Here is a 110503-nt window from a genome sequence, read left to right as displayed (position 1 = left end):
GGGCGGTGAGCAGCAGATGCTGTCGATCGGACGTGCGCTGATGGCGCGGCCTAAGCTGCTGTTGCTCGACGAGCCGTCGCTGGGTCTGGCGCCGCTGATCGTCAAGCAGATCTTCGATGCCATCCGCGAGCTGAACCGCACGCAAGGGCTGACTGTGTTCCTGGTCGAGCAGAACGCCTTCGGCGCGCTCAAGCTCGCCACGCGCGGCTATGTCATGGTCAACGGCAACGTGACCATGAGCGGCACAGGCAAGGAATTGCTCGCCAATCCGGAAGTGCGGGCGGCCTATCTCGAAGGCGGCCATCACTGATTTTGGAGCGGAATGTATGCATACGGTATTCCGCTCCAACTTGTTTGTTTGTCGCATGACCTTTGTCCGAAAAGTCTGCAACTTTTCGGGATCATGCTAGGGAGTCTTCATCATGCAAGGCATTCTTCACGAGGAACCTTCCATCTGGCAGTTCTTCTTCGTCACCTGTCTGCTCGGCGGCTGGGCGGCATGGATGACCGGCAAGGCCAGCGCCCAGACATGGCGCAGCCTGCCGGCGCTGTTCGCCTATCTGCTGGGCCTCGGCATCGGCATCAGGTTCATCCATCATGCCTTGTTCGGCGGCACGATGTTTTCGCTGCAATACTATGTCGTGGACACAATCGTGCTCATGATATTGGGGTTTGTCGGCTATCAATACACGCGTACGAACCAGATGGTGACGCAGTATAATTGGCTTTACGAACGGGCTTCGATCTTAAGCTGGAAACCGAAAGGTTGACGTTCATCATTAACGCCGTTCCGGGGATGAATCGGCGTGACAAGGGCCTGAAAATCGGCAAAGTACGCTTTCTGCGATAAGGGTGGGCATCGCATGAAAGTTTCATCCACGCCCACCTCGTAAATGGGAGCGTTTAAATGAAGAAATCACTTTTGTCCGCCGTTGCCCTGACCGCGCTTGTCGCGTTCGGTGGCAATGCATGGGCTGACGTTATCGTCGGCGTCGCAGGTCCGATCACCGGTCCGAATGCGGCCTTCGGTGCGCAGCTGCAGAAGGGTGCGGAAGCGGCCGTTGCCGACATCAACGCCGCAGGCGGCATGAACGGCGAGCAGATCAAGCTCGAAGTCGGCGACGACGTCTCCGATCCGAAGCAGGGCATTTCGGTCGGCAACAAGTTCGTCGGCGACGGCGTGAAGTTCGTGATCGGCCACTTCAACTCGGGCGTCTCGATCCCGGTTTCGCAGGAAGTCTACGTCGACAACAACATCGTCGAAGTAACCCCGGCGGCGACCAACCCGAAATTCACCGAGCGCGGCCTGTGGAACGTGTTCCGCACCTGCGGACGCGATGACCAGCAGGGCGGCATCGCCGGCGGCTATATCGCGACCAACTTCAAGGACGCCAAGGTTGCCGTCATCCACGACAAGACCCCCTATGGTCAGGGCCTTGCCGACGAGACCAAGAAGGCGATGAACGCAGCCGGCCTGACCGAAGTCATGTACGAAGGCGTCAATGTCGGCGACAAGGACTTCTCGGCGCTGATTGCCAAGATGAAGGACGCCGGTGTTACCCTGATCTATTGGGGCGGCCTGCATACCGAAGCCGGCCTGATCATCCGCCAGTCGGCGGACCAGGGCCTCAAGGCTACCCTGATGTCGGGCGACGGCATCGTCACCGACGAGCTGGCTGCGATCGCCGGCGATGCGGTTATCGGTACGCTCAACACCTTCGGTCCCGATCCGCGCCTGATCCCCGAGAACAAGGCACTGGTCGAGAAGTTCCGCGCTCAGGGCTTCGAGCCGGAAGCCTACACTCTCTACTCCTACGCCGCCATGCAGGTGATCGCCGAGGCCGCTGCCGTGGCCAAGTCGAACGACCCCGTGGAAGTGGCCAAGGCGCTGCACGAGAAGGGTCCGTTCAAGACCGTTCTGGGCGATCTCGCCTATGACGCGAAGGGCGATCCGAAGCTCCCGGGCTACATCATGTACGAATGGAAGAAGGGTCCGGACGGCAAGATCTCCTGGTTCCCGAAGTCGTAATTCGGGACACAGCTCTATGGAATGCCCGGCGCTCGCGCCGGGCATTTTTCTTTGGTGACAGGGCGCAGCGAGGGTGGCTGGATAAGCCGCTAGCCGGGGTCGAATTTGTGCGGGCACGACAATTAGCGTCACCTCGCGACGCCAATCGCACGCAGCTTTTCGAGCAGAGGTGCTAGAATCCCATTTAAATCGGTTTAATCTCTCCCCGATTTTGGTTGCACTGCAGCATTTTCGCGTTAATCATGCCTCCGCCCCATCCCTCCCTGTCCGGAGCCTCCTTCCTTGGCCATTACGAAGATCCTCGTCGCCAACAGGTCCGAAATTGCCATCCGCGTCTTTCGCGCGGCCAACGAGCTCGGCCTCAAAACCGTGGCGATCTGGGCCGAGGAGGACAAATATTCGCTTCATCGGTTCAAGGCCGATGAAAGCTACCAGGTCGGGCGCGGGCCGCATCTGGCCAGGGACATGGGGCCGATCGAAAGCTATCTGTCGATCGAGGAAGTGATCCGCGTCGCCAGGCTGTCCGGCGCCGACGCCATCCATCCGGGCTATGGCCTGCTGTCGGAAAGCCCTGAATTCGCAGATGCCTGCGCCGAGGCCGGCATCACTTTCATAGGGCCGAAGCCCGACACGATGCGCCGGCTCGGCAACAAGGTCGCCGCGCGCAATCTGGCCATCGAGGTCGGCGTGCCGGTGGTGCCGGCAACCGAACCGCTGCCGGACGACATGGAAGCAGTCAAGCAGCTCGCCAAGACAGTCGGCTATCCGGTGATGCTCAAGGCATCGTGGGGCGGGGGCGGGCGCGGCATGCGCGCCATCCGCACGGAAGCCGACCTCGCCCGCGAGGTGATGGAAGGCAAGCGCGAGGCCAAGGCCGCCTTCGGCAAGGACGAGGTCTATCTCGAAAAGCTGATCGAGCGCGCCCGCCATGTCGAAGTCCAGGTGCTCGGCGACACGCATGGCAACGCTGTACATCTGTTCGAGCGCGACTGCTCGATCCAGCGCCGCAACCAGAAGGTCGTCGAACGGGCGCCGGCGCCCTATCTCAGCGAGGTATTGCGCCAGGAGCTTTGCGGCTATGCGCTCAAGATCGCGCGGGAGACCAGCTATATCGGCGCCGGCACGGTGGAATTCCTGCAGGACGCCGACACCGGCAAGTTCTACTTCATCGAGGTCAATCCGCGCATCCAGGTCGAGCACACCGTGACCGAGCAGGTGACCGGCATCGACATCGTCAAGGCGCAGATCCACATACTGGACGGCTTTGCCATCGGCACGAAAGAGTTGGGCGTGCCGGCGCAGGCCGACATCAGGCTGAACGGTCATGCGCTGCAGTGCCGCATCACGACCGAGGATCCGGAGCATAGTTTCATTCCGGACTACGGCCGCATCACCGCTTATCGCGAAGCCGCCGGTTTCGGCATCCGCCTCGACGGCGGCACCGCCTATTCGGGCGCGGTCATCACCCGCTTCTACGATCCGCTGCTGGAGAAGGTGACTGCCTGGGCGCCGACACCGGCCGAGGCGATCGCCCGCATGAACCGGGCCTTGCGCGAGTTCCGCATCCGCGGCGTGGCGACCAACCTCACCTTCCTCGAGGCAATCATCAACCACCCGCGCTTCGCCGACAATTCCTATACGACCAGGTTCATCGACACGACGCCGGAGCTGTTCGCGCAGGTGAAGCGGCAGGACCGCGCCACCAAGCTGCTCAACTATCTGGCCGACGTCAGCGTCAACGGCCATCCCGAAACCCGCGGCCGTCCGATGCCCAAGGCCGATGCGGCAGCGCCTGTCGTGCCCTATCTCAACGGCAACGTGCCTGATGGCAGCAAGCAGAAGCTCGACGCGTTGGGGCCGGAGAAATTCGCTGCCTGGATGCGTGAGCAAAAAGAGGTGCTTGTCACCGACACGACGATGCGCGACGGTCACCAGTCGCTGCTCGCCACCCGCATGCGCACGCATGACATTGCCGGCATTGCCGGCACCTATGCGCGCGCGCTGCCGCGGCTGCTGTCGCTGGAATGCTGGGGCGGCGCCACTTTCGACGTCGCCATGCGCTTCCTGACCGAGGATCCGTGGGAGCGGCTGAGCAAAGTGCGCGAAGCCGCCCCCAACCTTTTGCTGCAGATGCTTCTGCGCGGCGCCAACGGCGTCGGCTACACCAACTATCCCGACAATGTGGTGCAACATTTCGTCAGCCATGCGGCGGCCGGCGGCGTCGACCTGTTCCGCGTATTCGACTGCCTGAACTGGGTCGAGAATATGCGCGTCGCCATGGACGCGGTGGGCGCCGAGGGCAAGCTGGTCGAAGCGGCGATCTGCTACACCGGCGACATCCTCGATCCGGCGCGCGCCAAATACGACCTTAAATACTATGTCGGGCTGGCGAAGGAATTGCAGGCCGCCGGCGCCCATATCATCGCCGTCAAGGACATGGCCGGGCTTTTGAAGCCGGCTGCCGCCCGCGTGCTGTTCAAGGCGCTGCGCGAGGCGACCGACCTGCCGATCCATTTCCACACCCACGACACGTCAGGCCTGTCGGCGGCGACGGTGCTGGCCGGCGTGGAAAGCGGCGTCGACGCCATCGACGCGGCGATGGATTCCTTCTCCGGCAACACCTCGCAGCCTTGCCTGGGCTCGATCGTCGAGGCGCTGAAGGGAACCGAGCGCGATCCCGGCCTCGATCCGCAATGGATCCGCAAAATCTCCTTCTACTGGGAAGCGGTGCGCAACCAGTATGCCGCCTTCGAAAGCGACCTCAAGGGGCCAGCCTCGGAAGTCTATCTGCACGAAATGCCGGGCGGCCAGTTCACCAACCTCAAGGAACAGGCGCGTTCGCTGGGGCTGGAAACGCGTTGGCACGAGGTGGCACAAGCCTATCACGACGTCAATTTGATGTTCGGTGACATCGTCAAGGTGACGCCGTCGTCCAAGGTGGTCGGCGACATGGCGCTGATGATGGTGAGCCAGGATCTGACCGTTGCCGACGTCGAAAACCCAGCCAAGGACATCGCCTTCCCGGACTCGGTCGTCTCGATGCTGCGCGGCGATCTCGGCCAGTCGCCCGGTGGCTGGCCTGCGAAGCTGCAGAAGAAGGCACTGAAGGAAAGCAAGCCGATCACCGAGCGCCCGGGCTCGCTGCTCAAGCCAGCCGACCTCAAGGCCAGCCGCAAGGAGATCGAGCAGAAGCTGGTGCGCAAGCTCTCGGAGTACGAATTCGCCTCCTGGCTGATGTATCCGAAGGTGTTCACCGACTTCGCCGCCGCGCAGGAAACCTACGGGCCGGTCAGTGTGCTGCCGACGCCGACCTATTTCTACGGCATGAAGTCCGAAGACGAGATCTTCCTGGACATCGAAAAAGGCAAGACGCTTGTAGTGCGCTGCCTTGCGATCGGCGACGTCGATGAGAAGGGCATGGTCACCGTGTTCTTCGAGCTCAACGGCCAGCCGCGCCGTGTCCGGGTGCCGGACAGGGCGCATGGCGCCTCGGCGGCCAAGGCTCGGCGCAAGGCCGAGCCCGGCAACGAGGCGCATGTCGGCGCGCCGATGCCGGGCGTGGTCTCCGCCCTTTCGGTTGCCGCCGGCCAAGCGGTCAAGGCCGGCGACGTGCTGTTGTCGATCGAAGCCATGAAGATGGAGACGGCCCTGCATGCCGAGCGCGACGGCACAGTGGCCGAAGTGCTGGTCAAGGCCGGCGATCAGATCGATGCGAAGGATCTGTTGATCGCGTTTGGCTGACGCACGGATCCATCACACTGGGGACGGCTGGCAGCAGCCGTTCACGAAGCGCCGATAATGGCTTGACCCGCCGCGCCTGCTCGGGCATCGAACCCGCTCCCAATTTACCGCGCCAGAATCGCGGTGCTTAAAAAGTAGCGGAGAAAAAACATGGCCGACGACATCACAGATACCAGCCAGACTGTTGCCGCCGGCCAGTTGCGCGCCTTCATCGAGCGCATCGAGCGGCTCGAGGAAGAAAAGAAGACCATCGCCGACGACATCAAGGAAGTGTTCGCCGAGGCCAAGGGCACCGGCTTCGACACCAAGGCGATGCGGTCGATCATCCGGCTGCGCAAGAAGGACCAGGCCGAGCGCCAGGAAGAGGAAACCATCCTCGATCTCTACAAGGCCGCGCTCGGCATGGTGTAAGGCTGTGTGGAAATTCTACTCCGGTTGATATCGCCGGAGCGAATTTCGAAACAGTCTCGGGCCAAGGAATGATGCTGGAACGGGCATCGAACCATGAGCGAATTCGACTTCGGCGCCCGCCGCGCCTCTGAATTCCGCCAACGCAGCTTCTGGGCGCTGTTCGCCGAACGGCATCCGGAGGAACGCGCTTCCATGGCGCGGCGCGGACCCTGGTTCTGGCAGCGCGGGCTGCCTGACTTCGCTCTGGTCCTGTCCATGTATGTCGCGCCGGCGCAAAGCCAAGTTGGCGTCTTTTTCGGCCGTAACGGGAAGTTCGGCGCGACCGGGGTCTGGTCGCGGCTGAAGCCGTTCCAACCGGCAATCGAAGACAGGCTGAAGCTCAGGCCGGAGCAGAGCTGCGAGGGCCTCGGCATCAATTCGATGTGGCGGGTGAACTGCTATGCCGAGGACAACTGGCCGGCCATGGCCGACTGGCTGGTGACGGAATGCTCGCGCTTCGAGCGCGCCGTCACCGCCGTGTTGGGACAGAGGTAGGTCGCCGATGTCCGCCGTCGGCTCCTTCTTCCGCTCGCGCTGGCAAGGTGCCGTGCGGCTCGACCGGCTGTTCTGGCGCGACCTGGTTGTCGTCGGCACCGCCATCAGTATCGCATCGTCGGTGGCCGCACTCATCCTGCTTGGGGTGAAGCAGCCGCTGGCACTGGTTCTGGCCGTGCATTTTTTGCCGGTGCCCTACAACATCTTCCTGACGCTGGCCGTGTGGCGAACCGCCGAGAAGTCCGGCGGCACCAAGGCCTCGCTGATGATGCTGGGGTCCGCGCTCTGGCTGATCCTGACGGCCGTCGCCTGAGTCGATCGTCGAACGAAAAGGGGCGGCAAAAGCCGCCCCTTCGCAAGAGACAATGACCGAACCGCGGTTTAAGCCGTCGGCTCGAATTTCAGCGCCACGCCGTTGATGCAATAGCGCAGGCCGGTCGGCGGCGGGCCGTCCTCGAAGACATGGCCGAGATGGCTGCCGCAGCGGGCGCAGTGGCATTCGGTGCGGACCATGCCGTAGCTGCGGTCGACGGTGTTTTCGACCGAACCGGGCACCGGATCATTGAAGCTCGGCCAGCCGGTGCCGCTCTCGAACTTGAGCTTGGATTCGAACAGCGGCTGGTCGCAGCCGACGCAGGAAAAGGTGCCGGCGCGCTTTTCGTAGAGCAGCGCGCAGCTTCCGGGCCGTTCGGTGCCATGGCCGCGCATGACCGCATATTGCTCGGGCGTCAGGCGGGCGCGCCATTCGGCGTCGGTGCGGGTGACAGGGTAGGTGTGGGTGTCCATTTGATCTCCTCAGCCTTGGCGGCTTGTTGTTGGTTGCAAGCTATATTCGCTTAGAGATAGGCGTTTGTTACGTGTTTTGCTCGCATTTTCAGCCGAGCTCCTACCCAATCGCCTGAAGATAGCGGGCGATCGACGCATGAAATGCCGTTCTTGCGCCGCCGATGATGTTCTGCTGCCACCACGCGCCGTAGATGTCGTCGAATTCGAAAGGCTCAAGTGCCGCCGCGATGCGTCGCACGGCCGGCGCATTGAGCGGAATGTAGTTCGGATAGCTGTACATGAAGCTGACATGGCGACGCGTCGGCGTCACCTGCAATATGTCGCCGGACAGCAGGGCGTTACCGTCATCGCGTTTCCAATGCAGCACCTGGCCGCCGGCAAAATGGCCACCGCAACGCACGAGTGTCAGCGACGGGTTTATGGCCAGCGTCTCGCCCGCCCAGCTGACGATGGCGTTGTGCGGCCGCATGATCCACTGGCGGTCGTCGGCATGGAGATAGATCGGCACGCCGCCAAACGCCTCGCTCCACTCGACCATCACCGAATAATAGTGGCAGTGCGAAATGGCGATCGCGGCTAGGCCGCCGCGACGGTTGATTTCGGCTACCGCCTCGTCGCTCACCATCGAGATGCAATCCCACAGCACATTGCCGTGCGGCGTCTGCGCCAGCAGCGCCCGCTGGCCGATAGCAAAGCGCGGCTCGATGCCGAAAGCGAGAACGCCGGCATCGTCCTTCATCACAAGCCTATGCCCGGCAGAGAGTTCTTCCCCAGTGGTCCAGGCCTGGCCTTCCCAGCGCACATATTGCCGCTCGTCCTCGCAGATCGGGCAATTTTCTGGAGGGGTCTGCGTTGCCGCGAACTGGACGCCGCATTGCGGGCAAAGAAAGCAGGTCATCGGTTTTCCTCTCATATCAACGCTTGCGTGAGAGCTGCTTCGTCGCGGCTTCCAACCCGGCCAGCGTCAGTGGGAACATGCGGCCGCCGAAGAGATCGCGGATCATCGCGATCGAATGGGTGAAGCCCCAGTTTTTCTGATTTTCGGGGTTCAGCCAGACCGCATTCGGCCATTGCTGGATGAGGCGGTCAAGCCAGACACTGCCGGCTTCCGGGTTCCAATGCTCGACCGAACCGCCGGGATGCGCGATCTCGTAAGGGCTCATCGAGGCATCGCCGACGACGATCACCTTGTAGTCGGGGCCGTATTTGTGAAGCAGATCGAAGGTCGGGATGGTCTCGGCATGCCTGCGCCGGTTGTCCTTCCAGACGCCCTCGTAAAGGCAGTTGTGGAAGTAAAAATATTCGAGCTGGCGGAATTCGGCGCGGGCGGCCGAAAACAGCTCCTCGACGCTTTTGATGTGGTCGTCCATCGAGCCGCCGACATCGAAGAACATCAAGAGCTTCACGGCGTTGCGCCGTTCGGGGCGCGTCTGCACATCGAGATAGCCGTGCTCGGCGGTGGCATGGATGGTGCCGGGCAGGTCGAACTCTTCCTCCGCACCCTCGCGCACCCAGCGACGCAGGCGCTTCAGCGCCACCTTGATGTTGCGGATGCCGAGCTCGACGGCGTCGTCGAAGTTTTTGAACTCGCGCTTGTCCCAGACTTTCACCGCACGGCGATTGCGGCTTTCATGCTGGCCGATGCGCACGCCTTCGGGATTGTAGCCATAGGCGCCGAAAGGCGAAGTGCCGCCGGTGCCGATCCATTTCGAGCCGCCCTGGTGGCGGCCTTTCTGCTCCTCCAGCCGCTGCTTCAGTGTCTCCATCAGCTTGTCGAAACCGCCGAGCGCCTCGATCAGTTTCTTCTCTTCCTCGGTCAGGTGCTTTTCGGCGAGCCGGCGCAGCCATTCCTCAGGGATGTTGGCGACACCGACGGCATCGGGGCCGGTGAGCGCCTCGATCCCCTTGAAGACATGCGCAAACACCTGGTCGAAGCGGTCGATATGGCGTTCGTCCTTCACAAGCGCGGCGCGGGCGAGGTAGTAAAAACCCTGGACGTCATAGTCGACCAGCCCGGCCTCCAGCCCTTCCAGCAGCGACAGATATTCCCTGAGCGAAACGGGAACCCGCGCGGCCTTTAGTTCGAGAAAGAAGGGGAGGAACATGGTTGGCCGTTATCTATGCCGAACGGTCACGGCGGAGTCGCCACGGGCACTGCCGATTTCGCCGGATTGCAGAAGATTTGCCACAGTACGTGGGTTGGGCATGGGCAAGTGCTTTGCGATGCGGGCTTCCGCCCCATTCGCGCATAGCCGACGCGGCATCGGCTATCGCTTCAGCCGGGTTTGCGCCGGCCCCGTGGCAGCCGGCGAGATCGGGCATCCGCACTCCCCAAACGCCGTCACTGCCATCCACGATTCCGACATAGCGGATCATTCGGCTCCTTCCGCGTTATTTCGATCGCGCTCGCATCATAGCAGATCATACTCGATGAAGCCCGTCCGCCGCGCGACATGGTCGTAGAGTTTGCGCGCGGTGGCGTTGGTTTCGTGGGTCATCCAGTAGACGTTCTTGACGCCGATCTTGCCGGCTTCCTGCGTCACCGCTTCGATGAGGGCCGCACCGATGCCCTTGCCGCGCACGTCGGGGTCGGCGAACAGGTCCTGCAGGTAGCAGTTGTTTTTCTCCGACCAGCCGGAGCGGTGATAGAGATAATGGGTCAGGCCGACCGCCTTGCCGTCGAGCGTGGCGATAAACCCCTTCGGTTCGAATTCACCTTCCGTGAACAGTCGTTTCCAGGTGATGTCGTAGACCTCGTCCGGCAGCTTGGTCTCGTAGAAGGTGAGGTAGGCAGTCCACAGCCGCCGCCAGTCGGCATGGTCGGCCAGCGCCAGCGGGCGGACGGTGATCTCGGTCATTTCGGTTCCTCCAAAGCCTTATCGGATTCCAGCGGAATCAGATCGGAAACACCATCGCCTAATCCACCGGCGAATTGTACTCGCGAAATGCGGTCGCCAGCATTTGCAGCGCGTCACGCGCCCGCGGCGCCAGATTGTGCGAATGCAGGACCACTTCGGAGGGGTCAAGCGACGGCAGGCCGAGCTTGCGGCCAACCTCGATCAGGCCGGGCGGAGCGACGCAGTGAGCCAGCGCCGAAACGGCAAAGCCCGCCGATATCGCAATGTTGACGGCCGCGCCGCCGCCGCCGACGAAGGCCTCCTCCCAGGCGATGCCTGCTTTGTCCAGCGCCTCGAGCGCCCGCACACGATCCGGACAGTTGCACACGGTGCTTAAGAGCGCGAGGCGCAACGGCGTTCCGCGCTGCCACTCGAAGGAAGGTGCGGCGAACCAGCCATAGTGGTTGCGCGACAAGGTCCGGCCAGGACGGCTGTCGCCTTCGCGGTGCACGATGACTGCGTCGAGCTCGCCGTGATCGAAAGCTTCCTTGAGCACCGTGCTGGTGTCGATCCTCAAACTGAGCGTCAGCGATGGATCGTGCGCATGGAGCTGGGCAATCAGAATGGACAGCGCCGGACCGGCGGCATGATCGACAAAGCCGAGCGCAAGCCGGCACGGTGCTGACGCAAACTCCGCCATGGCGCGCTCGTGCGCGGCAAGGAAGTCACGCGCGGCGGGGAGGAAGACGGCGCCTCGTGCCGACAGGCTGACGCGGCGCGGCGTTCTTTCGATCAATCGCGCGCCGAGCTTCTCCTCAAGGCGGCGCAGCTTGACGCTGATCGTCGCCTGCGTGCTGCCCAGCGCCGATGCCGCCTGGGTGAAGCTCTGCAGATCGGCCACCATCACAAAGGTTCGTACGGCGTCCACATCAAGACTGGTCATCGCAGCACTCCATTGGCCAACTATTCGATTTTGTCATTTCTGATATAGCCGAGCATAGTCTTTTTTCATGGTCAAGTCTCCTCTATGTCAAACTGGTCGCGGTTTGAAGAGCGCCTCATGCTCGGATGGAAAGAGATCGATATGCCAATTCAACGAAACACCATCGCGCTCACCGGCGTGTGCTTGGCGTCGCTCTTGTTCGGGCTCGAAATCTCCAGCGTGCCGGTGATCCTGCCGAAACTCGAAAGCGTGCTCGCCGCCGATTTCAAAGACCTGCAATGGATCATGAACGCCTACACCATTGCCTGCACCACGGTGCTGATGGCGACAGGGACATTGGCCGACCGTTTCGGCCGCAAGAGCGTGATGGTGATCACCACCGTCGCCTTTGGCCTCGCCTCGCTGCTGTGCGGCCTGGCTCCGAGTGCGGCGCTGCTGATCGCCGCCCGCTTCCTGCAAGGCCTCGCCGGCGGCGCGATGCTGACCTGCAGCGTCGCCGTGCTGTCGCATCAGTTCCAGGATGGCCGCGAACGCGGCAAGGCTTTCGTCGCCTGGAGCGTCGTCTCAGGCATCGGGCTCGGTTTCGGGCCCGCCATCGGTGGCTTGATCGTGGCGCTGTCGAACTGGCAATGGGTGTTCCTCATCCACGTGCCGCTGGCGCTCCTGGCGCTCGCCTTTATCGGCGCCGGTGTCACGCAATCGCGCGATCACAATGCCCAGAAGCTCGACTGGGCCGGCATGCTGACGCTGTCGGCTTCTGTGTTCGGCTTCTCCTATCTGATTACGCAGGGTGCGGATCTCGGGACCAGCGCCCGCATCGGCGTGATATCAGCCTCCGTGGCTGCGTTCATCGCTTTCCTTGTCGCCGAGAGGGTCAATCCCTATCCGATGTTCGATTTCTCCGTGTTCCGCATCCGCCAGTTTTCCGGCGCGATCATGGGCGCCATCGGCATGAATTTCAGCTACTGGCCGTTCATCATCTATCTGCCGATCTATTATTCCGGCGTTCTCGGCTACGACAGCACGACGACCGGCCTGCTGTTGCTCGTCTACACGCTGCCCTTCATGGTGATGCCGCCGATCACCGAGCGCATTCGCGCGCGCTATCAGGCACGAATTGCCATCCCGCTCGGTCTGCTGACGCTAGGGATCGGTTTCATCGCCATGTGGATCGGCTCCAGGCTCGAGGGCGCCACCTGGCTGACCATGCTGCCGGGCACGCTGATTGCCGGCATAGGCATCGGTCTCACCAATTCGCCGACCACCAATACCACGACCGGCGCGGTATCGCCGGATCGTGCCGGCATGGCGTCCGGCATCGACATCAGCGCACGCCTGATCACGCTCGCTATCAACATCGCGGTGCTCGGCCTGCTGCTGACGCAAGGTATCGTTTCCCACCTGCGGGCCACACTCGGCGCGGCTTTGGAGCCGGATGAGTTGCGGGCACTGGCGGAAAGGGTCGCTACCGGCAATCTGGAGGGCCTTGCGCAGGGGACGCCGAAGCTCGCAGCCCTCGGCCCATCCGGCGCCATCGTGCATGCCGCGCTGGTCAATGGTTTCGGCTGGGTCATGCTCTATTGCGGGATCGGCGTTCTCGCCCTGTCGGTCATCGGCTTCGTCATCTTCGGGCCGAAGCGCGTCGCGCCGCAGGAGAGAGGGTTTGCTCCCGCGGAGTAAGCGGCCAAAGCCGCCCGTAGCTGTCAGCCAACCCTCGATCCTCACCCCTGCCGTCTGGCCATGAAGGCCAGGCGTTCAAACAGATGCACGTCCTGTTCGTTCTTGAGCAGTGCGCCGTGCAGCTTCGGCAGCGCGTTCCTGGGGTCGGCGCGCAGATCCTCGGGTGCGATGTCGTCGGCGACCAGCAGGCGGATCCAGTCGAGCGCCTCGGAGGTCGACGGCTTCTTCTTCAACCCCTGCACATCGCGGATCTCGTAGAACTGGGTCAGGGCAGCACGCACCAAATTCTGCTTTATGCCGGGATAGTGCACGTCGACGATTTTGTGCAGCGTGTCGACATCGGGAAAGCGGATGTAGTGGAAGAAGCACCGGCGCAGGAAGGCGTCGGGCAGTTCCTTCTCATTGTTGGAAGTGATGATGACGATGGGGCGCACAGCGGCGCGGATCGTTTCGCCGGTTTCGTAGACGAAGAACTCCATCCGGTCGAGTTCCTGCAGCAGGTCGTTGGGGAATTCGATATCGGCCTTGTCGATCTCGTCGATCAACAGCACGACCTTCTTACCGGCCGCGAAGGCGTGCCAGAGCTTGCCGCGCTTGATGTAGTTTTTGATGTCGTTGAACCTGGCATCGCCGAGCTGGCTGTCGCGCAGCCGCGAGACAGCATCATATTCATACAGTCCCTGCTGCGCACGGGTGGTCGACTTGACGTGCCATTCGATCAGGTCGAGGCCGAGCGCCGATGCCACCTGGCGGGCAAGCTCGGTCTTGCCGGTGCCCGGCTCGCCCTTGACCAGCAACGGCCGCTCCAGCGCGATCGCGGCGTTCACCGCCACCATCAGATCCTTGTCGGCGACATAGGCCGCCGTGCCTTCGAAACGCATACTTGCTCCTCGGTTGGTCAGCGCGAGCGTAAGGACGCTGCTTGACCTGTGCAAGGGCGAGCCGGCTGCGACCAAAGCGTGTGAGATCGAAATGGAAACATCGGCTCATGTCACTAGCGCTTGACCGACCAGCCGCCTATATTGGGCTTGGCGGTCTGCGCTTCCCGGCAGGAGAACATTTTCCCCGGGGCCTTAACGATCCTTAGGGAGCTGTCCCTGGGAAGACCCGTGGGTTTTCTCATACGGCGCCCACCTACTTTGTAGGTTCCCGGGATCGCTCTCTCCACCGGTTGTGTGGATCGTCACTTACCTCTATCCGCCCAGTTTGGCGGATGATGTGGTAGAAAACGTCGCTCATGAAACGTCACCCAGATCCGACCTTTTCTATCGTCCGCGCATGACATCTCCCAAAGACCTGAAAAAGCAGTTGCGCCTCGAGGCACTCGGCCGTCGCGATGCGCTCGATCCGCTGTGGCGGGTGGAGATCGCGCTTGAAATGGCCGAGACGGCGCGCGACCACCTCGCCATCGAGCCGGGTCAGATCGTTTCAGCTTTCTGGCCGATGCGATCGGAAGTCGACGTCAGGCCGCTGATGTTCGCCTTGCGCGAGAACGGGGCCAGGCTTTGCCTGCCGGCCATCCTCGACAAGACCACCATCGTCTTTCGCGAACTGGTGCGCGGCGCGCCGATGGTCGAGATGGGTTTTGGCACGGTCGGTCCGCATGCGGAGGCCGAGGTTCTCGATCCCGCGGTGATGCTGGTGCCGCTCGCGGCCTTCGACAGCCGCGGTCATCGCATCGGGTATGGCGCCGGCTATTACGACCGCGCCATCGCCAGGCTGATCGACAAGGGCCAGCCGCCACGACTGATCGGCATCGCTTTCGATTGCCAGGAGGTGGGTCTGGTGCCGGATGAGGCGCACGACGTCATCATCCCGGAAATACTCACCGAGAGCGGTTTGCGCCGCTTCGACATCGCTTAAAAGACCGCGATCCCGCTTAACGCGTTTCCAAGACGTGCCGGATAGTATTCCGGCAACACAGTCCGAGCCGATGGCGGCCATCATGTTTGTCTTCGCACGCTTCCTGCTGATGCCGTTCGTCCTCATCGCGGTAACGCTGTTCGCGATGGCATTGCACATTTCCGGAACGGCCCTGCACCACCAGTTCGCCTGGCATCAGACGGTTGCCACAGTGACGGATGTCAGTTCCTACAGCGAAGCCCAGGGTAATGGCCTCACCGCGAAAGGCATCAACGTCGCTGTCACCTATGTCGCGAACGATGCACCGATGACGTGGTCCGGCAAGGGAAAGGACATCGGCCTCTACACGGCGTCCAAAGGCGACGCGGTGAAGTTGTATTACAACCCTGCCAATCCATCGATCCTCGATACCGCGGCGATGAAGGGCTGGCGCGGCGGGCTGTTGCTCCTGGCCGCTACTGGTGGGTTCACTGTTTTTTACGTGTGGTTCTTCTGGCTGCGCGGACGCACCGCACCGCCGGCGTCACCGATGATGCCTTCGGCAGTTCGCGTTGCGGGCGCGAGCGCCAAGCCGCCTCAACAGCAGCGTGGTACTTTCGGCCGGCGTTAGCGCCAATCGCCCGGGTAGCGCTTGCCTAGCGTCCGTGCCTCTGGATAGAAGTGGGCATGAGACTTCTCTTCCTCGGCGACATGGTGGGCAAATCGGGACGTACGGCGGTGTGGGAACAACTGCCCGGCCTGATCTCGGATTTCAAACTCGACTTCGTCATCGTCAATGGCGAGAACGCCGCCGGCGGCTTCGGCATCACCGAAGACATTTTTCGCGACACCATCGCCGCCGGTGCGGATGTCGTCACCACCGGCAACCATGTCTGGGACCAGCGCGACGCACTGGTCTTCGCGCCGCGCGAGGAGCGCTTCTTGCGCCCGTCCAACTTCCCCAAGGGCACGCCGGGGCGCGGTTCCGGCGTCTATATCGCCAAAAACGGCGCGCGCGTGCTGGTCGCCAACATCATGGGCCGGGTGTTCATGCATCCCGAGCTCGACGATCCGTTCCAGGCCGGCGAGCGCGAGCTGGCCGCCTGTCCGCTGGGCGAGCAGGCCGATGCCGTGGTCATCGACTTCCATGCCGAAGCGACCTCGGAGAAAATGTGCTTCGCGCATTTCGTCGACGGCCGCGCCAGCCTCGTTATCGGCACCCATACGCACCAGCCGACGGCCGACCACCAGATCCTCAATGGCGGCACCGGCTACATGTCCGATGCCGGCATGTGCGGAGACTATGATTCCTCGCTCGGCATGGACAAGGAAGAGCCGCTCAACCGCTTCCTGTCGAAAGTGCCGAAAGGCCGCTTCGAGGCGGCGACCGGACCGGCGACATTGTGCGGCGTCGGCGTCACTATTTCCGACCGCACCGGCCTGACCGAGAAGATCGCGCCTTTTCGTCGCGGGCCGCGGCTCGAAGAAACCGCGCCATCCTTCTGGTCTTGACATTGATATAGTCGAGTAAAGTACCTAACTGGCGACGAAACTGCTCTAGATCGTTAAAGAGGGGACGACCTCCATGCAGCTGATCGAGTTCTTTGCGCCGCATTTTCAATTTGTTTCCGATCCAACCGCGTGGGTCGCGTTGCTGACGCTGATCGTCCTCGAGGTCGTGCTCGGCATCGACAATCTGATCTTCATCTCGATCCTGACCAACAAATTGCCTGAGGCGCAGCGCGCCCGCGCCCGCCGTCTCGGCATCTCGGCGGCGCTGATCATGCGGCTGGTGCTGCTCGCAACCATCTCCATCATCGTGCAGCTGACGACGCCGGTGTTCACAGCGTTCGGCCATGGCTTTTCCTGGCGCGACCTGATCCTGATTGCCGGCGGCCTGTTCCTGGTCTGGAAGGCGACCAAGGAAATCCACCACACCGTCGATCCCGACGACCACAAGGATACGATGATGGGCGAGACGCTGCAGATCTCGCTTGCCGGCGCCATCTTCCAGATCCTGCTGCTCGATCTCGTCTTTTCGATCGATTCGATCATCACCGCCGTCGGCATGACCGACGAGATTGCCATCATGTACATCGCCGTGATCGTGGCGGTGAGCGTGATGATGCTGGCGGCCGGGCCGCTGGCCAATTTCATCGCCAAGAACCCGAGCATCGTCATGCTGGCGCTGGGCTTCCTGCTGATGATCGGCATGACGCTGATCGCCGACGGCATGGGCTATCATGTGCCGAAGGGCTACATCTACGCCGCGATGGGCTTTTCCGCCCTGGTCGAGGGCCTCAACATGCTGGCGCGGCGAAGGAAGAAATCCAGCGGTGGGCATTGAGGCTGGGCGATCGGGGCGATCCTAGCGCCCCGGCACGCCCTTCGGATAACGGTCGCCGATCAGGCCAAGCGACAGGCCCTGTTCCAGCCATGCCTTTGCGCCGGCAAGAACCAGTGCGAAGCCGTCGGTCGAGCCGACCGCCTGCTTGACCTGCTCGTCGGCGGTGCCGGCGAAGCCGAAATTGCTGACCTCAAGAAAGGTCGCACCGTCAGGCGTTTCGGCGCCGGGCATCTCCGTGAATGTCCAGACCACAGTGGTCGGCGGATCGCTCCATTGCATGACGATCTTCTTGTTCTCGACGATCTCGCTGACATTGACCATCGCCGAGGCGCCGTACATGCGCCACTCCCAGCGAACCTCTTTGCGGCTATCCAGCCGGCCGCTACTGTGGGTAAACCAGAATTTCGTGGTGATGGCCGGGTCGACCATCGCCTCGAAGACATCGGCGACCGGCCGCTTAATCAGCATGCCGGCTTCGGCAGTCGGCGTTTTGTGAATTTCCATCGATGCTCCTTCCTTGTCCGGTTTGCGCTCACCATGCGTCAGGCTCGCGCACCATGTGAACGATGCTGGCCGGGTTGGCGATCCAGAAGCCGCGAAAGCCTTCGCCCAGGGGCTCGACCGCGTCGCAACGGACGACGCCGGCCTTGGCGAGATGATCCGCAATGGCTGCAGAATCGTCGGTGAAAAGCTCAAGCCAGACTTCGGCCTGGCTCAGCATCGGCGCCTCGTCGATCCACAGACGGTTTGGGCCAAGCTCGAAGCCGATGGCTGGCGTCTTGGCGGTAAATGGCTTCAAGCCGACGACATCACGATAGAAGGCGATCGTCGCCTCGTACTGGTGCGGCGGCACCTTCATGGCGATGTTGATGCCGCCGGTCATCTTCGCGGTCATTGCGGGCTCCGTTGCGCTGTTCATCTGTTTGTCTCGTTCGCCGGCTCGCCCCTCATCTCGCCGCGGTAGTAGCCGTCGCGCAGGTTGATGCCGTATTCGACATAGGCCTTCATGCAAGCCAGCATCTGCGACCAGCCCTCGCAATTGAGGTAGGATTTCTGCAGGCCGACCACGCCTTCCGGCCAGCCGGATTCAGCAATGGTCACAAGGGTGCCGCCATCGTCCAGCGGCTCGAAGTTCATCTCGATGCGTGTCTTGTAGGCGGGCCTGTCGTCGGCATCTGTGGCATCCCAGCGCAACACGATGCGGCTGTCCTTGACCACTTCATCGACCTCGACCGGCACTTTTCCCCACCAGACGACACCGATGCCGGCTTCTAGCGGGGCGCTGGCGCCGCCGATGGTGGTGAAATAGCCGCTGAGCTTCTCCGGATTGACGACTGCGTCGAAGACTTCTGCGACCGGTTTGCCGATGCGCCCGGAAACTCTGAATCCAAGAGACATATCCACAGCTCCTTTCTTGATTGGCTCGACGATATGTTATAGAAACATAACATGTCAAGCCAAACCGCAGACGATCACATTTTCAAGGCGTTGGCGCATCCGCGCCGTCGCGAATTGCTGGATCGGCTGAAGGATGCGCCGCAGACGACCGGCATGTTGTGCGAGGCGTTTCCCGACATCGATCGCTGCACCGTCATGCTGCATCTCAAGGTGCTGGAAGAAGCCGAACTGGTGGTGGCAAAGCGCGAAGGGCGCGAGCGCTGGAACCATCTCAACGCGCTGCCGATCAAGCACATCCACGACCGCTGGATCAGCCAGTATGCCGGCCATGCGCTCAGCATTATCGACCGGCTGAAATCCGATCTGGAGGGCTGAACCGGCGCGGCTGGACGAATTGAGCCGATTTATCTATAAGCCGGCCATTCCGACAGAGAACGCCGTGCATCCATCGCGTTGCACCTTGGACGGCTCTGAAATTTGAATTCGAGTACCCGGGAAGACGAGGTGAGACCACCTCGCTTCGGGATGCTCTAGCCGAAGACGACAGGGGTGCCATGGCTGGCCATTCACAGTTCAAGAACATCATGCACCGCAAGGGCCGGCAGGACGCGGTGCGGTCAAAAATGTTTTCCAAGCTGGCGCGCGAAATCACCGTCGCCGCCAAGAGCGGGACGCCCGACCCATCGATGAACCCGCGTTTGCGCCTGGCTATCCAGAACGCCAAGGCGGTGTCGATGCCGAAGGACAACATCCAGCGCGCCATCAACAAGGCGTCGATGGGCGATGCCGAGAATTACGAAGCGGTGCGCTATGAAGGCTATGGGCCAGGCGGCGTGGCGCTGATCGTCGAGGCGCTGACCGACAACCGCAACCGCTCGGCCTCGAATGTGCGCGCCGCCTTCACCAAAGCCGGCGGTGCGCTTGGTGAAACCGGCTCGGTGTCGTTCATGTGGAACCGCGCCGGCGAGATTTACTATCCGGCCTCCGCCGGCAGCGCCGACAAGGTGATGGACGCGGCGATCGAGGCCGGCGCCGATGATGTCGAGTCCGACGAGGAAGGCCACACCATCTACTGTGCGTTCGAGAGTATGGGCGAAGTGTCTAAGGCGCTGGAAGCCTCGCTTGGCGAGGCCGAATTGGTGAAGCCGATCTGGCAGCCGCAGAACAATGTCCCGGTCGACGAAGAGCGGGCGCAATCGCTGATGAAACTGGTGGCAACGCTCGAGGACGATGACGACGTGCAGAGCGTCTACGCCAATTTCGAGGTCGACGACGAGACCATGGCCAAGCTCAGCGCGGCGTAGGTCCGTGCAATACAGTCGGATGCGAATATTGCTGTATGACGGCGGCCTGCCTATAGATTAGTCAGTGATCAGGGGGGGCCGATGACCGACTATAAAGAGGCAAGTTTTGCCGATGCGGTGGCCTGGCCTCGCCGGCCCGGCATATGGCGACGGTTTCTCGCTGCACTCATCGACTACCTTGTAATCCTGATCGCCCTCTATTTGCTCGTAGGGGCTCTATTTCTGCTGACCAACGGTGGCGTAAAAGGCAGCTTTTGGCTGAACTGGAAACTATGCCAGGAGGGTACGGTTCACGGTGCCCCGACACTTGCCCGTTATGACTGGCAGGTGTGTAGAACATCAGTACTCGGTTTGCCGGTCGCCATATGGAGCGTGGGTACGGCGCCGGGCTCAAAGCCTGGAGAAACCTCCTCCATCTCGATCGATCTGGATTCGCAAGGGAATTTCAGGCCTGCAGCATTGGACCTGGGTTTCCTCGAGCTGATCGCTCTGGCGTCTTATCTCCTCATTATGGAGTTGAAGTCCGGCCAATCAATCGGCAAGCGGCTCACGGAGCTCACTGTACATGATGAGGACGACAGACATAGGGCCGGCCTGCCGGCGAGAAAGGCTGTTCGGCGGCAACTTATCAAGTTTCTCGGCGCATTACCGATCGTCCTGACGGGAAGCTGGTATGCTTTTCAGGCTTGGGGCACCGCTCCCGGTGGCGTGCAGGATTACTCCAGCCTGGAAATAGTGGTTGCATCCGCTGCCCTCGTTTTGGTGCTGATCTGGCCGGTCTGGATTGCGATATCCATAGCTCTGGGCGACGACCCGATACACGATCGATTCGCAAATACCACGGTGCGCATACAGGAGGCCCAGACATGAGTGTGCCGGAGAGGCCCCGCGTGGTCATCACCTATTGCACGCAGTGCCAGTGGCTGTTGCGGGCCGGCTGGATGGCGCAGGAACTGCTCTCCACCTTCGGCACGGATCTTGGTGAAGTGACGCTGGTGCCGGGCACAGGCGGCATCTTCACCGTTTCCTGCAACGATGTGCTGGTCTGGGACCGCAAGCGCGACGGCGGCTTTCCCGATGCCGCCAAGCTCAAGCAGCTGGTGCGCGACGTCATCGATCCGGGCCGCGATCTCGGTCATTCCGACCGCAAGGGTCACTCGCAAAAGGACCCCGCTTGAGGCGAGGTCCTTGCGTTTGCGAAGTGTCATTTTTCAGAGCAATGCGAACATGAAGCAGGCCATCGACACGATGGCGGTGATGGTGCGGATGTGGTTCCACATCACCCATTGATTCAGATGGTTCGCCCACACGGCTGCGCCATTGGCGCTGGCCGGGTCGACGGCGGCGAGCGCATCGTTGAGCGGCACATTGAAGACCATGGTCACGATCGGGTTGCCGATCAAATAGATCACGGCGCCGGCAAGCAGCCAGTATGAGCCGGACTGGCTCCACCCCATGAGAACGGCGGCGATAAGCACCAGACAGAGCAGGCCGGTGCCGAACAGCGCCGTCATGAAGGTGGGCGTGATCACAGTGATGTTGATCGAATTCATCGCTGCGATGCCTTGGGGGACCGGCAGCCGGGCAAGCGCCGCCATGATAAAGTTGGAAAAGGCGAAGAACACGCCGCCGACGACGCCCGAGCCGATGGCGGCGATGATGGTGAGGGTGGGAAGAAGCTTGATCATCTCAGTTGCTCCAGATGCCGGTTGCAGCGGTTTCATTTGCGTAGGCGGAAAAGTCTTTCGGCGCGCGGCCGAGCACACGCTGGACGCCGTCGGTCAGCGTCTCGTTGCGGCCGTCAAGCACTTCGGTGAACAGCTCGTTGAGCAGCCAGGCGATTTCGGGCGGCAGTTCGTATGCCGCCGTCGCGGCGGTGAATTCGTCATGCGAGATCTTGATATAGCGGATGTCGCGGCCGGTCGCCTTGGCGATCTCGGCAACCGCGTCGGCGAAGCTTAGCAGCCGCGGCCCGGTCAACTCATAGAGCTGGCCGACATGACCCGGTTCGGTCAGCGCAACGAAGGCAGCATCGGCGATGTCGTCGACATCGACGAAGGGCTCGCCAACAGGGCCGACAGGCAAAGCCACTTCGCCTTGCCGCAAGGACTCGACGAGAAAACCTTCGCTGAAATTCTGCGAAAACCAAGCGCAACGCAGGATGGTCCAGTCAGCGCCCGAGGCTTTGACCATCTCTTCGGCGCGCTGGGCTTCGGTCTCGCCGCGGCCGGAGAGCAGCACCATGCGGGTGACGCCATTTGCCACCGCAAGCCTGGCGAAGGCGCCGACGGTCTCGGCGGCGCCCGGCACGGCGATGTCGGGATAGTAACTGATGTAGACGGCGCCCACGCCCTGCATGGCAGGCTCCCAGGTCGCCGGAACCTCCCAGTCGAAGCGGGGGCTGCCGGAACGCGAGCCGATGCGCACGGGAATGCCCTGTGAGGTCAGCCGCTCGGCTAGGCGACGGCCGGTCTTGCCAGTGCCACCGAGGATCAGGACTGGTTTGGTGTTAGTCATTGTGGCTTTCCTTTGTTTACAAATGTGAGGAATCCTTACATTTGCAAAACGTGATAAACCCTCGTATTTTGCGAAGTCAAGTCGTTTGTTGGCAGATTTTGTCGAGGCCGGGGGCCGTCATGGAAGACACAGCAACGCCCGCATCTGCCCAGGAGCAGGTCGCATCGCCGCGACGGGCGCCCACCCAGCAGCGCAGCCGCGAGCGGGTCGAGCGCATGCTGGCCGCAGCCTCGGCGCTGATTGCCGAGCAAGGCAGCGACGCCATGCGCATGGGCGAGGTGGCGGAACGGGCCGCGGTGTCGATCGGCTCGCTCTACCAGTTCTTTCCCGACAAGCGGGCGATCGTCTGGGCGCTGGCCGAGCGCTACACCGCCGAAAGCCAGGCCTGCATCTCCTCGGCGCTCAAGGATGTCGTCGACGCCGAGGGCCTGCGGCAGGCGTTTTCGGAGCTGGTGGATATCTACTATCAGCTGTTCCTGGCCGAGCCGGTGATGCGCGACATCTGGTCGGGCACGCAGGCCGACAAGGCGCTGCGCCAGCTCGAACTCGCCGACAGCCGGGCGAATGCCGAATTCCTGACCATGGTGCTGAAGCGGCTGCATCCCGGCGCCGATCCGGTGGCGCTGGAGACCACAGCGTTTCTGGTCTGGCAGATGGGCGAGGCTGCCGTGCGGCTGGCGATCTCGGTCGACCGGCAGGAGGGCGACAGGCTGGTCGCCGCCTACAAGCGCATGGCGTTGCGGGAATTAGTCGGCGCCTGACCGGTGTCGCCCGCCTTCATTTTGTCTCGCCTGGCAACGGCATGGCCGCGAGATTTCGCTTCGACGGCCGATGCTCCAGCCGCCAAGCCTTCGGGCTCAAGCCTGTCACGCGCAGGAACTCGCGGTTGAAGTTCGATTTGCTGAGAAACCCGGCGTCGAACATGATGCGGGTGATGGGTTCGTCGCTGGCCGCCAGCAGGCGGCAGGCTTCGCCGATGCGCTGGTTGTTGACATATTGCGACACGCTCGATCCGTGGATGCGGTTGACCGCCGACGACACTTGCCGCGCCGACAGGCCGAGGCGCCTGGCGATACGGCCGAGGTTGAGGTCAACGTCCCTGTAGAGTTCTTTTGACTGCATCAGCGCGTCGACGGCCGCTGCGACCGCGGAATCCTCGCTCGTCGCCCGTGGCGTGGCTTGCGGCCCATCGTCTTCATCGTCATCCAGAGGCGCGGTTTCGCTGGCCACCGCGGCTGCACCGCCAAGCAGCAGCAGCGCCAGCACATTGCCGGCGGCAATCACCGCGCCGGAATGGGCACCGCCGGTCCATTCGAGGTCGAGGCTGATGATGATGTCGGTGACCGGCGAGGCCAGGATCGCCAGCGTCGTCACCAGCAGCGCCCGGTAGGAGCGCAAGACACCGTCCAGACGCGACTCGGCAAGGCCGTCCGGCCCGACCCGCGCAAGCCAAAGAAGGGTGACGCCATAACACAGGAAGACCAGCATGATCACGGGGCCTACCGGCTCGCGCCAGAAGATCAGCAGCAGGGCCACAAGACAGGCCGGCAACAGATGCGGCCACAGCGAAGCCAGGCGATGCCGCGAGCGTTCCCTCGCCAGACCGCTAAAAGCTATCCAGGCAAGCGGCGCGATCAATGTCGCCAACACCGCCTGGAAAGGCATGATTGCCCTGACTTCGTAGCCCCAGCGGATACCGATCAGCACCGACTGCAAGGCGTAGGCAGCCATCAGCAGCATGAAAAACATGTTTTCGCGCAGATCGGCCTCGTTTCGGCGGATCATCTGCACGAGCAGGATGACGAGCAGCAGGGCAACGACGAATGGCAAGGGAATGAAGATCATGATCGCAAGCGTGGTCCAAAGCGGCCGACGATGGACCGGGCGGCCGACAATGACCTGGATTGCGTTCACGGTCGTCCCGGATCGTGATCGAGGTCGCGAAAATCGACGTCTCGGATCATCTGGGCAACGCCGCGGTCCTTTCGCGACCGCCCACCCATGATCGGAGACAATGATGAAATCCGCAATTCTCGTCTTGCTGCCCTTTGCCGCAGTTGCCCTGGCACCGCCGGTGGCCGGTGATGCCGCAAAGACGCTCGATCTCGCCGGTGTTACCGCCATCATCATCACCGGCGAGGCAAGCTCGGTCAAGCTGACCACTTCAGGTGCAGAACCCTACCAGGCGACGATCGGCAGCCGCCGCGAGGGCTGGTTTGCCAGCTGGTATTCGTCCTGGTTCGCTAATGACTGCCGCACCGCCAGCGACATGAAGCGAGAGGCCTCGACGTTGCGCATCAATGTCGCTCCGTCGTCCTGGCTGGACCCTTCGGATTGCAGGGTCGAGATCAACGCCAACATTGCGCCCGAGAGTTCGGTGTCGATCGACCAGGCGGCCTTGCTGGCCAGTATGACGGGGAATTTCTCCAGCATCGCCATTACCGGCAAGGCGGCCGATGTTTCGCTCGAAGGGCATGCTTCACGCATCGATCTCAAGGGCGAGGCGCTGAGGGCCAATCTCGCCTATGGCAGCATCCGGAAGGACGAGACTGTCGCCATTGCCGGCAAGGCGCTGGATGCCACGCTGACCTTCGGCAGGCAGGTTCAAATCAGCTACTCGGTGACCGCGTCGGCGTCCTTCGTCGACAGTTCGCTTGCCAACACTGCCGGCGCCAAACCCTCGATCGTGATCAAAGGCGATTTCGTCCGCGCCACGATCCGCTGAACAAAAAACCCGCCACAAGGGCGGGTTCCTGATCTGCGAAAGCCGATAGGCTTAAAGGCCGAACCCTTCGAAGCGCTTCTTGAACTTCGACAGGCGGCCGCCGCGGTCGAGCAGGGTTTGCTGGCCGCCGGTCCAGGCCGGGTGCGTGGTCGGGTCGATATCGAGGTTCATCGTATCGCCTTCCTTGCCCCAGGTCGAACGGGTCGAGTATTCTGTGCCATCGGTCATGACGACCTTGATGGTGTGGTAGTCGGGATGGATATCGGCCTTCATTGTCGTGCTTCCTGGCTTGTGGCGCTACAGACGGGCCCGTGGCCTGCGTCGATGCGCCCCTTTTTAAAACTCGAAGCCGCAGCTATTGAAAAGCCACGGCTTCTAAAACGGTCGGCGAGCCTATACATCAGCCGGAATTGAATCACAAGGCCACGGCAGGCGCATATTGAACGCGCCCACCTGGAAGCGGCCAGAGGAAACGGTCATGGCGGACATCAGCGGCGAGCAAGACGGGCGCAGGCGCTCGCTCGGGCCGCTCAGGCGCCTGTATCCCTATATATTCCGCTACCGCAAACTGGTCATAGGCGCCCTCATTTCGCTCGCCATCGCCGCGGCGACGACGCTGGCGCTGCCGCTGGCCGTGCGGCGCATGATCGACCACGGTTTCAGTGCTTCCGGCACCGTCTTCATCGCCGAATATTTCGCCGCTTTGGTTGCGATGGCAGCCATTCTGGCGGCGGCGTCGGCCGGACGCTACTACTTCGTCATCACGCTCGGCGAGCGGGTCGTCGCCGACATCCGCAGCGACGTGTTTTCGCATGTCACGACGCTTTCGCCGTCCTTCTTCGACACCGCGCAATCGGGCGAGATCGTCTCGCGGCTTGCCGCCGACACGACGCAGGTGAAATCCGCCGTCGGCGCCACCGCCTCGGTGGCGCTGCGCAACGTCATCCTCGGCCTTGGCGCGGTGGCGATGATGGTCGTCACCAGCCCGAAACTGTCGGGCCTGGTGATCGCGGCCATTCCGCTCATCGTGCTGCCGCTGGTCGCGTTCGGCCGTTCGGTGAGGCGCCGGTCACGGCAGGCGCAGGACACGCTGGCGCAAGCGACCGCCTATGCCAGCGAGCAGATCGGCGCGGTGCGTACGTTGCAGGCGTTCACCAACGAGACGCTGGTCACCGGGCGGTTCTCGGCCGCGGTGGAAGCCGCCTTCCAGGCGGCGCGCTCGTCGATCTTCTCCCGCTCGCTGCTCACCTTCTTTGCCATCTTCATGATCTTTTCCTCGGTCGTGGCGGTGTTGTGGTTCGGCTCGCGTGACGTGCTTGCCGGCACGATGTCGCCCGGCACGCTCGGCCAGTTCCTGCTTTACTCCGTGTTTGCCGCAGGCGCGCTGGGCGCACTGTCGGAAGTCTGGGGCGAGCTTGCCCAGGCGGCGGGTGCGGCCGAAAGGCTGACCGAGATACTCGACGAGACGCCGGCGATTCAACCGCCGGCCAATCCGCTGCCGCTGCCCGCCAAGGCGACAGGCGCGATCAGTTTCGACGACGTCTCCTTCTCCTACCCGGCAAGGCCGGACCGTGCCGCCGTCCACGGCTTGAGTTTTCAGGTCAAGCCCGGCGAGACGGTGGCGATCGTCGGCCCGTCGGGCGCCGGAAAGAGCACCGTCTTTTCGCTGATCCTGCGCTTCTACGATCCCGAAACTGGCCGCATCGCCATTGACGGCGTCGACGTGCGCGAAGCCGATCCGGCTGAAGTGCGGGAGCGCATTGCGATCGTGCCGCAGGATGTCACCATCTTTGCGGCAAGCGCGCGCGACAATATCGGCTTTGGCCGGCCGGGCGCGACGAATGCCGAGATCGAGGCCGCCGCCAGGGACGCGCTGGCCGACGAGTTCATCCTCAGGCTCGACAAGGGCTACGACAGCCAGGTCGGCGAGCGCGGTGTGACCTTGTCCGGCGGCCAGCGCCAGCGCGTGGCGATCGCCCGCGCCATCCTGCGCGACGCGCCGATCCTGCTGCTCGACGAGGCCACGTCGGCGCTCGACGCCGAAAGCGAAACGCTGGTGCAGACGGCGCTGGAACGGCTGATGCAGGGCCGCACCACCATCGTCATCGCCCACCGGCTGGCGACCGTGCTGAAGGCCGACCGCATCCTGGTCATGGATGGCGGCCGCATCGTCGAGGAAGGCACGCACCAGAGCCTGGTCGCCAAGGGCGGAATCTATGCAAGGCTGGCCAAGCTGCAGTTCGAAACCGGAGCAAGCGCCTTCAGGGGTGCCGCGGAGTAGCAACCCGCAATCAGGCGGGACCATACCGCTTGCGGAGATGCTCGGTGAAATACGCGGCGTTGAGCTTTTCCCCGGTGGCGCGCTCAAGCAGTTCGGGCGTCGACCAGCGGGATCCCTGCGACCAGATATTGTCGCGGCGCCAGTCATTGATGGCGGCGAAATTGCCCTTGGCGAGGTCGCTGTCGGCTGAAGGATGGTCGCGCGTCAGCGCAGCCCATTGCTGCGCCGCCATCATAGCGCCCAGCGTATAGGACGGGAAATAGCCGAAGGCGGCGCCTGGCCAATGCACGTCCTGCATCGGTCCGTCGGCTGGGTTGTCGATGGTCGAAAGGCCAAGATACTCCCGCATCTTGGCGTCCCAGGCTTCGGGCAGGTCGGCCGCCTGCAGCCGCCCCGAGACCACCTCCTGCTCCAACTCGTAGCGCAGGATGACATGCAGCGGGTAGGTGACCTCGTCGGCGTCGACGCGGATCAGGCCGCGCTCGACCCGGTGCACATGCGGCAGGATGTCGTCGAGCGACCAGGCTTCGCCGAGATGCTTTTCGACCACGGGCAGCGCCCAGCGCCAGAATTCGGGGTTGCGGCCGACCTGTTTCTCGACGAACAGACTCTGGCTTTCATGCACCGCCATGCCGCGCGCCTTGCCGAGCGGCCAGTGCGCCCAGGCCTTCGGCAGGTTCTGCTCGTAGAGCGCGTGGCCGGTCTCGTGCAGCACGCCCATCAAAGCCGACAGGAAATCGGACGTTTTGTAGCGGGTGGTGATGCGAACGTCGCTCGGCACCCCGCCGCAGAAGGGATGGTGCGATACCGACAGAGAACCATGGGTGAGGTCGAAGCCGACCGAAGCCATCATGGCGAGACCAAGCTCGCGCTGTTTGTCGATCGCATAGCTGCCGGAGAGCGGCTTCAGCGGGCGCTTGGCCAGTCGCGCTTCCTGTACGGCCAGCGCTTCCGGCACGAAGCCCTTCAGGAATGTCTTCAGCTCGGTGAAGACCGGCGTGATGTCGGCGGCGCGGTTGCCAGGATCGTATTGCTCCATCAGTGCGTCGTAGGGATCGAGGCCGAGCGCGTCGGCGCGCAGGGCGGCTTCCTCGCGCACCAGCGCGATGACACCTTCGAGCGCCGGCAGGAATCCGGCCCAGTCATTCTTGCCGCGCAGGTCGCGCCAGAGCTGCTCGGAGCGCATACGCGCCACCGTCTGGCGCTCGACGAATTCGACCGGCAGGCAGGTCAGGTTGGTGTATTGCCGGCGCAACTCCCGGACCGCGGCTTGCTGCTCCTCGTTGAGCGCTTCAGCTTCTGCAGCGGCGAGCCAGTCGGCGATCTCCGGCGCCGTTGCCCTGATATGCAGCATGCCGGCAAGGGAAGCCATCGCTTCGGCGCGCTTCTCGCCGCCGCCGACGGCCATGTGGGTCGCCTCGTCGGCGCCGAGGATAGCGAGCGCATGTTCCAGCGCTTCGAGCTTGTGGCCGAGATCATCGAGCTTCTGAAAAGACATGGCAGGTTCCGCGTTTTGGACCGCGGGAAAAGATACCAACGCGCCAGGATTGGCAACCCTCAAAGGTGGCTATGCAGCTTGCGCCGATGAGCTTGTGCGTGGAATGCTGGCTGGCGGTGGAACACCGCCATGCAGGGGAGACTAAGATGATCGGCAATATCCTGGTCGGGCTGGTGGCCCTGATCCACCTCTACATCGTCTATCTGGAGATGGTGGCGTGGGACACACCGCGCGGGCACAGGGCGTTCAACCTCAAGCCGGACTTCGCCAGCGCATCGAAGGTGCTCGCCGCCAATCAGGGGCTCTACAACGCCTTCCTTGCCGCCGGGCTGATCTGGGGCCTCTATCTCGGCGCGGCGGGATTCCAGATCAAGGTGTTCTTCCTGCTTTGCATCGCCGTCGCCGGGCTCTATGGCGCGGCGACTGCCAGCCGGAAGATCCTGTATGTTCAGACCGTGCCGGCGGTGCTGGCCCTCGCTGCGCTGTGGCTGGGCTGGTGACAAAAAAGACGCCCTCGGAACCAGATCCCGCGGGCGTCAGACAGTCCCTTCCTCATTCCTGGAGATATCAGAACGGACCTCAGCCGTTCGGATAATTCCCGCCGTCGGAGCCATCACCGATCATGAAGCCGCTGCCGGTGTCGGACATCAGCCTCTGATCGACATTGTCGAGGCGGCGCAGCAGATCGTGATATTGCGCGGCCGGGATCCGGCCATGGTCCGAAGCGGCGACCCCTTCGGCGGCCTGGCCGATATGCGCCGCACGCAGATGCAGCCACTGCGCTTCCGAGGTCGAGATGCCCTTCGTCTCGCGCGCATCCGTGATGCCCTGTTCGACGCCCCGCACCTGCTCGATCAGGCCGGTCACACGCGGACCGGTCATGTCGGTCGGGTCGCTGGCGTCGAGGGCGCCCTTGTGATGTCCGGCGGCATAGGCGCCGGCGAGTGGAACAGTGATCAGAAGTGTCGTGAGGGTTGCGGTCCTGAGAGTCTTCAAAGAGCGCATGATGTGCGTCTCCTCCTGCTATGGAAGGGGCAAGCGCTTTCGCTCCGCCTTCCGGAAGCGGGCCGTCCGGTTCCGTCGCGTCGCGATGGGAGGCATCGCCGGCGGTTCTCGGCCCTGCGCGTCAAAGTAGGAGCCCGGAAACGCGAAGTGTAATTAAAGAAAGATAATGTTTTCAGGCCTTGCCGACCTGGCGTTGCGCCCTAGAGTTGAGCCGGCAAACAATTTCGCGGGACTGAAAATCACCGTTCGGTGAGCTTCAGTTCAATGCGTCGGTTCTTGTTGCGGGCGTCTTCGGTGTCGGCGGGGTCGAGCGGCTGGAATTCGCCGAAGCCGGCCGCAACCAGCCGGTTGGCGGGCACGCCGTTCTCGATCAGGAACTTGACCACCGAGGTCGAACGCGCCGTCGACAATTCCCAATTGTCGCGATAGCGGCCGGCGCCGGACAGCGGCTTGTTGTCGGTGTGGCCGTCGACGCGCAGCACCCAGTTGATCTCGGGCGGGATTTCCTTTTGCAACTCGATGATGGCATCGGCGAGCTTCTTCATCTCGACTTTGCCGGCATCGTTGATCACTTCCGACCCGGTCGGGAACAGAACTTCCGACTGGAAGACGAAGCGGTCGCCGACGATGCGGATGTTCTCGCGGTCGGCGAGGATTTCGCGCAGGCGGCCGAAGAAGTCGGAGCGATAGCGGTTCAGCTCCTGCACGCGCTGCGCCAGCGCGACGTTGAGCCGACGGCCGAGATCGGCGATCTTGGTGTTGGAATCGCGGTCGCGCGTTTCAGAGACGTTGAGGGCATCCTCGAGCGCGCCGATCTGCTTGCGCAGCGCCGCGATCTGCTGGTTGAGGATCTCGACCTGGCTCAGCGCCTGCTGGCTGATCTGGCGCTGGCTGTCGAGTTCGCCGCCGAGTTCCGCGGCGCGCTGGGTGGCGGCGTCGCCGGCGCCGGCACCTTGCGCCAGCAGCTGCTCGAGCCGGCTCTTCTCAGCTTCGGCGGCCGACAGCGACGCCTGCAGATTGGCCAGCGAATCGTCCTTGTCCTGCGCGCTCGAGCGCTCCAGCGCCAGCAACTGCGTCAGTTCGTTGATCTGCGAGTTGAGGCGCGTGAGCGCCGTATCCTTGCCGGAGAGTTCGCGTCCGAGCAGGAACTGCGCCAGCACGAAAACGGTGAGCAGGAACATGATGGCGAGCAGCAGCGTCGACAGCGCGTCGACGAAGCCCGGCCAATAGTCGATCCGGCGATCGGTGCGCCGGCCCCTGGCGAGAGCCATGCTAGTGGACCCCGGGTTTCTTCAGCGCGTCGGCGATCTTTTCCAGCGTGTTGCGCATCGCCTTCTGCTCGTCCGACTGGGCCTCGACCCAGTCGCGCATGATCTGCTGCTCGGAGCGCATGTTCTTGACCAGGCCGGAAATGCCGTCGGCGAGATTGGCCATGGCGGTGGCGACGCGCGGATTGGAGCCGCCGCCGCTTTCCTGCATGCTGCGCAGCCGTTCCGACAGGACCCGGATCTCGTCGGAGGATTCAGTCTTGGCCGGGTCGGCGACGGCGATGTCGGAGGAGAGATCGGTGACCGAGGACAGCCAGTTTTCAAGCTCGGTATAGAAGCGGGTCTGGGCGCGGCCGGCCTGCAGGTCGAGGAAGCCTAGCACCAGCGACCCGGAAAGGCCGAACAGCGAGGACGAAAAGGCCGTACCCATGCCGGCCAGCGGCGCCGACAGCCCCTGCTTCAGCGAATCGAGCACGGCGGCGGCGTCGCCGGTGCCGGGATCGAGCGATTCGATGGTTTCGCGGATCGAGCCGATGGTGTTGAGCAGGCCCCAGAAGGTGCCGAGCAGACCGAGGAACACCAGCAACCCGACGAGATAGCGCGAGGTGTCGCGGCTTTCGTCGAGGCGGGTGGCGATCGAATCCAGCATGGTGCGCATCGAAGACGTCGAGAAGGCGACCGTCGAGGAGCGGCCGATCATCGCCTTCATCGGCGCCAGCAGCACCGGCTCGGTGGTTTCGGAACCGGCGCGGAAGGAATTGACCCAGCGCACTTCGCGAAACAGTCGTCCGACCTGGGCGAAGGCGAGCAGGATGCCGACCACAAGGACGCCGACGATGAGGCCATTGAGGCCGGGATTGCTCCCGAAAGCGGTCGAGATCTGGCGGGTGAGGATGGCGGCGATGAAGGCGACGATGACCAGGAAGATGACCATGGTCAGGAGGAAGACCTGCGGGCTCGACAGTTTGTGCGGATCGTACATCAGGACATCAGAACGCCTGCCCACGCCGAAGGATCTGAGAAAAGCCATCCGTGCCCCGTTTCCGATGCTCTATTTGCCTTGACGCAATTCCGAACGGGAAGCCGCTCATACTTCCCTGGAACCGCTCCATTGCCGCCGATCACGTAATTCGCGACTCTAAACGGAATTGTGACCAAATTGAATGGCGCTTGGCAATATTGCCCGACTGTCGGGCCGCACCACGCCGTTCAGAGGCGGTTGACGACCAGGCAGTCGACCATGGCGGCAAGATGCAGCCCGGCGCCGGTGACGACAAAGCCGTGCCAGAGGGCATTGTGGAAGCGCAGGCGTTTCCAGGCGAAGAAGATGACGCCGCAGGAGTACACGACGCCGCCGGCGACAATCAGCGCGATCGAAGTCGTCGGCAACGTCGCCACCAGCGGCTTGACCAGGACGACGCCGCTCCAGCCGATGGCGAGATAGAAGACAATGGCCAGACGATCAAAGCGGCCGGGCAGGAACACTTTCATGGCAATGCCGGTCAAAGCAGCGGTCCAGACAAGGACAATCATCGGCAGCGCCAGCGGCGAGCCGTCGAGCTGGGCCAGAAAGGGCGTGTAGGTCGCGGCGATCAGGAGGTAGATCGCCGCATGATCGAAGCGCCGCAAGATCCACTTCGCCGGCGACGTCACCGGCCACAGATTGTAGGTCAGCGAAATCAACAGCACAGTCAGCAGCGACACCACGAAGAAGGCGGCGGCGATGTATTCGCCGGGACCGGCATGGAAGGCGGCCAGCGCCAGCAAGGCCGAGCCGGCTGCTATCGCCAGCACGATGCCGACCGCATGGACGATGCCATCGGCGATCATCTCCGCACGCGAGTAGTGCCAACGCCCGACAAAAGGGATTTCAATTGGCTGGTCTGGCTGCGCCTCTCGCGAGGATAGTGAAGGTATGCTCGTCATAAAAGATCCTGCGTCCCCTTATCTGGGCGGCCGCCGGGCAGTATTTCAAGCTTTGATTGCGGTTTTGCGACTGCGGCGCTTCAGCACGCCGCGCCGGCATGCCAAGTGATCAGCGCGCCGAAAGCGGCTTCTTCACCGCCTTGAGCAGCGCGCGCTGGATGACCTCGTTGCCGGCGACGAGCGAACCCGCCTCGAGCATATCCTGGCCGCCATCCATGTCGGAGACGAAGCCACCGGCCTCGCGGATCAGCAGCAGGCCGGCGGCAATGTCCCAGGCCGAAAGGCCGGTTTCCCAAAAGCCGTCCATGCGGCCGGCGGCGACATAAGCGAGATCGAGCGCGGCGGAACCCAGGCGGCGCACGCCCGAGACCTCGGCCATCACATTGCGCAACTCGACGAGGAAATTGCCGTGCTGGCCGCGGCCGAGATGCGGCACGCCGCAGCCGATGACGCAGTCGGTGAGCTTGCTGCGGCCGGCAACGCGCAGCCGGCGATCGTTCATGAAGGCGCCGCCGCCGCGCTCGGCGGTGTAGAGCTCATCCATTGCCGGATTGTAGATGACAGCGGCGACCAACTGGCCCTGTCGCTCCAGCGCGATCGAGATGGAAAAGATCGGAATGCCGTGCAGGAAATTGGTGGTGCCGTCGAGCGGGTCGACGATCCAACGGTGCTGGTCGTCGTCCCCTGCGATCATGCCGCGCTCTTCCATCAGGAAGGCATAGCCCGGCCGTGCCTTCGACAGTTCGGCAAACAGAATGTCCTCGGCCTTGCGGTCGGCTTGGCTGACATAGTCGCCCGGTCCCTTCATCGACACCTGCAGGTTCTGCACCTCGCCGAAGTCGCGCGACAGCGAGCGGCCGGCCTTCATGGCGGCCTGGACCATGACATTGAGAAGTGCGGAGCGTGCCATCGTATCTGTTCCTGCCTACGCGTCAGTCTGCGCGGCGCATGTAGGTGAGTTCGTTGGTGTCGACGACGATGCGTTCGCCGGCGCCGATGAATGGCGGCACCAGCACGCGGATGCCGTTTTCCAGCACCGCCGGCTTGTACGAGGACGCGGCCGTCTGGCCCTTCACCACCGGGTCGGCCTCGGTGATGGTCAGCGTCACCTGGTCGGGCAGCGAAATGCCGATCGGCCTGTCCTCATAGAGCTGGACCGTCACCATCATGCCGTCCTGCAGGAAGGCGGCGCGGTCGCCGACGAAATCCTTCGCCAGCTCGAGTTGCTCGTAGCTCTGCGTGTCCATGAACACCAGCGCGTCGTCCTGGGCGTAGAGGAAGGAAAAATCCTTCAGATCGAGCCGGATCTGCTCGACGGTCTCCGCCGAGCGGAAGCGCTCGTTGAGCTTGGTGCCGTTGATCAGGTTCTTCAGTTCGACCTGGTTGTACGCGCCGCCCTTGCCGGGCTTGACGGTGTTGGTCCTGACCGCCACCCAGAGGCCGCCATCGTGTTCGATGACATAGCCGGGACGGATTTCGTTGCCATTGATCTTGGCCATGATGAGATTGATCCGGGATGCTACCAACGGCTTGGCCGTTGGTATGGGGATGGTCGCTGGACAAGCGATTTCGGGCCCCCAAGACCACAAATCGGCAGGAGAGGCAAGGGATGCCAGATCGCCCGACAGCGGCTGGTAGCCTCAAACCTGGGCTGCAATGACTTTGCCGACGGCCTCGACGATGGCATCCGCAGCCTCAGTCAGCCGGTTGAGATGAGGCGAGCGAAGTGCGGCGACCTGTAAGGAAAGGTCGACATCTTCCGTGTTGACGAGCATGAGGCCGTCGGGAAGTCGGCGCCTTGCAAGACGCAACGGCATTAGCCCAAGGCCGTGCCCCCGACGGACCCATTCCATCTGCAAGGCCGGATCCTGTATCTCCGCCGCGATCTCGAAATGACGCCTTCCGCCGACCAGAACGGACGTGAGCTTCTGGCGCGCGTCGCAAGGTGCCGGACTAAGCACCCACGGCATGGGTGTCCGGCCACCGTCTTCCGGATCGGCGACGGTGGACGCAGCTATGACGCCAAGACGTTCAGTGCCAAGCGCTTCCGGACCTGGCTTGTCCGACGATCGCAGAACAATCGTCACATCGAGCTCGCCGCGTTCGAATTGATCGATCAGTTCGGCGCTCCAGCCGGTCTTGAGCCGTAGCGACACTTTCGGGAACGCCGCCGCGGCGTTGGCGATGGCCCCCGCTATGTCGCGGTCCGAGAGGCCATGGGCGAGACCCAGGCGGAACAGTCCTTCCGGCTCGGTCTTTCCGGCGAAGGATTTCAGCGCTTCTACGGAAGCGATGATATCGCGTCCGCGCGCCAGCACTTCCAGCCCCGTCGGCGTCAGTCGCGGCGGCTTTTGCCGGCGGTCGAGCAGCGTCGTGCCAAGCATGTCCTCCAGCCGCTGGATTTGCCGGGTCACAGCCGGCTGCGTCAGCGGCAGGCGCCGGGCGACCTTCTGGATCGAGCCCTCCTCGGCAAACAGGGCGAGCGTGCGCAATTCCTCAAGCATAGCTAGAACCATGTCTCGTAAGCATAATCATTCTGAACATTATGAATTTGAAATCCATCGCCTGGCAAGCAATTTTCCTTTCAAACGAAAGGACGACGACAATGAAGGCAATCGAACTGCAGAAGCCGGGCGGCATCGACAATCTCAAGATGGTCGAACGGCCAATGCCGGAGCCCGGCCGTCAGGAGATGATCGTCCGCGTCAAGGCGACGGCGCTCAACTACCGCGATGTCGAGATCGCGCGCGGCAGCTATCACACGACATTCCCCTTGCCGCTGGTGCCGCTTTCCGACGGCGTCGGCGAGGTCGTTGCGGTTGGCTCCGAGGTCAGCCGCTTCAAGGTCGGCGACCGGGTCTGCGGCACGTTCTGGCAGCGATGGGTCGGCGGCAGCTTCGCCATGGCCGAACCCTCATACCAGCGCGGTGGCCCCATCGACGGTTTGCTGAGCGAATTCGCCCGGCTGGACGAACAGGCGGCTGTCATCGCGCCGGCGCATCTCAGCGACGTAGAGGCGGCGACGTTACCCTGCGCCGCCGTCACCGCTTGGCATGCCTTGTTTACGGAAGGCAACCTCAAGCCGGGCGAGACCGTGCTCAGCCTCGGCACGGGCGGCGTATCGCTGTTTGCCATGCAGTTCGCGAAGGCGGCCGGCGCGCGGGTCGTCGTTACGTCGAGTAGCGATGAGAAACTTGTCCGGGCCAAAGAGCTCGGCGCGCATCACGGCATCAACTACCGCAACAATCCGGACTGGTCGTCGGCCGTGCTGGCGCTGACCGATGGCCGTGGCGCGGACCACATCATCGAAGTCGGTGGTCCCCAGAGTTTCGCGCATTCGCTCAAGGCGTCGGCGCGCGGCGCCCAGATCAACGTCATCGGTTATCTCGGCGGCAGCGAAGGGGTGATCAATCCGCTCGACATCTTCCGACGCCAGGTGAAAGCACGCGGCATACCGGTCGGCTCGCGCGAGTCCTTCGAAGCGATGAACCGGGCGCTCGCCGTCAATCGGCTGCGGCCGGTGATCGACCGGGTCTTCCCATGGGCAGAGGCAGCGCAGGCCTTTCGCCATCTCGAACACGGCTCTCCCTTCGGCAAGGTCGTGCTGGATCATACACAGTGACGTTGCGTGTCAGGGCAGGCGGTTGGCCTTCTGCAAGGCTTGCTTTGTCTGATCGTCGGTCAGCCCTTGCAGGAAATCGTCCATCTCCGGATCGATAAGGCCGGCGCGGCGGGCGACCACATACCAGGCCCCGGCCAGGATCAGGTCGGGGTCAGTTCCGATGCCGCCCATATAGAGCTTTGCCAACCGGTTCTGGGCAGCGACATTGCCGCCTTCAGCTGCCTGCTTCATCCAGTTGAAGCCGGATTTCAGGTCGCGAACACCGCCCCGGCCCTCGATCATCCAGGCGGCAAGATCGATCTGCGCGGTGTCGTAGTTCTGCCTGGCAGCCTGTGCTAGCAAGCTGCGGGCCTTTCCATCGTCGCGGGTTTTGCCGCCGACGCCATTGGCATAAACCTGCGCCATCGCATACTGGGCGTCGGCAAGCCCTGTCGCCGCGGCACGCTCATAATAGGGCACAGCCCGGGCGATGCCGGCATCGCCAGGATCCTGCTGCACGAGCAATTGCGCGAAGTTGAACTGCGCCAGCCGGTTGCCGGCCTCGGCGGCGGCCTGCATCAGCGCGTAGGCTCCCTTTTCGTCCTTCTTGACGTAGCGGCCGTCGAGCAGCATCAGCGCATACTGGAACTGCGATTCAGGAATCCCCTGCTCGGCGGCCTGCGCATACCATTTGGCGGCTTCCGCTGGGTTGAGCGGCACGCCCAACCCGCGCGATAGGATCTCGGCCACCAGCGTTTGCGCCGCCGGGTCGCCATTCTGAGCCCGCACCAACGCCAGATTGTAGGCCGTCTTGTAAAGGCCGCGCTGGAAAGCGCCATAGGCGGGGTCCGCCGGCTTGGCGCCGAAACGTTCGGGGTTGATGGCGTCGGCCGACGGCAGCGGCGCGGTTGTCGCGGGCTGCGGCAGCGGGGTGTCGATCGGCTTGTCGATATGGACGCCGGAATCCGTGGCACCGGCTTTTGGGGCACCCGCATCGGGGGCGACCGCATCCGGCACGCTGAGGGCGGGCGGGCTGGTGTCCGGCCTCGGCTGCGGCAGCGGAACGGTCTCCGCCGCGATCGCTGCCCCGCTCATCAAGGCTGCGACGAGAATCGCGAGAGGAAGTCCAGGTCGGCGCACGTCAGCCCTCGAAGCGCGGCGCGGTTTGGTCGAGCAGCGCATTGGCGGCAGCAATCGCCGCCTTCGGATCGGCGCCTTCGGCGAAGACAGCGCTTGAGACGGCCACGAACTCGGCGCCAGTGGCGGCCACCGCTTCTACCGAAGCGATGGCGGAACCGGCCATTACGACGCAAGGGATCTCGATCACGTCCGCCCACCATTGCCCAAGCGACAGGTTGCGCGGATGCGGTTCCGGCTTGTTGTCGTAGCCGAAGCGGCCGAAGAAGATGTAGTCGGGCCTGGTTTCGCCGAGTTCCAGCGCGTCGTCGCGCGTCTTGGCGCCACCGGCGCCGACCATCATCTTGCCCTGGAAGTGCTCGATGGTCTCGGCCAGCGCGTCCTTGGAAACCTCGACATGAATGCCGTCGGCCTGGACACGGCCGGCAATGCGGGTGTCGCCGGCAATGATGACGGCGATGCCGGCCGCTTGCGCCGCCGGTACGATCTGTTCCGCAAAGGCCTGGAAGGCAGCCTCGTCCATGCCGTTCTCAGGCAGGATCAGCGAAGCGATATCACCGCCGTCGAAGGCAGTCGCAATACGCTCGGCCGGAGCGTCCTTGGGTGCGATCAGCACGATGCGGCAGCGGTTGGGGGGTGTTGCGTCGTTCATGGCTTTCGATCCCGGGTTTCGCCTATGCCGGGCGAAGATGGTTGCATTGCGGCATAGAACAAAGCGCCCGCCTTGAACAGGCGGGCGGGGAACGATGCGCTGGCTTTGGTTTACGATCGCCGGCGAGCCGACGCTCTGCGGCTCATTTGACGGCTTGCGGGCTTTCGGCCGGCGATTTGGCCCTCCACAAAGTCCAGCCGAGATTCATGCCGGCGGCGGCGATCAGGATCGCGGCTGCGCCGACGAGCTGGGCCGGATGCAGCCGGTGGCCGAAGGCCATCACATCGACCAGGATCGCAACGACAGGATAGATGAAGGACAGCGACCCCTGCAGATGCGTCGGCAGTTTCTGGATGGCGGCGTACATCAATATGTACACCAGGCCGGTGTGAACGACGCCAAGCGTGGCCAGCATGGCCCAGCTCCAGGCATCGGCGGGCAAATGCGAGAGGTTGGCAAAGGGCGCCAGCATGACGACGCCGACGCAGACCTGGATCAGCGCGATCAGATGCGGCGGGGTGCCCTTGAGCTTCTTGGCGACGATTGCCGCGACAGCCCAGAAGAAGGCCGCTCCGAGCGCCATGACGATGCCGATGACATAATCTGTGCCGGTGATGCCGGAACCGACGCCCGCATCGGGCCCTGTCTGCACGATCAGCAGCATGCCGGCGAAGGCGATGCCGAGCCAGGTCAGCTTGGCCAAGGTCAGCCGCTCGCCGAAGAACAGCGCGCCGAAGCCGACCAGCATGAAGGGCTGCGTGTTGTAGACCGCCGTGGCAATCGAGATCGAGGCGCGGGAGAAGGCGCTGAACAGCAACAGCCAGTTGATGACGATAGCCGCGCCGCCAAGAGCGGCGATGGCAACAATGCGCAGCGTCAGCCTGCCGCGCAGCAGCCCGAGTGCCGCGCAGGTGATCAGCAGCGCCACCGCGCCGAAGGCGCAGCGCCAGAACACCACGTCCATAACGGGCTGGCCCGACATGACGACAAACCAGCCGATCGTGCCGACGATCGTCATCGCCGCCGTCATCTCGATCGTGCCGCGTACCGTGTTGTCCATGACAATACCTCTATCTGTTGAGCCATAATCTCATGCCGTCTTGAGGGTTTATATGCCCTATGAAAGGTGATAGGGGGACAACACCTTATTTAATAAGGCGCGCGCTGCCCTTTTGCGAGGAGATGAAAATGCTGGACGAGTTGGACAGAAAGCTTCTCGATATCCTGATCCTGGATTCGCGGACTTCGTTGAAGGAACTGGCGCAGCAGGTCGGGCTGTCGTCGCCGAGCGTCTCGGAACGGCTGCGGCGGCTCGAGGAACGCGGCGTCATCCGCGCCTTCACCATCGAGATCGACCCGGAGGCGCTGGGGTTTCCGCTGCAGGCGATCGTGCGGGTGCGGCCACTGCCGGGCAAGCTGCATATCGTCCAGAAGCTGATCGAGGAGATCCCGGAATTCGGCGAATGCGACAAGGTCACCGGCGACGACTGTTTCGTGGCCCGGCTCTACGTGCGCTCCATCGGCGAGCTCGACAAGCTTCTCGACCGCATCGCCGACAAGGCGGAGACCAGCACCGCCATCATCAAGGCGCAGCCGATCCGGCGCCGTCCGCCGCCACTGAATTAAGCTCCAGCTTGTAGCCGATGTGGCTGGCCTTGAAGCCGAGCCGGTCATAGAAGCGATGCGCGTCCTGGCGGCTCTTGTTGGTGGTCAGCTGGACAATCTTGCAGCCGCGTTCACGGCACTGTTCGACCGCCCATTCCAGCAGACGCTGTCCCAGCCGTTCGCCGCGGCGGTCTGCGACGACGCGCACAGCCTCGATCTGGCCGCGCAAGGCGCCCTGCAGCGACAGCCCGGCGAGATAGCTGATCTGCAACGTGCCGATGACGCGGCCGCTATCCGTCATCACGGCAAGAAACTGGTTGGGGTCGGCGTCGATGGCGGCAAAGGCGTCGCGATAGGCCTTGGCGAGTGGCTCGGTCGCATCCTCGCGGCTGCGGCCAAGCGGATCGTCGGCGAGCATGGCTACGATGGCAGGCAGGTCGGCCGCTTCGGCGCGGCGGATGTGGGGTTCGCTCATTGTCAAAAACCTGGGGTCAAAAACCTGGGGTCAAAAACCTGGGGCCAAAAACCTGGGGTCAAAACCTGGGGCCAAAACCTGGGGTCAAAACCTGATGCATCGGACGGCGCCCTTATGCATCGGCGGCGATCTTGCCGTAAATCCGGAACCGTCGCTTTACGCACAGTTGATCGACACGGCCGGCATTTTCCCGGTCGCGGCGCAAGGGTTTCTAGGCTATTGCAGGGCAACCGTCTTCCCTCCAGCATTTCCAGTTCATGTCAGGTCTGCTCGCCGATCCGTGGTTTTATGCCGCCGCCATTCCGGCGGTGATACTTGTCGGGCTGTCGAAAGGCGGCTTCGGCGGCGCTGTCGGCTTCGTTGGCGTGCCTTTGATGGCGCTGGCCATGCCGCCGGTGCAGGCGGCGGCCATCCTGCTGCCGATCCTGTGCCTGATGGACATCGTTTCGGTGTGGACGTGGTGGGGCGTCTACGACAGAAAGATGCTGGTCGACATGATGCCGGGCGCGGTGATCGGCATTGGGCTCGGCTGGCTGACGGCAGCGCTCGTAACCGAAGAGATGGTGCGGCTGATCGTCGGCGCTGTCGCGCTGATCTTCGTGCTGCGCTGGCTCTATCTCCAGTTCCGCCACGGTTCCGACCATGCGGCGGCGCCCAACCGCATCGCCGCCGCCTTCTGGGGCACCGTCGCCGGCTTCACCAGCTTCGTCGCCCATGTCGGCGGGCCCCCCTTCCAGGTCTATGCGCTGCCGATCCGGCTCGATCCGAAGGTGCTGTCGGGGACATCGGCGATCTTCTTTGCCGCCACCAACGCGCTGAAGCTGATCCCCTACTTCGCGCTTGGCCAGTTCGACACCGCCAACCTGACGGCGTCGGCCGTGCTGATGCCGCTGGCGCCGCTGGCCACCATCGCCGGCGCCTGGCTGGTGCGGCGCATGCGGCCGGAGATTTTTTATCCCTTCACCTACGCGACCGTGGCCGTGGTCGCGGTCAAGCTGCTTTGGGACGGGATCGCCGGCCTGCTCTAAATCCCGCTCAGGCGGCTGCCGGTTTGGTTCGCGGGGCGCTCGCAAAGGTCAGCGATGCACCACCAACGACCACGACCGCCATGGCGCCGAGAGTGGCGATGTCGTGCGCGGTCGGCTTCAGCACCATGTCGGCGACGACGACGATCATGATGACGAAATCGAACTTGACGATCCGTATCATGCGGCGCCCAAACGCTATGGCAGCCGGGGTCATGCCGTCCGCGGCAAGCATTGCGGCAAGCTTTTCGAACGAAGGCTTCAGCACGAGGATACCGGTAGAAACGCGGCGGCGTAGCCGCAAAGGCCGATGACGACCCAAAGGTCGGAGAAGCCGGTCCATAGCGAAGTCAGCACCAGACCAGAAGCCAAGGGTCGCGATAGACGCCGGCACGAACAGACGCAAGCCGAGTTTGTCCGTCGTTCTCAGCATGACCATCAGCGTCTCGTCGTCGCCGGCGCGATCGGCGAGTATCGAAACCAGCAGCATGGCGAAACCGCCGCCGAGCCAGAGGATCGCTGCCATGACATGCAGGAATTTGAAGAGAGAATACCAGTCCATTGCCGCTCCTTGTGCATCGTTCCGGGGGTAAACGCTGCTTTCGCGCGTCTGCTTCCGAAGGAGGGCGGATTATCTCCGTACATGTATCCAGAAGATGCCGCGTGGGTGCCGGCTTGTTGCGGTGGCGCCGTCGCCGGATTTTACCGCAGCCCGCACAATACCCGGCATTTGCCGGATGGACGCCGTGTCGGCATTGGCTGGTTTCGCGGCATGATCCTGAAACCTGCGGGGACTAAGCCGCTCGCGACCGACGCTCCATTTTGGCCGCGCGCGGTCGGACCAAGTCTGAAACAACCAACGAGGGTATCCCATGCAAGGCGTAGCACGAAATTTCTTCACCCTGGCCGTCATCTATTCCCTGTGCGGCATGGCGCTCGGCCTGCATATGGCGATCTCCAATGACCATGGGCAGATGCCGACCCACGCGCACACCATGGTGGCGGGCTGGCTGATGTCGGCGGTGTTTGCTTTCTTCTACCACCTGTTTCCAGCGGTCGGGCAAAAGACGATTGCGGTCGTGCATTTCTGGCTGACAGCAATCTGCGGAATCGCACTGATGATCGGGCTTTACTTTGAACTTGCCGGCCATCCGGAGATCGAGCCGGTGCTGGCTTCCTCCTCGATGGGCTTTTATGCGGCAATGCTGCTGTTCGCCTTCATTTCCTTGCCGGCTGTATGGAAGAAGGCATGAACAAGCTGACGATCAGGCTTCGGGGGCCGTTGTGCTTATACGGCACAGAAGGGCAGCGGTCGATCAAGAAATATCCGCGCCGTTAAGGGTCCATTAAGCTTTACAGGTGTTTACTATGTCCATCCAGTGATCTGGATTCTTACCGAGTGGTTGGAGCCACTTCGTTTGACGCCTCCCTGTTAAACTCCTGAGAGCCGCCTTATCCGCGGCTCTTTTTTTGTCTGCTTTTGGTCCGCTTGGCGCCCCTGCGCAGGCGTTAACCGTTTGTTAAACATGTGCTTGCCTTCGCCGGCGGCGAAGCGCATTTTCAAGCTTCAGTCATCTAGGGTGCCGGCGTGACGGCGATGAAGCCGAATCAGCCGACGGGGCAGTGCAGGGGCGTATCGATGAACGAGCCTTCGAAGGGCAGCGCGAAAACCATCAAGCTGGCGGAACGCCGGGTTTTCTCCCAATCCTTCAAACCGCTCTACCAGGAAGGCATGGGCCTGGTTGAGCAAGCAGCGGAATATCTCGACGGCAAGGGCCGGGCCGAGGCCAAGAAGCTGTCCAGACTGGCGGCGACGCTCTATGCGGCCGAATCGATGCGGCTGACCACAAGGCTGATGCAGGTCGCCTCCTGGCTGCTTTTGCAGCGGGCGGCAAATTCCGGCGAGATGACCCGCGACCAGGTCGCCTCGGAAAAATCCAAGGTGCGTCTCGACACCGCCTCGGCGCATGACGAAGCGGTCGGCTGGGGCGAACTGCCGAAGGATTTCCTCGACCTCGTCACCCGCTCGCTGCGCCTGCAGGCGCTGGTGCGCCGCATGGACGAAGAGATCTATGGCGGCGCGTTTGCCGAGACGCCGGTAACAGGCCGCCGCGCCAATCCGGTTTCCGACCAGATCACGCTGCTGAATACGGCTTTCGCTCGAGGTTAAACGCTTCCCGTTTCCGGTTTGTTCACATTTCCCTGACATCGCTGTGCGCCGGAGGTAGACTTCGCGCATGAGGGAAGCGATTCGCATTATCGGTATCGATCCGGGGCTGAGGCGCACCGGATGGGGCATCGTCGAGAGCCTCGGCAACTCGCTGCGCTTTATCAGCTCCGGCACTGTACGCTCCGACGACAAGGCGGCACTGGCGAGGCGGCTGTGCCAGCTGCATGACGGCCTCGCCGATATCGTGCACAGCGCCATGCCGCACGAGGCGGCCGTCGAACAGACCTTCGTCAACAAGGATGCCGTGGCGACGCTGAAGCTCGGCCAGGCGCGCGGCATAGCCATGCTGGTGCCGGCGCGCGCCGGCCTTGTCGTCGCCGAATATGCCCCCAATGCCGTCAAAAAGGCGGTGATCGGCGTTGGCCATGGCGACAAGAAGCAGATCCACATGATGGTAAAGGTGCTGTTGCCGAAAGCCGTTTTCGACACCGAACATGCCGCCGACGCGTTGGCTATCGCCATCTGCCACGCGCATCACCGGCAAAGCGTCGCCTACAGGATGGCGCTGGCATGAGGGATCACGCATGATCGGCAAATTGAAAGGCACGCTGGACGAGATCGAGGAGGATTTCTGCCTCGTCGATGTGCACGGCGTCGGCTATGTCGCCTATTGCTCGGCGCGCACGCTGGCCGCGCTGCCTTCGCCCGGCGAGGCGGTGGTGCTGTTCATCGAGACCTATGTGCGCGAGGACATGATCCGGCTCTACGGTTTCCAGTCGGTGCTTGAGCGCGAATGGTTCCGGCTCTTGATGAGCAATGTGCAAGGCGTCGGCGCCAAGGTGGCGCTGGCCATCCTGTCGACGCTGGCGCCGGCAGACCTCGCCAATGCGATCGCGCTGCGCGACATCGCCATGGTCAGCCGCGCGCCCGGCGTCGGCAAGAAGGTGGCCGAGCGCATCGTCACCGAGTTGAAGAACAAGGCGCCGGCCTATGCCGGAACCGCCTCCGGCACCATCGGCCTTAAGCAGGAGCTCGGCGAAGGCGTGGCGCCGGCGCCGATTACCGACGCCGTCTCGGCGCTGGTCAATCTCGGCTATTCGCGCGACACAGCAGCCAATGCTGTCGCGGCGGCGCTGAAGACGGCCGGCGAGGACGCCGATGCCTCGAAGCTCATTCGTTTCGGGCTGAAGGAACTGGCGCGGTGAGTGATTGCTTGTCCGGTCCTTTGCCCTGTGCGAGGAAGGCCGCATGAGCCTTTCACCCCGCCTCATTGCCCCGGAAAAGCGCGGCGAGGATGCTGAGCAGACCTTGCGGCCGCAGACGCTCGCCGATTTCGTCGGCCAGGCCGCGGTGCGGGCCAATCTCAAAGTCTTCATCGAGGCCGCCAAGGGCCGCAGCGAGGCGCTTGACCATGTGCTGTTCGTCGGGCCGCCGGGGCTTGGCAAGACAACGCTGGCGCAGATCATGGCGCGCGAGCTCGGCGTCAATTTCCGCTCGACCTCCGGTCCGGTGATCGCCAAGGCCGGCGATCTCGCCGCACTTCTCACCAATCTGGAAGACCGCGATGTACTGTTCATCGACGAGATCCACCGGCTCAATCCGGCAGTCGAGGAAATCCTCTATCCGGCGATGGAGGATTTCCAGCTCGACCTGATCATCGGCGAAGGTCCGGCGGCACGCTCGGTCAAGATCGATCTTGCCCGCTTCACGCTCGTCGCCGCCACCACCAGGCTCGGCCTTTTGACCAACCCGCTGCGCGACCGTTTCGGCATTCCGGTGCGGCTCAATTTCTATTCTGTCGAGGAACTGGAGCAGATCGTGCGGCGCGGCGCCCGCATCCTGCAAATGCCGCTTGGCGACGATGGCGCGCTGGAGATCGCACGTCGCGCCCGCGGCACGCCGCGCATCGCCGGCCGGCTGCTGCGCCGGGTGCGCGACTTTGCCTCCGTTGCCGGCGACGGTCACGTCGACAAGCAGGTTGCCGACGAAGCCCTGACGCGGCTGGAGGTCGACGCGCTCGGCCTCGACGCGCTCGACCGCCGCTATCTCTCGATGATCGCGCGCAATTTCGGTGGTGGGCCGGTCGGCATCGAAACCATCGCCGCCGGCCTGTCCGAGCCGCGCGACGCCATCGAGGACATTATCGAGCCCTATCTGATCCAGCAGGGTTTCATCCAACGCACGCCACGCGGCCGCGTGCTGACCGCCAATGCCTGGCGCCATCTCGGCCTCGACGCACCGAAGGATCTGGCGCAGCAGCAGATCAACCTGTTCCACGAAGAGTAACGGAGATTTGTCCTCCGGAACGGGCTGTCTGCGCAGAATTTCCTCAAGCCTGCCAGCGTGAAGGCGCATTCCTGGATGCTATCGGGCGTCGTAGTGTCGGCGCGAACTGCTCCGATCAAGCGTCGGAGCCAGAAAAGTGATCACCAGACGCGGGTTCCTGAAATTCGTCGGGGGTTCGTTCCTCTCGCTTGCGTCGCTCAGTGCCTATGCGGTCGGCATCGAGCCGATGCTGTTGACCCATGTCAAGCGCTACCGGCTGACGCCGCCGCATTGGCCGGCGGGCTTGAAGCTGCGCGTCGTAGCACTTGCCGATATTCACGCCTGCCGCCCCTGGATGACGCCTGAGCGGATCGCTTCACTCGTCGAGGGTGCGAACGTGCTGCAGCCCGATCTGATCGTACTGCTCGGCGACTATATCTCAGGCATGTCCCTGGTGACGAACCGGGTGGAGGCCCATGAATGGGCGCCGGCCTTGTCAGGACTGAAGGCGCCGCTTGGTGTCGTGTCGATCCTCGGCAATCACGACTGGTGGCACGATCCTTTCGCGCAGCAGGCCGGAGCGGGGCCGACTGTGGCGCGCAAGGCATTGGAGGAAGCCGGCATCTCGGTTCTGGAGAACGACGCCGTGCGCCTGCAAAAGGATGGATACGGCTTCTGGATCGCCGGGCTCGCCGATCAACTGGCACTGTTACCGAACAAGGCCGCAGGCCGCGACAAATTTGAAGGCCTCGACGATCTCGACGGCACGCTGGCCAAGATCACCGACCAGGCACCGATCATCCTGCTTGCGCATGAGCCTGACATTTTCCCGAAAGTGCCGTGGCGGGTTTCGCTGACGCTGTCGGGCCACACACATGGCGGGCAGGTCAGGCTGTTCGGCTATTCACCGGTGGTGCCGTCCCGCTTCGGCAACCGCTTTGCCTATGGCCATGTCGTCGAGAATGACCGCAATTTGATCGTGTCAGGCGGGCTCGGCTTCAGCATCGCGCCGGTGCGCTTTGGCATGCGGCCGGAGATCCTACAGATCGACCTCGGTTAGAGCATGCCGGTATTCAGGTGATGCCGGCCTGCAAATGAGGTGTTCCTGCGCTTCCGGTAGTCACGGACCAAAGTCCGCTCCGTTCCGGTTCTCGGACCCCTCATTTCCGACTCGGCCTGATCTGGATCTCGACATGCCCTAGGGCTAATGGAGCGAGCGGATTGCATCCATCACGGCGGGTTCGGCCTTTTCGCCGTTGAAGGCATTGACGATGCCGAAGGCGCCGCCAAAACTCCACACCGACCATGAGAAGCCATGCGCCTCGGCGCGCGCGATCATGTCCTTGACATAGGCGGCGCGGTATTTGGGCGGCATCACATAGGGGTTGCCATACTCCTGGCGGATCATGCCGAACTCGCCCAGCGTGATGTTTTCCGGCTTGATGGCGTTGGCCTTCGCCCAGGCCTCGACCTTTTCGAACGGCGCATCGATGACGCCGAGCAGCTTTTCGTCCGTGTCCATGCTGGCGGCTTGTTCATCGAGATAGGCGAGCAGGCCGTTCCGTCTGGTCCATGGCGCCTCGGCTTTTATCTTGGCGCGGATCGCATCCAGCGTCGCATCGAGCTCGGCGCGCGGCACCGCGGTCAGCGGATAGGGCAGCCCGGTAACATAAAGAATGAAATCGCCGGCCCAGGTCGCGCCCTGATGCGTCAGCAGGAACGGGTCGTAGGAGTGGAAGGTCCAGATGAGGTTGTCGTCGGGGATCGACTTTGGGTCGATCTTGACCAGCGAAGCCGCATTGGAATAACAGGCGCCGGTCAGGATCAGCGTCAGCCTGGTGGCCGAGGCGCGCGCGGCCGCGAACAGCTTTTGCTGACGCTCCGGCCACAGGCTGGTGCCATCGCTGTCGCAGTCGACGATAGGCTCGTTCATCGGCTCGAAAGCGACCTGCGCCGGGTCCTCAGTGGCAAGCGTGCGCGCCATTTTGCGGACGACCTCGACATAGGCGTCGAAGGTTGCGGGATCGTCCATCACCTGGCCCATGCCGATCTCGCGGCCGCCGCCGGCGGGGATCAGGTGCATGTCGACGATCACTTTCAGACCGGCCCGGTTGATCATGCGCGCCGAGTCCCGCACGCTGGCATAAAGGTCTTCACGCAGCGCCAGTGTCTGATCCGACATAAACGGCGAGGGATCGACCGGCATGCGCAGAAAGTCGAAGCCGGCGGCCTTCAGTGCCTTGAGGTCATCCTCGTCGAGGAACTTGCGCCATTCCGGATAGGGTAGGATGGCTTGTCGGTCGTTCCATTTGTCTTCCCCGACCCAGGTCGTCCACTGGTCGAGGTTGAGGCCGCGCTTCATCGAAAAGCTCGCGGCCTGACCGGGAAGCGCAGACGCCGCCAGCACCAGCAGCGCTGCCATCACGGTCTTGATCATCGCCGTCAACAGTGCCATCCGGTTTGCTGCGCTGGTGATTTTGGCAAGACAGGTGCCCCGCCGGGGGCAAAAAGGAAAGCGCGATGGACGATCATGGTGAATCGGCGGCGCTTGCCGGCGGGCTTTCCGGAGCCTTGACGGAATTCGGCCATCGGCTGATGGCGCGAGTCTACTATGCCGACACCGATTTTTCCGGCGTCGTCTACCATGCGCGCTATCTCGAATTCTTCGAGCGCGGCCGCTCGGACTATCTCAGGCTGGCGGGCGTCCACCACACAGAACTTCACGAAGGCAAGCACGGCGAACGGATCGTCTGGGTGGTGCGGCGGATGGAGATAGACTTCCGCTCGCCTGCCCGCATGGACGACATCCTGACCATCGACACATCGACGCAGGATATTTCCGGCGCCCGCATCGTCATGGCGCAGCAATTGAAACGCGGGACAGAGGTTCTGGTCGAAGCAAAGGTCGAGGCGGCGATCATCGGCGAGAACGGCCGGCCGAAGCGCTTTCCGAAAGAATGGATCGCGGCCTTTCTACCAGGAGCAAGCTGATATCCAGGCCTGCCGGCCGGCAACGAGCGGCCAATCGGCAGCGCATTCGATTGTGGATGGATGGCCCGCGTCGTCCCTTGGCGCGGCAATGCGCCGCGCCATATTTCCTAACCCATCCTTAACCATAACGGTTCATGAAGAGATCGGTGAAGATTGGAAGAATCCGCGCGCCTTCCTTTCACCAATATTTGCCCTGAAAAGGCCGCCAACGGTGCATTTTGGGGTTAATCCGGAAGCCAAGCGCGAACGGACCACAAGGGATGCCCATGGGCCAGCCGCCAGCGATGCCCGGAAAATCTTAAGGACTGAAGCATGGAAACTACCGCACTCGCCGATCCGGCAGCGCAATTGTCGATTTGGGCGCTGTTCACACAGGCCAGCTGGGTGGTCAAGCTGGTCATGATCGGTCTGCTCTGCGCCTCGGTCTGGACCTGGGCGATCATCGTCGACAAGCTGGTCAGCTATGCCCGCATGCGTCTGTCGCTCAATCGCTTCGAACAGGTGTTCTGGTCGGGGCAGTCGCTGGAAGAGCTCTATCGCACGCTTGCCGACCGCAAGACCACGGGCATGGGTGCGATCTTCGTTGCGGCCATGCGCGAATGGAAGAAGAGCTTCGAGAAGGGGGCCAAATCGCCGCTCGGCCTGCAGACCCGCATTGACAAGGCGATGGACCTGGCGTTGACGCGCGAGATGGAGAAGCTGGAGGGCCGTCTCGGCTTTCTCGCCACCACTGGTTCGGCCGCACCCTTCATCGGCCTGTTCGGCACCGTCATCGGCATCATGACCTCGTTCCAGGCGATTGCCGGTTCGAAGAACACCAGTCTCGCGGTTGTTGCACCCGGCATTGCCGAAGCGCTGCTGGCGACGGCCATCGGTCTTCTCGCCGCCATACCGGCGGTTATCGCCTACAACAAGCTGTCATCCGACGCGAACAAGATCGCCGTGCGGATGGAAGGGTTCTCGGACGAGTTCTCCGCCATACTCTCGCGCCAAATCGATGAAAAAGTAGCGCCTAAGGGCTGAGGTAAGAAGATGGGTATGTCGGTTGGCATGGCAGGACGCGGCGGACGCGGACACAGGCGGCGCGGCCGCCACCATGCATTGATGTCGGAAATCAACGTCACGCCGATGGTCGACGTGATGCTGGTGCTCTTGATCATCTTCATGGTCGCCGCACCTATGTTGACGGTCGGCGTGCCGGTCGACCTGCCGGAGACTAAGGCCAAGGCTATGAACGCCGACACCCAGCCGATCACCGTTTCGATCGACGCGGCCGGCAAGATTTTCCTGCAGGAGGCCGAAATCCCAAGGGAAGAGCTGGTCGCCAAACTGCAGGCGATTTCCAAGACCGGCTACGAAGAGCGCATCTTCATCCGAGGCGACAAGGCGACCAACTATGGCGCCGCGATGGAGGTCATGGCCCTCATCCAGGCCGCCGGCTACAAGAATATCGGCCTGATTTCACTGCAGCAACAGGATCAGTAGACGCACGATGAAGACCGGCCTCACCACATCGGTGATACTGCATACGGTGGCACTGGCTTTCGGCCTGTTCACCCTGTCGGCGCCGGCCGCGCTGCCGTCCACGGATGTGGAGTCGATAGCGGTCGACATCGTTCCCATGGAAGCCATTGCGCAGACGCTGCAGGGCGACAAGAAGGCGGTGATGCATGAAAAGCCGGCGCCGATGCCGACCAAGCGTCCCGACATCGTGCCAGATGCACAGAAAATCGGCGAGAACAGCGTTGATACCGACAAGCCGGTGACGGACGATCCCAAGCCGAAGCCGGTGGAGAAAACAGCGACGGCTGCTCCGGCGCCGACGCCGACCGAAAAGCCGAAGACCGAGGACACGCCGAAGCCAAAGGAAGCGCCGAAGCCGACACCTGCGACGGAGGTGGCGCCGGAGCCGCAGCCGAAGGAAGAGGTCAAGCCCGAGCCGGTGAAGCAGGTTGAACCGAAGCCGACCCCGGTGAAGGAGCCTGCACCAACACCGCAGCCGGACACGACCGCCGCCATAGAGCCGAAGCCACGCGTGAAGCCCGATGCGGTCGCCGAAGCCATATCGGATCAGCAGCCTCTGGAAGAAGCGCAGCTTCCGACTTCCGCTCCTGCTCCCGAAGCACGGCCGAAGCCGCAGCCGGCGCAGGCCGAAAGCGCGAAGGCTCCGGACCGCAAGGACACCGACAAGCCGGTCAAGGAAGCGTCGTCGAAGCCGAAGTCGGATGACAAGCAGTTCAATGAGGCTGACATCAAGGCTTTGCTCGACAAGCAGAAGCCATCCGGCGGCGGCGCCAAGCGCTCGACCCAACAGGCATCGCTAGGCGGCGACAAGGATCAAGGCCAGAAGCTGTCGAAGTCCGAGCAAGGGGCATTGGAAGAACAACTCGGTGGCTGCTGGACCCTCCCGGTTGGGCTTGAGGGTTCTGAGGATTTCACCGTGGTGATCCGTTTCAGCCTGGATGCCTCCGGCAAGCTGGAGGGCCGTCCGACCGTCGAGAAGTCCAGCGGCAACCCCCAGTTCGACAGCAGCGCGGTTCGCGCTGTGCAGAAATGCGATGTCGCCGGCCTGCAGGTGCCCGCCGGAAAGCATGACATTTGGTCCGACGTTCGCGTCAACTTCGATCCCAGAGCGATGCTTGGCCTGTAGCCTGAGCACCCAGAAATCAGCAAGAGAAGCGAGAAGACATGAAATCCATCCTCAAGCCGCTCCTGATGGTCGCCGCGATGGCGATGGGCATGAACGCCGTCGTCACCTTGCCTGCTCGAGCAACCCTCGAGCTCAACGTCAACAAAGGCAATGTCGAACCGATGCCGATCGCCATCCCAGATTTCCAGGGAGGGCTCGGCGCGCAGATTTCCGAGATCGTCACCGCCGACCTGAAGCGCTCCGGTCTCTTCGCACCGATAGACAAGAACGCCTTCATCGAGAAGATCGCCAATCCGGATGCGCAGCCCCGTTTCGACGACTGGAAGGTGATCAATGCGCAGGCGCTGGTCACCGGCAGCGTGAGCAAGGAGGCGGACGGCCGAATCCGCGCCCAGTACCGACTATGGGATATTTTTGGCAACCAGCAGATAGCCGGGGAGCAGTTTTTCGCCAACGACGCAAATCAACGCCGTGTCGCCCACATCATCGCCGATGCGATCTATGAGAAGCTCACCGGCGAGAAGGGCTATTTCGACACACGCGTCGTCTTCATCGACGAATCCGGCGCCAAGAATGCGCGTAAGAAGCGGCTCGCCATCATGGACCAGGACGGCGCCAATGTGCGCTATCTCTCCGATGGCCGCTCGATCGTGCTGACGCCGCGTTTCTCGCCGAATCGGCAGGAAATCACTTACATGTCCTATGAAAGCGGCCAGCCGCGGGTCTATCTGCTGCAGATCGAGACCGGACAGCGCGAACTGGTCGGCAACTTTCCCGGCATGACCTTTGCGCCGCGCTTCTCGCCCGACGGCCAGAAGGTGATCATGAGCCTGCTGCGCGATGACGGCAATTCCAACATCTTCGCCATGGACCTGCGAAGCCGCTCGACCACCCGGCTGACCAACTCGACCGCCATCGACACCTCGCCCTCTTATTCGCCCGACGGCAGCAAGGTGGTATTCACTTCCGATCGTGGCGGCCGTGCGCAGATTTATGTGATGGGCGCCGACGGCTCGGGCCAGACCCGCATTTCGTTCGGCGACGGCGTCTATTCGACGCCGGTGTGGTCGCCGCGCGGCGACCTCGTCGCCTTCACCAAGCAGACCGGCGGCGAATTCCAGATCGGCGTCATGAAGACCGACGGTTCGGGCGAGCGCATCCTCTCCTCGGGCTTCCAGCAGGAGGGACCGACCTGGGCGCCCAACGGCCGCGTGCTGATGTTCTTCCGCGACTCCGCCGGCGGCCCAAAACTGGTTTCCGTCGATCTCACCGGCCGCAACGAACAGTCGATCCCGACCGCGAATTTCGCGTCGGATCCCGCCTGGTCGCCGCTGCTGGAGTAGTTTCGGCCGAATTGCCACACCTGCTAAAAAGGGGCCCGTTTGGCCCCTTTTCCATTCATTAGTCGCGTTTCGGCCGCATTTCCGCCTAGGGTCCGCGCCAACTGTGACTGTGGATTTGAAGGTCGTGGACGGACGATCGAAACCAAACATTAACCGTATTTCTTGAATGCCGGTTAACCCAAACGTGGTTACTGGGTGATCAACGAAATCACTCGAAATACGATCACTCGAATACGAAGGAGAGGCGGCATGGGCCGTATCGCAGCACTTACCAGAAACCCGGCGATGATCGCCCTGATCGCGATGCTCGCCATCACCGGTTGCGCCTCGAAGAAAACCCCGAACAACGCTGCCGATCTCGGTCTCAATGGCGCGGGTGCCGCAACGCCGGGCTCGGCGCAGGACTTCACCGTCAACATTGGCGACCGCATCTTCTTTGACACGGACTCGACCGCGATCCGCGCCGATGCGCAGACGACGCTGTCGCGGCAGGCACAGTGGCTCAACCAGTACAAGCAGTACGCCATCGTCGTCGAAGGCCATGCTGACGAACGCGGCACACGTGAATACAATCTGGCTCTCGGCGCCCGCCGCGCCGCCGCCACCCGCGACTTCCTGGTCGCCAGGGGCGTTTCGGCGAGCCGCCTGAAGACCATTTCCTACGGCAAGGAACGTCCGGTCGCGGTCTGCGACGACATCTCCTGCTGGTCGCAGAATTGCCGCGCCGTCACCACGCTCTCCGGCGCCGGCTCCTGATGAGTAAGACGGCGGCCTTAGTCGCATAATTGCAACACCTCCATGCGAAAGGCGGCCTTGTGGCCGCCTTTTTTAGTTTCGGCCCCGGAAACAAACCCGGAAACAAAATTTGGCCGAAGTCTCGCCTCCTGCTAAGAGCCGAGGGCGTCGTGCCGGTCCCACTGTGATCGGAAGGCGCGAACAGGCTCACGATATTCACGGCGAGAGGCACATGCATTTCAGATCGGTCTTGAGCGGCACGCTTGCGCTGCTGCTCGTATCAGGCTTCGCGGCTTCCGCGAGCGGCACCGGACAACCCGCGGATAGCGGCTTTTCCTTCCATCTGCCGACGCTCGGCATTTTCGGCAAGAAGGAGAAGCCGGAGCAGCAACAGATCGCGCAGCAGCAGGACGGCACCGCCGCCGCGGGGCTGGAAGATCAGCTCCGGCAGATGAACGGCAAGCTCGAGGAACTCAACTTCCAGATCCTGCAGATGCAGGAGCAGATGCGCAAGCAGCAGGAAGACAACGAGTTCCGCTTCCAGCAGTTGGAAGGCGGCTCCAGCGGGCAGCCGCCGGCCCAGAAGAAATCGGAGGCCGCGCCGCAGGACGGTGGCGCGGGCACCGGCGTCGCCGAGGCCCCGGCAGACCAGGCGCCGGCCGATGCCGGCGCGCAGTCGGATGGCGGCCAGAGCGTCGGCGAGGTCATCGTCGAATCGCAGACCGGCGATCCCGGCAAGGTGATCAACGGCACGCCGCCCAAGACCTTCGGCACCATCACCGTCGACAAGAACGGCAATGTAATCGACGCCGGCGGCAACACGCAGGCAGCGGCGCCGGCGGAAGGTGCGGCTCCCGCCGCCGAGGCGCCGGCTGCCGGGGCTAAGACCGGCAAGTCGGACGGCACGGTGGTGGCGGCGCTGCCTGCCACCAACAACCCGGAAGAGATCTACCGCAACTCCTACCAGTTCATCCTGTCGGGCGACTACAGCACCGCCGAGCAGGGTTTTCGCGACCACATCGCCCGCTTCCCGAAGGACGCCAAGGCGGCGGACGCGCATTACTGGCTTGGCGAATCGCTGCTTGGCCAGCAGAAGTATCATGACGCTGCCGAGGTTTTCCTCTCCGCCAGCAAGGACTATCCGAAGGCCAAGAAGGCGCCTGACATGCTCCTGAAGCTTGGCGTGTCGCTGGTCGGCCTCAAGCAGAAGGATGTCGCCTGCGCCACCTTCGGCGAGATCGGCAAGCGCTATCCCGATATTTCGGCCGCGCTCAAGGAACGCGTCAAGCAGGAGAGGGCGCTGGCGGCGTGCTAGTCTTTGCCGTGTTGTCCCAGAACCGGGACCACTTTTGCGCGACATGCACTGATGCTCGATACCGAGCCTGACCTTTCGAATTTTTCGCAGATCGACTTTACCAACGGCGCGCTTGCGGCCGTGTCCGGCGGCAGCGACTCGACCGCCCTCCTTCTTCTCCTCAAGGCTCACCTCGACCGCAGCGCCCCGACCGCCCTGCTGCTGGCGGTGACGATCGACCACGGCCTGCGTCCGGAAGCAGCAGTCGAAGCGCGCAGCGTGGCAAAGCTTTGTGCCGAGCGCGGCATCGCGCACCGGACGCTCAACTGGTCCGGCGCCAAGCCGTCGGCCGGCCTGCCCGCGGCGGCGCGCGAGGCGCGCTACCGGTTGCTGGCCGAGGCAGCGCAGGCGCAAGGCATTGGTGTGATCGTGACCGGCCACACCGCCGACGACCAGGCCGAGACCGTCCTGATGCGAGCCGCGCGGAATGATGGGCGAGATCTCGGTGAAACGGCAGGCCGAGGTCTCGCCGGCATGGCGCCGGCCACCCTCTATGACTGGCGGATCTGGATCGCGCGGCCGCTGCTCGGCGTACGGCGCGCGGCGTTGCGCGCCTTCCTGCAGCGCGAACATGTCGGCTGGGCGGAGGATCCGACCAACATCGACACGAACTTCGAACGCCCGCGCATCCGGGCCGTGCTCGGCGAAGACCGGAGCGGGCAGCGTTTTGCCGAAGCGATCGGCCTTGCCAGGCGGGCCGCCGGCCAGCGCGAACAACTCGGCCGCCGTGCCGCCGCCCTGATCGGTGAATTTGCCAGCCGGCCGGCGAGGGGTCTCATCCGTCTCGATCCCGGTCTTGCCGAAGCTGACGACACGCGAGCCGCGGTCTATGCGCTGCGTGTCCTGCTGGCGGCGACGGGCGGCACCGCCTTGTTGCCGGACCAGGCGCGCGGCGAAGCGCTGTTCGAGCAAATGCGGGCCGGTCGGCTTTGCGCCACATTGTCGCGGGCGGTCGTCGATATCAGGCGAAACGGCATCTTCCTGCGCCGTGAATTGCGCGACCTGCCGCGTTCCGCGCCGATAGCTGGCACTCTGCTTTGGGACGGTCGCCGGCGGATCACGCCAGACATCGAAGCCGGGGCGATCACATTGGGCGACAGTTCGGGTGCATGGTTGATCGCGCCGCTTGGCGCTGCTGCCGCCGACAAAACGCCGATTGCCGGGGATGGCGCGCCGCCAAGCCTTGTGCGCGCCGCCCTGGCTGCGGAACCGGCGCTATGGCGCGGCGGCGAATGCCTTGGTTTTGCAGGGGATGTAGCGGCGGCGGCGGCAATCGCCGTCAGTCCCGCCGTTGCGCCCTTTGCCCGTTTTCTGCCGTGCTTCGATCTGGTGTTGGCGCAGGCCGTGGCCGAGTTGATCGGCGCACCGCCTGTCTCGGCTTGCCCTTTGGCCGCCACAGTGCCGGTTGATCATGGCGCGAAAGCTTAACCCAGACGTGCTGTTATGCTTGGCAAGGGGGGGCGCTCTCCCTATGTTAGGCGCAAGTTTCCTCTCATGACGCGTGTCCCAGCGGGCACCAACGGGACAATTGATGAATCCGAATTATCGCAATCTCGCGCTCTGGGCGATCATAGCGGTCCTGCTCATTGCTCTCTTCAATCTGTTCCAGACGCCGCAGACTCGCGGGGCCTCGACCGACGTTCCCTATTCGCAGTTCCTGCAAGAGGTCGCGGCCGGCCGGGTCAAGACGGTGGTCATCGCCGGCGCCCGCATCACGGGCACCTACGCCGACAACGCCAATGGCTTCCAGACCTATTCGCCTGGCGATCCGCAGCTGGTCTCGCGGCTGCAGGACAAGAACGTCACCATCAATGCGCGGCCTGAGTCGGACGGTTCCAACTCGCTGTTCAGCTATCTGATCTCCTACCTGCCGATGATCCTGATCCTTGGCGTGTGGATATTCTTCATGCGCCAGATGCAGTCCGGCTCCGGCCGCGCCATGGGTTTCGGCAAGTCGAAGGCCAAGCTTCTCACTGAGGCGCATGGCCGCGTCACCTTCCAGGATGTCGCCGGCGTCGACGAGGCCAAGGAAGATCTGGAAGAGATCGTCGAGTTCCTGCGCGATCCGCAGAAGTTCCAGCGCCTCGGCGGCAAGATCCCGCGCGGCGTGCTTCTGGTCGGACCTCCCGGCACCGGCAAGACGCTGCTCGCCCGCTCCGTCGCCGGCGAGGCCAATGTGCCGTTCTTTACCATTTCGGGTTCCGACTTCGTCGAGATGTTCGTCGGCGTCGGCGCAAGCCGTGTCCGCGACATGTTCGACCAGGCCAAGAAGAATGCTCCCTGCATCATCTTCATCGACGAAATCGACGCTGTCGGCCGCCATCGCGGCGCCGGCCTCGGCGGTGGCAATGATGAGCGCGAACAGACGCTGAACCAGCTGCTGGTCGAGATGGACGGCTTCGAGTCCAACGAGAGCATCATCCTGATCGCCGCCACCAACCGGCCCGACGTGCTCGACCCGGCGCTGCTGCGTCCGGGCCGTTTCGACCGCCAGGTGGTGGTGCCGAACCCCGACATCGTCGGCCGCGAGAAGATCCTCAAGGTGCATGTGCGCAACGTGCCGCTGGCGCCGAATGTCGACCTCAAGGTGATCGCACGCGGCACGCCGGGCTTCTCGGGCGCCGACCTGATGAACCTGGTCAATGAATCCGCTCTGATGGCGGCGCGCCGCAACAAGCGACTTGTCACCATGGCCGAGTTCGAGGACGCCAAAGACAAGATCATGATGGGCGCCGAGCGCCGCTCGTCGGCCATGACCCAGGCCGAAAAGGAACTCACGGCCTATCACGAGGCCGGCCACGCCATCCTGGCGCTCAACGTGCCGTCGGCCGATCCGCTGCACAAGGCGACCATCATCCCGCGCGGTCGCGCGCTCGGCATGGTCATGCAGCTGCCGGAAGGCGATCGCTATTCGATGAGCTACAAATACATGATCTCGCGGCTTGCCATCATGATGGGCGGCCGCGTCGCAGAGGAGTTCAAGTTCGGCAAGGAGAACATCACCTCCGGCGCCTCTTCGGACATCGAGCAGGCGACAAAGCTGGCGCGCGCCATGGTCACGCGCTGGGGCTTCTCCGACAAGCTCGGCCATGTCGCCTATGGCGACAACCAGGAAGAGGTTTTCCTCGGCCATTCGGTGGCGCGCACGCAGAACGTCTCGGAAGAGACCGCGCAGATCATCGACGCCGAAGTGCGCCGGCTGATCGACGAGGCCTATGTCACGGCCAAGTCCATTCTGACCAAGAAGAAGAAGGAATGGATCGCTCTGGCGCAGGGCCTGCTCGAATACGAGACGCTTTCGGGCGAAGAGATCAAGCAGCTGATCGCCGGGCAGAAGCCCGCGCGAGATTTGGGGGATGACACCCCCACAAGCCGCGGCTCGGCTGTGCCGAAGTCCGGCCGCCGCAAGAAGGGTCCCGAGCCCGAAGGCGGCATGGAGCCTCAGCCGTCGAGCTGAGCTGACATCACTTGATGCAAGAAAACGCCGCGGCTCAATCCGCGGCGTTTTGCTATTCAGGGTCTCTCAAATAGCATGCGGGACGGATGCATTTGCTTTGCCGGGGCGCACACCGTCAGTCCGGCCAGCATGTTGCTTGCCCCATCTGGCCAGCGGGATCAGGGCATTGTCCAGCTCGATGCCGAATTCGGTAATCGAGTATTCGACCCTCGGCGGCACCTCGGGAAAGATTTCGCGATGGACGATGCCGTCGGCCTCCATTTCGCGCAGCTGTTGGATCAGCATCTTTTCGCTGATGTCAGGCACCAGCCGCTTCAGCTCACCGAATCGTGCCGGCGCCTTGTGAATCTGCCAGAGCAGTAGCGCCTTCCATTTGCCGCTGATGACCTCCAGCGCCGGCCCCAATCCGCAACTATCTGGCTGTTTCTTTCCCATGTTTCATCCAATTCTGAGCAATCGGTGGGTAGCTTACATTTTTGTCGGTACTTGAGAAAAACCAAGCCGGTCCATAGCTTCAAACCAGCTCGCCGGCATCGGCGAACACCACAACATCATATCGGTACCTCGCTTCGACCTGCAAAGGCCGTCGGCGGCCGGATTTTGTCAAAAAGGGATGGATCATGACACGATACGCAAACAAGAAGGCCGTTGTCATCGGCGGGACGCACGGCATGGGGCTCGCCGTTGCCGAAGCCCTGATCGAAAGCGGCGCCGAGGTCCTGGTCACCGGCCGCGACCAGCGCAACATCGAGGCCGCGCGAGTCAAGCTGTTTTCGCGAGCTCATGTCGTGCGGTCCGATATCTCAGACATGGCCGATATCGTCACGCTCGGTGCCGAAGTGGGGCAGAAGCTTGGCCAGATCGACTTCCTTCACGTCAATGCCGGGGTGGCCAATCTCGAACCCGTCGAGCGGGTCACCGAGGACAGTTACGATCGCACCTTCGACATCAACACCAAAGGCGCTTTCTTCACCGCGCAGCGCCTGCTGCCCCTCATCAGGGATGGTGGCGCCATAGTCTTCACCTCGTCGATCGCCGACGAATCCGGCACTGGCGGCATGAGCGTCTATTCCGGATCGAAGGCGGCACTGCGCGCCTTCGCCAAGGTCCTGGCCGCCGAGCTTCTGCCGCGCCGGATCCGCGTGAATGTGGTCAGCCCTGGTTTCATCGATACGCCGACGATGGGTGTGGCCGACGCGTCGGCCGAGGAGCGGGCCGCCTTCATGGCGATCGGCGACGCGGTCACGCCGATGAGGCGCCACGGCACGATGGAGGAGGTGGCGCGCGCAGTGCTGTTCCTGGCGTTCGACGCGACCTTCACCACGGGCGCGCGGCTGACCGTGGACGGTGGCCTTGGCCAGGACCTGAGCCCGACACCGGCGTAACCGCGCAACCAAACCAAGGAGAAGCAGAATGAGCGACATAACAGTGATCGGTCTCGGCGCCATGGGCACGGCGCTTGCCGAAGCCTTTCTGAACCAGGGACATGCGGTGACGGTTTGGAACCGTTCTCCGGCAAGGGCTGAGGCTTTGGCAGCCAAGGGCGCCATTGTGGCCAAGAGTGTCGAGGAAGCCGTCAGATCGAGTCCACTGATCGTGGCGTGCCTGCTTGTCTATGACACCGTTCGTGAGGTGCTCGGCCCAAGCCGAGAGGCGCTGTCGGGCCGCACATTGGTCAATCTCACCAACGGCACGCCCGAGCAGGCGCGGGCGATGTCGGGCTGGGCGGTGAGCCAAGGCGCCAGCTATATCGACGGCGGCATCATGGCGGTGCCGCCGATGATCGGCGGGCCGCACGCACTGATTCTCTACAGCGGTTCGCGCCAGGCGTTCGATGCCTGTTCGGGGCAGCTCGGAGCGCTCGGCACCAGCAAATTCCTCGGTGAGGATGCTGGCCTCGCGCCGCTCTATGATATCTCGCTTCTGACCGGCATGTACGGCATGTTCGCGGGCGTTCTGCAGGCGTTGGCATTGACGGGCGCAGCAGGAATCCCGGCCGGCGAGTTCATGCCGCTGCTGGCCTCCTGGCTTCAGTCGATGCAAGGCCTGCTGCCGAAGTGGGCCGAACAGATCGACAGTGGCGATCACACCAGCAATGTCGTTTCCAATCTGGGCATGCAGGCTGATGCCTACGTCAATCTCATCGATGCCAGCAGGTCGGCTGATGTCAGCACCGAACTCGTCCTGCCGATGCAAAGCCTGATGAAGCGCGGGGTGGCTGCCGGCCAGGCCAATGCCGATCTTACAAGCCTGGTCGCACTGCTCCAGCTCTCGAAACAAGGCGCTTGACGGGGCAAGACCCGAGAGAAGGCCCGCCAACCTTGCGGTTGGGGGCCTTCGATCTTCAAACGCTGCTGGTCGATCAGCTCTTCAGCTTGGCGTTGCAGAGGCTGTAATAGCCGCCGCCCTTCTGGATCCAGCGAAGGCCGTTCAACGTACCCGCGTCCTTGTTGCCGTGGTAGCCCTGCAGGCAGGTCTTCATCCGCGCCTTCGAGGGCTTCTCGGTCTTGAATTCGGCGGCGAGGGTGGTCGGGAATGTCACGCCCGTCGGCGCTACAGCGGGGGCGATCCCCGCGCTGGCTTCCTTCTCCGGCTGCGGCTGGGTTTTGACCGCATCCGTACTGGCACTCTCCGCAGCTGACGTCGCGCATTTCTCGGTGCGGAAAGCGGTCCAATCCATGCCGTTCAGAGTGCCGCCTTCCTTGGCTGTGCGATAGGCCTCGCCGCATTCCTTCATCGTCAGTGCGCTTGCAGGGGCGACGCTCCAAGCAATCCATACCGTCACAGCGAATGCCGCCAATTTCAATCTGGACATAAGACCCTCCTGGTTGACAAAAGTTCGATGTCCTTTTGTATACCATTTGTTCTACATATGTTCAATTGGAATCTTGCGAACCACCGATATGTCTGGCGGTGGGCAGTGTGGGCGATAGATGATGCCGACAGCTTCCGCGGTATGTAGACGCGAGCAACTCCGGGTGTGTTCGAGCGCAACAAAAAGGCCCGCGCATGCTGCGATGCGCGGGCCTCTGTCTGGAGAATATGGCTACGCGATCAGCTCTTCAGCTTGGCATTGCAGAGGCTGTAGAAGCCGCCGCCCTTCTGGATCCAGCGCAGGCCATTCAGCGTGTTGGCATCCTTATTGGCGTAGTAGAGTTCGAGGCAGGTGTGCATGCGGCCCTTGGCCGGCGTCTCGCCGGCGTATTTCTTCGAGATCGCGGCCGGGAACTTCACGCCCTTGGGAGCGGTGACCGAGGGCTTCTCGGGCTCGCTGGTATAGGTCGCCTCGCTCGGAGCGGGCACGGTGTCGTCGTCATCTGCGCCTGCGCCGCATTCGGCCTTGCGGAAGTCGTTCCACTTCTTGCCGCCCAGAGTATTGGCAGACTTGGCAGCCTGGTACTTGGCGCTGCAATCGGCCATGCTCAGGCCCTTGCCGCTGCTGTCGGCAGCTGCCTTGGTGGTTGCCTTGGCGGGTGCTGCCGCGGCCGAGGCCCCGGCGGCGCATTCGGTCTTGCGGAAGTCGTTCCACTTTGCGCCATTGAGCGTACCGGCGGCCTTTGCCGCCTGGTACTTGGTGCTGCATTCCTTGGCCGTCAGGCCCTTGGCGCCATCGTCGGTTGTGGCTGCGGCCTTGGTCGTGGCCTTGGCGGGTTCTGCCGCGGCGGATGCGCCGGCGGCGCATTCGGTCTTGCGGAAGTCGTTCCACTTTGCGCCATTGAGCGTACCGGCGGCCTTGGCAGCCTGGTATTTAGCGCTGCATTCCTTGGCCGTCAGACCCTTGGCGCCGTCATCAGCAGCGGCGGCGGCCTTGGTCGTGTCCGTCTTGGCCGCAGCGGCCTTCTTGGCCGCCGGCTTTGCGGTCTCGGTGGTGGCCGCCGCGTCGGTGCCGCACTCGGCCTTCCGATACTGATTCCAGGTCTGCCCGTTCAGCGTGCCGGCGTCCTTGGCGGCATTATACTTGGTACTACACTGGGCCATGGTCAGCGCGCTGGCGGGCGCCGCCATGAACAAGGTTGCGACGGCAAGACCCGTCAAAGTTGCAAGTCGGTGGATGAGCATGGCGTTCTCCCGTTGCTGCGCCCATAGGTTGTACCTGTGTCAATCAATAGCTCTCAACGCTAGGCTGCGCCAGATGCTAAACGGCGTTCTCCCGATAAGGTGATGGACCCTTGCGATCTGCCGCTCCAACAGTCCGGCTTACCGGCCCAATCTGCGCAGTGTGGCCCAGTGTGAATGCTATATTGCGGCAACACCGTGTCATGATACGCTGCCAACGCTCCGAACAGCCTGCTACAATGATTTTCTAAGAATTGGTAATATACAATCACACAATGTGATAGTCGGGCTCGGACCAATTGTGGCATTACGAGCCGGCTGAAAACCGACGGGGATTCTGGCAAGCATGGCAGGACGTTATTTTGGCACCGACGGCATTCGCGGGCGCGCCAACAAGTTTCCGATGACGGCTGAGATCGCGATGCGGGTCGGCATGGCCGCCGGCCTGTCGTTCCAGCGCGGCAGCCATCGCCACCGCGTCGTGCTCGGCAAGGACACCAGGCTGTCCGGCTACATGATCGAAAACGCCATGGTGTCCGGCCTGTGCGCGGCCGGCATGGATGTGTTCCTGCTCGGCCCGATCCCGACACCGGCGGTCGCCATGCTGGTGCGCTCGCTGCGCGCCGATATCGGCGTCATGATCTCGGCCTCGCACAACCCTTATTACGACAACGGCATCAAGCTGTTCGGTCCCGATGGCTACAAGCTCTCCGACGAGATCGAGGAGCGCATCGAGAGCATGCTCGACAAGGATATCGAACTGGCGCTCGCCGATTCCGACGGGCTCGGCCGCGCCAAGCGCGTCGACGGCGTGCATGACCGCTACATCGAATTCGCCAAGCGCACGCTGCCGCGCTCGATGTCGCTGTCGGGTCTCAGGATCGTCGTCGATTGCGCCAATGGCGCAGCCTACAAGGTGGCGCCCGCCGCACTTTGGGAACTGGGCGCCGAGGTCATTGCCATCAATGTCGATCCGAACGGTTTCAACATCAACAAGGAATGCGGGTCGACCCATCCGGCCGGCCTGCAGAAGAAGGTGCATGAAGTGCGCGCCGATATCGGCATCGCACTCGACGGCGATGCCGACCGTGTCGTCATCGTCGACGAGAACGGCGCCATCGTCGACGGTGACCAGATCATGGCGCTGATCGCCGAGTCCTGGCACCAGAGCGGGCGACTGGCCGGCGGCGGCGTCGTCTCGACGGTGATGTCCAATCTCGGCCTCGAACGCTTCCTTGGCGACATGAAGCTGCAGCTGCATCGCACCAAGGTCGGCGACCGCTATGTCGTTGAGCATATGCGCGCGCACGGGTTGAATGTCGGCGGCGAGCAGTCGGGCCACATTGTGCTGTCCGATTTCTCGACCACTGGCGACGGGCTGGTCTCGGCTCTGCAGGTGCTGGCCTGCATCAAGCGGCAGAACCGGCCGGTCAGCGAATTGTCGAAGAAATTCGAGCCGGTGCCGCAACTGTTGAAGAATGTCCGCATCGCCGGCGGCAAGCCGCTTGAAGAAGCCTTAGTCAAGGCGGCGATCGAAGATGCGCGCAACCGTCTAGGCAAGGCCGGCCGCCTGGTTATCCGGCCCTCGGGCACCGAGCCGCTGATCCGCGTCATGGCCGAGGGCGACGACCCACAGCTGGTCGAGGCCGTGGTCAACGACATCGTCGACATCATCTCGGAAACGCGCAGCGCCGCCTGATTGCGCTGCCTCCGACGGGCAGGGGCGAACTGCCGGCTCAAGACTTCAAGCCCGCCTGCAGGCGGGCTTTTTGTTTCGGCCAGGGTTGGTCCCAGCGTCATGCCGGCGGAGGCCGTTTGGTAAAATGTCGAGAATTCGTGGTTAATTGACAGGGTTAAACGCCTTTTAACTTTTGCAATTCATTATCCACAACTGAGGTCAAACACATTCGAGCGGATTCAAAGTTCCGACGGGTTCTCAGGGGTGACAAACATGTTCAATACAGCAAAAAGGGCTTTCCTTGCCGCGCTGTTCGCAGGCGTGGCCGGGCCAGTATTCGCCGCCGATCTGGCGGAGCCGCCAGTGGTCGAAGAGGCGCCGGCGCCGATCGCCTATGAACAGCCGGCCGATTTCGGCGGCTGGTACATCCGCGGCGATATCGACTATCACTGGTCGAAGTTCCGCGGTGGTGACTACACCACCTACAGCCCGGCACCGCCCCAACTCCCCGGTTCGTTCGCCTCCGGCAAGTTGAAGAGTTCCTTTTCGGCCGGCGCCGGTGTCGGTTACCAGGTCAACCGGTACTTCCGCACCGATCTGACCTTCGACTGGATGGGCAAGTCCAATTTCCGCGGCTCGACCAATGGTTTCTGCGGCGGCGGCATAGCTTGTACCTCCGTCGACACATCGTCCTATTCGGCGATGCTGCTCCTGGCCAATGCCTATGTCGATATCGGCACCTGGCACGGCGTGACGCCCTATGTCGGCGCCGGCATCGGTGGTGCCTGGGTCAAGTGGGATACGCTGCACAATACCGATCTCGATGGCTCCTTCGAGCACAGCGGCGGCAAGGGCTGGCGCTTTGCCTATGCCCTCATGGCCGGCGCCTCCTACTGCCTGACCGACCGGGTCAAGCTCGATCTCGGCTATCGCTACAGCCACATCAATGGTGGCAAGATGTTCAACTACGCCTCCGACAGCGATGTCGGCCCGGGCTTCGATCGCGGCATCAACGTGCACGAAGTGCGCGGCGGCCTGCGCTACCAGTTCGGCCGGTCGGACTGCGCCCCGCCGCCGGAGCCCTACGTTCCCGAACCGGAGCCGGTCTACACCAAGTAGTCGCTTCGAAATCCAGGAATTTGCGAACCGCCCGGCCATGCCGGGCGGTTTTTGTTTGCCGATTGCGGTGCACTTCCAGGCCGCGGCGTGCGGAGAGAAAGCCTATCGAAATCAAATCGGTAACGTCGCGTTATCCTTAACCCGCACTTAACCACTATGGTTAACAATGCCCACTGAAACGGCGCTTGCGATCAAAATGAAGAGCGCCAATTTCAGGAGCCGGGGACCCATGAATTTAAAATTGCTGACAGCGCCGGCACTTGCCGCACTCGCACTTGCGCTGCTGACGCCGGCGCAAGCCGCGGACTACGATCCGCCGATCTATGTCGATCAGGCGCCGGACTATCAACCGGTCGAGGTCGGCTCGGGCTGGTATCTGCGCGGCGATGTCGGCTACGCGTTCAGCCATCCCTTCGAGCATGAGGAAGCGACAACCGGCCCGCTTAACAGCTTTACCGATGAGAGCAGCCTTTTCACAGGCAGTTTCGGTATGGGGTATCATGTCAACGACTATCTTCGGGTCGAGCTGAACGGCGGGATTCTTCCGACCGACAAATTCGGGGAACACGCCAAGTTGGCAGCCACTTGCGACGGCCATACGCTTGTGGACGACGGTTTTGGCACCATCAATTCCGTCGCGGCTACGCAGGCATGCGATCTTTCCGACAATGCTTCCAACAAAGGCTACAGCATCATGGCCAATGGCTATGTCGATCTCGGCACCTATGTTGGGATCACTCCATATCTTGGCGGAGGGATCGGTGTCGCATACAATAAATATTACAGGAGCATTGGGGCGAAGGATTGCGTGGAAGTGGCCCCCAATTCGTCCGGTACGGGCGGGTTCTCTTGTGACGATCCGGCCGGTTACGAGGGTGCAACGGATAAGGAGGGCAAATTCAACCTTGCCTATTCGATCGGTGCCGGCCTTTCCTATCAGGTGGCCAAGAACGTGTCGGTTGACCTTGGCTACGAATATTTCTCGGTGCCGGAGGGCAAATACGTCGCCTATGACAGCGGCGCCTTCAACATCCACAAGGGCATCAATTATCAGACGGTCAAGCTCGGGCTGCGCTACGACCTCTGGTAGGCTGGCTGCAGATACGAAACCCGACGGCGGATCTCTTCGATCCGCCGTTTGCGTTTGAGTTCACGACATACTGATCCCGTATCGCCAGTATCCCGCCAGCGACAGAAACTTTCCTCTTGACGCCTGAGGGTTGAACGCATATCGCCGTCCGTGGGCCACCCCTCCCCAACGAGGGGCCACTATCTGGAAGGATAGACCACGATGACGACGCATACGAAGCCCGGACTCCGTCCGGCAAATCCCAATTTCTCCTCAGGTCCCTGCGCAAAACGCCCCGGCTGGTCGGTCGAGGCGCTGAAGAATGCCGCGCTCGGCCGTTCCCACCGCGCCAAGATCGGCAAGACCAAGCTCGAGCAGGCGATCGAGCTGACGCGCGAAATTCTCCAGGTTCCGGCGGATTACCGTATCGGCATCGTGCCGGCGTCGGACACGGGTGCTGTCGAGATGGCGCTGTGGTCGCTGCTCGGTGAACGCGGTGTCGACATGGTGGCATGGGAAAGCTTTGGCTCGGGCTGGGTGACCGATGTCGTCAAGCAGCTGAAGCTCGCCGGTATCAGAAGGATCGAGGCAGGCTATGGCGAACTGCCGGATCTCACCAAGATCGATTTCGACCGCGATGTGGTCTTCACCTGGAACGGCACGACCTCAGGCGTGCGCGTGCCGAATGGCGATTTCATCCCGGCGGATCGCAAGGGCCTGACCATCTGCGATGCCACCTCAGCGGCATTCGCGCAAAAGCTCGATTTCCAGAAGCTCGATGTCGTCACCTTCTCCTGGCAGAAAGTGCTGGGCGGCGAGGGCGCACACGGCATGCTGATCCTGTCGCCTCGCGCCGTCGAGCGACTGGAAACCTACAAGCCGGCGTGGCCGCTGCCGAAAATCTTCCGCCTGACCTCGGGCGGCAAGCTGATCGAAGGCATCTTCAAGGGCGAGACCATCAACACGCCGTCGATGCTGTGCGTCGAGGACTATCTCGATGCGCTTCATTGGGCGAAGTCGATCGGCGGTCTCGATGCGTTGATTGCCAGAGCCGATGCCAATGCCGCCGTGCTCGATGGCTTTGTCGACAAGTCGTCCTGGCTCGGCCATCTCGCGGTCGATGCGGCGACACGGTCCAACACGTCCGTATGTCTGTCCTTCACCGACGCCGATGTCGCGGCGCTCGACGCCGACGGGCAGGCGGCCTTCGCCAAGGCGATCGTCTCTGTGCTCGACAAGGAAGGCGTCGCCTACGACATCGGCTCCTATCGTGACGCACCTTCCGGTCTGCGCATCTGGTGCGGCGCCACCGTCGAGACCTCCGATCTCGAGGCGCTGCTGCCCTGGCTCGACTGGGCCTTCGCCACGCAGAAGGCTTCGCTGAAGGCAGCAGCCTGAGATTTCGTGGTGGCCTGCGGGCCGCCCTTTCCCGACAATCCAATTCAAGGAGGCCGCCATGGCGCCCCGCGTTCTCGTCTCTGACAAACTCTCCACCACCGCCGTCCAAATATTCAAGGACCGCGGTATCGAGGTCGACTATTTGCCCGATCTCGGCAAGGACAAGGAAAAGCTGCTCGAAGTCATCGGCCAGTATGATGGCCTTGCCATCCGCTCGGCGACCAAGGTCACGGAAAAACTGATCAACGCAGCGACAAGACTCAAGGTCGTCGGCCGCGCCGGCATCGGTGTCGACAATGTCGACATCCCCGCGGCGAGCCGCAAGGGCATCATCGTGATGAACACGCCCTTCGGCAATTCGATCACCACGGCCGAACATGCGGTGGCGATGATCTTTGCACTCGCCCGGCAGATCCCGGAGGCCAATGCCTCGACCCATGCCGGCAAATGGGAAAAGAACCGCTTCATGGGCGTCGAGATCACCGGCAAGACGCTGGGCGTCATCGGCTGCGGCAATATCGGCTCGATCGTTGCCACGCGCGGCGTCGGCCTGAAGATGCATGTCGTCGCCTTCGATCCGTTCCTGTCGGACAAGCGCGCCGAGGAACTCGGCGTCGACAAGGTCGAGCTGGACGAGCTTTTCGCCCGCGCCGATTTCATCACGCTGCACACGCCGCTGACCGACAAGACGCGCAACATCATCGACGCGGCGGCGATCGCCAAAATGAAGAACGGCGTGCGCATCATCAATTGCGCGCGTGGCGGGCTCATCGTCGAAGCCGACCTGGTCGCGGCGCTGAAGAGCGGCAAGGTGGCGGGCGCCGGCGTCGATGTGTTCGAGGTCGAACCGGCGGAGAACAACGCGCTGTTCGGCATGGAGAATGTGGTGGCAACGCCGCATCTCGGCGCCTCGACAGCGGAAGCGCAGGAAAATGTCGCGCTCCAGGTGGCCGAGCAGATGGCCGACTATCTGATCAAGGGCGCGGTTTCGAATGCCATCAACATGCCCTCGATCACGGCCGAGGAAGCACCGCGGCTGAAGCCGTTCGTCAAGCTCGCCGAAGTGCTCGGCGCCTTTGTCGGCCAAGTCACCGAGGACCCGATCAACGAGGTCGAGATCCTGTTCGACGGCTCGACCGCGACGATGAACACGCGTGCCCTGATCAGTGCCGCGCTTGCCGGACTGATCCGGCCGCAGGTCGCCGACGTCAATATGGTGTCGGCGCCGATCATGGTGAAGGAGCGCGGCATCATCGTCGCCGAGGTCAAGCGCGACAAGTCGGGCGTGTTCGACGGCTACATCAAGCTGACGGTGAAGACCGAGCACATGACGCGCTCGATCGCCGGCACCTGCTTCTCCGACGGCAAGCCGCGCTTCATCCAGATCAAGGGCATCAATCTCGACGCCGAGGTCGGCCAGCACATGCTCTACACAACCAATGCCGATGCGCCCGGCATTATCGGCCTGCTCGGCACGGTGTGCGGCGAGAACGGCGTCAACATCGCCAACTTCCAGCTCGGCCGCAACCGGCCGGGCGGCGACGCGATTGCGCTGCTCTATCTCGACGCGCCGTTCCCGGAAAAAGTGCTGGAACAGGTCAAGGCGCACAAGTCGATAGACTCGGCCAAGCGGCTGCAGTTCGACGTCAACGCGATGTAGTTGACGTCGTGGCGGACGCGGCGGTCCTCCCCCCATCATTGGGGCGGCCGCCGCACAGGCCGGTTCAGGTCAATTCATCTGTGCCGTCGGAGACGCCCACGCGATGCCGATAGACCAATTCCCAGCCCTTCCAGCCTGTAAACAGCAGGACCAGAACCACGATCAGCGACAAGATAAAGCCGGTCGGGATCACAGCCGCCGCTCCACCGACATAACGCGAGTACCAGTTATAAAGCTCGATCAGCACGACGAGCACGTTGCCGCCGGCATGGAGCCATGCCGTCGTGAGATTGCGGATCTGAACATCGCCGAGAACGTCCGTCAGGCCGGTAAGAGCGGCCAAGGCGCCCATGATCAGGCCGGCGCCGAGAAGCCAAAGCGATCCGGTGACCCACCCGGGATCGGCTGTTTGCCAGAAAATCAGATCGCAAACGAAGGTGCCGACAAAGAAGGCGATCGGAAACGGAATCAGCATTGGATGAATGGGGTGACCGGCAATGCTTGCCGTGCTGCGAGGGTTATGGCTCATCTTGTTGCCTCCCACGCAAGCAAACTCCGCCAGAGGTAAAATGTTCCAGGTCGGCGCGCGGCAGCAGGCATCGCGACGGCGGCGCAGCGCGGCAGCAGCCAAATGTTATCCGCGGCGGTTCGGTGCCGCCATCTTGCGCCCGCTGTATTCGGCGAGCGAAATGCCGCCCAGCACCAGGACGAGCGCCAGCGCCTGGTAGAGCTGGAATGTCTCGCCGACGATCAGCACTGACAGCAGCGTGCCGAAGATCGGCACCAGATTGATGAACAGCCCGGCACGGTTGGCGCCGATCAGTTCGTTGCCCCTGATGTAAGTGATCTGCGAAATGACCGAGGCGCCGATCGCGGTATAGACGATGACCACCCAGCCGCTGATATCGGGGACGATAACCTTGCCGGCGGCGACCTCCCACAGGAAGAACGGCAGCGAGGTGATGAGGGCAGCGATCGCCAGGGACGACATCAGGCTCTGCCAGCGCATCACCGGCTTCAGCCGCAGCCCGACCGAATAACCGCTGTAGAGGACGACCGCGACCAGCATGATGGCGTCGCCGAAATTGAGTTCCAATGTGAGCAGCCGGCGCGGATCGCCGTGGCAGGCAGTCAAGATGACGCCGAAGATGGTCAGCACCACGCCCGCAATCTGAGCCCAGCTCACGCGCAGGCGGAAGAAGAAGAAATTGGCAATGATGATCAAGACCGGCATCGCCGCCTGTTCGATCGAGACATTGATCGCCGTTGTGTAGTTGAGCGCGGTGTAGAAAATGGTGTTGAACAGAGTGAAGCCGCTGGCGCCAAGTGCAGCCAGGACGAACCAGTGTTTGCGCACCACCGGCCAGTCCTCCCTGATCGTGCGCCAGCCGATCGGCAGCAGGATCGCGACGGCCAGCACCCAGCGCAGGAAGACCAGCGTCATCGGCGAGACGTGACCGACCGCCAGCTTGCCGGCGACGGAATTGCCGCCCCACAGCAAGGTGGTCAGCAGCAGGAACAGGTAGGCGCGTCGATGCATGCGGGATTCCGGCCGCCTGGGAAGTTGTGTTTGCCGGCCTATTGCCCCCGCCGACGCAAGTAAATGATGTCAAAGCCGAAAATTGTTGTGCCTCAGGGCATTTTCGACGGCAAAGAAAGGTCGCGCTTGCGAGGTCTTGACGCTATAGAGGCCTGTCGTTTCGAACCATATCCAGGCCGCCAGGGCGGCATCTCAAGGGAAAAGAAACATGGCCAATGTGGTGGTCGTCGGCTCGCAATGGGGCGACGAAGGCAAGGGCAAGATCGTCGACTGGTTGTCGGAGCGCGCCGACGTGGTCGTGCGCTTCCAGGGCGGCCACAATGCCGGCCATACGCTGGTCGTCGACGGCAAGGTCTACAAACTGTCGCTGCTGCCGTCGGGCGTGGTGCGGCAAGGCAAGCTGTCGATCATCGGCAATGGCGTCGTCTTCGACCCGCACGCCTTTGTCGCCGAAGTGGCAAAACTCAAGGCGCAAGGCGTCGAGGTCACGCCGGACCGCCTGAAAATAGCCGAAAACACGGCGCTTATCCTGTCGCTGCACCGGGAGCTGGACGGATTCCGCGAGGACGCCGCCTCCAATTCCGGGACGAAAATTGGCACGACGCGTCGTGGCATCGGCCCAGCCTATGAAGACAAGGTGGGCCGGCGCGCGGTTCGGGTGATGGATCTGGCGGATTTGGAAACGCTGCCTCTCAAGGTCGACAGGCTGCTGACGCATCACAATGCGCTGCGTCGCGGGCTTGGCCATGGCGAAGTCACGCATGAGGCGATCATGACCGAGCTGACCTCGGTCGCCGATGAGATCCTGCCCTATATGGACCGCGTCTGGAAAATCCTCGACGACAAGCGCCGCGCCGGCGAACGCATCCTGTTCGAGGGCGCGCAAGGCACGCTGCTCGACATCGACCACGGCACCTATCCGTTCGTCACCTCGTCCAACACCGTTGCCGGCCAGGCAGCCGCCGGCTCGGGGGTGGGCCCCGGCGCCATCGGCTATGTCCTGGGCATCACCAAGGCCTATACGACGCGTGTCGGCGAAGGCCCGTTCCCGACCGAGCAGAAGAACGAGATCGGCGAATTTCTCGGTACGCGTGGCCACGAATTCGGCGTCGTCACCGGGCGCAAACGCCGTTGCGGCTGGTTCGACGCCGTGCTGGTGCGCCAGGCCGTCGCCGTCAACGGTATCAAGGGCATCGCCCTGACCAAACTCGACGTGCTCGACGGGCTGGATGAGATCAAGGTCTGCACCGGCTACCGTCTCGACGGCGAAACGATCGACTATCTGCCGGCCAGCCAGGGCGCGCAGGCGCGTGTCGAGCCGGTCTACGAGACGCTCGAAGGCTGGAAAGGCACCACAGCCGGCGCGCGCAGCTGGAACGACCTTCCGGCGCAGGCCGTCAAATATGTCCGTTACATCGAGGAGCTGATCGGGGCACCCGTCGCGCTCCTTTCCACCAGCCCGGAACGGGACGACACGATACTTGTGACCGATCCGTTTCAAGACTAGTTTTCTGAAGCCTTTCCGGGCATCGCGGCCGATTTGCGGGGGCCGGCGCGGAAACAAAATACAGGTCGACTGAAGCATGGCAGATTTCGTTGCTATTCTGAAAAAGGCGCTCGACAAGCACGGCGACGAAACGCCCGAAAAGCGTACGCGGATCTATGAAAGCGTTCGTACCATGCTGGCGAAGAAGCTTGCGGAGTATTCGCCGCCGCTGGCCGCCGAAGCCATAAGCACGCAGAAGCGATCCCTGGAAGATGCCATCTCGAGCGTCGAGCGCGACTATGCCAGGGCGGTGCCGGCATCCGATCCGCTGGCGGAGCTGGAGCACATCTTCTCCTCCATAGACCGCAACAAGAACCAGTCCAGTCATGTAAAGCCTTCCGCCACGCCTGCGCCGGCCTGGCAGCCGGCGAAACCCGTGCAGCCGGCGCCGACCGCCAGGACAGAGCCGAGCTGGCAGAGGCCCGCGCCGACACCGCCGTCGCCTGCGCGTGCAGAAACCATCGACAAGCAAGCCGTGGAGCTGGACGCCGACGACGACAGCGCCGATGTGTTCGCCAATGACGAGCAGCCGGTCGCGGACACGTTCCAGCGCCTGCGCCCAGCCGAGCGCAGGCGCAGCTATGGCGGGTTGATCGCGGCTGTCGTCGCGCTTCTGGTGGTCGCCGGCGGCGGCTATGGCATCTGGCTGAACAAGGATGCCTTTGGCTCGATGCTGGGCCTCGGCGGCGACACCAAGACGGTCTCGACCGAACCGCTGGTAAAGCCGGCGCCGGCCAAGCCCGCGGCCGATGCACCGGCACCGGCCGCTGCCGGCGAGGGAACGAAGTTCACCCAGCGCCTGTCGCCCGAAGGCGGTGAAACCGACCCCGGTCCCGCGGCCGGTCAAAGCGGCATCGGCGAGGGCGAGTCCGTCGCCGCGCTGACCACACCGCCACCCCCGGCTCCAGCGCCACCTGCGGCTCCAGCGCCTGCGACCCCGCCGGCCGGCGACGCCGCAGCCACGGGCGCGCCCGCCGCGCCGGCGCCCGACGCTTCCGCCACGCCACCGGCAACGCCGCCCGCCGATGGCGCCGCTCCGCCGCCCAATGGGGCAGCACCGGCTGATGCCGCCGCCACGCCGCCCGCGACCGGCACGCCGCCCGCGGCGCCGGCGGCCGCCGCTTCCGAGCCCACCGTTGCGGTCGGCCAGAAGGCGATCTTCTACGAGGAACGCACCTCGACCGCGCAAGGATCGGCCGAACCCGGCAGCATCGTCTGGTCGCTGGTGCAGGAATCCCCCGGCGGCGACCTGCCGCCTGAGCCGGCGATCCGCGCCGAGGCGACCATTCCCGGCAAGGACATCCAGCTGCGCATGACCATCCGCCGCAATACCGACCAGACGCTGCCGGCCAGCCACATCATCGAGATGATCTTCCTGACGCCCGAGGGCTTTGACGGCGGTGGCGTCGACAACATCCTGCGCGTCGCCATGAAGAGTTCGGAACAGGATGCCGGCAGCCCGCTGATCGGCATTCCGGCCAAGATCGCCGACGGCTTCTTCCTGGTGGCGCTCAACGACACCAAGGCCGACGAGGACGCCAATATGACCTTGCTTCGAGGCCAGGACTGGATCGACGTGCCGGTGGTCTACAAGACCGGACGCCGGGCGCTGCTGACCATGGAAAAGGGCATTCCGGGCGAGAAGGTGTTCGACGAGGCGCTGAAGGCCTGGCAGGCCAAGACGGCAGGTTGACGGGCGGCAGTAGCGGCTGCCTTCGCTCAGAAGCCCTGGAACAGCATGTCGAGCGCGGCGACGATGTCGTCGTGATGTCTAGAAAGGTTTCCCTCTGGCATCCGCAATTCGGACGCGCTGAAGGCCGACACAAACTGTGTGACCATCACAAGATCTTTGCCGTTTATAGCGAAGGTCGGGTTCAGGCGGCGGCCAGGAAGCGGGGCAATCTCGGGCGGCATCAAAGGAACGACCACCCTCGTGCTCAGCCCTTCAAGCATATCTGACTGCACGTCGAGAAGATAACCGTCGCTCTCGGTACTCCGATAGAAATCGTAACGCGCCATCAGAACGGCCGGTGTTTAGCCAATGGCAGTCCGTTCTTTCGGACATATTCGTTGGAGCTTTCGATGGCTTCCCAGTTTTCTTCTTGCCATCGACGCGTTTTCTCCGCCGCAATCGCTTTCGCGATCCCTGCTTCGGCAGCGCGGGAGATGTTGATGCCCAACGCTTTGGCGTCCTTGATCAACTGAGAGTCAATGGACGTGTTGACAGAGGTCCGCTGAGTTTTTGGCGTCGATTGAAGCACGGAGATGCCTCCTTTCATGCGCACAATATACGCGCATAAAAGACCGCAGGCAATGCTACCCCTCCATCTCCTCACGCAGCATTTCCAGCTCCAGCCACTCTTCCTCGAGTGCGGCCAGCGTGGCGCGTTCCTTGTCGAGGGCGGCGATGGTCTTTTGGAACGAGGCCGGGTCGCGCTCGTAATAGGCGGGATCGGCAATGTTGTTTTCCAACCGCGAGATCGAGGCCATTACCGCCTCGATCTTCTTGGGCAAGGATTCCAGGGCGAATTTCTGCTTGAACGACAGTTTCTTCGACGGCCCTTTTGGCGCTGCCGGCTCGCTCTTGCCCGGCGCCGGCGCATCGCTGGTTTCGGCCTTGGCGCGCGCCTTGCGGTCGTCGAGCCGGGTGCCGCCGCGCTGCGCCAGCATGTCGGAATAGCCACCGGCATATTCGATCCAGCGGCCGCCTCCGTCCGGGGCGATGATGCTGGTGACGGTGCGGTCGAGGAAGTCGCGGTCGTGGCTGACCAGGATGACCGTGCCGGCAAAGCCGGCGACAAGTTCCTGCAACAGTTCCAGCGTCTCCATGTCGAGATCGTTGGTCGGCTCGTCGAGCACCAGAAGGTTGGCCGGCCGCGCCAGAACACGCGCCAGGAGCAGCCGCGCCCGTTCGCCGCCGGACAGCTCGCGCACCGGGGTGCGCGCCTGTTCCGGCTTGAACAGGAAATCCTTCATGTAGGACACGACATGGCGCTGCTCGCCATTGATGACGAGGTTTTCGCCGCGCCCGTCCGTGAGATACTGCGCCAGGGTCTCGGCCGGATCGACCGCCTCGCGCTTCTGGTCGAGCGTGGCGATTTCCAGATTGGTGCCGAGCCGCACCGAGCCGGCATCGGGCTTCATCTCGCCGGTGAGCATCTTCAACAGCGTCGTCTTGCCGGCGCCGTTCGGCCCGACAAGGCCGACGCGATCGCCGCGCTGGATGCGGGTCGAGAAGCCCTTGACCACGGTCAGGTCGCCAAAACTCTTCTCGATGTTCTTGGCCTCAATCACCAGCTTGCCGGATTCGGCGGCGTCGCTGGCCACCATGGTCGCCGAGCCCTCGGCGCCGCGATGGCCGCGAAAACGCTGGCGCATGGTCTGCAGTTCGCCCAGGCGGCGCATGTTGCGTTTGCGGCGAGCCGTCACGCCATAGCGCAGCCAATGCTCCTCGCGCACGATCTGGCGGCCGAGCTTGTGCTGTTCGCGCTCTTCCTCTTCCAGCACAAGGTCGCGCCATTCCTCGAAATGGCCAAAGCCCTTGTCGAGGCGGCGGGTCTGGCCACGGTCGAGCCAGACAGTGGCGCGCGAGACGCGTTCGAGGAAGCGACGGTCGTGCGAGATGACGATCAGCGCCGAAGACGTCCGGACAAGCTCTTCTTCCAGCCATTCGATGACCGACAAATCGAGATGGTTCGTCGGCTCATCAAGCAGCAGAATATCGGGTTCGGGCGCCATGACGCGGGCAAGTGCTGCGCGGCGCGCCTCGCCGCCGGAGAGATCGTTGGGGTTCTCCGTGCCGGCGAGGCCGAGATGCTCCATCAGATATGTGGCGCGGTAGGGATCGTCGGCAGGCCCAAGCCCGGCCTCGACATAGGCGCGCACATTGGCAAAGCCGTCCATGTCGGGCATTTGCGGGAGATAGCGCACCGTTGCCGAAGGCTGGCGGAAGACCTCGCCGTCTTGCGGCTCGATCAGACCAGCAGCAATCTTCAGGAGCGTCGACTTGCCGGAGCCGTTGCGGCCGACGAGCGCGATCTTGTCACCGGCGGACGCCGTCAGTTCGGCGCCATCGAGCAGCGGCGTGCCGCCAAAGGTCAGTCTTATGCCGTCGAGGTTGAGAAGGGGCGGGGCCATGTCAGCTTTCAGGCAAGGGGTAGGGGTGGGCGAGCAGCAGCGCGCGGCCATGGCCGAGCGCGATTTCGAGGCCGCCCCCGGTCGTGTTGGACTTGACCTCGTTCGAGATGGTCAGCGACGAGCCGAACACGACCTCGACATGGTCGAGCGGCCACTTCGCGCCGGACACGGTGAGGCCCGAAAGATCGGAAAAGCCGAGCACCGAAAACAGCGTTCCGTCGGCATAGTCGAAGCCGGCCTTGCCAGGCAGCAGAGGGGCGCCTTCCTGCGCTCCGCTGGTCAACAGCAATTTTGTGCCGGCCTCGGCCAGCCGCAGGCTGAGCGCCAGATGGAGGAAGGCGTGGTCGGCGCGCTTGCCGCCGAAAGCGCCGGCCAGCACCAGGCTGGTGGCGCCGCGTTCCAATGCCGCCGCGATCGCCAGTTCGCCATCGGTCTTGTCCTTTTCGGGAGGAAACACCTCCCGCGGCACGGCGGCGAGATCGGCAGGCAGGTCCGCCGGCACGGAATCGAAATCGCCGACCCACAGCTCCGGCATCACGCCGAGCAGGCGGGCATGATCGATGCCGGCGTCGGCGGCGATGACGCGCGTGCCCGCGACCTGGCGGTCGAGCCGCGGCGTGCGGACGAGATCGCCGCCAAGCAGGATGGTGAATGTGCTCATATCCGCTGGCCCTTACCAGCCCCGCCGACGAAACGGAAGGCCGAGCGGCACCGTCACTCTTTGTTGGAGCATGATCTTTTTCCGGAAACGGATTCCACTTTCCGGGATCACGCTCGGGCAAACTTCCACTTGCGTGGCACCTTGGCCGGGCCTATGTGTCGAAACGCTCTAACGGGGTGCCGGACGCGATCTTCGCGGACCGGCTGAGAGGCAGTCTCGCCAACCCGCTGAACCTGATCCGGTTTGTACCGGCGGAGGGATTAGACGCTTCGGACAGCCCGACGCCTCAATTCCTTTCAACACGAATGAAGGAGGCGCCGATGCGCATTTTTTTGTCCCGTCTTGTCCCAGCGCTGGGGCTTGCTGTTTCGCTACTGGCAAGCCCTGCGTGCGCGCAGGAAAAACTCACGATCTATACCTATGAGAGTTTCACTGCCGACTGGGGTCCAGGCCCCCAGGTGAAGAAGGAATTCGAGGCCGAGTGTGGCTGCAGCGTCGACTTCGTCTCGGTCGCCGACGGCGTCGCACTTCTCAACCGCGTCAAGCTCGAAGGTGCCTCGACCAAGGCCGATATCGTGCTTGGTCTCGACACCAACCTCACCGCGGAAGCCAAGGCTTCCGGCCTGTTTGTCCCACATGGCGCGGTGGCTGAAAACAACGTGCCGGGCGGCTGGAGCGACGACACTTTCGTGCCCTACGATTATGGTTATTTCGCCGTCGTCTACGACACCGAAAAGCTGAAGAGCCCGCCGAAGAGCCTGAAGGAACTGGTCGAGGGCGATGCCGCCGACAAGATCGTCATCCAGGATCCGAGGACGTCGACGCCGGGCCTCGGCCTGCTGCTGTGGGTCAAGTCGGTCTATGGCGACAAGGCGCCGGAAGCCTGGGCGAAACTCAAGGGCAAAGTGCTGACGGTGACGCCGGGCTGGAGCGAGGCCTATGGCCTGTTCTCCAAGGGCGAGGCGCCGATGGTGCTTTCCTATACGACGTCGCCGGCCTACCACATGGTGGCCGAGAACACCGGGCGCTACCAGGCGGCCTCGTTCGAGGAAGGCGAGTATCTGCAGGTCGAGGTCGCCGGCATCACCACCACGGGCGCGAAGAACCCGCTGGCGGCGAAGTTCCTGGCCTTCATGACCGGGCCGAAATTCCAGGATGTCATTCCGGAGACCAACTGGATGTTCCCGGCCGGGAAAACCGACAAGCCGCTCAATCCGGCTTTTGATAGGCTGGTCAAGCCGGCGAAGACCTTGCTGTTCAGCCCGGAAGAGGTCGCGGCAAATCGCAAGGCCTGGGTGGATGAATGGCTGGCGGTGATGAGCAAGTAGATTTGGCTGTATAGTCAAAAGATGAGTGCTCTACGGCGCCCCCCTCTGTCCTGCCGGACATCTCCCCCACGAGGGGGGAGATTGGCCTTTACGTTGACTTTCGCCAATCTCCGAAGCTGCAGGAATGAGCGGAGCGCTAAAACCGCCAATCTCCCCCCTCGTGGGGGAGATGTCCGGCAGGACAGAGGGGGGCGCGAAGGAACGCGACGCCCGGTAAAGAGTGCAACGCTCTGACCCCCGCATCACGGCCGGCATTGTCGCGCTTGCGGCAATCGCGCTGCTGATCGGTGGCGCCTTCGCCGGCCTTATCCGCGAAGGCGCGCACGACCTTTCCGGCGCCGCGTCCGCCTTTGACCTCTATCTCCTGCGCGTTGTCCGCTTCACGCTCTGGCAGGCTGCGCTCTCGATGCTGCTTTCCGCCGTACCGGCGCTGTTCGTCGCCCGGGCGCTGTCGCGGCATCCGCGCTTCTTCGGACGCGGCTTCATCCTGCAGCTGTTTACTGTGCCCCTTGCCTTGCCGGCGATTGTCGCAGCGCTGGGCATACTGGCGCTCTATGGCCGCGCCGGTTATTTCGCCGCGATCGGTGGCCAGAGCTGGCCCGACATCTATGGGCTGCCGGGCATCCTCGTCGCCCACGTCTTCTTCAACCTGCCGCTGGCCACCCGGCTGTTCCTCGAAGCGCTGGGAACGGTGCCGGCCGATCAATGGCGGCTGGCGAGCCAGCTCGGCATGGGGGCGAGGCCAGCCTTCCGGCTGATCGAGTGGCCGGTGCTGCGCGCCGCGCTGCCGGGCGTCGCCGGGCTTGTCTTCATGCTTTGCATCACCTCCTTCACCATCGTGCTGATCCTCGGCGGCGGGCCGGCGGCGACGACGCTGGAAGTCGCCATCTATCAGGCGCTGCGTTTCGACTTCGATCCGGCGCGAGCGGTGACGCTGACGGTGCTGCAGATCGCGCTGACTTTTGCCGTCATGCTGGCGCTGACGCGGCTCGGCGCCAATGTGACCGGCGACGCCAATTTGCCTGTCGCGCCGCGCCGCTATCACTTGGCCGGCAAAGCAGAAACAGCGTTCAACGCCGTCCTGATCGTGCTCGCCTTGCTGTTCGTCGCCGGACCAATGGCGGCCACCGTCGCGTCCGGCCTCGACGCCGATCTCGGCCGGCTGGCGGGCGAGAGTGCCGTGCGTCAGGCGACGCTGACCAGCGCCGGTCTCGCCTTCTCGGCGGCGCTACTTTCGGTGGCGCTGTCGCTGTCGCTGATCATGGCGCGTCGGGCATTGTCGCTGCGCCGCCGGTCCAGTGCCCGTTCATTGCTCGAGCATGCCACCGACACCGGCGCCGGCTTCGTCCTCGTCGTGCCGCCCGTCGTCATCGGCGCCGGCTGGTTTCTCCTGCTGCGCACGGTCAGCGATGTCTTTGCCATCGCGCCGGTCATGGTCGTCACCGTCAATGCGGTGATGGCGATGCCCTTTGCCATCCGCGCGATGCGCCCGGCCTATGATGCGGCGAGCGAGCGCCATGAGAGGCTGTGCGCGCAGCTCGGGATTGCGGGCTGGAACCGGCTGCTTCTGGTCGACTGGCCGTCGCTCCGGCGGCCGCTGGCCACCGGCTTTGCCTTCGCCATGGCGCTGTCGCTCGGCGATCTCGGCGTCATCGCGCTGTTCGGCAGCGATTCGGTGCAGACCTTGCCCTATCTCCTGCTGGCGCGCATGGGCAGCTATCGCACGGCCGATGCTGCCGGGCTGGCTTTGCTGCTCGGGGCGGTCTGCCTTGCATTGGTGGTCGCGGCAGACTGGCTGGGACGGGGAGAGAGATCGTGACGTCCGCTGTGGAGAAAGGCACGACTGTCCGGCTGGACACGGTCTCGTTCAGCTATGGCGAAACGTCATTCCTGTTCGATGTCGAATTCGATACATCGAAGATCACCGCCATCATGGGGGCAAGTGGTTCGGGCAAATCGACCTTGCTCAATCTGGTGGCTGGTTTCGAGACGCCAGAGTCCGGTCGTGTGCTGATCGGCGGCGCCGATGTCGGCGCCGAGCCGCCTTCGGTGCGGCCGGTGTCGATGGTATTCCAGGAAAACAATCTGTTTGCTCATCTCTCGGTGGAGAGGAATGTCGGGCTCGGCCGCTCGCCATCGCTCAACCTGACCGACGCCGATCGCGCCGCAATCGCCGAGGCGCTTGACCGCGTCGGCCTGGCCGGCAAGGAAATGCGCCTGCCGCGCGAACTCTCCGGCGGCGAAAGGCAGCGCGTGGCGCTCGCCCGCGTTCTGGTGCGCGACCGGCCGGTGCTGCTGCTCGACGAGCCGTTCGCTTCGCTCGGGCCAGCGCTGCGCGACGACATGCTCGACCTGGTGGCCGGCGTTCATGCCGAGCGGGCGATGACGGTGCTGTTCGTCACGCATCAGCCGGAAGACGCTCGCCGTATCGGCGAGCAGATGGTTTTTCTGGACAATGGCAGGGTTGCCGCGACGGGACCTGCCGCCGATTTTTTCGACGGCACTGGCCCTGAAGCGTTTCGGCGCTATATCGGCGCAAGTTCGGGCGGATCACGCGATATTGCCCGGAAGCGGACATAATTTACGACCAAACCGGCTACAGGTGATGTGGCGCTTGCTTGCCATGGTCCAGTCGATGTGGCTAGGTCCGCTTAGTACTGGTCCGGCACGAGCCGTGATTTGCCCCTACAGCGCCGCACCCGGCCGGATGCGTAAACGCTGTAGGTTTTTTGATGTGTGCAGGATTGCCAACGAAAACCGATTTTTCGCTGGCGCGGACCCCGGTCCAAATCATGCGCCGAGAGCTGAAGGAACGCCGTGCTGCCGACCGGCACTGACACTTTGAAACGCAGACCGCTGGTGCGCTTCCTCGTGCTGGCCGGCCTTGCCGTGGCGCTGGCCAGCTGCCAGATGTTCACGCCTCCCGAAGTGCAGGAATCCGGCTTCCAGCCTTCCGACAAGCCGATCACGGTCGACAATGTCGCCGCCAACAGCAAGCTTGCCGAACTGGCGAAGGCGCAACATCCGCGCATCCTTGCCACCTATGGCGGCGAATATTCCGATCCCAAGCTCGAGCGCATGGTGGCCAAGGTTGTCGGCAGCCTGACCGTGGTGTCGGCCAATCCGACCCAGACCTATCGCATCACCATCCTCAATTCGCCCAACGTCAACGCTTTCGCGCTGCCGGGTGGCTATCTCTACGTCACCCGCGGCCTGCTGGCGCTGGCCAATGATTCGGCCGAACTCGCCGCCGTCATCGCGCATGAGATGGGCCACGTCACCGCCAATCACGGTCTGCAGCGACAGCAGCTCGAGGCCGAGGAAGGCCTGGCGACCAAGGTGGTCTCCGATGTGCTGGGCGACAGCCCGACCGCCAAGCAGGCATTGATCCGCGGCAAGCTGAGGCTGGCGCAGTTCTCGCGCAACCAGGAGCTGGAGGCAGACGCCATCGGCATCAAGTCGATCGGCGAGGCGGGTTACGATCCCTATGCCGCCGGGCGTTTCCTGCAGTCGATGTCGGCCTACACCGATTTCCGCTCGATCAGCGGCGCCACCGACGCCAGCCTCGACTTCCTGGCCACGCACCCCAACACGCCGCAGCGAATTGATCTGGCGCAGCGCCACGCCCGCCAGTTCGGCGCGCCGGGCATCGGCACCCGCGACCGCGATTCCTTCCTGGCCGGGATAGACGGCCTGCTCTATGGCGACACGCCGGAAGAGGGCTATGTGCGCGGCCAGACCTTCCTGCATCCGGGCCTCGGCGTTTCGTTCACGGTGCCCGACGGCTTCATCATCGACAATTCGGCGGCGGCGGTGACGGCGACCGGTCCCGGCGACATGGCGATCCGCTTCGACGGTGTGTCGATCGACAAGGATCGTGCGCTGACCGACTACATCAGAAGCGGCTGGGTGGCCGGTCTCGACGAGACCAGTGTGCGCCAGGAGACGATCGACGGCAACCAGGCGGCGACCGCGCACGCCGGCGCCGATGGCTGGCAGTTCGACATTGCGGTGATCCGCGCCGGCGGTCAGGTCTACCGGCTTTTGACAGCGGCCCCCTCGGCCAGCACGACACTCGATCCGGTGGCACGCTCGGTCAGCGGTTCGTTCCGCGTGCTCAGCCCCGCCGAGAAGGCGGCACTGAAGCCGCTGCATATCCGCGTCGTCACGGTACAGGCCGGGCAGACGATGGGCACACTTTCGGCGCAGATGGTCGGCGTCGACCGCAAGCTCGATCTGTTCCGCGTGCTCAACGCGATGTCGCCGGGCGCCTCGGTTTCGGCCGGCGACAAGGTCAAGATCGTCACGGACAGATAGCGCCGGTCTTCGTCAGAAACCCCAGCCTTCGTAGTGCTTTTTTCTGAGATAACTTTTCTGAGATAACTCGGGGTACCCCGTTCCTGGCAATCTCAGGCCGCCATGAACTCCGGATTCTGCTTCACCAGCGCGAGCTTGAGCTTTTCCATGGCGCGGGCCTCGATCTGCCGGACACGCTCCTTGGAAATGCCGAGCGTCTCGCCAAGCGCCTCAAGCGTCGCACCTTCGTCGCTCAGCCGGCGCTCCTCGATGATCCTGAGTTCGCGGGCATTGAGCGCGCGGAGCGCCGTCTTCAGCCACATCAGGCGCCGTTCGACGTCGATGGTGTCGCCGGCGACCTCGTCAGGCAATGGATCGTCCGAAATCAGGAAGTCCATCCGCTCGGTGGTGCCAGCTTCGTCGGCGAGCGGTGCGTTGAGCGAAGAGTCAGGTGCTGAAAGCCTGGAATCCATCTTCGCGACATCGGCCTCGGAGACGCCTAGGGCTACCGAGACTTCGCGGTAGAGCGTGGCGTTGGAGATCGGCTCGGCGCCATTGGCAAGACGGGCGCGCAGGCGCCGCAGGTTGAAGAACAGCGCCTTTTGCGCCGAAGAGGTGCCGCCGCGAACGATCGACCAGTTGCGCAGGATATAGTCCTGCATCGAAGCGCGGATCCACCATGTCGCATAGGTCGAGAAGCGCACCTCGCGCTCCGGCTCGAAACGCGCGGCTGCTTCCAGCAGCCCGACATGGCCCTCTTGGACCAGATCTCCGAGCGGCAGGCCGTAATGTCGGAACTTCGAAGCCATGGAGATGACCAGCCGCATATGGGCGACGGTGATCTGATGCAGCGCCTGCTGATCCTGGTCCTCCTTCCAGCGCAAGGCGAGAACATGTTCCTCATCGCGCTCGAGGTAGGGGGCTTTCATTGCCGTGCGGACCATGGTCCGTCCTGCCGTGTCTTCGATCATGCCGCGCTCCTGCTCCCGGACATTTTCGGACGGCCTGGCGGCCGTTATCTCTGTTTGACGCAATTCCGAAGGAAACCGCTTTCCCACTTTCCTGGAATTGCTTCGGGCCTAGCGCAGCCAAGGGTTCTTGAAATGGAAACGCGGCGCCCTACAACAAGCCATGAACGTGCCATACCGGGGATTGGTTCCGCCGCCGAGGGCGGTTGTTTTGTGCGGTCCGACAGGGCGCATCGACACCGCAGATCGGGACTATTGGCACCGATCGGAGCTGCTTTGAGAATTCTGATTTCTGGATCGCCGTTTTTTTGAAATCTGGTTCCTTATTTTGCTGCGCTGTATCTGTCAGTTTCCGGCTCTCACAAGCGCCGGACACCGGCCAAGGACGGGATCACATAGAAATGAAATGGCTCAATTCGCTCATCATCGCCGGAACGATGCAGGTTCTGGCTGTTACATCAGGCCACGCCGGCGCCAATCTCGACCAGATCAAGCAGGCCGGCACACTCAAGGTCGGCACCGAAGGCACCTATGCGCCCTTCACCTATCATGATGCTTCCGGCGCGCTGGTCGGCTTCGACGTCGAGATCGCCAAGGCGATCGGCGACAAGCTCGGCGTCAAGGTCGAGTTCCTCGAAGGCAAATGGGACGGGCTGATCGCCGGCCTCGACGCCAACCGCTACGACGCCGTGATCAACGAGGTCGGCATCACCGACGCGCGCAAGGCCAAGTACGATTTCTCCGATCCTTACATCGCCTCCAAGGCCGTGCTGATCGTGCGCGGCGACAACACCGACATCAAGACCTTCGCCGACCTCAAGGGCAAGAAGTCGGCACAGTCGTTGACATCGAATTTCGGCAAGCTCGCCGAGACCAACGGCGCCGAACTTGTCGGCACCGACGGCTTCGACCAGTCGATCCAGCTGCTGCTCACCGGCCGCGCCGACGCCACCATCAATGACAGCCTGTCTTTCCTCGACTTCAAGAAGCACAAGCCGGACGCCAATGTGAAGATCGCCGCGCAGGAAGAGAACGCCGACTATTCCGGCGTCATCGTGCGCAAGGGTGATCCGGAGCTGGTCGCGGCGATCAACAAGGCGCTGGCCGACATCAAGGCCGACGGCACCTACAAGAAGATCGCCGATACCTATTTCGGCCAGGATGTCTCGCAGTAAAGACCATCTCCCGGCGGTTTGCCGGCAATGACAAATAGCGGCGGGCCGTCTTTGACGGCTCGCCGTTATTCGCATGATATGAGAAGCACACAATCGCACTGCCGTCACCGCGGCGGTCTGTGAGGGAGGAGCCGTTCGTGCCGCACTGGCTACACCTGATGCTGGACTCGTTGCCGACACTGCTGTGGGCGGCGTTGATCTTCACCGTACCGCTGACATTGCTATCGTTCGCACTCGGCCTGTTCGTCGGCCTGGTTGTCGCCCTGGTGCGGCTGTTCGGCCCCAAGCCTCTGGTTGCCGTGGTCCGCTTCTATGTCTGGATCTTTCGCGGCACGCCGCTTCTGGTGCAGCTGTTCCTGATCTTTTACGGCCTGCCTTCGGTCGGCATATTGCTGGATGCTTTTCCGGCGGCGCTGATTGGCTTCACCCTCAACATAGGCGCCTACAGTTCGGAAATTATCCGCGCCGTGATCGGCTCGGTGCCGAAGGGCCAGTGGGAAGCGGCCTATTCGATCGGCATGACCTGGAGCCAGGCGATGCGGCGCACCATCCTGCCGCAAGCCGGCCGCGTCGCCGTGCCGCCGCTGTCCAACACCTTCATCTCGCTGGTCAAGGATACGTCGCTGGCCGCCGCCATCACCGTGCCGGAGATGTTCCAGGCGGCGCAGCGCATCGTCGCCACCACCTATGAACCGCTGATCCTCTATGTCGAGGCGGCGATCCTTTATCTGGCGATGAGCTCGGTGCTTTCGGCCTTGCAGACGCGGCTGGAGGAGCGGCTCAACCGCTATGGCGGCTTCCTGGAGGCGCGCTCATGATCGGCCTCACCGATATCGAAAAGCGCTTCGGCGACAATCTGGTGCTGAAGGGCGTGACGGTCACCATTGCCGAAGGCAGCGTCACCGCGCTTGTCGGTCCCTCCGGCGGTGGCAAGAGCACTCTGCTGCGCTGCATCAACCTGTTGGAGATCCCGACCTCGGGCATGGTGCGCATCGGCGACGAGACGCTGGAATTCCGTCCCGGCATCAAGATCCCCAGCCGCGACATCCAGCGCCTGCGGCTGCAGACCGGCATGGTGTTCCAGAACTTCCAGCTGTTCCCGCATCGCACCGCGATCGAGAACGTCATGGAAGGCCTGGTGACGGTGCTCAAATGGCCGACGGCAAAGGCGCGCGAGCGGGCACTGGCGCTGCTCGAGAAGGTCGGCATGGCGCACAAGGCGGACGATTGGCCGGCAACGCTGTCGGGCGGCCAGCAGCAGCGTGTGGCCATCGCCCGCGCCCTGGCGCCGTCGCCCAAGGTTCTGCTTTGCGACGAGCCGACCTCGGCGCTCGATCCGGAACTGGCGCAGGAAGTGGTCGACGTGCTCGGAAAACTCGCCAGCGAAGGCACCACCATGGTGATGGCCACGCACGACCTTCGCCTTGCCTCCAAGATCGCGCAGGAGGTGGTGTTCCTCGATGCTGGTGTCGTCGTCGAGAAGGGGCCGTCCACCGTGGTGTTCAGCAATCCGGAGCGGGAACGGACCAAGCGTTTTATTGCGACGCTGAAGCAGGAGGCGGAGAAGGAAGCCGGCGGCTGAGCCTTCTACGTTCCCCTTGTGGGGAGGTCGGACGGAAGGTCCGGGTGCGGTCTGGTGTCGTCCCCATCCTCGCTGCTTCGCAGCGACCCTGCCTGGGCGAGCCACGGGTCTCGCCCGTCCTTGGAACCCCACAAGGGGGTAAAAACAAAAACCCGGCACAAGGCCGGGTTTTTCATGATTTCGACGGTGAAAGCGATCAGGCAGCTTCTTCCTGCTCGGCTTCCTCATTGTCGGCCTTGGCGCCGCGCTTCGGGCCCTTGTTGAGGTTGACCTCGATCAGGCGCACGGCTTCGGTTTCCGACATGCGGTTGACTGCCGCGATCTCGCGCGCCATGCGGTCGAGTGCCGCCTCATAGAGCTGACGCTCGGAATAGGACTGTTCCGGCTGGTTGTCGGCACGGTAGAGGTCGCGCACGACTTCCGAGATCGAGATCAGGTCGCCCGAATTGATCTTGGCATCATATTCCTGCGCACGGCGCGACCACATGGTGCGCTTGACGCGGGCGCGGCCCTGCACGACCTTCAGCGCGCGCTCGACATAATCCTCTTCCGACAGCTTGCGCATGCCGATGGAGGTCGCCTTGGCGACCGGAACCTTCAGGCGCATCTTGTCCTTCTGGAAGTCGATGACGAACAGTTCCAGCTTGTGGCCCGCAACTTCCTGCTCGTCGATCGAGACGATCTGGCCGACGCCGTGTGCCGGATAGACGATGTACTCGCCGGTCTTGAAACCGTGGCGTGCCGAGGTGGACTTCTTCTGCGGGGTGATCGTTGCCATTACGCCCTGAACTCCTTGTTGTGGCACCGGCGGCCTGCCGGTCCGAACGCATGCGACCGGGGACACCGATCGTTAGCCGCACAACAGATGAACCCATCGGAAAAAGCCGGGACCGGCAAACCGCATACATAGCGACTGCCTGGCCCAGATCGCTCTGGTCCGATTGGGGATTTCACCTTTCAGTGATTTGGGGCGCTTGCGCCATAAATCGACGTTGTGTCACCGGCATGTTTCAACTGGTGTAGCACAAAAAGTCGGAAGAATCAAGGTTTTGCTGCAAACGCGAAGGTCGAGCGCCATCGCCGCCTGTCAAGGCAGTTAATGTATGATGCGCGTTACGCAGCGTTATGACGATCCAATAGGCCGCACTTTTTTGCTTTGCGCATCACCCTTTCCGAAATCGATTCCGATTCCAGCGTCATGTGCTCAGTCGCCTTCGCCGGGCTCGGCGGAGAAATATTTCTCGAACTTGCCGGCTTCGCCGTCGAAGCTCTTGGCATCTGCCGGAGGCTCCTTCTTGGCGGTGATGTTGGGCCATTTCTCGGCGTATTCGGTGTTGACCTGCAGCCATTTGTCGAGGCCCGGCTCGGTGTCGGGCTTGATTGCATCGGCCGGGCATTCCGGTTCGCAGACGCCGCAGTCGATGCACTCGTCGGGATGTATGACAAGCATGTTCTCGCCCTCGTAGAAGCAGTCGACCGGACAGACCTCGATGCAGTCCATGTACTTGCATTTGATGCAGTTGTCGGTCACGACATAGGTCATTGGTCGGCTCCGGGACGTCCCGTTCTTGCTAGAGCGACGTGCGTCCAATTGGACGCACAAAGTACGCTCTGACACTTTGAATCTGCGCATCGTGCCTTCCGAAAAATCGATTTCCGATTTTCGGGCCGATGCGGCGGCTTTTTTGGTGAGGTAACGCCTTTGCCTGCCGCTTGCAAGGGCAGCCATTGCAGGCGGGGCCCGCGTGTCCGGAATGAAATTCCAGACCGCCGGCATGGCGCAGACGGCCAAGGCTTCAGTCTTCGCCGAACAGCCGGTCGGTTTGCCTGCGCTCTTTCTTGGTCGGCCGGCCGCTGCCGGCGTCGCGCAGCGCCGGAATGGCATCGGCAACAGCCTCGCCTTTTGGGGCCGGCGGCGGGGACATGTCCTCGTAGAGCGTGCGCGCTTCCTCGGCCGGACCGCGCCGCACGCCGGTGCCAAGCACCTTCCAAACGAAGATGCGGCGCTCGTGCGTAATGGTCAAAACGTCGCCAGGCTTGACCAGATCGGAGGCCTGCGCTGCTTTGTCGCTGTTGATGCGGACGCGTCCGGCGACAACCAGCTTGGCCGCCAGCGAGCGCGATTTTATCGCGCGCGAAAAGAACAGCCACTTGTCGATGCGCTGACGACCTTCAGCAACCATCGCAGCGAGTTATTTCTTGTTGGAGCATGATCTTGTCCGAAAACCGGTTCCACTTTTCGGGATCATGCTCAGAGCTTACTTCTTCAGCTGGTCGCGCAAGGCGGCGAGCTTGGCGAAGGGCGAGTCCGGATCGAAGCGCACCGGCCGTTCTTCGCGTGGCTTGGCCTGGAAGGCCGGCTTGGCGCCTTGCGGTCCGCCTTTGCCTTCCGGCCTGCCGCCTTTCCAGTCAGGCCGGCCCTCGCGCGGACGCTCGCCTTGCGGCTTGCCGTCGCGGCGCTGTTCGCCCTCGGCCTGCGGCTTGGGCTTGAACTTCGAACGGTCGAAACGTGGCTTGGCGGCACCGTCGCGCTGGTCGCGCCGGCCCTGATAGGCCGGCCGCTCGCCCGTTGCCGGCTGTCCGCCGGCAGCGTCGGCCGGCGCATCGGCGCGGGCAGCCTGGCCGTTACGCGGGCGATTGTCCCGGCCTTGACGATGGCGCGGGCGCTGCTCGAAACGACCCTGCCGCCACAGCAAGATGGGCTTTGGCGCTTCGGCCTCGGGGACAGGCTCAGCGCTTCCACCCTCCCCCTCGTGGGGAGGGTCGGCGCGCAGCGCCGGGGTGGGGGCAGCGCCGGCGTCGGCGGTTGCGCCTGCATCGGCTACGCGGTCTGCACTATCGGTTTCGTCAGCGCTGTCACCCCCACCCGCGTCGCTTCGCGCCGCGACCTCCCCCATCGAGGGGGAGGTAAGGGCGTCGGCGTTTTCGGCGACGGTGGCGTCGGCGCTTTCGGGGACGGTGTCGTCAGCTTCTGCAACAGCCGGAGCTTCTTCCGTGATTTCTATGGGGGCTTCGACTTGGGGAGCTTCGACCTGTTCTTCCGCGACGGGCTCCGCCGTTGCTTCCTCGATGGCTGGAGCTTCGGCGGTGGCTTCAACGGCCGCAGTTGGCTCCGAACCCTCGGGAGGTGCGCCCGGCTGAGCGTCCGCAGCAACAGCCTCCGCTGCGGCTTCGGCGACGGGCTGCTCAGCCGCAGGCTCAGCGGCGGCAACCGCATCCGGCTCCGATCCAACGGCCGGCGCTTCAGCGACAGCTTCTCTTGCAGCGGCTTCCGCCGCCTTGGCCTGTTCGGCTTTTGCAGCCGCGTCCGCAGCCAGTTTTGCCGCAGCCGCTTCCCGCGCGGCATTGTCCTGCGCTTCGAGCCGCGCCTTCACCTCTGCCGGTGGTTTCGGCTCGGCGCGATAGCCGAGGCCCTTCAGAATCTCTTCCATGTCGTCGGCGGTGGCGCCGAGGATGGACATCATCGGCGGCGTCACCATGAAGGACTGGCCGTCATAGGCGCCGTCCGGGCGCTGTCCCAGACCGGGCTTCCAGTTGGTCGCAGGCCGGATCAGGTCGGCCAGCCGTTCCAGAATGTCGATGCGCACGGCGCGGCGGCCGAGATTGCGGTAGCCGGCAAGCTTGTAGAAGCTCTTGTCGAAAGCAGGATCGATGACCACCGAGGTGCGGCCGGAAGCCAGTGCGTGCACCACGTCGCCAAAGCCCGGCTTGTCCTTGCCGTCGTTCTTCAGCGCCCACAACAGCGTAATCAGTCCGGCGGGCGCCGGCTTGATCAGCGCCGGCACGAAGACGTGGTAGGCGCCGAAGCGCACACCGAGCCGACGCAAGGCGGCGCGACCCTCCTGGTCGAGCGACTTCATTTCCTCGGCGATGTCGCGGCGGTTGATGAGGCCGAAATGCTCGACGAGCTGGAAGGCGATGCCACGGCCGATGCCGGCGATCTGCTCGGCATTCTTCAAGTCGACCAGCGGCTTCAGCAGCGACTCGATCTGGAAATTGACGAAACGCTCGGCGCGCGCGGCGACCTTGTCTCGGGCGGGGCCGGTCAACTGCTCGTCGGCCAAAAGCACCAGGCGCGGCTTCAGCGCGTCCTCGCCGGCAACCAGCGTGCCGATCGGCGCGCCGATCCAGCGCAGCGTGCCGTCGGAGCCGAGCGCAAGGTCGCCATTGGCGCAGGCGCCGAAGCGTTCGGCACGCGCCTCGAACTCGGCGGCCAGCGCTTTTTGCGCTGCCGTACGCACGGCCTTGGCGTCTTCGCCGCCGGCGCTCTGGTCGGCGGTGAAGCGGAACCCTTGCAACTCGCCGACATGATGGCCTTCGACAAGGACGGTTCCGGTAGGACTGATTTCGGCTTCAGGCATTGTATTTTCTCTAAGGCGCCGCATGAGGACGGAAGTCCTGCGGTCTACAAACCGTTTCGTCAACCGCTCATGCAGCGCATCCGACAATCTGTCTTCGATTTCGCGCGTCTTTTCCCGCCAGTGTGCCTGATCGGCCAGCCAGCCCGGCCGGTTGGACACGAATGTCCAGGTGCGGATCTGCGCAATGCGGTGCGACAGCGTGTCGATGTCCCCCTCGGTCGTATCGGCGCGGCGCACCTGCTCGGCCATGTAGTTCTCGTCGACATGGCCGTGTTTGGCGAGGTCGGTGTAGATAGAAGCGATCAGGTCGGAGTGCTGGGCCGGCGCGATCTTGCGGTAGTCCGGCAACGCGCAGGCTTCCCACAGCAGCGCCACGCGCTTGGCATTGGTAGCCAGCGCGCGGATGTCCTCGTCGCGGGAGAGATGTTCGAGCGCCTGCGCATCGACCGCCGGCAGCGCGCGCGTCAGGCCTTCGACCGGCGCGTTGGTTTCGATCGAGCGCTTCAGCGCGTCGAGGCTGGCGAAGTCGAAATGCGCGGTGCGCCATTGCAGCACCTTCACCGGATCGAACTCGTGCCCCTCGATGCGCTTGACCAGTTCCTCGTCCAGCGGATCGACCTGGCCGGTGACGCCGAAGGTGCCGTCGCGCAGATGCCGGCCGGCGCGGCCGGCGATCTGGCCGAGCTCGGCCGCCGTCAGGTTGCGGTATTGGTAGCCGTCGAATTTGCGGTTCTGGGCGAAGGCGACATGATCGAGATCAAGGTTGAGGCCCATGCCGATGGCGTCGGTGGCGACGAGATAGTCGACGTCGCCTGCCTGGAACATTGCCACCTGGGCGTTGCGGGTGCGGGGCGACAGCGCGCCGAGCACGACCGCCGCTCCTCCTTGCTGGCGGCGGATCAGCTCAGCGATGGCATAGACCTCGTCGGCGGAGAAGGCGACGATGGCCGTACGCCGCGGCAGGCGGGTCAATTTCTTCGAACCGGCATAGGCCAGGTGCGACAGGCGAGGGCGCGTCACCACCGAGACGCCTCTCAGCAGCTTTTGCAGGATGCCATGCATGGTGGCCGCGCCGAGCAGCAGCGTTTCCTGGCGGCCGCGTAGGTGCAGGATACGGTCGGTGAAGATGTGGCCGCGCTCGAGGTCGCCGGCGAGCTGCACCTCGTCGATGGCGACGAAGGCAACGTCGGTCTCGCGCGGCATGGCTTCGACGGTGCAGACCGAATATTTCGCGCCGGGCGGCTGGATTTTTTCCTCGCCGGTGATGAGCGCCACCTTGTGGGCGCCGACCTTTTCGCAGACGCGGGCATAGACCTCGCGCGCCAGAAGGCGGAGCGGCAGGCCGATAATGCCGCTCTCATGCGCCACCATGCGCTCGATGGCGAGATGGGTCTTGCCGGTGTTGGTCGGACCCAGCACGGCAGTCACGTCGCGGCCCGACAGGATCAGCGGCTCGGTGTGTTTCGGCTGGATGTTCATCGGCCTGGAGATGAGGCTTTCTGCATCGTGTTGTCGGGAGCGCGCCTCGCGTGGCGCGTATGACAGGCGACACATAGGGATTTCAGGCGCGAAGCGAAAGCGGAATGTTCCGGCCGGCAATCCCACGGTTCGTCTTTGAGGTCTCAATTAACAGTTGGAACGAGTCTGGAACGAATCGGCGACGAATCAGTGACTCCGGTAGATTCAGCTTTTGTTCACGGCTACATGTGGATTTTGCGAGCCTGAGTCTCACCATATGCTGAATCGCGGAAACTGGCCCGATTCCTGCAAGGCGACCATTGGCGTTAACCTTTGCCGGCGGGGCATCGTCGTGATCCGATACGCCTCGGCCAACATTATGAAATTGTTGAATTTTCTTAATCGGCCTTAACCATTTGCCGGTGATTTTCGGCCTTGGTCGTTAACGTTGCGCTCAAAGCCGGAACGAATCGGCTATGAATCAGCGATGGCGGGATTTTCCTGGTTTGTTCACCCCAACATGTTGTGTTATCCACAGCTTGTCCACCGAGAATTCACAGCTTGCGAACCGGGTTTTGCACAGGGCGCCTGGAAATCGTTAATCTTTGCGTGCCGGAACGGGTCAATGTCTAGCGCGCAGCCCGGGAACATCGCCGGCCGGCGATGAAAAAACGGGCCATAAGCCGGCCCGTCCTACCGGGCGAAATGCTGTCGTTCAGGCGAAATACTGGCCGCCATTGGCTGTGATGGTCGAACCGGTGATGAAGCCGGCGTCTTCGGAAGCGAGGAAGACGACGCAACGCGCGATCTCTTCCGGTTCGCCGAGGCGGCCGACCGGAATCTGCGGGATGATGCGTTCATTCAGCACCTTCTCGTCGATCGCCTTGACCATCTCGGTGGCGATGTAGCCGGGGCAGATGACATTGACTGTGATGCCCGCGCGCGCGCCCTCCTGCGCCAGCGCCTTCGAGAAGCCGATGTCGCCGGCCTTTGCGGCGGAATAGTTGACCTGGCCGGCCTGGCCTTTCTGGCCGTTGATGGAGGAAATGGTGATGACGCGGCCGAATTTGCGGTCGCGCATGCCGCCCCACAGCGGATGCGTCATGTTGAAGACCCCAGACAGATTGGTGTCGATGACTTCCTTCCACTGCTCGCGCGTCAGCTTGTGGAACATGGCGTCGCGGGTAATGCCGGCATTGTTGACCAGCACCGAGACCGGGCCGAGATCGGCCTCGACCTGTTTGATTCCGGCGGCACAGGCGTCGTAGTCGGCGACCGACCATTTGTAGGCCTTGATGCCGGTTTGTGCGCTGAACTTCCCCGCTGCCTCGTCATTGCCGGCATAGTTGGCGGCAACGGTGTAACCGGCATTCTTCAGGCCGATCGATATGGCGGCGCCGATGCCGCGCGATCCACCGGTGACGAGCGCTACTTTGGTCATTGAAAGTTCTTCCTCCCTTTGGTCGGAAGAAGGGAATAGGGAGTAGGGAATAGCGAGTAGGGATCGATATCCCGCCGCGCTGCTCCTTCTTCCCTATTCACTACTCCCTATTCACTACTCACTTCTTGTTCACAGCGCTTCCACGCACAGAGCGACGCCCATGCCGCCGCCGATGCACAGCGTGGCAAGGCCCTTCTTGGCGCCGCGGCGGCGCATCTCGAAAACCAGCGTGTTGAAGACGCGGGCGCCCGACGCGCCGATCGGATGGCCGATGGCGATGGCGCCGCCATTGACGTTGACGATCGACGTATCCCAGCCCATGCCCTTGTTGACGGCGCAGGCCTGCGCGGCGAAGGCTTCATTGGCCTCGACAAGGTCGAGGTCCTTGACCGACCAGCCGGCCTTCTCGAGCGCCCGCTTCGAGGCGGGAATAGGTCCGGTTCCCATGATCGCCGGATCGACGCCGGCCGTCGCCCAGGATGCGATGCGCACCAGCGGGGTGATGCCGCGCCTTGTGGCTTCAGCCTCGCTCATCAGCAGCGCGCCGGCGGCGCCGTCATTGATGCCCGACGCGTTGGCGGCGGTCACGGTGCCGTCCTTGTCGAAAGCCGGCTTCAGCTTGGACATGGCGTCGATGGTGGCGCCGTGGCGGATGTACTCGTCCTGGTCGACGACAGTGTCGCCCTTCCTGCCCTTGATCGTGAAGGCGACGATCTCGTCCTTGAACTTGCCGGCCTTCTGCGCGGCCTCGGCCTTGTTTTGCGAGGCGAGCGCAAACTGGTCCTGGTCGTCGCGGGTGATCTGGAACTGGCGGGCGACGTTCTCGGCGGTGTTGCCCATGTGGTAGCCGTTGAAGGCGTCCCACAACCCGTCCTTGATCATGGTGTCGATCATCTTGTAGTCGCCCATCTTGACGCCGGCGCGCAGGTGCTCGGCGTGCGGCGACAGCGACATCGATTCCTGGCCGCCGGCGATGATCACAGTGGCGTCGCCGGCGGCGATCTGCTGCATGCCGAGCGCGATGGCGCGCAGGCCAGAGCCGCAAACCTGGTTGAGCCCCCAGGCGGTGGTCTCCTTGGGCAGGCCGGCATTGATCGACGCCTGGCGGGCGGGGTTCTGGCCCTGCGCGGCGGTCAGCACCTGGCCGAGAATGACCTCGTCGACTTCGCCCGGCTCGACGCCGGCGCGCGCCAAAAGCTCCCTGATGACGACGGCGCCAAGTTCATGCGCCGGGGTGGCGGCGAAGGCGCCGTTGAAGGAGCCGACAGCCGTGCGTGCGGCGCTGGCAACGACGATTGAATTGGAAGCGGACATTTTTCTCTCCAGACTTCGAGGTGTCGTGTTCTTGGGGGCTTGTTGGGACTTTTCTTGCCCGTTCCACACCCCAAGTCAAACCGGAAATGGGCATGCCGGCCAAGCGCCGCAAGCAGGGCGCGAGCGGCCGGCGCGATCGCCCAACCTTTGCTGCGCAGCATAATTGGCCGGCCATGCAGCAATAAATGATGCCGCACTGCACAAAGCGCTTGGAATTATAGAGCTTTTGCGCATATCCTTAAAAATGGCGCAATCGTTACCGGCGGCTTACTCAGGCGCGCCGGTGTCCCGGGAGGATGCTGATGGCCGCGAAAGACGACCCTATCATTATCAAGAAATATGCCAATCGCCGGCTCTACAATACCGGCACCAGCACCTATGTGACGCTCGAGGATCTGGCCGAGATGGTCAAGAAGGGCGAGGAGTTCACCGTCCAGGACGCCAAGACCGGTGACGACATTACCCATCCGGTGCTGACGCAGATCATCTTCGAACTGGAGAACAAGGATGGGCAGAACATGCTGCCGATCCCGTTCCTGCGCCAGTTGATCGCTTTCTATGGCGACCAGATGCAGCAGATCGTGCCGAGCTTCCTCGAACAGTCGATGATGGCCTTCTCCAAGGAACAGGAGCGGTTCCGCGAGCAGATGAAGGGCGCGATCGGCAAGTCGCCGCTGGATGTGATGAAGATCGCCACGCCGATCAAGGCGCTGGAAGAGCAGACACGCCGCAACATGGAAATGTTCCAGAACGCGATGCGCCTGTTCACGCCCTTCCCGACCGCCGCCACAAATGCTGCGGCCGCGGCTGCACCCGAGCCGGCCCGCAAGGATGTCCCGGAAAAGAGCGGCGACGACCTTCAGGAACTGAAGCAACAGATCGCCGCCATGCAGCGCAAGCTTGACACCATGTCGTAAGCGACCGCCGCATGGTCGACCGCCCTCAGTTGGTCGAGGCGGCTGTCACGGGTCGATTTTCAGCTGCCACGGTTCCCAGATATCGTCGGGCTGGCCGTCGAGCGAGCGGTAGAAGGCTTTGGCCGGCGAGTTGGATTTCAGCACCGTCCATTTGATGGCGGAGGCGCCAATGCTCAAAGCGTGTTGGCGAAGCTGTTCAACAAGCGCATGGCCGACCCCCATGCCGCGCGTCGCTTCAGTGACGTAGAGTTCCTTCAGCCAGACAACCGGCTTCAGGTCGTAGGTCCAGGGGATGAGGTAGTGGACGGCGATGCCGACGATCACGCCCTCTCGCTCCGCCACCAACACGCCGAACCGGGGCGATGGCCCCAGCCCGTGCTCGATGAGGTTCGCTTCGGTGACGCGAAGCTTGTCGTCATAACCCTCGAAGACGGCTAGCGCCCGCATGAGGGCGAGCACCGCACCGACATCCTGGCGCTCGAATGGACGAATTCTAACCATCGCCTTCTGCATGCTTGCTCAGTCTTCAAGGCCGACCATATCGCGTGGCCTCACGCGTGCAAGACACCGGGCTCCTTGCCTGAAGCGAAAGGAAGGTCCTCGTCCTGCCAACCGGTTATGCCGCCGATCATGATCTTCACGGGACGACCGAGGCTGGCCAGCTTGAAGGCCGCCTGATCCGCGCCATTGCAATGCGGTCCCGCGCAATAGACGACGAACAGCGTCCTTTCGGGCCATTGCACCATCCGCCCGGCCGATATTTCGCGGTGGGGCAGATGCAGCGCGCCCGGCACATGGCGGCGTCCATAGGCTTCCGGCGAACCGACCACATGCAGGAGAACAAAGTCCGGCTCTCCGGCACGCAGTGCGGCGGCGACGTCGGAACAGTCGGTCTCGACGGAAAGCCGGCGCAGAAAATGGTCGCGGGCGATATCCGGCGATGCCGCCGGAATGTCTGTCACGTGGCTCATCCTCGTATCTCCATTGCTGATGCGACGGAGAGATAAGACAGGAAGCAGGGCGATTGCAGCTGGCAGCTTTGCCATATATCGTCAAGATCATGCCATCCTCTGCCAATCCGCGCCCTGCCAACCCTCTTGTCGTTGCCGTTGCCTATGACGGCCTGTGCACGTTCGAGTTTGGCGTGGCGGTTGAGATCTTCGCCTTGCCCCGGGCGGAAATGGGTGAGGATTGGTACCGTTTTGCCGTTGCCGGGATCGATGGCGGTGAAATGCGCGCGCTGGGCGGCGTGCGTATTGTTGCCGACGGCGGGATCGATCTGATCGGCCAGGCCGGCACGGTGATCGTACCGGGATGGCGCGGAACGGAGGCTCCGGTGCCGCCGGCGCTGATCGAGGCGCTTCGAAAGGCACACGAGCGCGGCTCTCGCATTCTTTCGATCTGTTCGGGCGTGTTCGTGCTTGCCGCCGCCGGCCTGCTTGCGGGCAAAAGGGCGACCACGCATTGGCGCTACAGCGAGAAGCTGACGGAGATGTACCCCGACATCACCGTGATCCCGGACGTTTTGTACATTGATGAGGGCAATGTGCTGACATCGGCAGGCAGTGCCGCGGGCATCGATCTTTGCCTGCATCTGGTTCGGCGCGACTTCGGCACCAAGGCTGCAAACATGGTGGCGCGCCGTCTGGTGGTACCGCCGCATCGCGACGGCGGCCAGGCGCAGTATGTCGAGAGTTCCGTACCCGAGCCACATGAGCGCAGCCGGCTTGGACCGTTGATCGACAGGATGCGCGCCGATATTTCTGCCGACTATCCCGTCGCCATCTTGGCCGAGCTTGCCGGGATGAGCGAGCGGACGTTTCTGCGCCGCTTTGCGGCCGCAACCGGCGTCACGCCGGCGCGCTGGCTGCTGTCGGAACGGCTTTCGCGGGCGCGCACGCTGCTGGAAGACACCGCCATGCCGATCGAACGGATTGCCGAGACCGCCGGCTTTGGCGCGGCAGGCACGTTGCGGCATCACTTCCGCCGGCAATTCGCCACGACGCCCGTCGCGTACCGTGCGCGGTTCGGGAACACGGCCAGGTCGGCTTAAGTCACGCGTCCCTCATAGCGGCCACGCGGCCTGATGATGCTGCCGCTAATGATCTGTTCGACCATATGCGCGGCCCAGCCGACACTGCGTCCGAGCGCAAACAGCTGGAACGGTGCATCGCGCGGCAAGCCAAGGCCGCGCGTTAGTGTGGCCAGGGCGAAGTCGATGTTGGGCTGGGCACCGGCCGCCGCCATGGCGGCTTTTTGCAGCTGTTGCAGCGTCTCGTCGACAGGGATGACTTCCAGAAGTGCGGTGGCACGGGGATCGCCTTCGGGATAGAGCGGATGGCCGAACGCCGGCAAGGGCCGATCATGGCCGAGCCAGCGCCGGATCGCCGCATCCGCGCCGTGGGCTGCTGCATCTTCAGCCAGTTGCATCACCGCTTCGCCGGCACCACCGTGGCGCGGGCCGGACAGCGTTGCCAGGCCGGCCAGCAGGCATGCGGCAGGCGAGGCGCCTGTGGACGCTGCGACGCGGGCGGCGAAGGTCGATGCGTTGAGTTCATGATCGGCGAGCAGGACGAGGGCGCAGCGGATCGCTTCCGCGCCGGCATCATTCACCGACCAGCCCTGCGCCAGGCGCTTATGGACGGGCGCTGTGCCGGTTCCGGCGCCCAGCGACTGCGCCAGCGCTGCGACTGTGTGCGCGGCTTCAGTGCACAGCGAGGCGGCGCTGCGCCCGAGCGAAGGCCGCCCCTGGCCGGCAAGCATGGCAAGCTGCGCAAAGGCCGAGGCGCGGCCGACTGGATGAGGCGCTTCAGATGACGGAGCTTTGAAAGCCACCGGTTCAGTCGAGGCCCAGAGCACAGCAGCGGTTTCCTCCAGCGTCGCCGCTTTGGAGAGCGCAACGGCGTCTTGCCCTCGATAGATCAGTCGACCGTGCAGCACAGTCGAAATCGCGGTGACAATCGAGGGTTCGCCCCAGGCGATCGCACTCTCGGCGATGGCCGAGGGACTGCGGCCCCGCGCCCGGCGGGTCGCCAATGCCGCGATGTCGTCGGCGCGGTACTGGCTGCGGCGCGGGTCGCTCTCATCCGGCCGCATGCCGATGCGGCCGCGGCTGACATAGGCGTAAAGCGTCTGCGGCCGGACCTTGAGCCTTTCCAGCGCCTCTTCCCGCGACAGCCATTCGGACATTTTTAGCTCACATATTGATTATATTGATCAAGATTGATCGAGGCGCAGCCTAACCCTTATCTCCCATGCAGAAAAGCTGCAAGGAGATGAGATATGGCGAACGGGCTCGATGATGTGGTGGCGGCGGAGACCGTGCTCTCCGATGTCGATGGCCTTGGCGGCCGCCTGACGATCCGCGGTCATTCGCTGCCGGAATTGGCGGGACGCTGGCGCTATGCGCAAGTGGTTCGCCTGTTGCTCGACGGCTTCTTCGACGGCCTTCCCGGCGATGCCGAACTGGCAGCGAGGCTGGGCAAGGCTCGCGTCGAGGTGTTCGAGCGGCTTGCGCCCTCGCTGCCGCTGCTCGAACCGCTTGAGATCTATGGCGCCATGCGCGCCGGCATGGCGCTGCTGCCGGATGGCGAGGCACTGACGGACGCCTTGCGGCTGATCGCGGCGCCCGCTGTGCTGACGCCGGCTCTGCTGCGGCTGGCGCGCGGCGAGCAGCCGACCGCACCTGACGCGAAGGCCGATCATGCCGCCGACATGCTGAGGATGCTCGAGGGATCCGTCCCGTCGCCGGCGCTGGCAAGGGCACTCGACACCTATCTGGTGACCGTCTGCGATCACGGCCTCAACGCCTCGACCTTCGCCACCCGCGTCGTCGCATCGACGCTGGCCGGTCTGACATCGTCGGTGCTGGCCGGGCTCGGCGCGCTCAAGGGCCCCCTGCACGGCGGCGCGCCCGGCCCGGTGATCGAGATGCTCGATGCAATCGAGGCGCATGGCGACGCGGCCAGCTGGCTTCGTGGCGAGATCCAAGATGGCGAGCGCATCATGGGCTTCGGCCACCGTATCTACCGCGTGCGCGATCCGCGCGCCGATGTGCTGAAAGCCGTCGTGCGGCAGCTCTGCAGCGAAGGCGAAGCCGGCCGCCGGCTGGCCTTCGCCGAACAGGTCGAGCAGACGGCGCTCGAAGTGCTGCGGATCGCCAAGCCGCAGCGCTCGCTGCAGACCAATGTCGAGTTCTACACAGCGCTTGTGCTTGAGGCGGCTGGCTTTCCGCCACAGGCGTTCAGCAATGTCTTTGCCGCCGGACGTGTCGCCGGCTGGATCGCGCATGCGCGCGAACAGCAGACGACAGGGCGGCTGATCCGGCCGCAGTCGCGCTATATCGGGCCGGTGCCGAAGCTTGTTGCCTGAGGCTCCAAGGACAGATTTTTGCGAAGAGGACCCCCACCTTAGCCTGCCGGGGCGAGCCACGGGTCTCGCCCGTCCTTCGGACCCCCACAAGGGGGAGGGCAGCTGGCGCCCGCCGCCGAAACGTCGGTGGTTTGCTGAGATCAGCGTCTACCAAGTCTCCCTCCCCCTTGTGGGGAGGGATCAAGGGTGGGGGTATTCGTAGGGCGAAGACCTCGGCGTGGAGGACCATTCCCCATGACCAAAATTTCATGTGATCACGCGACCGTGTTCGTGTTCTTGCCTTGGTCATCCCTTATATGCTGCACTGCAATATAAGTCCGCTGCCGTCGAACCCGCCCGATTTCCGGGCGGAATGAGGCAGCAGCGACCAAACCGAACAGGAACGCCATGACCAAAAACGGCAAGGCGGAGGAAACGAAGAAGATCAACATCGCGCTGCAGGGCGGCGGCTCGCACGGGGCTTTCTCCTGGGGCGTACTCGACCGGCTGCTGGAGGATGGCAGGCTCGACATTTCAGCCGTGTCCGGCACCAGCGCCGGCGCGATGAATGCGGTGGCGCTGGCCGATGGTTTTGTGCGCGGCGGCGTCGAGGGTGCACGGCAAAAGCTCGACGACTTCTGGCGCGCGGTGGCGGCCAAGGGCCGCTTCAGCCCGGTGCAGCGCATGCCGTGGGACGTCGCCTGGGGCAACTGGTCGATCGAGAACACGCCCGGCTATTTCTTCTTCGACACCATGTCCCGAGTGTTTTCGCCCTATGTCGCCAATCCGCTGGGCTTGAACCCGCTGCGCGACGCGGTCGAGCAGGAGATCGATTTCAAAAATGTTCACGCCTGCAAGTCGATGGAGCTGTTCATTTCGGCGACCAATGTCGAGACCGGCCAGCTGCGCGTCTTTTCCGACGGCGAGATCGACCTCGACACGGTGATGGCCTCGGCCTGCCTGCCGCAATTGTTCCGCGCCGTCGAGATCAAGGGCGTGCCCTATTGGGATGGCGGCTATGGCGGCAATCCGGCGCTGTTCCCGTTCTTCAAGACGGCGGCGACCGAGGATGTGCTTTTGGTGCAGATCAATCCGGTGGTGCGCGAAGGCACGCCGAAAAGCGCCAACGAAATCCAGAACCGCATCGACGAGATCACCTTCAATGCCGGGCTGCTGAACGAATTCCGATCGATCGCCTTCGTCAAGGAGCTGATCGCCGCCGGCCGGCTGCCGCCTGGCGAATACCGCGACATCCGCATGCACCGCATCGATGCCGACGAGGCGTTCAAGGATCTGTCGGCGTCGTCCAAGGTGAATGCGGAATGGGCCTTCCTGAGCTATCTCAGAGACCTTGGCCGTATAGCGGCCAGCGACTGGCTGGAGGAGAATTACGACGCGGTCGGCAAGCGGCCGACGCTCGACCTTTCCGGCGAACTCGATGACGGCTTCAAACCGGTGCGCGGGCCGGCACCGGGACGGCGGGTGAAGGAATTCCTCGCCGCCCGCAAGAAGCCGGAGGCGGAACGCCGGCGGGCCTGAGTCCGCCCGGATCGATCAAGACGATCAGCGAAGTGTTCGGCAAATCGGAGTAGCGCCGATGACTTTCCGTCCCGGAACAACCGTTGCGTGTGACGGTATACAAAATCATACTGACGCCTGCTGCCATTCACTGAGTGGCTACGCAGGTCGCGCCCACATTTGAGCCTCAAAAACTAGTGCAGGCACAGGAGAATGTCAGTGCTCAAAACGCCTTAAAAACAAAGCGCCTCCAACACCCGTATGGTTCCGAGACTGTGGTTCCGCCGCCTGACGGGGCGCTGACAAAACCGTTTCCCGTTGGCCACACTACATCGCCTGGCACAATGTTCCTGCAACTTTTCGACTGTATTGCGATGCAACTTTGATGTAGAAGCGCGGCTTCGCCGTTCACGGCAAATTGAACACGGCCTGGCGCGCACCCATATCGGCGACGCGCCCGAGTTGGAAGACACGGTAGCTGTTAGACGACGGACTCCTGTTGGATAACGACTTGGCCGAACCCCGCAGTGGAAAAACAATGATGCCGAAGATCAGGTTTCACAAGCTTGCCGCTATTGTCGTGCTCATCGGCTTCGCCGCCTGGATGGGAACAGGCGCGTTCTCGTCCGTCGGCAGCGCCGCTGTCGAAGGTGCTGGCAAGGCAGGCGATCAGGCCAAGCCGGGCGATCAGGCCAAGGCACCGGATGCAACCAAGACCGCCGAGGCCGAACCGAAGGCGTCGCTGCGCACCGTCGCGGTGGTGACGCCGCCGCGCAAGACCTATGCCCGCGCCATCCGCATTTCCGGGCTGACCGAGGCCGACAAGCGCGCCGTGCTGGCGACGCGTGTCGCCGGCGTCATCGAAAAGCTGCCGGTCAAGCAGGGCGATCACGTCAAGACCGGCGATCTGGTGCTGATGCTTGCGGCGGAAGAAAAGATCTCGATGGTCGACAATGCCAAGCAGCTCGTCGCGCAGCGCCAGGCTGAACTCGACGCATCGCTGCGGCTCATGAAGACCGGCAATCTGCCGAAGCTGCAGCTCGACACGGCGCGCTCGAACCTGACCGCGGCGCAGTCGCAGCTGGAAACGGCGCAGGCCGAGCTCGACCGCAATCTGGTCAAGGCGCCCTTCGACGGCGTCATCGACCGGGTGCCGGTGGAGCTCGGCAGTTCCGTCATGCAGGGCGGCGAGGTGGCAACCATCCTCAAGCTCGATCCGGTGATTGCGCGCGGCGAAGTCAGCGAACGCGACCTCGGCTATCTCAAGCTTGGCGACAAGGCCGCCGTCCGGCTGGTCAGCGGCCAGACCGTCGAAGGCACCGTGCGCTACATCAGCCGCGACGCCTCGTCGGCGACGCGCACCTTCCGCGTCGAGATTGCCGTGCCCAATGCCGATGGCTCCGTGCCGGCGGGCATGACGGCCGAGATTTCGCTCAGCGCGCAGCCGACCGATGCCGTCATGTTGCCGCGCTCCGTGGTGACGCTGGGCGACAAGGGCGATCTTGGCATCCGTGCCGTCGACAAGGACAACAAGGTGGTGTTCTTCCCGATCGACCTCGTTGACGACTCGCCGAAGGGCCTGGTGCTTGGCGGCATTCCAGCCGATGCCCGCGTCATCGTCGCCGGCCAGGAACTCGTCAAGGAAGGCGACGTAGTCAAGCCGGTCGAGGCCGACCAGGCGACCATCCAGAAGCTGTTGGGCGAAGCGACAACGCAGTAGCGCCGGAACGGCCCCGGCCGGGGACAGCCGGGGCGGGGACAACCGGCCGCAATGCGGCTCCTGAAATCTTGAGAACAGGCCATGGATATCGTCAAACTCGCGATCAACAATGCCCGGCTGACCATTGCGGTGCTGGTGTTCCTGCTGCTGGCGGGCTGGGTCGCCTATCAGTCGACGCCGAAGGAAGCGGAACCCGACGTTCCGATTCCGATGATGTATGTCAGCCTGATCTATCAGGGCATTTCGCCGGAGGATTCCGAGCGCCTTCTGCTGCGGCCGATGGAAAGCAAGCTGAAGAGCCTGAAGGGCCTCAAGGAAATGCGCTCGGCCGCCTTCCAGGGCGGCGGCTATGTGCTGGTCGAGTTCCAGCCGCAGACCAATCTGGCGACAGCACTTCAGGACACGCGCTCCAAGGTGCAGGACGGCAAGGCCGACCTGCCGCAGGCGGCCGAAGAGCCTGTCGTCACCGAGGTCAACATCTCCGAATTCCCGGTGCTGGTGGTGACGCTGTCGGGCGAATTGCCCGAGCGCGTGCTGACGGCTGCCGCGCGCGAACTGCGCGACCGCATCGAGGAAGTGCCTGGCGTTCTCGAAGGCTCGCTGCAGGGCGCGCGCGACGATCTTGTCGAGGTCGTCATCGACCCGATGAAGCTGTCGTCCTACGGCCTGCAGCTCGACCAGCTGATCGGCGCCGTCGGCGCCTCCAACAGCCTGGTCGCAGCCGGTAACATCGAGGGGTCGGAAGGCAAATACGCGGTCAAGGTGCCGTCGCTGATCGAAACACCAGAGGATGTGGCGTCGCTGCCGGTGGTTGCCGGACCCAACGCCGTGGTGCAGGCCAAGGACATCGCCACGGTGCGTTCGACCTTCGCCGATGCCGAGACGATCACCCGCCTCAACGGCAAGCCGGCCATCGCCATCGAAGTCAAGAAGCGCATCGGCGCCAATCTGATCGACACGCTGGCCAAGGTGCGGGAAGTGTCCGACGCCTACGTCAAGACCATGCCAGAAGGCATGAACATCACCTACACGCAGGACAAGTCGGTCTTCGTCAACCAGCTGCTGGGCGACCTGCAGAACCACGTGATGATCGCCGTCATCCTGGTGTTCATCGTCATCCTCTATGCGCTGTCCGGCCGCGCCTCGCTGCTGATCGGGCTTGCCATTCCGTCATCGTTCCTGATCGGCATCCTGCTCTTGGCGATGATGGGCTACACGATCAACATGATCGTGCTGTTCAGCCTTATCCTGGCGGTCGGCATGCTGGTCGACGACGCCATCATCGTCACCGAGTTCGCCGAGCGGCGCATGGGCGAAGGCATGCCGAAGGAGGAAGCCTTCACGCTGGCGGCCAAGCGCATGGCGGGCCCCGTCATCGCGGCCACAATGACGCGCATCGCGGCGTTTTCGCCGCTGCTGTTCTGGCCCGGCATCATCGGCGACTTCATGAAATACATGCCGATCACGCTGATCGTCACGCTGTCGGCCTCGATGCTTTATGCGCTGGTGTTCGCGCCGACGCTGGGCGCGCTTTTCGCCAAGGCGCCGGAGCATCACGAGGAACAAAATCGCGACGGCTGGTACATGGCGCTGGTCAAGCAGGCGGTGCGCTTCCCCATCACCGTGCTGGTGCTTACCGCCGTGCTTTTGACCGGCGTTGGCTTCGCCTATTCCAAATACGGCGCCGGCGTCGAGTTCTTCCCCAGCGTCGAGCCCGATTACGGCCTGCTCTATGTGCACGCCCGCGGCAATCTCTCGCTGGCCGAAATGGATACGGCGACCAGGATCGCCGAAAACCGGCTGCTCGGCTGGCCCGGCGTCAAATCGGTCTACACCCGCGTCGGCAAGACGCAGGGCGGCGGACAGGACGTGCCGGAGGACGTCGTCGGCGTCATCCAGTATGAGTTCATCGACTGGCGCGAGCGCAAATCGGCCAACCATATCCTGGACGAGTTGCGAACAGTGATGGCCGGCATTCCCGGCGTCGATGTCGAAGTGCGCGTGCCGGAGGCCGGTCCTCCCACAGGCAAGGCGGTGCAGCTGCGGCTTTCGGCCATCGATCCAAAAGGGCTTGACGACCAGGCCCGTGCGGTCGCGGCGCGCATCGCCAAGGTGCCCGGCGTCATCGACGTTTCCGACGGCCTGCCGCCGCCCGGCGTCGACTGGGCGCTCGAGGTCGACCGCGCCAAGGCGGCGCAGTACGGCATCAGCCCGACCGCGGTCGGCACCGTGGTGCAGTTGGTGACCAACGGCCTGAAGCTGTCGGAATACCGGCCGGCCGGCGCCGACGATGCCGTCGACATCAGGCTGCGCCTGCCCGAAGACCGGCGCACGCTGTCGACGCTCGATGAGCTCAGGGTGCAGACCGCGCAAGGCTCGGTGCCGATCTCCAACTTCGTCGTGCGCAAGCCGGAGCCGACCGTCGGCATCCTCAACCGCATCGATGGCGCCCGCACCGTGGTCGTCCAGGCCAACGTCGCCGCCGGCACGCAGGTCGCGGCGGTGCAGGCGGAGGTGACCAAGGCGGTCACCGACATGAAGCTCGACAACGGCATACGCTGGAAGCTGGCGGGGTCGAACGAGGACAGCGCCGAAGCCAGCGCCTTCCTCGGCAAAGCCTTCGGTGCGGCGATCTTCCTGATCTTCTTGGTGCTCTTGATGCAGTTCAACAAGTTCACCAGCGTGCTTCTGGTGCTGTCCTGCGTGGTCATGGCGACGATCGGTGTGTTCCTGGGGCTGCTGCTGACCGGCGAAGCCTTCGGCATCGTCATGTCGGGCATCGGCGTCATCGCGCTGGCCGGCGTGGTGGTGAACAACAACATCGTGCTCATCGACACCTATGACCGGCTGCGCGAAGAGGGCTGGGACAAGATGGGGGCGGTGCTGCAGACCTGCCGCGAACGTGCCCGCCCGGTCGTGCTGACGGCGGTCTCGGCCATCCTCGGCGTGCTGCCGATCGCCTTTGGCCTCGGCCTTGAAATCTTCCATCACGAGACGACGATCAACGCGCCGTCGACGCAATGGTGGATTTCGCTGTCCTCGGCCATCGTCTTCGGCCTGTCGTTCGCCACGCTGCTGACGCTGGTGGTGACGCCGTCGATGCTGATGATCTTCACGCGCAGCAAGAACAGCCGCTTCTATGCCTTCTTCCGCCGGCTGTTCGGCCGCGAAAAGAAAAGGGATGCGTCCACAGGGCCGACGCCGGGTCCGCTCGATGAGCCGGCAATCGCCTTCCCGAAAGCCGCGGAATAGCTGCATTCGACCAGTCAGACGAAAGGCCGTCCGGAACAACCGGGCGGCCTGTTGCATTGTCCCCTCGTATCCGACCAGCAAGGCGAGGGACTCTTAATGACCGTCAGCACCATCCTCATCATCGTTCTAGTCCTGATCCTGATCGGCGCCGTACCGGCCTGGCCACACTCGCGCTCCTGGGGTTATGGGCCATCGGGCATCGTCGGCATTGTGCTGGTGGTGCTGCTGATCCTGGTGCTGATGGGCAGGGTTTGATCGGGGCAAGAGACCTCTGCGATCAGCGTTTCCTCGCCCGATGAAGTGCTTGCAATAGGCATACGGCGGCGCCCGCCCCCACTCCGGCCGCTGCGCGGCCACCTCTCCCCCATGTCCATGGGGGTGAGGAAATGCCAAGCTTTTCAAGGCCACGACCTCGGCGGTTAGCATTTCCTCTCCCCCACGAATGTGGGGGTAGAGGTGGCTCGGCGAAGCCGAGACGGAGTGGGGGAGCTCCATATGCGATTGGCCCGAGATCGAGATGACGAGCACACGCTGTGCCCCCCTTGGCCACCCCGCTCCCTTGCGTATACGCTGCCCGCACAACAATCACCGAGGGAGCCATCAAGGTGAACACCGCCAACCCGCCAAGGCCTCTCGCCGAGATCGCCAGCTATCACGCCCACATCTACTATGACGGGCAAGCCGAGCGGCAGCACGCCGAATGGCTGCGCCTGCGCATCGGCGAACGCTTCCGCGTGCGCCTGGGCAACTGGCGCGACGAGCCGGTCGGCCCGCACGAACAGGCCATGTACCAGGTCTCCTTCGCCACCGAGATTTTCGCCACGCTGGTCCCCTGGCTGATGCTGAACCACGGCGGCCTCAGCATCCTCATCCACCCCAACACCACCAACCCCAAGCGCGACCATCTGGTCGATCCGATCTGGATCGGGCGGCCGCTGGGGGTTCATGGCGAGGTGCTGGGTGAAGAGGATGAAGCGGAAGAGGCGCTGGAGGTGAACACGGAGCCGACGCTGGGGGCGTAGGGAGGCGTTCTGCAAAGTAGAGACTTGGCCTTGGAGACGCGTTCGCCAGTAGCCTAGCTGAGGCATGCATGACAGGCCGCTTTGCGCCTCAAGCCGTATCCTATGCCTTCATCATTGCTTCGTCGAAGGTGCCGAACCAGCGCGGGGCCGTTGGAGCGATGGACCATCAATTGATGGCAAGGGAGAGTTCTCCTTGGTCGCCGGTACGCCGAGGCGGGGTCGCCGAATAGGCAAAGATTGCAATAGAGGAGGCAGCCGGCACTCGTTCCCGCAGGGTCGGGCGCACCCGTTCGTACGGAGCAACTGGCGCTCCGCACGAGGGACAGGGCAACTCACTGGTGACTGGGTGCGTGCCTGACGAAGCTCTTCGTTTCGGCTGAGATAAATGCTCTCACTTACGGAACATCGCAGGTTCGTCGAAGTTGGAAAGCTACGGAGGACGTGCACATGAACAGTGTCATCTATCTTATCGGCCTTATCGTTGTCGTGCTCGCGGTCCTCTCCTTCCTCGGTTTTCACTAGGTGGCCTCATGCAGCATGAGAACGATCAGGGCGGACAGCCCACCGATTTCGACAAGGCGAAAAGCGACGTCTCCGACAGACTTCGCCAGGAAAATGAGCGTGCCAGCGAGTTGCTTCACGACGCGCGGGACGAGGTGACCCGTAAGGCTGGCGACTATGCATCTGAAGCCACGCAGGTCATCTCCGACAAGGCGGAGGAGGCGCAGCGCGACATCGGATCGAGCTTGGCGGCGTTGGGTGGTGCACTGCGAGCGGCCAGCGATCACCTTGCCAGCAACGATGAAAGGAACGCATCGAAATTCGCTTTGGATGCTGCCAGTGGCCTTGAGCGGCTTTCATCGTCCTTGAAACAGAAGCCCTTTAGCCAAGTCCTTGATGACGTGCAGTCCTTCGGCCGGCAAAATCCCGGTGTCCTGCTTGCGGGATCGGTGTTGGCCGGATTGGCTCTCGGGCGGTTCATCAAGGCTTCTCCGTCGGCAAGGCCCGATTCTGAGGCCGCTCCGGGAGGCCTCAGATCACACACCGATCAGCCACAGGGTTGGTCCGCTGATCGTCCACAAGATTTTGGCGTGGTCGGCGATGATGGCGCCACGCAGATCGCGGAGCAGGACAGATGAATAACCAGGACAATCCCAGCCTTGCCGGGCTAGTCACCGATTTGGCCCAGAATGTCACCACTCTGGTGCAAACCGAGGCGAGGCTGTTTCGGGCCGAGCTCTCTGAAAAGCTTACCAAAGCCGGAGCAGGTGCTGCGGAAGTGCTGGGCGGCGCGATTTGCCTGCTCGCCGCGCTCTTGGTGTTGCTGCAGGCGCTCATTATCGCACTGACGCGGGCAGGGCTTGGCGCGGGGTGGTCTTCCCTGCTGGTCGGTGTGGTCGTGGCGGTCCTCGGCGTCATCCTGCTGCGGACCGGGACGGCCAGCATGGCGCCTTCGGAACTTACCCCCGACCGGACCCAGGGACAGCTCAAGCGCGACGCGAGCGCGATTAAGGAACAGGTGAGATGAACGAGAAATCCGCAGCCGAACTTGAACGCGAGGCCGAGGCGGCTCGCGCTCGGGTGATGGAGACCGCCGAATCCATTCGAGGCAAGATGACGCCTGGACAATTGCTGGATGAGTTCACCGGGCTGTTCTCGGGAGGGGAGAGCGCGGCCATGCTCAGCAATCTCAGAACGCAGGTCCGAGACAATCCTTTGCCGGTCACCATGGTGGGCGCAGGTCTGGCCTGGCTGATGTTCGGCAGCGGTACCTCAAACACCATCCAACGTTCGGATGACTACCGATTGCCTTCAGCGCCGGGACAACATGATGTAGCAGGGGAGCGCGGCGGCTTGGGCGGCACGCTCTCCGATGCCGCGGAATCGCTCTCCTCGAGCGCTGCCAGCGCCGGCGACACCATATCGAGCACCGCAAGAGCCGCTGCGGCGAGTCTGACGGGAAGCGCTGCCAATGCAAGCTCGACGGCTGGGGACATGGCGGCGAAAGCCAGCCGCTCCGCGCAAGATCTGTTGGAGGATCAACCCTTGGCCGTAGCGGCCGTCGGTCTCGCCATCGGCGCCGCCATAGGTGCAATGCTGCCCCATACCGCAACGGAGGACGAGCAACTAGGCGCCTATGGCGACAAGCTTCGCGATTCCGCCGAAACTTTGCTCGACAGGGGCCTCGATGAGGCCAAGCAGGTCGCCGCCGACGCCTATGAGACCATCAAGCAGGAAGCTGGCCGGCAAGATATGGAAGCAGACACGATAGCCGATCAGCTCGGCGAGATCGTGAAGTCCACAGCAGACAAGACCGAGCATGCCGTGCGCGAACGAATTTCCGATACGTCTCAGCGCCAAACCTAGCTTGATGATCCTGGATCAACGATAGCCGGCCTCTCCAG

The 110503-nt window shown here is 63.3% G+C and carries 111 protein-coding genes, 1 other RNA gene and 1 riboswitch (1 of these 113 running past the window's edge); of the genes, 66 read left to right on the top strand and 46 right to left on the bottom strand.

Features of this window, described 5'->3' with window-relative positions:
- From AC3EMP_RS02010 to AC3EMP_RS01980, 7 genes are all read left to right on the top strand, one after another.
- A protein-coding gene (locus AC3EMP_RS02010; protein WP_023668718.1) for an ABC transporter ATP-binding protein crosses the window boundary here: on the top strand, positions 1–310 show its 3' portion. The gene continues 419 nt to the left of window position 1, outside the view; only the last 310 of its 729 coding nucleotides appear in the window; the start codon falls outside the window, past its left edge; its stop codon occupies positions 308–310.
- 112 nt (positions 311–422) lie between these two features.
- Entirely contained in the window at positions 423–770 is a 348-nt protein-coding gene (locus tag AC3EMP_RS02005) for a DUF6867 family protein (RefSeq protein ID WP_023668719.1), read from the top strand.
- A gap of 137 nt (positions 771–907) precedes the next feature.
- The gene (locus tag AC3EMP_RS02000; protein WP_023668720.1) at positions 908–2029 is read left to right on the top strand and encodes a branched-chain amino acid ABC transporter substrate-binding protein; all 1122 of its coding nucleotides are present in this window, start codon (positions 908–910) and stop codon (positions 2027–2029) included.
- A 282-nt stretch (positions 2030–2311) separates the two neighbouring features.
- On the top strand, positions 2312–5770 hold the full coding sequence (gene pyc / locus AC3EMP_RS01995) for a pyruvate carboxylase (protein WP_488494580.1): 3459 nt from the start codon (positions 2312–2314) through the stop codon (positions 5768–5770).
- 150 nt (positions 5771–5920) lie between these two features.
- On the top strand, positions 5921–6181 hold the full coding sequence (locus tag AC3EMP_RS01990) for a DUF2312 domain-containing protein (protein WP_023668722.1): 261 nt from the start codon (positions 5921–5923) through the stop codon (positions 6179–6181).
- A gap of 93 nt (positions 6182–6274) precedes the next feature.
- Entirely contained in the window at positions 6275–6715 is a 441-nt protein-coding gene (locus AC3EMP_RS01985; protein ID WP_023822442.1) for a hypothetical protein, read from the top strand.
- A 7-nt stretch (positions 6716–6722) separates the two neighbouring features.
- Complete coding sequence (locus AC3EMP_RS01980) at positions 6723–7028, top strand: hypothetical protein (RefSeq protein WP_023822443.1); 306 nt, start codon at positions 6723–6725, stop codon at positions 7026–7028.
- A gap of 68 nt (positions 7029–7096) precedes the next feature.
- Here AC3EMP_RS01980 and msrB read toward each other — a convergent pair whose 3' ends face one another.
- From msrB to AC3EMP_RS01955, 5 genes are all read right to left on the bottom strand, one after another.
- A complete protein-coding gene (msrB, locus tag AC3EMP_RS01975; RefSeq protein WP_023688927.1) occupies positions 7097–7501 on the bottom strand; it encodes a peptide-methionine (R)-S-oxide reductase MsrB in 405 nt (134 codons plus the stop codon).
- Positions 7502–7601: 100 nt separating this feature from the next.
- Positions 7602–8399 carry an MBL fold metallo-hydrolase gene (locus tag AC3EMP_RS01970; protein ID WP_023712004.1) on the bottom strand — a complete coding sequence of 266 codons (798 nt, stop codon included), beginning with the start codon at positions 8397–8399 and terminating at the stop codon, positions 7602–7604.
- 16 nt (positions 8400–8415) lie between these two features.
- The gene (locus tag AC3EMP_RS01965) at positions 8416–9606 is read right to left on the bottom strand and encodes a vWA domain-containing protein (protein WP_352596706.1); all 1191 of its coding nucleotides are present in this window, start codon (positions 9604–9606) and stop codon (positions 8416–8418) included.
- A 306-nt stretch (positions 9607–9912) separates the two neighbouring features.
- Complete coding sequence (locus AC3EMP_RS01960) at positions 9913–10359, bottom strand: GNAT family N-acetyltransferase (RefSeq protein WP_023824274.1); 447 nt, start codon at positions 10357–10359, stop codon at positions 9913–9915.
- 58 nt (positions 10360–10417) lie between these two features.
- The gene (locus AC3EMP_RS01955) at positions 10418–11281 is read right to left on the bottom strand and encodes a LysR family transcriptional regulator (protein ID WP_023824273.1); all 864 of its coding nucleotides are present in this window, start codon (positions 11279–11281) and stop codon (positions 10418–10420) included.
- A 141-nt stretch (positions 11282–11422) separates the two neighbouring features.
- Here AC3EMP_RS01955 and AC3EMP_RS01950 point away from each other — a divergent pair, with 141 nt between their 5' ends.
- On the top strand, positions 11423–12961 hold the full coding sequence (locus AC3EMP_RS01950) for an MFS transporter (RefSeq protein ID WP_352712237.1): 1539 nt from the start codon (positions 11423–11425) through the stop codon (positions 12959–12961).
- A 41-nt stretch (positions 12962–13002) separates the two neighbouring features.
- Here the strand turns inward: AC3EMP_RS01950 and AC3EMP_RS01945 are convergent, their stop codons facing one another.
- Entirely contained in the window at positions 13003–13842 is an 840-nt protein-coding gene (locus AC3EMP_RS01945; protein ID WP_023694573.1) for an AAA family ATPase, read from the bottom strand.
- 149 nt (positions 13843–13991) lie between these two features.
- Between AC3EMP_RS01945 and ssrS the strand changes: the two genes are divergently transcribed.
- The 5 genes from ssrS (at position 13992) to AC3EMP_RS01920 (ending at position 17150) form a co-directional block, all read left to right on the top strand.
- Positions 13992–14147, top strand: a non-coding RNA gene (gene ssrS, locus AC3EMP_RS01940) — 6S RNA.
- A 92-nt stretch (positions 14148–14239) separates the two neighbouring features.
- Entirely contained in the window at positions 14240–14824 is a 585-nt protein-coding gene (locus AC3EMP_RS01935) for a 5-formyltetrahydrofolate cyclo-ligase (protein ID WP_023698428.1), read from the top strand.
- Positions 14825–14906: 82 nt separating this feature from the next.
- The gene (locus AC3EMP_RS01930; RefSeq protein ID WP_196813862.1) at positions 14907–15434 is read left to right on the top strand and encodes a DUF3592 domain-containing protein; all 528 of its coding nucleotides are present in this window, start codon (positions 14907–14909) and stop codon (positions 15432–15434) included.
- Between the two features lie 56 nt (positions 15435–15490).
- Complete coding sequence (locus tag AC3EMP_RS01925) at positions 15491–16315, top strand: TIGR00282 family metallophosphoesterase (RefSeq protein WP_023668734.1); 825 nt, start codon at positions 15491–15493, stop codon at positions 16313–16315.
- Positions 16316–16388: 73 nt separating this feature from the next.
- The gene (locus AC3EMP_RS01920) at positions 16389–17150 is read left to right on the top strand and encodes a TerC family protein (protein WP_023694576.1); all 762 of its coding nucleotides are present in this window, start codon (positions 16389–16391) and stop codon (positions 17148–17150) included.
- Positions 17151–17171: 21 nt separating this feature from the next.
- On the opposite strand, the gene AC3EMP_RS01915 is transcribed toward AC3EMP_RS01920, so the two are convergent.
- The 3 genes from AC3EMP_RS01915 to AC3EMP_RS01905 are packed head-to-tail and all read right to left on the bottom strand — an operon-like array spanning position 17172 to position 18548.
- A complete protein-coding gene (locus tag AC3EMP_RS01915) occupies positions 17172–17654 on the bottom strand; it encodes an SRPBCC family protein (protein WP_352712239.1) in 483 nt (160 codons plus the stop codon).
- 28 nt (positions 17655–17682) lie between these two features.
- Positions 17683–18045: a VOC family protein gene (locus AC3EMP_RS01910; RefSeq protein WP_023726167.1), complete on the bottom strand. Its 363-nt coding sequence runs from the start codon at positions 18043–18045 to the stop codon at positions 17683–17685.
- A 20-nt stretch (positions 18046–18065) separates the two neighbouring features.
- Entirely contained in the window at positions 18066–18548 is a 483-nt protein-coding gene (locus tag AC3EMP_RS01905) for an SRPBCC domain-containing protein (RefSeq protein WP_023684154.1), read from the bottom strand.
- 51 nt (positions 18549–18599) lie between these two features.
- Between AC3EMP_RS01905 and AC3EMP_RS01900 the strand changes: the two genes are divergently transcribed.
- The 4 genes from AC3EMP_RS01900 to AC3EMP_RS01885 all read left to right on the top strand — a co-directional run bounded on the left by AC3EMP_RS01900 (position 18600) and on the right by AC3EMP_RS01885 (position 21030).
- Entirely contained in the window at positions 18600–18923 is a 324-nt protein-coding gene (locus tag AC3EMP_RS01900; RefSeq protein WP_023829289.1) for an ArsR/SmtB family transcription factor, read from the top strand.
- A 179-nt stretch (positions 18924–19102) separates the two neighbouring features.
- On the top strand, positions 19103–19852 hold the full coding sequence (locus tag AC3EMP_RS01895; RefSeq protein WP_488494579.1) for a YebC/PmpR family DNA-binding transcriptional regulator: 750 nt from the start codon (positions 19103–19105) through the stop codon (positions 19850–19852).
- Between the two features lie 81 nt (positions 19853–19933).
- Positions 19934–20722, top strand: a complete 789-nt coding sequence (locus AC3EMP_RS01890; RefSeq protein ID WP_023829287.1) for an RDD family protein — start codon at positions 19934–19936, stop codon at positions 20720–20722.
- Positions 20719–21030, top strand: a complete 312-nt coding sequence (locus AC3EMP_RS01885) for an Rdx family protein (protein ID WP_023700268.1) — start codon at positions 20719–20721, stop codon at positions 21028–21030. Before AC3EMP_RS01890 ends, AC3EMP_RS01885 begins: the two co-directional genes overlap by 4 nt.
- A gap of 33 nt (positions 21031–21063) precedes the next feature.
- Here AC3EMP_RS01885 and AC3EMP_RS01880 read toward each other — a convergent pair whose 3' ends face one another.
- Positions 21064–21540 carry an anthrone oxygenase family protein gene (locus AC3EMP_RS01880; RefSeq protein ID WP_023834632.1) on the bottom strand — a complete coding sequence of 159 codons (477 nt, stop codon included), beginning with the start codon at positions 21538–21540 and terminating at the stop codon, positions 21064–21066.
- 1 nt (position 21541) lies between these two features.
- Entirely contained in the window at positions 21542–22369 is an 828-nt protein-coding gene (locus AC3EMP_RS01875) for an NAD(P)H-binding protein (RefSeq protein ID WP_023806576.1), read from the bottom strand.
- Positions 22370–22488: 119 nt separating this feature from the next.
- On the opposite strand from AC3EMP_RS01875, the gene AC3EMP_RS01870 reads away from it, so the two are divergent.
- A complete protein-coding gene (locus AC3EMP_RS01870) occupies positions 22489–23130 on the top strand; it encodes a TetR/AcrR family transcriptional regulator (RefSeq protein WP_023668745.1) in 642 nt (213 codons plus the stop codon).
- 16 nt (positions 23131–23146) lie between these two features.
- Here the strand turns inward: AC3EMP_RS01870 and AC3EMP_RS01865 are convergent, their stop codons facing one another.
- Positions 23147–24283 carry a helix-turn-helix domain-containing protein gene (locus AC3EMP_RS01865; protein ID WP_245274189.1) on the bottom strand — a complete coding sequence of 379 codons (1137 nt, stop codon included), beginning with the start codon at positions 24281–24283 and terminating at the stop codon, positions 23147–23149.
- A gap of 103 nt (positions 24284–24386) precedes the next feature.
- Here AC3EMP_RS01865 and AC3EMP_RS01860 point away from each other — a divergent pair, with 103 nt between their 5' ends.
- Positions 24387–25094 carry a hypothetical protein gene (locus AC3EMP_RS01860; RefSeq protein WP_023834633.1) on the top strand — a complete coding sequence of 236 codons (708 nt, stop codon included), beginning with the start codon at positions 24387–24389 and terminating at the stop codon, positions 25092–25094.
- Between the two features lie 51 nt (positions 25095–25145).
- On the opposite strand, the gene rpmE is transcribed toward AC3EMP_RS01860, so the two are convergent.
- Positions 25146–25367: a 50S ribosomal protein L31 gene (gene rpmE, locus AC3EMP_RS01855; RefSeq protein WP_023668748.1), complete on the bottom strand. Its 222-nt coding sequence runs from the start codon at positions 25365–25367 to the stop codon at positions 25146–25148.
- Between the two features lie 205 nt (positions 25368–25572).
- Between rpmE and AC3EMP_RS01850 the strand changes: the two genes are divergently transcribed.
- The gene (locus tag AC3EMP_RS01850) at positions 25573–27375 is read left to right on the top strand and encodes an ABC transporter transmembrane domain-containing protein (protein WP_023668749.1); all 1803 of its coding nucleotides are present in this window, start codon (positions 25573–25575) and stop codon (positions 27373–27375) included.
- A gap of 10 nt (positions 27376–27385) precedes the next feature.
- Here the strand turns inward: AC3EMP_RS01850 and AC3EMP_RS01845 are convergent, their stop codons facing one another.
- The gene (locus tag AC3EMP_RS01845) at positions 27386–28873 is read right to left on the bottom strand and encodes a carboxypeptidase M32 (protein ID WP_023827022.1); all 1488 of its coding nucleotides are present in this window, start codon (positions 28871–28873) and stop codon (positions 27386–27388) included.
- A gap of 146 nt (positions 28874–29019) precedes the next feature.
- On the opposite strand from AC3EMP_RS01845, the gene AC3EMP_RS01840 reads away from it, so the two are divergent.
- The gene (locus AC3EMP_RS01840) at positions 29020–29373 is read left to right on the top strand and encodes a DUF1304 domain-containing protein (protein ID WP_023711988.1); all 354 of its coding nucleotides are present in this window, start codon (positions 29020–29022) and stop codon (positions 29371–29373) included.
- Positions 29374–29452: 79 nt separating this feature from the next.
- On the opposite strand, the gene AC3EMP_RS01835 is transcribed toward AC3EMP_RS01840, so the two are convergent.
- The 7 genes from AC3EMP_RS01835 to AC3EMP_RS01805 form a co-directional block, all read right to left on the bottom strand.
- Positions 29453–29878, bottom strand: a complete 426-nt coding sequence (locus AC3EMP_RS01835; RefSeq protein ID WP_023827021.1) for a hypothetical protein — start codon at positions 29876–29878, stop codon at positions 29453–29455.
- A gap of 239 nt (positions 29879–30117) precedes the next feature.
- Positions 30118–31149, bottom strand: coding sequence for a peptidoglycan -binding protein (locus AC3EMP_RS01830; RefSeq protein WP_023684164.1), 1032 nt, complete (start codon positions 31147–31149; stop codon positions 30118–30120).
- 1 nt (position 31150) lies between these two features.
- Positions 31151–32176 (bottom strand): MotA/TolQ/ExbB proton channel family protein, encoded by a 1026-nt coding sequence (locus AC3EMP_RS01825; protein WP_023668754.1) that lies wholly within the window; start codon positions 32174–32176, stop codon positions 31151–31153.
- 179 nt (positions 32177–32355) lie between these two features.
- Positions 32356–33072 carry a PAQR family membrane homeostasis protein TrhA gene (trhA, locus tag AC3EMP_RS01820; protein ID WP_023737875.1) on the bottom strand — a complete coding sequence of 239 codons (717 nt, stop codon included), beginning with the start codon at positions 33070–33072 and terminating at the stop codon, positions 32356–32358.
- A gap of 109 nt (positions 33073–33181) precedes the next feature.
- Positions 33182–33982: an inositol monophosphatase family protein gene (locus AC3EMP_RS01815; protein ID WP_023684166.1), complete on the bottom strand. Its 801-nt coding sequence runs from the start codon at positions 33980–33982 to the stop codon at positions 33182–33184.
- A gap of 22 nt (positions 33983–34004) precedes the next feature.
- On the bottom strand, positions 34005–34571 hold the full coding sequence (gene efp, locus AC3EMP_RS01810) for an elongation factor P (protein ID WP_023668757.1): 567 nt from the start codon (positions 34569–34571) through the stop codon (positions 34005–34007).
- Positions 34572–34712: 141 nt separating this feature from the next.
- A complete protein-coding gene (locus AC3EMP_RS01805; protein WP_023716067.1) occupies positions 34713–35576 on the bottom strand; it encodes a LysR family transcriptional regulator in 864 nt (287 codons plus the stop codon).
- Between the two features lie 101 nt (positions 35577–35677).
- Here AC3EMP_RS01805 and AC3EMP_RS01800 point away from each other — a divergent pair, with 101 nt between their 5' ends.
- Positions 35678–36694: a zinc-dependent alcohol dehydrogenase family protein gene (locus tag AC3EMP_RS01800; RefSeq protein ID WP_023832599.1), complete on the top strand. Its 1017-nt coding sequence runs from the start codon at positions 35678–35680 to the stop codon at positions 36692–36694.
- 9 nt (positions 36695–36703) lie between these two features.
- Here the strand turns inward: AC3EMP_RS01800 and AC3EMP_RS01795 are convergent, their stop codons facing one another.
- From AC3EMP_RS01795 to AC3EMP_RS01785, 3 genes are all read right to left on the bottom strand, one after another.
- The gene (locus AC3EMP_RS01795) at positions 36704–37768 is read right to left on the bottom strand and encodes a tetratricopeptide repeat protein (RefSeq protein WP_352499920.1); all 1065 of its coding nucleotides are present in this window, start codon (positions 37766–37768) and stop codon (positions 36704–36706) included.
- Between the two features lie 46 nt (positions 37769–37814).
- Positions 37815–38462, bottom strand: a complete 648-nt coding sequence (locus tag AC3EMP_RS01790; RefSeq protein WP_023832597.1) for a thiamine phosphate synthase — start codon at positions 38460–38462, stop codon at positions 37815–37817.
- A 142-nt stretch (positions 38463–38604) separates the two neighbouring features.
- Entirely contained in the window at positions 38605–39522 is a 918-nt protein-coding gene (locus AC3EMP_RS01785; RefSeq protein WP_023716071.1) for a DMT family transporter, read from the bottom strand.
- Positions 39523–39650: 128 nt separating this feature from the next.
- Between AC3EMP_RS01785 and AC3EMP_RS01780 the strand changes: the two genes are divergently transcribed.
- Positions 39651–40088, top strand: coding sequence for an Lrp/AsnC family transcriptional regulator (locus tag AC3EMP_RS01780; RefSeq protein WP_352638510.1), 438 nt, complete (start codon positions 39651–39653; stop codon positions 40086–40088).
- Here AC3EMP_RS01780 and AC3EMP_RS01775 read toward each other — a convergent pair.
- Positions 40045–40542 (bottom strand): GNAT family N-acetyltransferase, encoded by a 498-nt coding sequence (locus AC3EMP_RS01775; protein ID WP_023824263.1) that lies wholly within the window; start codon positions 40540–40542, stop codon positions 40045–40047. The two genes, AC3EMP_RS01780 and AC3EMP_RS01775, sit on opposite strands and share 44 nt — an antisense overlap.
- Positions 40543–40799: 257 nt before the next feature.
- Here AC3EMP_RS01775 and AC3EMP_RS01770 point away from each other — a divergent pair, with 257 nt between their 5' ends.
- Positions 40800–41570 (top strand): sulfite exporter TauE/SafE family protein, encoded by a 771-nt coding sequence (locus AC3EMP_RS01770; RefSeq protein ID WP_023668765.1) that lies wholly within the window; start codon positions 40800–40802, stop codon positions 41568–41570.
- Positions 41571–41577: 7 nt separating this feature from the next.
- Here the strand turns inward: AC3EMP_RS01770 and AC3EMP_RS01765 are convergent, their stop codons facing one another.
- Complete coding sequence (locus AC3EMP_RS01765; RefSeq protein WP_352638515.1) at positions 41578–42129, bottom strand: hypothetical protein; 552 nt, start codon at positions 42127–42129, stop codon at positions 41578–41580.
- Between the two features lie 310 nt (positions 42130–42439).
- Between AC3EMP_RS01765 and AC3EMP_RS01760 the strand changes: the two genes are divergently transcribed.
- From AC3EMP_RS01760 to AC3EMP_RS01735, 6 genes are all read left to right on the top strand, one after another.
- A complete protein-coding gene (locus AC3EMP_RS01760) occupies positions 42440–42820 on the top strand; it encodes a hypothetical protein (protein ID WP_023668767.1) in 381 nt (126 codons plus the stop codon).
- Between the two features lie 386 nt (positions 42821–43206).
- A complete protein-coding gene (gene rcdA, locus AC3EMP_RS01755; protein ID WP_023688956.1) occupies positions 43207–43737 on the top strand; it encodes a protease adaptor protein RcdA in 531 nt (176 codons plus the stop codon).
- 67 nt (positions 43738–43804) lie between these two features.
- A complete protein-coding gene (ruvC, locus tag AC3EMP_RS01750) occupies positions 43805–44311 on the top strand; it encodes a crossover junction endodeoxyribonuclease RuvC (protein ID WP_023736872.1) in 507 nt (168 codons plus the stop codon).
- Positions 44312–44321: 10 nt separating this feature from the next.
- Complete coding sequence (ruvA, locus tag AC3EMP_RS01745; protein ID WP_023668770.1) at positions 44322–44942, top strand: Holliday junction branch migration protein RuvA; 621 nt, start codon at positions 44322–44324, stop codon at positions 44940–44942.
- Between the two features lie 43 nt (positions 44943–44985).
- Complete coding sequence (ruvB, locus tag AC3EMP_RS01740; RefSeq protein WP_352596683.1) at positions 44986–46023, top strand: Holliday junction branch migration DNA helicase RuvB; 1038 nt, start codon at positions 44986–44988, stop codon at positions 46021–46023.
- A gap of 136 nt (positions 46024–46159) precedes the next feature.
- On the top strand, positions 46160–47062 hold the full coding sequence (locus tag AC3EMP_RS01735; protein WP_352712245.1) for a metallophosphoesterase: 903 nt from the start codon (positions 46160–46162) through the stop codon (positions 47060–47062).
- Positions 47063–47206: 144 nt separating this feature from the next.
- Here the strand turns inward: AC3EMP_RS01735 and AC3EMP_RS01730 are convergent, their stop codons facing one another.
- On the bottom strand, positions 47207–48457 hold the full coding sequence (locus AC3EMP_RS01730; protein ID WP_023822462.1) for a glycoside hydrolase family 5 protein: 1251 nt from the start codon (positions 48455–48457) through the stop codon (positions 47207–47209).
- 65 nt (positions 48458–48522) lie between these two features.
- On the opposite strand from AC3EMP_RS01730, the gene ybgC reads away from it, so the two are divergent.
- From ybgC to ftsH, 9 genes are all read left to right on the top strand, one after another.
- Positions 48523–48993 (top strand): tol-pal system-associated acyl-CoA thioesterase, encoded by a 471-nt coding sequence (ybgC, locus tag AC3EMP_RS01725; RefSeq protein ID WP_023673845.1) that lies wholly within the window; start codon positions 48523–48525, stop codon positions 48991–48993.
- Between the two features lie 312 nt (positions 48994–49305).
- Entirely contained in the window at positions 49306–50016 is a 711-nt protein-coding gene (gene tolQ, locus AC3EMP_RS01720) for a protein TolQ (RefSeq protein WP_023673844.1), read from the top strand.
- Between the two features lie 9 nt (positions 50017–50025).
- Positions 50026–50478, top strand: a complete 453-nt coding sequence (gene tolR, locus AC3EMP_RS01715; protein ID WP_352712247.1) for a protein TolR — start codon at positions 50026–50028, stop codon at positions 50476–50478.
- Positions 50479–50485: 7 nt separating this feature from the next.
- Positions 50486–51643 (top strand): energy transducer TonB family protein, encoded by a 1158-nt coding sequence (locus tag AC3EMP_RS01710; protein WP_023700291.1) that lies wholly within the window; start codon positions 50486–50488, stop codon positions 51641–51643.
- A 38-nt stretch (positions 51644–51681) separates the two neighbouring features.
- Positions 51682–52986 (top strand): Tol-Pal system beta propeller repeat protein TolB, encoded by a 1305-nt coding sequence (gene tolB / locus AC3EMP_RS01705; protein WP_023673841.1) that lies wholly within the window; start codon positions 51682–51684, stop codon positions 52984–52986.
- A 249-nt stretch (positions 52987–53235) separates the two neighbouring features.
- Entirely contained in the window at positions 53236–53742 is a 507-nt protein-coding gene (gene pal, locus AC3EMP_RS01700) for a peptidoglycan-associated lipoprotein Pal (RefSeq protein WP_460221902.1), read from the top strand.
- A gap of 211 nt (positions 53743–53953) precedes the next feature.
- Positions 53954–55036 (top strand): tol-pal system protein YbgF, encoded by a 1083-nt coding sequence (gene ybgF / locus AC3EMP_RS01695; protein ID WP_023733018.1) that lies wholly within the window; start codon positions 53954–53956, stop codon positions 55034–55036.
- A gap of 51 nt (positions 55037–55087) precedes the next feature.
- Positions 55088–56503 carry a tRNA lysidine(34) synthetase TilS gene (gene tilS / locus AC3EMP_RS01690; protein WP_488494578.1) on the top strand — a complete coding sequence of 472 codons (1416 nt, stop codon included), beginning with the start codon at positions 55088–55090 and terminating at the stop codon, positions 56501–56503.
- Positions 56504–56606: 103 nt separating this feature from the next.
- On the top strand, positions 56607–58532 hold the full coding sequence (ftsH, locus tag AC3EMP_RS01685; RefSeq protein WP_023673598.1) for an ATP-dependent zinc metalloprotease FtsH: 1926 nt from the start codon (positions 56607–56609) through the stop codon (positions 58530–58532).
- 66 nt (positions 58533–58598) lie between these two features.
- Here ftsH and AC3EMP_RS01680 read toward each other — a convergent pair whose 3' ends face one another.
- Positions 58599–58967, bottom strand: coding sequence for a winged helix-turn-helix transcriptional regulator (locus tag AC3EMP_RS01680; protein WP_023726185.1), 369 nt, complete (start codon positions 58965–58967; stop codon positions 58599–58601).
- A gap of 185 nt (positions 58968–59152) precedes the next feature.
- Here AC3EMP_RS01680 and AC3EMP_RS01675 point away from each other — a divergent pair, with 185 nt between their 5' ends.
- Complete coding sequence (locus AC3EMP_RS01675) at positions 59153–59917, top strand: SDR family oxidoreductase (RefSeq protein ID WP_023726186.1); 765 nt, start codon at positions 59153–59155, stop codon at positions 59915–59917.
- A 28-nt stretch (positions 59918–59945) separates the two neighbouring features.
- Complete coding sequence (locus AC3EMP_RS01670; protein WP_023726187.1) at positions 59946–60821, top strand: NAD(P)-dependent oxidoreductase; 876 nt, start codon at positions 59946–59948, stop codon at positions 60819–60821.
- Between the two features lie 73 nt (positions 60822–60894).
- Here AC3EMP_RS01670 and AC3EMP_RS01665 read toward each other — a convergent pair whose 3' ends face one another.
- Both AC3EMP_RS01665 and AC3EMP_RS01660 read right to left on the bottom strand, forming a co-directional pair.
- A complete protein-coding gene (locus AC3EMP_RS01665) occupies positions 60895–61347 on the bottom strand; it encodes a hypothetical protein (RefSeq protein ID WP_023726188.1) in 453 nt (150 codons plus the stop codon).
- Positions 61348–61586: 239 nt separating this feature from the next.
- On the bottom strand, positions 61587–62591 hold the full coding sequence (locus AC3EMP_RS01660; RefSeq protein WP_023755560.1) for a hypothetical protein: 1005 nt from the start codon (positions 62589–62591) through the stop codon (positions 61587–61589).
- Positions 62592–62934: 343 nt separating this feature from the next.
- On the opposite strand from AC3EMP_RS01660, the gene glmM reads away from it, so the two are divergent.
- The 5 genes from glmM to serA all read left to right on the top strand — a co-directional run bounded on the left by glmM (position 62935) and on the right by serA (position 69512).
- Positions 62935–64287, top strand: coding sequence for a phosphoglucosamine mutase (gene glmM / locus AC3EMP_RS01655; RefSeq protein ID WP_023688970.1), 1353 nt, complete (start codon positions 62935–62937; stop codon positions 64285–64287).
- A 252-nt stretch (positions 64288–64539) separates the two neighbouring features.
- Positions 64540–65385, top strand: coding sequence for an outer membrane protein (locus AC3EMP_RS01650; protein ID WP_023711972.1), 846 nt, complete (start codon positions 64540–64542; stop codon positions 65383–65385).
- Positions 65386–65614: 229 nt separating this feature from the next.
- Positions 65615–66475 (top strand): outer membrane protein, encoded by an 861-nt coding sequence (locus tag AC3EMP_RS01645; RefSeq protein ID WP_023711971.1) that lies wholly within the window; start codon positions 65615–65617, stop codon positions 66473–66475.
- A 201-nt stretch (positions 66476–66676) separates the two neighbouring features.
- Positions 66677–67852 (top strand): phosphoserine transaminase, encoded by a 1176-nt coding sequence (locus AC3EMP_RS01640; RefSeq protein ID WP_023733021.1) that lies wholly within the window; start codon positions 66677–66679, stop codon positions 67850–67852.
- Positions 67853–67910: 58 nt separating this feature from the next.
- The gene (gene serA / locus AC3EMP_RS01635; RefSeq protein ID WP_023699182.1) at positions 67911–69512 is read left to right on the top strand and encodes a phosphoglycerate dehydrogenase; all 1602 of its coding nucleotides are present in this window, start codon (positions 67911–67913) and stop codon (positions 69510–69512) included.
- A 64-nt stretch (positions 69513–69576) separates the two neighbouring features.
- Here serA and AC3EMP_RS01630 read toward each other — a convergent pair whose 3' ends face one another.
- Complete coding sequence (locus AC3EMP_RS01630; protein ID WP_023733022.1) at positions 69577–70041, bottom strand: DUF2231 domain-containing protein; 465 nt, start codon at positions 70039–70041, stop codon at positions 69577–69579.
- A gap of 105 nt (positions 70042–70146) precedes the next feature.
- Positions 70147–71052: a DMT family transporter gene (locus AC3EMP_RS01625; protein WP_023733023.1), complete on the bottom strand. Its 906-nt coding sequence runs from the start codon at positions 71050–71052 to the stop codon at positions 70147–70149.
- Positions 71053–71260: 208 nt separating this feature from the next.
- Between AC3EMP_RS01625 and AC3EMP_RS01620 the strand changes: the two genes are divergently transcribed.
- Together AC3EMP_RS01620 and AC3EMP_RS01615 are read left to right on the top strand one after the other, a co-directional pair.
- Positions 71261–72559 (top strand): adenylosuccinate synthase, encoded by a 1299-nt coding sequence (locus tag AC3EMP_RS01620; protein ID WP_023684197.1) that lies wholly within the window; start codon positions 71261–71263, stop codon positions 72557–72559.
- Between the two features lie 76 nt (positions 72560–72635).
- Positions 72636–74291 (top strand): hypothetical protein, encoded by a 1656-nt coding sequence (locus tag AC3EMP_RS01615; RefSeq protein ID WP_352652198.1) that lies wholly within the window; start codon positions 72636–72638, stop codon positions 74289–74291.
- A gap of 26 nt (positions 74292–74317) precedes the next feature.
- Here AC3EMP_RS01615 and AC3EMP_RS01610 read toward each other — a convergent pair whose 3' ends face one another.
- The 4 genes from AC3EMP_RS01610 to AC3EMP_RS01595 are packed head-to-tail and all read right to left on the bottom strand — an operon-like array spanning position 74318 to position 77396.
- On the bottom strand, positions 74318–74617 hold the full coding sequence (locus AC3EMP_RS01610) for a CcdB family protein (protein WP_023673676.1): 300 nt from the start codon (positions 74615–74617) through the stop codon (positions 74318–74320).
- Positions 74617–74859 (bottom strand): type II toxin-antitoxin system CcdA family antitoxin, encoded by a 243-nt coding sequence (locus AC3EMP_RS01605; RefSeq protein WP_031215587.1) that lies wholly within the window; start codon positions 74857–74859, stop codon positions 74617–74619. The genes AC3EMP_RS01610 and AC3EMP_RS01605 overlap by 1 nt, the downstream gene beginning before the upstream one ends.
- A gap of 55 nt (positions 74860–74914) precedes the next feature.
- Positions 74915–76735 (bottom strand): ABC-F family ATP-binding cassette domain-containing protein, encoded by a 1821-nt coding sequence (locus AC3EMP_RS01600; protein ID WP_023734763.1) that lies wholly within the window; start codon positions 76733–76735, stop codon positions 74915–74917.
- Between the two features lies 1 nt (position 76736).
- On the bottom strand, positions 76737–77396 hold the full coding sequence (locus tag AC3EMP_RS01595; RefSeq protein WP_023690494.1) for a thiamine diphosphokinase: 660 nt from the start codon (positions 77394–77396) through the stop codon (positions 76737–76739).
- 162 nt (positions 77397–77558) lie between these two features.
- Positions 77559–77673, top strand: a riboswitch (TPP riboswitch).
- A gap of 43 nt (positions 77674–77716) precedes the next feature.
- Here AC3EMP_RS01595 and thiB point away from each other — a divergent pair.
- The 4 genes from thiB to AC3EMP_RS01575 all read left to right on the top strand — a co-directional run bounded on the left by thiB (position 77717) and on the right by AC3EMP_RS01575 (position 83041).
- Complete coding sequence (gene thiB / locus AC3EMP_RS01590) at positions 77717–78724, top strand: thiamine ABC transporter substrate binding subunit (protein ID WP_023754101.1); 1008 nt, start codon at positions 77717–77719, stop codon at positions 78722–78724.
- 220 nt (positions 78725–78944) lie between these two features.
- Positions 78945–80543 carry a thiamine/thiamine pyrophosphate ABC transporter permease gene (thiP, locus tag AC3EMP_RS01585; RefSeq protein WP_023754102.1) on the top strand — a complete coding sequence of 533 codons (1599 nt, stop codon included), beginning with the start codon at positions 78945–78947 and terminating at the stop codon, positions 80541–80543.
- Complete coding sequence (thiQ, locus tag AC3EMP_RS01580; RefSeq protein WP_027050812.1) at positions 80540–81304, top strand: thiamine ABC transporter ATP-binding protein; 765 nt, start codon at positions 80540–80542, stop codon at positions 81302–81304. Before thiP ends, thiQ begins: the two co-directional genes overlap by 4 nt.
- 330 nt (positions 81305–81634) lie before the next feature.
- Entirely contained in the window at positions 81635–83041 is a 1407-nt protein-coding gene (locus AC3EMP_RS01575; RefSeq protein ID WP_245260137.1) for a M48 family metalloprotease, read from the top strand.
- Between the two features lie 92 nt (positions 83042–83133).
- On the opposite strand, the gene AC3EMP_RS01570 is transcribed toward AC3EMP_RS01575, so the two are convergent.
- The gene (locus AC3EMP_RS01570) at positions 83134–83991 is read right to left on the bottom strand and encodes an RNA polymerase factor sigma-32 (protein ID WP_023685806.1); all 858 of its coding nucleotides are present in this window, start codon (positions 83989–83991) and stop codon (positions 83134–83136) included.
- A 398-nt stretch (positions 83992–84389) separates the two neighbouring features.
- Here AC3EMP_RS01570 and AC3EMP_RS01565 point away from each other — a divergent pair, with 398 nt between their 5' ends.
- The 3 genes from AC3EMP_RS01565 to AC3EMP_RS01555 all read left to right on the top strand — a co-directional run bounded on the left by AC3EMP_RS01565 (position 84390) and on the right by AC3EMP_RS01555 (position 86745).
- Entirely contained in the window at positions 84390–85163 is a 774-nt protein-coding gene (locus AC3EMP_RS01565) for an amino acid ABC transporter substrate-binding protein (RefSeq protein ID WP_352712257.1), read from the top strand.
- A gap of 137 nt (positions 85164–85300) precedes the next feature.
- Entirely contained in the window at positions 85301–85981 is a 681-nt protein-coding gene (locus AC3EMP_RS01560; RefSeq protein ID WP_023693608.1) for an amino acid ABC transporter permease, read from the top strand.
- Positions 85978–86745, top strand: a complete 768-nt coding sequence (locus AC3EMP_RS01555; RefSeq protein WP_023673665.1) for an amino acid ABC transporter ATP-binding protein — start codon at positions 85978–85980, stop codon at positions 86743–86745. Before AC3EMP_RS01560 ends, AC3EMP_RS01555 begins: the two co-directional genes overlap by 4 nt.
- A gap of 196 nt (positions 86746–86941) precedes the next feature.
- Here the strand turns inward: AC3EMP_RS01555 and AC3EMP_RS01550 are convergent, their stop codons facing one another.
- The 6 genes from AC3EMP_RS01550 to AC3EMP_RS01525 all read right to left on the bottom strand — a co-directional run bounded on the left by AC3EMP_RS01550 (position 86942) and on the right by AC3EMP_RS01525 (position 95319).
- Complete coding sequence (locus AC3EMP_RS01550; RefSeq protein WP_023673664.1) at positions 86942–87523, bottom strand: CarD family transcriptional regulator; 582 nt, start codon at positions 87521–87523, stop codon at positions 86942–86944.
- A gap of 426 nt (positions 87524–87949) precedes the next feature.
- A complete protein-coding gene (fdxA, locus tag AC3EMP_RS01545; RefSeq protein ID WP_013529180.1) occupies positions 87950–88288 on the bottom strand; it encodes a ferredoxin FdxA in 339 nt (112 codons plus the stop codon).
- 253 nt (positions 88289–88541) lie between these two features.
- Complete coding sequence (locus tag AC3EMP_RS01540) at positions 88542–88928, bottom strand: RNA-binding S4 domain-containing protein (RefSeq protein WP_023693611.1); 387 nt, start codon at positions 88926–88928, stop codon at positions 88542–88544.
- A 75-nt stretch (positions 88929–89003) separates the two neighbouring features.
- On the bottom strand, positions 89004–92585 hold the full coding sequence (locus AC3EMP_RS01535; RefSeq protein ID WP_352712264.1) for a helicase-related protein: 3582 nt from the start codon (positions 92583–92585) through the stop codon (positions 89004–89006).
- 694 nt (positions 92586–93279) lie between these two features.
- Positions 93280–94005 (bottom strand): acetoacetyl-CoA reductase, encoded by a 726-nt coding sequence (gene phbB, locus AC3EMP_RS01530; RefSeq protein ID WP_023698448.1) that lies wholly within the window; start codon positions 94003–94005, stop codon positions 93280–93282.
- Positions 94006–94134: 129 nt separating this feature from the next.
- Positions 94135–95319 (bottom strand): acetyl-CoA C-acetyltransferase, encoded by a 1185-nt coding sequence (locus AC3EMP_RS01525; RefSeq protein WP_023673832.1) that lies wholly within the window; start codon positions 95317–95319, stop codon positions 94135–94137.
- 302 nt (positions 95320–95621) lie between these two features.
- Between AC3EMP_RS01525 and phaR the strand changes: the two genes are divergently transcribed.
- On the top strand, positions 95622–96236 hold the full coding sequence (phaR, locus tag AC3EMP_RS01520) for a polyhydroxyalkanoate synthesis repressor PhaR (protein ID WP_023685813.1): 615 nt from the start codon (positions 95622–95624) through the stop codon (positions 96234–96236).
- 45 nt (positions 96237–96281) lie between these two features.
- Here phaR and AC3EMP_RS01515 read toward each other — a convergent pair whose 3' ends face one another.
- Positions 96282–96737, bottom strand: a complete 456-nt coding sequence (locus AC3EMP_RS01515; protein ID WP_031194243.1) for a GNAT family N-acetyltransferase — start codon at positions 96735–96737, stop codon at positions 96282–96284.
- Positions 96738–96787: 50 nt separating this feature from the next.
- Complete coding sequence (locus tag AC3EMP_RS01510) at positions 96788–97207, bottom strand: rhodanese-like domain-containing protein (protein ID WP_023702797.1); 420 nt, start codon at positions 97205–97207, stop codon at positions 96788–96790.
- Positions 97208–97296: 89 nt separating this feature from the next.
- Between AC3EMP_RS01510 and ftrA the strand changes: the two genes are divergently transcribed.
- Positions 97297–98289, top strand: a complete 993-nt coding sequence (gene ftrA, locus AC3EMP_RS01505; protein ID WP_488494721.1) for a transcriptional regulator FtrA — start codon at positions 97297–97299, stop codon at positions 98287–98289.
- Here the strand turns inward: ftrA and AC3EMP_RS01500 are convergent.
- Complete coding sequence (locus AC3EMP_RS01500; protein ID WP_027050805.1) at positions 98286–99425, bottom strand: citrate/2-methylcitrate synthase; 1140 nt, start codon at positions 99423–99425, stop codon at positions 98286–98288. The two genes, ftrA and AC3EMP_RS01500, sit on opposite strands and share 4 nt — an antisense overlap.
- A 93-nt stretch (positions 99426–99518) precedes the next feature.
- Between AC3EMP_RS01500 and AC3EMP_RS01495 the strand changes: the two genes are divergently transcribed.
- The 9 genes from AC3EMP_RS01495 to AC3EMP_RS01455 all read left to right on the top strand — a co-directional run bounded on the left by AC3EMP_RS01495 (position 99519) and on the right by AC3EMP_RS01455 (position 110465).
- Positions 99519–100607 carry a citrate synthase/methylcitrate synthase gene (locus tag AC3EMP_RS01495; protein WP_352596652.1) on the top strand — a complete coding sequence of 363 codons (1089 nt, stop codon included), beginning with the start codon at positions 99519–99521 and terminating at the stop codon, positions 100605–100607.
- A 387-nt stretch (positions 100608–100994) separates the two neighbouring features.
- Positions 100995–102125 (top strand): patatin-like phospholipase family protein, encoded by a 1131-nt coding sequence (locus AC3EMP_RS01490; RefSeq protein WP_023827629.1) that lies wholly within the window; start codon positions 100995–100997, stop codon positions 102123–102125.
- A gap of 520 nt (positions 102126–102645) precedes the next feature.
- Positions 102646–103824: an efflux RND transporter periplasmic adaptor subunit gene (locus tag AC3EMP_RS01485; RefSeq protein WP_031197462.1), complete on the top strand. Its 1179-nt coding sequence runs from the start codon at positions 102646–102648 to the stop codon at positions 103822–103824.
- Positions 103825–103905: 81 nt separating this feature from the next.
- Complete coding sequence (locus tag AC3EMP_RS01480; protein WP_352712260.1) at positions 103906–107076, top strand: efflux RND transporter permease subunit; 3171 nt, start codon at positions 103906–103908, stop codon at positions 107074–107076.
- A 96-nt stretch (positions 107077–107172) separates the two neighbouring features.
- Positions 107173–107331: a DUF3309 family protein gene (locus AC3EMP_RS01475; protein WP_023734747.1), complete on the top strand. Its 159-nt coding sequence runs from the start codon at positions 107173–107175 to the stop codon at positions 107329–107331.
- Between the two features lie 350 nt (positions 107332–107681).
- Positions 107682–108098 (top strand): DOPA 4,5-dioxygenase family protein, encoded by a 417-nt coding sequence (locus tag AC3EMP_RS01470; RefSeq protein WP_023690511.1) that lies wholly within the window; start codon positions 107682–107684, stop codon positions 108096–108098.
- 530 nt (positions 108099–108628) lie between these two features.
- Entirely contained in the window at positions 108629–109237 is a 609-nt protein-coding gene (locus AC3EMP_RS01465) for a hypothetical protein (RefSeq protein WP_023822303.1), read from the top strand.
- Positions 109234–109626 (top strand): phage holin family protein, encoded by a 393-nt coding sequence (locus tag AC3EMP_RS01460; RefSeq protein ID WP_023693628.1) that lies wholly within the window; start codon positions 109234–109236, stop codon positions 109624–109626. Before AC3EMP_RS01465 ends, AC3EMP_RS01460 begins: the two co-directional genes overlap by 4 nt.
- Before the next feature lie 56 nt (positions 109627–109682).
- Positions 109683–110465: a hypothetical protein gene (locus AC3EMP_RS01455; protein ID WP_352544144.1), complete on the top strand. Its 783-nt coding sequence runs from the start codon at positions 109683–109685 to the stop codon at positions 110463–110465.
- Positions 110466–110503 lie beyond the last annotated feature (38 nt).

It is taken from the genome of Mesorhizobium sp. P160219 (genome assembly GCF_057786095.1).
This window is presented reverse-complemented; position numbering and strand designations above follow the sequence as displayed.

What these genes read in the sequence shown, in the direction of transcription:
- AC3EMP_RS02005 (WP_023668719.1), top strand. Translation starts at nt 423, where the DNA reads ATGCAAGGCATTCTTCACGAGGAACCTTCCATCTGGCAGTTCTTCTTC.
- AC3EMP_RS02000 (WP_023668720.1), top strand. Translation starts at nt 908, where the DNA reads ATGAAGAAATCACTTTTGTCCGCCGTTGCCCTGACCGCGCTTGTCGCG.
- AC3EMP_RS01990 (WP_023668722.1), top strand. Translation starts at nt 5,921, where the DNA reads ATGGCCGACGACATCACAGATACCAGCCAGACTGTTGCCGCCGGCCAG.
- AC3EMP_RS01985 (WP_023822442.1), top strand. Translation starts at nt 6,275, where the DNA reads ATGAGCGAATTCGACTTCGGCGCCCGCCGCGCCTCTGAATTCCGCCAA.
- AC3EMP_RS01980 (WP_023822443.1), top strand. Translation starts at nt 6,723, where the DNA reads ATGTCCGCCGTCGGCTCCTTCTTCCGCTCGCGCTGGCAAGGTGCCGTG.
- msrB (WP_023688927.1), bottom strand. Translation starts at nt 7,501, where the DNA reads ATGGACACCCACACCTACCCTGTCACCCGCACCGACGCCGAATGGCGC.
- AC3EMP_RS01970 (WP_023712004.1), bottom strand. Translation starts at nt 8,399, where the DNA reads ATGACCTGCTTTCTTTGCCCGCAATGCGGCGTCCAGTTCGCGGCAACG.
- AC3EMP_RS01965 (WP_352596706.1), bottom strand. Translation starts at nt 9,606, where the DNA reads ATGTTCCTCCCCTTCTTTCTCGAACTAAAGGCCGCGCGGGTTCCCGTT.
- AC3EMP_RS01960 (WP_023824274.1), bottom strand. Translation starts at nt 10,359, where the DNA reads ATGACCGAGATCACCGTCCGCCCGCTGGCGCTGGCCGACCATGCCGAC.
- AC3EMP_RS01955 (WP_023824273.1), bottom strand. Translation starts at nt 11,281, where the DNA reads ATGACCAGTCTTGATGTGGACGCCGTACGAACCTTTGTGATGGTGGCC.
- AC3EMP_RS01950 (WP_352712237.1), top strand. Translation starts at nt 11,423, where the DNA reads ATGCCAATTCAACGAAACACCATCGCGCTCACCGGCGTGTGCTTGGCG.
- AC3EMP_RS01945 (WP_023694573.1), bottom strand. Translation starts at nt 13,842, where the DNA reads ATGCGTTTCGAAGGCACGGCGGCCTATGTCGCCGACAAGGATCTGATG.
- AC3EMP_RS01935 (WP_023698428.1), top strand. Translation starts at nt 14,240, where the DNA reads ATGACATCTCCCAAAGACCTGAAAAAGCAGTTGCGCCTCGAGGCACTC.
- AC3EMP_RS01930 (WP_196813862.1), top strand. Translation starts at nt 14,907, where the DNA reads ATGTTTGTCTTCGCACGCTTCCTGCTGATGCCGTTCGTCCTCATCGCG.
- AC3EMP_RS01925 (WP_023668734.1), top strand. Translation starts at nt 15,491, where the DNA reads ATGAGACTTCTCTTCCTCGGCGACATGGTGGGCAAATCGGGACGTACG.
- AC3EMP_RS01920 (WP_023694576.1), top strand. Translation starts at nt 16,389, where the DNA reads ATGCAGCTGATCGAGTTCTTTGCGCCGCATTTTCAATTTGTTTCCGAT.
- AC3EMP_RS01915 (WP_352712239.1), bottom strand. Translation starts at nt 17,654, where the DNA reads ATGGAAATTCACAAAACGCCGACTGCCGAAGCCGGCATGCTGATTAAG.
- AC3EMP_RS01910 (WP_023726167.1), bottom strand. Translation starts at nt 18,045, where the DNA reads ATGACCGCGAAGATGACCGGCGGCATCAACATCGCCATGAAGGTGCCG.
- AC3EMP_RS01905 (WP_023684154.1), bottom strand. Translation starts at nt 18,548, where the DNA reads ATGTCTCTTGGATTCAGAGTTTCCGGGCGCATCGGCAAACCGGTCGCA.
- AC3EMP_RS01900 (WP_023829289.1), top strand. Translation starts at nt 18,600, where the DNA reads ATGTCAAGCCAAACCGCAGACGATCACATTTTCAAGGCGTTGGCGCAT.
- AC3EMP_RS01895 (WP_488494579.1), top strand. Translation starts at nt 19,103, where the DNA reads ATGGCTGGCCATTCACAGTTCAAGAACATCATGCACCGCAAGGGCCGG.
- AC3EMP_RS01890 (WP_023829287.1), top strand. Translation starts at nt 19,934, where the DNA reads ATGACCGACTATAAAGAGGCAAGTTTTGCCGATGCGGTGGCCTGGCCT.
- AC3EMP_RS01885 (WP_023700268.1), top strand. Translation starts at nt 20,719, where the DNA reads ATGAGTGTGCCGGAGAGGCCCCGCGTGGTCATCACCTATTGCACGCAG.
- AC3EMP_RS01880 (WP_023834632.1), bottom strand. Translation starts at nt 21,540, where the DNA reads ATGATCAAGCTTCTTCCCACCCTCACCATCATCGCCGCCATCGGCTCG.
- AC3EMP_RS01875 (WP_023806576.1), bottom strand. Translation starts at nt 22,369, where the DNA reads ATGACTAACACCAAACCAGTCCTGATCCTCGGTGGCACTGGCAAGACC.
- AC3EMP_RS01870 (WP_023668745.1), top strand. Translation starts at nt 22,489, where the DNA reads ATGGAAGACACAGCAACGCCCGCATCTGCCCAGGAGCAGGTCGCATCG.
- AC3EMP_RS01860 (WP_023834633.1), top strand. Translation starts at nt 24,387, where the DNA reads ATGAAATCCGCAATTCTCGTCTTGCTGCCCTTTGCCGCAGTTGCCCTG.
- rpmE (WP_023668748.1), bottom strand. Translation starts at nt 25,367, where the DNA reads ATGAAGGCCGATATCCATCCCGACTACCACACCATCAAGGTCGTCATG.
- AC3EMP_RS01850 (WP_023668749.1), top strand. Translation starts at nt 25,573, where the DNA reads ATGGCGGACATCAGCGGCGAGCAAGACGGGCGCAGGCGCTCGCTCGGG.
- AC3EMP_RS01845 (WP_023827022.1), bottom strand. Translation starts at nt 28,873, where the DNA reads ATGTCTTTTCAGAAGCTCGATGATCTCGGCCACAAGCTCGAAGCGCTG.
- AC3EMP_RS01840 (WP_023711988.1), top strand. Translation starts at nt 29,020, where the DNA reads ATGATCGGCAATATCCTGGTCGGGCTGGTGGCCCTGATCCACCTCTAC.
- AC3EMP_RS01835 (WP_023827021.1), bottom strand. Translation starts at nt 29,878, where the DNA reads ATGCGCTCTTTGAAGACTCTCAGGACCGCAACCCTCACGACACTTCTG.
- AC3EMP_RS01830 (WP_023684164.1), bottom strand. Translation starts at nt 31,149, where the DNA reads ATGGCTCTCGCCAGGGGCCGGCGCACCGATCGCCGGATCGACTATTGG.
- AC3EMP_RS01825 (WP_023668754.1), bottom strand. Translation starts at nt 32,176, where the DNA reads ATGGCTTTTCTCAGATCCTTCGGCGTGGGCAGGCGTTCTGATGTCCTG.
- trhA (WP_023737875.1), bottom strand. Translation starts at nt 33,072, where the DNA reads ATGACGAGCATACCTTCACTATCCTCGCGAGAGGCGCAGCCAGACCAG.
- AC3EMP_RS01815 (WP_023684166.1), bottom strand. Translation starts at nt 33,982, where the DNA reads ATGGCACGCTCCGCACTTCTCAATGTCATGGTCCAGGCCGCCATGAAG.
- efp (WP_023668757.1), bottom strand. Translation starts at nt 34,571, where the DNA reads ATGGCCAAGATCAATGGCAACGAAATCCGTCCCGGCTATGTCATCGAA.
- AC3EMP_RS01805 (WP_023716067.1), bottom strand. Translation starts at nt 35,576, where the DNA reads ATGCTTGAGGAATTGCGCACGCTCGCCCTGTTTGCCGAGGAGGGCTCG.
- AC3EMP_RS01800 (WP_023832599.1), top strand. Translation starts at nt 35,678, where the DNA reads ATGAAGGCAATCGAACTGCAGAAGCCGGGCGGCATCGACAATCTCAAG.
- AC3EMP_RS01795 (WP_352499920.1), bottom strand. Translation starts at nt 37,768, where the DNA reads ATGAGCGGGGCAGCGATCGCGGCGGAGACCGTTCCGCTGCCGCAGCCG.
- AC3EMP_RS01790 (WP_023832597.1), bottom strand. Translation starts at nt 38,462, where the DNA reads ATGAACGACGCAACACCCCCCAACCGCTGCCGCATCGTGCTGATCGCA.
- AC3EMP_RS01785 (WP_023716071.1), bottom strand. Translation starts at nt 39,522, where the DNA reads ATGGACAACACGGTACGCGGCACGATCGAGATGACGGCGGCGATGACG.
- AC3EMP_RS01780 (WP_352638510.1), top strand. Translation starts at nt 39,651, where the DNA reads ATGCTGGACGAGTTGGACAGAAAGCTTCTCGATATCCTGATCCTGGAT.
- AC3EMP_RS01775 (WP_023824263.1), bottom strand. Translation starts at nt 40,542, where the DNA reads ATGAGCGAACCCCACATCCGCCGCGCCGAAGCGGCCGACCTGCCTGCC.
- AC3EMP_RS01770 (WP_023668765.1), top strand. Translation starts at nt 40,800, where the DNA reads ATGTCAGGTCTGCTCGCCGATCCGTGGTTTTATGCCGCCGCCATTCCG.
- AC3EMP_RS01765 (WP_352638515.1), bottom strand. Translation starts at nt 42,129, where the DNA reads ATGGACTGGTATTCTCTCTTCAAATTCCTGCATGTCATGGCAGCGATC.
- AC3EMP_RS01760 (WP_023668767.1), top strand. Translation starts at nt 42,440, where the DNA reads ATGCAAGGCGTAGCACGAAATTTCTTCACCCTGGCCGTCATCTATTCC.
- rcdA (WP_023688956.1), top strand. Translation starts at nt 43,207, where the DNA reads ATGAACGAGCCTTCGAAGGGCAGCGCGAAAACCATCAAGCTGGCGGAA.
- ruvC (WP_023736872.1), top strand. Translation starts at nt 43,805, where the DNA reads ATGAGGGAAGCGATTCGCATTATCGGTATCGATCCGGGGCTGAGGCGC.
- ruvA (WP_023668770.1), top strand. Translation starts at nt 44,322, where the DNA reads ATGATCGGCAAATTGAAAGGCACGCTGGACGAGATCGAGGAGGATTTC.
- ruvB (WP_352596683.1), top strand. Translation starts at nt 44,986, where the DNA reads ATGAGCCTTTCACCCCGCCTCATTGCCCCGGAAAAGCGCGGCGAGGAT.
- AC3EMP_RS01730 (WP_023822462.1), bottom strand. Translation starts at nt 48,457, where the DNA reads ATGGCACTGTTGACGGCGATGATCAAGACCGTGATGGCAGCGCTGCTG.
- ybgC (WP_023673845.1), top strand. Translation starts at nt 48,523, where the DNA reads ATGGACGATCATGGTGAATCGGCGGCGCTTGCCGGCGGGCTTTCCGGA.
- tolQ (WP_023673844.1), top strand. Translation starts at nt 49,306, where the DNA reads ATGGAAACTACCGCACTCGCCGATCCGGCAGCGCAATTGTCGATTTGG.
- tolR (WP_352712247.1), top strand. Translation starts at nt 50,026, where the DNA reads ATGGGTATGTCGGTTGGCATGGCAGGACGCGGCGGACGCGGACACAGG.
- AC3EMP_RS01710 (WP_023700291.1), top strand. Translation starts at nt 50,486, where the DNA reads ATGAAGACCGGCCTCACCACATCGGTGATACTGCATACGGTGGCACTG.
- tolB (WP_023673841.1), top strand. Translation starts at nt 51,682, where the DNA reads ATGAAATCCATCCTCAAGCCGCTCCTGATGGTCGCCGCGATGGCGATG.
- pal (WP_460221902.1), top strand. Translation starts at nt 53,236, where the DNA reads ATGGGCCGTATCGCAGCACTTACCAGAAACCCGGCGATGATCGCCCTG.
- ybgF (WP_023733018.1), top strand. Translation starts at nt 53,954, where the DNA reads ATGCATTTCAGATCGGTCTTGAGCGGCACGCTTGCGCTGCTGCTCGTA.
- tilS (WP_488494578.1), top strand. Translation starts at nt 55,088, where the DNA reads ATGCTCGATACCGAGCCTGACCTTTCGAATTTTTCGCAGATCGACTTT.
- ftsH (WP_023673598.1), top strand. Translation starts at nt 56,607, where the DNA reads ATGAATCCGAATTATCGCAATCTCGCGCTCTGGGCGATCATAGCGGTC.
- AC3EMP_RS01680 (WP_023726185.1), bottom strand. Translation starts at nt 58,967, where the DNA reads ATGGGAAAGAAACAGCCAGATAGTTGCGGATTGGGGCCGGCGCTGGAG.
- AC3EMP_RS01675 (WP_023726186.1), top strand. Translation starts at nt 59,153, where the DNA reads ATGACACGATACGCAAACAAGAAGGCCGTTGTCATCGGCGGGACGCAC.
- AC3EMP_RS01670 (WP_023726187.1), top strand. Translation starts at nt 59,946, where the DNA reads ATGAGCGACATAACAGTGATCGGTCTCGGCGCCATGGGCACGGCGCTT.
- AC3EMP_RS01665 (WP_023726188.1), bottom strand. Translation starts at nt 61,347, where the DNA reads ATGTCCAGATTGAAATTGGCGGCATTCGCTGTGACGGTATGGATTGCT.
- AC3EMP_RS01660 (WP_023755560.1), bottom strand. Translation starts at nt 62,591, where the DNA reads ATGCTCATCCACCGACTTGCAACTTTGACGGGTCTTGCCGTCGCAACC.
- glmM (WP_023688970.1), top strand. Translation starts at nt 62,935, where the DNA reads ATGGCAGGACGTTATTTTGGCACCGACGGCATTCGCGGGCGCGCCAAC.
- AC3EMP_RS01650 (WP_023711972.1), top strand. Translation starts at nt 64,540, where the DNA reads ATGTTCAATACAGCAAAAAGGGCTTTCCTTGCCGCGCTGTTCGCAGGC.
- AC3EMP_RS01645 (WP_023711971.1), top strand. Translation starts at nt 65,615, where the DNA reads ATGAATTTAAAATTGCTGACAGCGCCGGCACTTGCCGCACTCGCACTT.
- AC3EMP_RS01640 (WP_023733021.1), top strand. Translation starts at nt 66,677, where the DNA reads ATGACGACGCATACGAAGCCCGGACTCCGTCCGGCAAATCCCAATTTC.
- serA (WP_023699182.1), top strand. Translation starts at nt 67,911, where the DNA reads ATGGCGCCCCGCGTTCTCGTCTCTGACAAACTCTCCACCACCGCCGTC.
- AC3EMP_RS01630 (WP_023733022.1), bottom strand. Translation starts at nt 70,041, where the DNA reads ATGAGCCATAACCCTCGCAGCACGGCAAGCATTGCCGGTCACCCCATT.
- AC3EMP_RS01625 (WP_023733023.1), bottom strand. Translation starts at nt 71,052, where the DNA reads ATGCATCGACGCGCCTACCTGTTCCTGCTGCTGACCACCTTGCTGTGG.
- AC3EMP_RS01620 (WP_023684197.1), top strand. Translation starts at nt 71,261, where the DNA reads ATGGCCAATGTGGTGGTCGTCGGCTCGCAATGGGGCGACGAAGGCAAG.
- AC3EMP_RS01615 (WP_352652198.1), top strand. Translation starts at nt 72,636, where the DNA reads ATGGCAGATTTCGTTGCTATTCTGAAAAAGGCGCTCGACAAGCACGGC.
- AC3EMP_RS01610 (WP_023673676.1), bottom strand. Translation starts at nt 74,617, where the DNA reads ATGGCGCGTTACGATTTCTATCGGAGTACCGAGAGCGACGGTTATCTT.
- AC3EMP_RS01600 (WP_023734763.1), bottom strand. Translation starts at nt 76,735, where the DNA reads ATGGCCCCGCCCCTTCTCAACCTCGACGGCATAAGACTGACCTTTGGC.
- AC3EMP_RS01595 (WP_023690494.1), bottom strand. Translation starts at nt 77,396, where the DNA reads ATGAGCACATTCACCATCCTGCTTGGCGGCGATCTCGTCCGCACGCCG.
- thiB (WP_023754101.1), top strand. Translation starts at nt 77,717, where the DNA reads ATGCGCATTTTTTTGTCCCGTCTTGTCCCAGCGCTGGGGCTTGCTGTT.
- AC3EMP_RS01575 (WP_245260137.1), top strand. Translation starts at nt 81,635, where the DNA reads ATGTTCACGCCTCCCGAAGTGCAGGAATCCGGCTTCCAGCCTTCCGAC.
- AC3EMP_RS01570 (WP_023685806.1), bottom strand. Translation starts at nt 83,991, where the DNA reads ATGATCGAAGACACGGCAGGACGGACCATGGTCCGCACGGCAATGAAA.
- AC3EMP_RS01565 (WP_352712257.1), top strand. Translation starts at nt 84,390, where the DNA reads ATGAAATGGCTCAATTCGCTCATCATCGCCGGAACGATGCAGGTTCTG.
- AC3EMP_RS01555 (WP_023673665.1), top strand. Translation starts at nt 85,978, where the DNA reads ATGATCGGCCTCACCGATATCGAAAAGCGCTTCGGCGACAATCTGGTG.
- AC3EMP_RS01550 (WP_023673664.1), bottom strand. Translation starts at nt 87,523, where the DNA reads ATGGCAACGATCACCCCGCAGAAGAAGTCCACCTCGGCACGCCACGGT.
- fdxA (WP_013529180.1), bottom strand. Translation starts at nt 88,288, where the DNA reads ATGACCTATGTCGTGACCGACAACTGCATCAAATGCAAGTACATGGAC.
- AC3EMP_RS01540 (WP_023693611.1), bottom strand. Translation starts at nt 88,928, where the DNA reads ATGGTTGCTGAAGGTCGTCAGCGCATCGACAAGTGGCTGTTCTTTTCG.
- AC3EMP_RS01535 (WP_352712264.1), bottom strand. Translation starts at nt 92,585, where the DNA reads ATGAACATCCAGCCGAAACACACCGAGCCGCTGATCCTGTCGGGCCGC.
- phbB (WP_023698448.1), bottom strand. Translation starts at nt 94,005, where the DNA reads ATGACCAAAGTAGCGCTCGTCACCGGTGGATCGCGCGGCATCGGCGCC.
- AC3EMP_RS01525 (WP_023673832.1), bottom strand. Translation starts at nt 95,319, where the DNA reads ATGTCCGCTTCCAATTCAATCGTCGTTGCCAGCGCCGCACGCACGGCT.
- phaR (WP_023685813.1), top strand. Translation starts at nt 95,622, where the DNA reads ATGGCCGCGAAAGACGACCCTATCATTATCAAGAAATATGCCAATCGC.
- AC3EMP_RS01515 (WP_031194243.1), bottom strand. Translation starts at nt 96,737, where the DNA reads ATGGTTAGAATTCGTCCATTCGAGCGCCAGGATGTCGGTGCGGTGCTC.
- AC3EMP_RS01510 (WP_023702797.1), bottom strand. Translation starts at nt 97,207, where the DNA reads ATGAGCCACGTGACAGACATTCCGGCGGCATCGCCGGATATCGCCCGC.
- ftrA (WP_488494721.1), top strand. Translation starts at nt 97,297, where the DNA reads ATGCCATCCTCTGCCAATCCGCGCCCTGCCAACCCTCTTGTCGTTGCC.
- AC3EMP_RS01500 (WP_027050805.1), bottom strand. Translation starts at nt 99,425, where the DNA reads ATGTCCGAATGGCTGTCGCGGGAAGAGGCGCTGGAAAGGCTCAAGGTC.
- AC3EMP_RS01495 (WP_352596652.1), top strand. Translation starts at nt 99,519, where the DNA reads ATGGCGAACGGGCTCGATGATGTGGTGGCGGCGGAGACCGTGCTCTCC.
- AC3EMP_RS01490 (WP_023827629.1), top strand. Translation starts at nt 100,995, where the DNA reads ATGACCAAAAACGGCAAGGCGGAGGAAACGAAGAAGATCAACATCGCG.
- AC3EMP_RS01485 (WP_031197462.1), top strand. Translation starts at nt 102,646, where the DNA reads ATGCCGAAGATCAGGTTTCACAAGCTTGCCGCTATTGTCGTGCTCATC.
- AC3EMP_RS01480 (WP_352712260.1), top strand. Translation starts at nt 103,906, where the DNA reads ATGGATATCGTCAAACTCGCGATCAACAATGCCCGGCTGACCATTGCG.
- AC3EMP_RS01475 (WP_023734747.1), top strand. Translation starts at nt 107,173, where the DNA reads ATGACCGTCAGCACCATCCTCATCATCGTTCTAGTCCTGATCCTGATC.
- AC3EMP_RS01465 (WP_023822303.1), top strand. Translation starts at nt 108,629, where the DNA reads ATGCAGCATGAGAACGATCAGGGCGGACAGCCCACCGATTTCGACAAG.
- AC3EMP_RS01460 (WP_023693628.1), top strand. Translation starts at nt 109,234, where the DNA reads ATGAATAACCAGGACAATCCCAGCCTTGCCGGGCTAGTCACCGATTTG.
- AC3EMP_RS01455 (WP_352544144.1), top strand. Translation starts at nt 109,683, where the DNA reads ATGGAGACCGCCGAATCCATTCGAGGCAAGATGACGCCTGGACAATTG.